We start from the raw sequence: 115,343 nt of genomic DNA on the forward strand, positions 1-115,343 counted from the left end.
GCGTGCAAGTCTTGTTTTAAAATTTCAACTGTACGACGTCCACGGTTTAACTTCGCTTGCGTTGCCGCATCTAAATCTGAACCGAACTGAGTAAAGGCTTCTAGTTCACGGAAACTTGCTAAGTCAAGACGCAATGTTCCTGCTACTTTTTTCATCGCTTTAATTTGAGCTGCCCCACCTACACGTGATACAGATAAACCAGCTGCAACAGCGGGTCTTGTACCGGCGTAGAATAAGTCACTTTCCAAGAAAATTTGTCCATCTGTAATCGAGATAACGTTCGTTGGAATATAAGCTGAGATATCGCCCGCTTGTGTTTCAACGAAAGGCAATGCTGTCATTGAACCGCCACCTAGTTCGTCGTTTAGTTTTGCTGCACGTTCTAATAAACGTGAGTGTAAATAAAAGACATCCCCTGGATAAGCTTCACGACCTGGAGGACGACGAAGAAGCAAGGAAATTTCACGGTATGCCGCTGCTTGTTTTGATAAGTCATCAAAAACAATTAGGACGTGTTTGCCGTTGTACATAAATTCTTCACCCATCGCACTACCAGAATATGGTGCAATAAATAACATTGGCGCAGGTTGAGAGGCACTAGCTGTTACGACAATCGTATAATCCATCGCACCAAATTTTTTCAATGTTTCTACTTGGTTACGAACAGTGGATTCTTTTTGACCAATCGCTACATAGATACAAATCATATCTTTGCCTTTTTGGTTGATAATCGTATCAATTGCAATACTTGTCTTTCCTGTTTTACGGTCACCAATAACAAGCTCACGTTGACCGCGACCAATTGGCACAAGTGCATCAATCGCTTTTAATCCAGTTTGAAGTGGTTCTGAAACAGATTTACGTTGCATAACGCCAGGCGCTAAGGTTTCAACAGGACGTGTTTTAGACGTTTTGATTTCGCCAAGTCCATCGACTGGTTGTCCTAGTGAATTTACAACACGACCAATTAAGGCTTCTCCAACTGGAACTTCCATAATACGTCCTGTTCTTCTAACTTTATCCCCTTCACGAATTTCTTCGAAAGGTCCTAAAATAATAATACCAACATCATTTGACTCTAAGTTTTGGGCCATTCCGAAAACGCCATTTGAGAATTCTAATAATTCCCCAGCCATAGCATTTTCAAGTCCGTATGCGCGCGCGATTCCGTCACCGATATATGTTACCGTTCCAACTTCATCAACAATTAATTCATTACGGTATCCTTCTACTTGTTGCTTAATTAGAGCACTGATTTCTTCAGCTTTAATGCCCATTACCTCTTCACCTCTTCAACCTTTTACATTTATTTAGCAATTTGTTTTTTCAATGTTTCTAAATTTAAACGAATACTACCATCAAAAATTTGATGTTCTGCTTCGATGATTACGCCACCTAAAATCTCAGGATCAACAACTTCGTCAAAAATCACTTTTTTACCGTCTAATTTTTTTACAAAAACATCCGCTAAACGTGTTTTTTGTGCTTCTGTTAAAGGCACTGCTGTTGTCACTTTCGCTAAAATTGTCCGGTTTTTGTGGTCATAAAGCTTTTCAAATTCATCCACGATCAATTCCATGTCGCCCATGCGATCATAATCAAAAATCATTAAGACAAAGTTTTGCATCAACTCTGGAAAATTCTTAATTAAATTGTCCACAATCGGACGTTTTTGAGCAAGTGTTAATCTGGCATCTGATAAAACTAAGCCCAACCCAGGATTTTCGCCAAAAATTTGACGAATATCCATCATATTATCAAAAGCTTCTTTGATACAGTCGTGCTCTTCTGCTAAATTATAATATGCTTTTGCGTAACGAGTTGCTACTGTGTGCTTATTTAATTTCATTTGTCATCAGCCAACCCTTCAATGTACTCATCGATTAAAGCGGCATGTCCCTCACTTGTAAGTTCTTTACCGATTAACTTCGCTGCAATTTCCATTGATAGTTGACTCACATCACTTTTAACGCTTTCTATTGCTTTTTGTTTTTCCATTTCGATATCCAACTGTGCTTCAGCTTTGATGCGTTCTGCATCTTCTTTCGCCTTTTCCAACATATCACGTTTGATTCTTTCACCATTTTCTCTAGCGTTGTTTAAAATAGTCAAAGCTTCATTACGAGTCTCATCCATTTTTTCTTTGCCTTCAACAGCTAAACGATTGGCTTCAATACGAGAGTTTTCTGCACTGTCAATATTTTTCGAAATTTGCCTTTCACGTTCCTCCATAATCCCCATTAGAGGTTTCCAAGCAAACTTTTTTAGAACTAACAATAGCAATAAGAAGGCTAATAAGACAAAAATTGTATCTCCAGCACTGGTAGATTCTCCTAATACTAAATCGTACATTCCCGACACTCCTTCTAATCACTTATTCATAGATGAACCAAAAAGGCAGATGTATGAAAATTTTTTCTCCGCCTTTTATTCGTTCTATTTAAATACTAAGATAAAGGCAATAACTACTGCCATAATCGGAACAGCTTCAATAAGACCGACCCCGATAAACATCATCATTTGTAAGCGACTTTGTAATTCTGGTTGACGTGCTACTGATTCGATTGTTTTTGAAATAACTTTTCCGTTCCCTAATGATGCTCCGATTGCTGCTCCTGCTACTGCGATTGCTGCTCCAATTAAACCCATGATAAAATTTCCTCCTTAAGAGTGTTACACTCTTTTTCTAAATTTAATTACTGTTAGTGATTTTTAGTGATTGTTACTCTTCTGCTTGCACTTTATGTGCCATGTAAACCATTGTCAAGGTTGTAAATACAAAAGCTTGAATACTTCCGATAAAGATAGAGAAACCTTGCCAAACCATTTCTAATGGGATCCCAATGATCCACGTTAAGATACCGTGACTTTGACCAAAACTTGCAATCAAGCCTAATAGAATTTCACCTGCATATACGTTACCATATAGACGCAATGCTAACGTTAATGTATTCGTGAATTCTTCCAATATCTTAATAGGAAGTAAGAACGATACCGGTTTGATATAACTATTTAAGAAATAGTTTTTAAACCCTTGTTCTTGAACACCAAAAAAGTGAGTCAATAACACGACCATCAATGCTAATGATAGACAGACGATTGGGTCTGCTGTTGGACTCTTCCATGCTTGATAACCTCCGATTGTTAGCATTAAAGGCAATCCCATCATATTAGATACAAAAACAAATAATAACAAAGTAAAACCTAATAGTTGGAATTTTTCTCCCTCTTTCCTAGAAATCGGTCCTGAAATAATGGTTCGAACAAAATCCACAATCCATTCGATAAAGTTTTGAGCTCCTGTTGGCTTGATTGCCAGCTTTCTTGTACAAAAGAAAACAACAAGAAACACAATCAAACATGCAGCTAGAACTGTGATCATGTTTGTGACATTGAAACCCAACCCAAACAAATGAATTATTGGAGCTTTATGTTCCACAACTTTCACCTCTTTTCCAAAATTGAACTTTCATCCAACGAAGTTAGGTAAAACAAAACAGAGTGATGATTGAAAAAATGAATCTATGATACCTCTTATTTTATCTTTTAAGCCATTCGTTGATCCTCTCTATTCTATCATAAATAAGAACGCTTTTACTATTATAAACTTTGTTTTTATTTATTCTATCAAAGGATAATTCACAGCTTATCAAGGTATCATTTTTCCAAGTTCACTCTTTAACATTTGCTATCATACCACCATTCTTTCTAAAATACAAAGCTTTTTGAAAAACATTTCTGTTTTTCAAAAAAAAGCTTTGATACCAACGTTAATTCATTAATATTATCTATTTTTTCTATTAGAAACTCTCTATTTGTTTATGGGTTTTATTTAATCTGTTTTTCACAAATTCAGTAGGTTGAGCTAGGCTGTTATTGGTAGCGTTTTAATTTACTGTTTTTCAAAGGATTTTTTATTTGGTTTTACTTGTGATAGATGAACATTATTTTCTTAAATATACTGTATTTCTTTTTTCAAACTAGTATATTCTTGATTAAATTCAATCAATAACCCTTTAAATTTTTTAGCTTCTTTAGGAAAAACATTCTTTAGATATGACCAGTTTATAAATATGATTTTTTTGTAATTCGACTAATCCTGTAATCGCACTCAAAAGGGCATCCTCGTTTTCGCTATAAAAATCTGGAAAGTCTAGGCTCAGTAATTTGTGCAAACTTTTTTTGATCGATAATTTTTTTAAATCTATTGTCACGACATTGTCTCTTAATTTATTCATGTTGCTTTTTCGCACTTGACCTTGTTCTTATCCGTTTCTAAAGAATTATGGAACTCATAGGATTTGTTGAGGTAGCGCTTTGAATTTGTTTTAGGTTAAACCAAATGACATTGCGGCTCACGCGAACTTGCGTGCTCCGATTATTTGGGTGGATGTAAATTTCCATAAAAGAAAAAGCGGTATTAATGATTGTTTACTCACTAATACCGTTTCAATAATTTGATATTTTCTAGTTAAAATCACTCTGTATCAAAGCGGCATTTCAAAAGACTAAAAAAGTACTTTGAAGTTTTGTACAATTAATACAGCTAGCTTTTGTTAGCTATTGGCAACTTGATTAGTGAGTATTTGCTTTACAATAGACACTATAAAGAAAGTCAATAGACCGCTAAGCTCTCCTAACGTCGCTATTGACTTTCTTTATTGGGACAAAGCTGACAACATAAAATGTAAAAAAAGAAATGATAAAATTAAATCATTTTTTTCAATATTCCATTTCTATACAATGGATATCAACTAGATTTTGTTAGCTATTGAAAACTTGATTAGTGAATTTTTACTTACTAATCAAGTCTTTCATATCCAATTCCAACCAGATAGTAAAGCGCCCTTTTTATTTTATTAAATTAAGATTCTTCTGATAAATTTTTCTCCCCTAAAGGAAGTAACTCCTTCAATTCCTCTTCTGAAAATAAAACTTTATTATCAGGTACTTTAATTAGCGACTCTGGAAACTTTTTATATATTCTCTAAATTTTTTTCCTAATCTTCTGTATTTCTAGATGGCCATCTAGCTGTCTCAGCATATATCATTACTTCATACGTATCATTAGATGATCTAAATGCTTTTTCTACAAGTTCTTTAGTTATTCGATAAGAAACAGCCTGATCAAATGGTCCTTGTGGCCATTCTATCTTATACTCATCATTATTCTTTATTATTGCAAAACCATTTCCTAGAAATATCTCTTCTATCAAAACATCACCTTTCTTTATTTAAATACATTTGAAGAGCACTTCACTATTCAGATAGGCTTACTTTTATCATTACTAAGTATGCATCGGAGATATATGCCCATCTACTTCTAGTAAATCTTTTCTAAAAAAATCAAACAAAATGTATTTATCACCTTTTTTGATAGATAATCCTTCATTAAGGATATAATATTCATCCTCATTCAGATAAACTTTAATAAATTTACTTTGACCAACTTTTACTAATAAGTCTTCTGCTAAAAGGAATTTCGTAGAATCATCAGTCTCCTCTTTTGGTTGATCTCCGATTAGTAAAATCTTACATTCATATTTTAGTCCGATTTTCATAAACGAAAAGTTATTATCGTCACTATATCCTATAGAATTATCAAAACATTTTTCCACTTTATTAGTAACAATATTTTTCAACTCAATATCTCTATCCATCATTCGTTCTTCTATATTGACTACTTCAAACATACGCCTTCTACCCCTTTTTCTACCTAATTTTTAAATTGGATAAACAGAAACTATAAATCCATTTTTTCCATATGCAATTAAATATTTTTTACCATTCATTAAATATATGGCATTCATTCCTCTTGAAGATTCTACAATACTTATTGGTTCCTTTTTTAACATATCATAAATGAATTCTGGAATGTTTTTGATACCTCTTTTGGAGAAATCTGCTGCATGACGGATTTCAATATGAGTTAGTCCAGCTTTATTATTCCCATACTCTAACCATAATAAATCCTTTGAAGTATTCTTTGTTATCATGACTACATCATCAGGACTATATTTCACTCCACTTTTAGAAAGTTCATCTAATAAATCAGATTTTAACAACTTATTAGCCCCACTGGCTTTCTTACCACCCCCTACTTCACTTCCAACCTTCCCACTCTTCGGTTTCTTCATCGCCTTCACTGCTTTAGTAGCAACTTTAGCAATCAAATAATCACCCACAAAGGCTCCTGCTAAGTAGGAAACTCCTTCGTTTTCATAAGTATCGGATAGCCCTTGTCCCATTCCTTCAAGGATACTATAAAAATCCCCTATCTATATAATTTTTGAATATAAAAATTATTAATATTTCAACAAGAAAACCAACAATTAATAAAAATTGCTGGTTTTCTTTATTGTATAAGATTACTAAACTAAATTTTTATCAATTTTCTCATTCTTTATTCCAAAGTGGTGATGAATAATTAGGAAGTTCACCATTTTTAATTCTGCGTCTATTACTCCTAACCATGTATTCCAAACGATTAATAAACTCTGTTTTTGCCATTGAAAAATTGTCAAACTCAAATTTACGCCCTAAAATACTAGCTCTATCTGCCAACCCATAAATGAAATATTTTCCATTTTCATATTCAATACGCCATTGCCATTCCTCTCGATGTTCTTTTTCTGGATATAATAAAGAGTATCTCAGCGTTTGATATCCCAATGTTTCAATCTCCTGCTCAAGTTCCCATCGCTGTCTATTTAATTCTGTTTTATCCATCATTTAATCTCCTTTATTAAACTTAATTTTTCATACCAATTAACTGTAGTTCCCAGTTCTATTTGCGTTCCTCCACCTGACCCGAATACCTCAGCAATTGTTCCTTTTTGTGGATTAGCTATATCATCTAAACTAAAACCATAATTTTTCATTGCGTCATCTAACTCGTCTCTAATACTTGAAGGAAGATTATCATATGCTTTTCGTACTGTTTTTATATTTATGTCTTGAGTAAACTCATACTGATGGTATGTTTTTGCACTTTCTGGATAAGGAAGACCTCTTGAATTATAATCTAGTAGTTTTCCATTATCTACTGGACTTGTAAAGCGACCTCCCGTATTACCATATCTATCAATAATTTGTCCTTTTTTCAAATTAGCATCGTACTTAATCGCATTCCCAAATTTATCTACTATAAATCCATCAGCTTCTGGCCACTTAATATTTCCAAATTCGTCCAAATACTTAGAAGAACGTACCAGTTCTCCACTCGCTGATTTATATGCAATCTCTCCATTTTCTAGAATTGTTTTTTCAAGTTTAAACCCCTTATCAATCCCACTCGCTTTCTTACCACCCTCTACTTCACTTCCAACTTTCCCACTCTTCGGTTTCTTCATCGCCTTCACTGCTTTAGTAGCACCTTTAGCAATCAAATAATCACCCACAAAGGCTCCTGCTAAATAGGAAATTCCTTCGTTTTCATAAGTATCGGATAGCCCTTGTCCCATTCCTTCAAGGATACTAAAGGGATCTTGCCAAACTTTTTTTGCGAATTCTTTGGCATTTCCCATGCGCTTTTCTGCCCACTTAGGAATTTTCCCAGTAACTTTTCCGTAGACAAAAGCCGTTCCAGCTACGCTATATTCAACTGCTGTTTTAGCTAATCCTGCAACTCCCTTAACAGAGCTCCACATCCCTTTTACAAAATTGACAACCGCTCCGCGATTTTGCTTTTGGGCAGTTGCTAGTAATTTGGTTAGATTATAAATACAAAAAAGGGATGAATAAAATCCAATCCTTTACAATAAACACTATAAAGAAAGTCAATAGACCGCTAAGCTCTCCTAACGTCGCTATTGACTTTCTTTATTGGGCATGTCTGTTTGTTGGTGCCCGAGGAACTCACTAAATAGCTAGCACTTTGACTTGTTCCTCGAGCCTTTTCAGCATAACATGACCACCGTTTGCTTTAACATTTGAATTTGTTCTTTCAAACCTTCTCTACTCCCCCTCAGAATCTAGCAAAATAGCAGGTGAAAAACCTATCTTCTTCTCATTTAAAATTAAATCAAGTGGTAGATTTTATACTTTCATTGAGTTCTGCCCATTCATTATCTGAAAAGCTAGAAAAATCTAAGCCAATAATCTCACTGTCTTCATTTAGAAATAAAGATACATGGTTAGACATTTTTACAACAGAATCTATCTTTTCTTTATCTAATTTAAAATATAATTTTTTGTGTTCCCTAGATATTTTAAAACCAGATTCTTTAGTTATAATCGAATTTTCATCAAAAATATCTGTTTGGAGCACTGGATTTTTTTCTGTATACTCTCCAATAAATAAATTAGAATCTTCAATATCATTGATGGATGTGAATACTACTTCTACAATTTTCTGTGTAACAGAATTGATTTTAATCTCAACAAATGATTCATGTTCATTAACGAATCTATAATAATAAAATTCTCCCAAGCTATACTTATCATCATTTTCTGAAAATGATACTGTGATTGGGACATAATAGTCAACTTCTATATCATCTTTGACTAGTTTATCTTCATAACTTTTAATTTTCATTATTTACTCCTTTCATAGTTAAGGTAGATACACAGCATGTTTAATAACTGGTAATTGTCCTGCTTCTCTAGCCGGACTAAATATTAATTCCCAATTACCTATTATTATTTTAGTATTAAATTTTATCCCTGTAGAGGTAGCTTGCTCTACAGCACCTTGAAAACTCCTTAACAATTGTTGTTCGGTAAGTTTTTGTCCATGAGATAGATTTCGAGTTGAATATTCTACCATGTGCTTGGTTCCATTTGGATTCACCCACAACTTTTTCCCATTAGCATTTATTTCAAACGATTTAGGAATAGTAGTTCCTTCTCTTGGAGGTTGTGTACCTTTAATATCATCCCAGACTGTACCTGTAGACCCACTGGCTTTCTTACCACTCCCTACTTCACTTCCAACCTTCTCACTCTAAGGAATCACGTTGTTTTTGTATAATGCTTCCATCTCTTCGTACAGCAGTCTTGATGATTAATTTCTCGATTGATTATTTTAAACACTTTTTCACTTTTCAAATTTTTATTTAATATACAAAAAACAGTATTAATGATTGTTCACTCACAAATACCATTTCAATAACTTTATATTTTCTAGTTAAAATTATTGTACATCAAAGAAGCATTCAGAAAAATCATTTGATTTTTTGTACAATAGATTCAGCAAGTTTTTTTGTTAGATACTTCATTTTTTATTTTCTTGTTCAAGCCATTCTTTTCCCCAAAGAGAACAATCATACTCTGGATTCTCTTCATTTTTGACACTTATACGGTTTATTAAAATTCTCCCTTGCATAATATTAAGAAATTTATCAATTGCATCGAAAATATCACTAAATACATGTTTTCCTGCAATGCTTGCTCGGTCAGCTGTCATATATACTTCATATTTTCCATCAACAAACTCTATTCTAACTTGATACTCTTGCACATTAATATCTTCTCCTGCAAATATTGAATACCTTAATTTCTCATATCCTAATAGATTAATATCTTCTTCAATTAATGTCCTATACTGTTCTAATTTTTTAGTCATTTACTTTATCTCCTTTAATATTCCTAATTTTTCATACCAGCTAACAGATGTCCCAAACTTGATTTGTGTTCCACCACCGGAACCAAAAACTTCAGATATTATTCCTGATTGAGGGTTAGCCATATTTTCAAAATTGAAATTATAGTCACTCATTATCTTTCTTAATTTTTGTTGATCTAACACACTTAAATTATCAAATCCTTGCTGAATATTTTTTATATTAATATCTTTGACAACTTCATATTTATGATAATCCATTACACTTTCCGGATATGGTAATCCTCTAGTATCATAAACCAAAGGTTTTCCGTTCTCTAAAGGACTAGTAAAAGTTCCACCAGAATCTCCATATCTATCAATAATTTGTCCTTTTTTGATGTTCGCATCCTTCATTATTGCTTTTCCATTAACATCTGTTACAAATCCTTGCTCTTTAGGCCATTTTATATTTCCCATATCATCTAAATAATTTGGCGACCTTACTAAAGTACCATCTTTTGCTTTATACGCAATTTCTCCACTATCTAAAGTTATTTTTTGGGGTTTGAATTTACCTGTAACTCCACTCGCTTTCTTACCACTCCCTACTTCACTTCCAACTTTCCCACTCTTCGGCTTCTTCATCGCCTTCACTGCTTTAGTAGCACCTTTAGCAATCAAATAATCACCCACAAAGGCTCCTGCTAAGTAGGAAACTCCTTCGTTTTCATAAGTATCGGATAGCCCTTGTCCCATTCCTTCAAGGATACTAAAGGGATCTTGCCAAACTTTTTTTGCGAATTCTTTGGCATTTCCCATGCGCTTTTCTGCCCACTTGGGCATTTTTCCAGTAACTTTCCCGTAGATAAAAGCCGTTCCAGCTACGCTATATTCAACTGCTGTTTTAGCTAATCCTGCAACTCTCTTAACAGAGCTCCACATCCCTTTTACAAAATTGACAACCGCTCCGCGATTTTGCTTTTGGGTAGTTGCTAGTAATTTGGTTGGGTCATAAAAAAAAACAGGGATGAATAAAGTTCAATCCTTTACAATAGACACTACAAAGAAAGTCAATAGACTGCTAGGCTCTCCTAACGTCGCTATTGACTTTCTTTATTGGGCATGTGCCTTTATTAGTGCCTGAGGAACTCACGAAATAGCTAGTACCCTAGTTTGTCCCTTGAGCCTTTTCAGCATAACATGCCCACCGTTTGCTTTAACATTTGAATTTGTTCTTCCATACTTTTTCTACTTCACCCTCAGAATCTAGCAAAATAGCAGATTAAAAATCCAATTTTTTCATTTAGAGTATTACCCTAGCAGCATGTTTACTCTTAATCTGTATTCTTCATCTTTATCAATCTCAAAATTTTGATTACTTAATAATTGATTCAAAACATTAATATCCCAATTATAGGCTGATTGTTCCTCTTCGTTTAAGCCTTCGAGTTTAGATAGATTTTCTTGTCTCTCTAATAGATAATCTGGTATGAAATTTTCTTTTAAACTTAAAATTGAAAGATTTATCATAACTGATACGTAAACTTTATGACTTTTTTTCATCATTAATACAGAGTCTTCAAAAGTTGCGGCTATTGCTTGACTCGGACTAAACCCTTCATCTTCAATAAAATCTTCATAATCTTCTAAAGTTAATTCTTTTGCTTCTAAATAACTGATTTCGCTCATTTTTCCACCTACTTCGTAAATATATTAAGTTCTATATTTGGAAACTTTTTCCTAAATTCTAATATGACATTTGTACAGCTTTGACACGCTGGTAATTCTGTAAACAAATCTATCTTACCAGAAATATTTGGGTCTTTAATTTTAGATGCTATATCTTCCAAAATTTTAACCTCAGTATCATTATATCTTGGAAACTTATCTATGGTGTATGATTCAAAAATTCTATTTTCTGATGAAGGAGAAAAATTACCTAAATCAGCGCCTTTACTATTTGGACCATGAATTTTACTATGTGCCATAAACTCATCTGGTAAATCCTTTATTTTAACATCAGCAACAGCCATATTCCCCTGATTTTTCAACTTAGAATTTGGCATTTGGTTTCTAATATTATCAACCCTATTTTGGAAATTCTCAACTTTTTGTGCTTTGGTAAGTCCACTCGCTTTCTTACCACCTCCTACTTCACTTCCAACCTTCCCACTCTTCGGCTTCTTCATCGCCTTCACTGCTTTAGTAGCACCTTTAGCAATCAAATAATCACCCACAAAGGCTCCTGCTAAGTAGGAAACTCCTTCGTTTTCATAAGTATCGGATAGCCCTTGTCCCATTCCTTCAAGGATACTAAAGGGATCTTGCCAAACTTTTTTTGCGAATTCTTTGGCATTTCCCATGCGCTTTTCTGCCCACTTGGGCATTTTTCCAGTAACTTTCCCGTAGACAAAAGCCGTTCCAGCTACGCTATATTCAACTGCTGTTTTAGCTAATCCTGCAACTCCCTTAACAGAGCTCCACATCCCTTTTACAAAATTGACAACCGCTCCGCGATTTTGCTTTTGGGCAGTTGCTAGTAATTTGGCAGGATCCAGATAAGTCTCCATTTTTTCTTTAGCTGTTTTGACGTACTCATCATCCGTATTTTCAAAAGGAATCACGTTGTTTTTGTATAATGCTTCCATCTCTTCGTACAACGGCAGTAAGTTTTTTGTAAAGTACTGAATCATGTCTTTTTGCATGGAACGTGCGGTGGCTCCATTTGCTTTTTGGCGCTTAACCTTGTCCTTATCCGTTTCTAAAGGATTGTGGAATTCAAAAGGAATTCCTGGATAGGTTTGTTGGATGGTGGAGGTGGCGCTTTGAATTTGTTTTAGGTTAAACCAAATGTCGTTGCGACTCACACGAACTTGCGTACCTCGATTGTTTGGATGGATGTAAGTCTCCATATCTGTTGCATAGTTTGAAAAAATTGAATGCAGGGTTTGAATTTCTTTTTTTTGACCGGCTAATTGAGATTCAATCTTTTTGCGGCTTGCTTCTAATGCAATGAATGCTTCTCCGTCTTGACTGGCGAGCATTTGTTGATTTTGTTTAATTGTTTTTTCAATATCTGTCAGTGCCGTTAAATAGCTGTTCAGCTTACCGATTAATTCATCTAATGTTCCGTAATTAATGCGAATGTCTCGTTTCATTATCCCACCTCCTTAAGAAAATGTATAGTCGGAAAGGGAAGATTTAGCCTGTGTACACACACGGACCATTTGATTTGTGATTTCTTCCATCGTATCTCGTTCATAGGCATTTTCAAAATCCATTTCTGAAAAGTTTTTTTTGATCGCTTTGATACAATCATCAATTGCATCTCGTTGGGTTTCAACATAATTTAAACAATGGCTTCGACTTGCTCGCATTAGCTCTTTTCACCTGCCAATCGTTGATCTTCTTCCCTCATAGTTGTTACAGCTAAATCTAAGGCTTTGATATAACCTGTTAAATTTTTTTGTAGGGTAGGTGCTTTGGTGTCTTTCATACTGTTTAGTTGCTTTTGCATTTCAGTTGCAAAGTCTGAGTTAAACGAATCAAGGGCATTGGCCATCGATTCGATAAATTTTTGGTTGTACTCTGAAAAAACAGCTGAATCAGCCTTTAAATGATCTCGATTTTGTATAAGTACATCTGTGTCGTACAAAATTTTATCCGCCATTTGTAGCACTTCCTTTCACAGTTGCTTTCAAATCAGCTGCAATGCTTTTAGAAACGTACCCCATTGGCACAAAACGAGATGGTAAAAGCACTTCTCTGCGCATCACTTGAATAAATTCGTCCTCTTCAATTGTTGTGTAGCCCTCATGAATCACAGTCTCTACTAGTTCCGCTCCAAAATATAGTTTTGCATCTTCCTCCAGCTCTCCCATTGGGTATAAGACACCCCCATAAGGAATAAAGGTATTTATATCTTCCAATAGTAAAAAACGATCGGTGATTACAACTAAGATATCTGATTCTTCTGTTATATCAATTATTTTCTTGAAATGTTCTTTTTTTAAAGAGACAACCGTGCCTAGTGGAAGGGGCGTTAAAAGATAAGTACCAATGTAAGATAGAAAACGAAAAAAGACCTCATCTTTAAAAGATTCTGTAATTGCGTTATTAGTTAATAAATAATCGTTTTCTTTTTTTTCAACAGTAAACGTACCAAATTTTTCCGTATGATTGGTTTGCTGTTTTTGATAAAAATGGAATAGATTTTGATAGGTTGTTAATCGTCTTCCAATTCGTTTACCAAAAGTGAGAAGTGTTTTTTGATTGTATTTTTGAAAGTCTTCGTCTTCTTTTAGACAGGTTTCAAATAAAAATTCTTTTTCCAATTGTTTTTTTCCTTTCTTATTAAGTTATTATGGTATGTATTTATTTTATCATAACGTTATTTATTTTTAAATGTTTTTTTATTATTTAGCATTCTAAATAATTTGAATGTTATTCACCATAGTGTAATATAACAAAAAACCTCTACTTAACAATTGTTAAGTAGAGGTTAGAATTACATTATTAAGTTTTATTTAGTTCCAAACAAACGGTCACCAGCATCCCCTAATCCAGGAACGATATAGCCGTTTTCATCTAATTTTTCATCTAATGAGGCTACGTAGATATCCACATCAGGATGAGCTTCTTGTAAGGCTTTCACGCCTTCTGGAGCTGCTACTAGACAAACAAATTTAATGGTTGTTGCGCCACGACGTTTTAAGGCATCAATTGCCATAATCGCAGATCCTCCTGTTGCTAACATTGGATCAACTACTAGCATTTGACGTTCATTAATATCACTTGGAAGTTTTACAAAGTACTCAACTGGTTCTAATGAATCATGGTCACGGTATAGCCCGATATGACCAACTTTAGCTGCTGGAATCATTTGAAGCATTCCGTCAACCATTCCAAGACCGGCTCTTAAAATTGGAACGATGGCAACTTTTTTACCAGATAATTGTTTTTGAACAGATTTTACTAAAGGCGTTTCGATTTCAACATCTTCTAATGGCATATCTCTTGAAACTTCGTAAGCCATTAACATAGCTATTTCATTAACAACTTCCCTAAACACTTTTGTTCCTGTTTTTGTTTGGCGAATCATTGTTAACTTATGTTGAATCAACGGATGATCTAATACTTGGAATTTACCCATTTTTTTCAGCCCTCATTTTCTAAAAATTTTTTTAAACAATTCTATTGTAATTGAAATCACTGTATATAGCTAGTAAAACTTTGTGTTTTTGAGTTTTTTTTTGAAAAAAAGACCATTCAGAAAAACGAGGCTCTGAATGGTCTTGGCTTTTATTTTTCAGTTGGGTAAAGAGGATAGCGATCAGTCAAGGCACGTACCTCTTTACTGATTTCTTCCAGTTTACTAGTATCGTCTTTAGCTGTTAAGGCTGCTACGATTAATGAAGCGACTTCTTTTGAATCTTCTTCAAGGAACCCTCGTGTTGTAATGGCTGGTGTTCCAATTCGGATACCGCTTGTTTTAAATGGACTTAAGGTTTCGAAGGGAATGGTATTCTTATTTACAGTAATGCCTACGCTGTCTAGAATGGCTTCGGCTTCTTTACCGTTTAAACCAAAATTAGTGACATCTAAAAGCAATAAGTGATTGTCTGTTCCTTGACTAATCAAATGGCCCACAGAGCCGTTAAAAACAGATTCCATTGCTTTAGCATTTTTAATGATCTGAGTAGTATAAGCTTTGAAGCTTGGTTCCATTGCTTCTTTAAAGGCTACTGCTTTTCCGGCAATCACATGTTCTAATGGTCCACCTTGAATTCCTGGGAAAATAGCACTGTTTAAGGCTTTTCCGTATTGTTCCTTGGCTAAAATCAAACCGCCGCGAGGGCCACGTAAGGTTTTATGAGTGGTTGAGGTTACCACATCTGCGTAAGGAACTGGATTTTGATGATCTCCTGTTGCTACTAGTCCAGCAATATGAGCCATGTCGACCATTAAAAAGGCACCCACTTCATCAGCGATTTCTTTGAATTTTGCGAAATCAATGGCTCTTGAGTAGGCACTTGCTCCGGCAATAATCATTTTTGGTTTGCCTTCAAGGGCTTTCTTTTTAACTTCTTCGTAATCGATCATTTCCGTTTCTTTGTCGACGCCGTAAGCAATAAAGTGATAGGTTTTTCCGCTAAAGTTAACAGGTGAACCATGGGTTAAATGCCCACCATGGGTCAAATCCATCCCTAAAATAGTATCTCCTGGTTCTAGAAAGGCATTAAACACAGCCATATTCGCTTGTGAACCTGAGTGTGGTTGAACATTTGCGTATTCTGCACCGAATAGCTCTTTTACTCGATCTATTGCTAAATTTTCTACGATATCTATGTACTCACAGCCACCGTAATATCTTTTGCCAGGATAACCTTCTGCATACTTATTGGTTAAAATACTTCCTTGTGCTGCCATAACGGCTTTAGAAACAAAGTTTTCTGAAGCAATCAACTCAATATTGTGTTCTTGACGATCACGTTCTTGATCAATTGCGCCCCATAATTCACGATCAAATTCTTCAAAATTCAACTTCAACACTCCATCCCTTTTAAGTTGTCTTTAGTATAGCATTTTTTTTATGAGATTTCTCACTTTTTGCTTTAAAAGTTCGTTAAAAATATTTTTTTCCAGCAGATTTTTCTAATCGGTTCATATAAGCTTCACCAAAATCGTTACTAGGATAAGCTTCCGCTAAAATGACCGTTGCATCTGTATTTTCAAAAAAACGCAAACCCGCATATAGATAGTGAGAAGCATCTTTAATGTTCGTTTTTTCACCCAAAGAAAAAACAGCACTTACTTGATTTTGAAAATAGGAAATGCGTTCTTCATTTGCTAATAATCCCACTTTTTCGCCCAATGCAAGGTAATGGTTAATTGCTTCTTGCCATTTTGGGTTATCGCCATCTACAATGATGACTGGTTCTGCTGGAGAATAGTGTGTGTATTTCATGCCAGGAGCTTTTGGTGTTTCTTTTTCTCCAACTAAATGTTGATCAATAGAGATTGAGCCAATTACCTTTTCTATCTCCTCTTTAGTGATGCCTCCTGGTCGTAAAATCATAGGTTGTTCAGGATTTGTGATATCTAAAACAGTTGACTCTAAGCCTAGCCCAGTTTGTCCATCTTCTAAAATCCCAGCAATTTTCCCATTTAAATCGTGGTAAACATGTTCACTAGTGGTAGGGCTTGGGCGACCAGAAGTATTGGCACTTGGACCCACTAAGGGGGTATTTGCTTTTTTTATCAACTCAAGAGTTGCAGAATTATTTGGCATGCGGATTGCAACACTTGTTAAACCGGCTGTTACCGTAGGTGCAAAAACGCCCTCTTTTGCATTGAAAATTAACGTCAATGGACCTGGCCAAAAACAGTTCATCAGCTGTTGTGCAATTGTTGGAACTTCTTCAACTAAATCATTCAACTCTTTTTTTTCAGCGATATGAACGATTAAGGGATTGTCACTAGGACGTCCTTTTGCTAGATAAACTTGCTGTACAGCTTTTTCGTTCATCGCATCTGCGCCTAAGCCATAGACGGTTTCCGTTGGAAAAGCGACTAATTCTCCTGCTTTTAATAAGTCGGCAGCGTTTGAAATCTGATTTTTTTGAAATCGTTGAGTTTTCATTTAAACTCCTTCTTTCTAAATAAATTAAGGCAATTGGACAAAAATCATGCGATCATGCCCAGTTAAGTCTTTTTCGATTGTTACGTGACTTGCGGGGAAAGCTTCTTGGAATAGAGCAGCGACAGCTTTTCCTTGTTTAAACCCGATTTCTACTATAATTTGACCTTTTGGTTTCATTAAAGGAGGCAATTCTTTTGCTAATCGTTGGTAAATAGCTAACCCGTTTTCTTTGGCAAATAGTGCTAAATGTGGCTCATTTGTTAAGACGACTTCATCAACTAATGGTTTCTCCTCTTCTGAAATATAGGGAGGATTTGAAATAACGACATCAAATTGTTTTTTTGCAACAGGTTCCGTTAAATCTCCCTCTAAAAAGAGCACCTCTGCTTCAAGTAGTTTCGCGTTTTCTTTTGCAACAAGTAAGGCTTTTTTTGAAATATCAACGGCTGTTACACAATCTTGCGGACGTTCTTTTTTGACAGTAATGGCAATTGCTCCACTTCCTGTTCCGATATCTAAGACTGCTAAACGTTCTTTTTCAGGCTCATTCATTTTTAAAAATTTTTCGATAATTTCTTCTGTTTCAGGGCGAGGAATCAATGTATCTTTTGTCACTTTAAATTGGCGATCATAAAACCATTCGTAGCCTAAAATATGTTGCAGAGCCTCGCCATTAATGAGAGCATCCATATCTTTTTCAAGTTGTTTTTTTATTTCAGTTGAAATTTCAGTTTTGAAAGCAAGAATTAAGTCCGTTTTATTCCAGTTTAATCGTTCTAGCAACAGGCGTTCGCTTGCTCGTCCATCTAGCTGATGCTCTTCTAAAAAAGAAGAAGCCCAATGAAGGACTTCCTGATAAGTTTGGTTAATTGCCATTTTTCATTTGCTCCAGTTTTTCGGTTTGATCAAAGACCACTAATGCATCAATCACTTCATCTAGCTTTCCTGCTAAAATTTGATCTAATTTTTGAATTGTCAGCCCAATACGGTGATCAGTTACTCGGTTTTGTGGGAAATTATACGTTCGGATACGTTCGGAACGGTCCCCAGTACCAATCGCTGACTTGCGGTTGGCATCATACTCACTTTGAGCTTCTGTTTGCAACATATCGTATACACGTGCACGCAAAATTTTCATCGCTTTTTCTCTATTTTTAATTTGTGACCGCTCGTCCTGCATCGCAACTGCAATTCCCGTTGGCAAGTGAGTTAAACGTACTGCTGAAGCAGTTTTATTGACATGTTGCCCACCCGCTCCACTTGCGTGATAGATATCTGTACGAATGTCTTTATCGGCTATATCCAATTCAACTTCTTCTGCTTCTGGCATCACCACAACAGTTGCCGTTGAGGTGTGGATTCGTCCTTGTGACTCCGTTGATGGAACACGTTGAACTCGGTGAGCACCACTTTCATATTTTAATTTTGAAAAGACGTTGCTGCCTGAAATCATAAAGATAATCTCTTTATAACCACCGATTCCTGTGATATTCGCTTCCAGCACTTCGGTTTTCCAGCCTTGGCCTTCTGCATATTTTTGGTACATTCCAAATAAATCTCCTGCAAATAAGGCTGCTTCATCGCCACCAGCTGCGCCACGAATTTCCATGATAATATTTTTATCGTCATTTTCGTCTTTTGGCAATAGTAAAATTTTGATTTTTTCTTCAATTTGTTCTTTTTCTTTTTTTAAATCAGACAATTCTTCTTTGGCCATTTCAGCCATATCTGAATCTAGATTTTCTCCTAGCATTTCTTCTGTATCGGCAATATCGTTTACAACTACTTTATAACGACGGTAAACTTCAACAGTTTCGCGTAATTGTGATTCTTCTTTTGTTAATGCCATTAAGCGTTTTGTATCACTAATAACTTCTGGATCGCTTAATAATTCGCCAAGTTCTTCATAGCGACCTTCAACGCCTTGTAATTTATCAAACATTGTGTGGTAACACTCCTTTTAAGTTTTCTTTAATTGATTGGTGGGTGGTGATAGTGCTTTCGACAAACGGGAAAGTAGGCTTCGTTTCCGCCAATTTGAATCTGTTCGCCAGTATAAACAGGTTTTCCATCAACCATTCTCATGTTCATAATGGCTTTTTTATGACAATACCAACAAATCGTTTTCATTTCTTCGATTTTATCTGCATAAATCAATAGATATTGTGAGCCTTCAAACAGTTCATTTCTAAAATCATTTTTCAAGCCAAATGCCATGACTGGAATATCTAATTGATCGACAATATTCGCAAGCTCATGGACGTGTTTTTTGGTTAAAAATTGAGATTCATCAATCAGTACGCAGGCTGGTTTAAAGCCAATTGTTTCAATTTCGTTTAGAATGTTTGTATTGTCAAAGATAGGGATAGCTTCTCTACGAAGGCCAATTCGGCTTGAAACGATGCCAACTTCATCCCGATCATCTATTCCGCTAGTCATAATGACAACGGGTTTATTTTGTTCTTCATAGTTATGCGCTACTTTTAAAATCTCAATCGTCTTGCCACTGTTCATTGCGCCATACTTAAAAAAAAGTTGTGCCATGCTTATTTTCCACCCTTTTCTTTCTATAGGAATCCATCTAGCATTATACTGTAAAATGGTGAAGATTTCATCTTTTATTTATAAAAGCTTTTTCAAATAACCTCAAACGGAAAAACCTTTAAACAGATTGAATCTGTCTAAAGGTTCTTCAAACGAGTAAATGATTATTTAGTTGTTTCATAAATTTTTCTTAAAACCTGATTTAAGTAGTCCATTACTTCATAATTTTCAACAACTTGAAGAAGCTCGCGGTATTTTTTGGCGGTTAAATTAATTTTCGGATTTTTAAAGAAGTTGCGTTTTCGCAGTTCAATTTCTTCTTTCATTGTAGAAATTTGATTGGAGCGAATAAATTCTTCGATCAAATGACGATTGATTCTTTTTTTTAAGCGTTGTTCTGATGGTGTTAACTGACTTAAATGAAACGCGTCTGGATCTGATTCAAGTCTTACTAAGTAATCTAAATAAATCATCCATGTGTGTTCTAAATAACGAACTTTTTGATAGATATCATTGTACTCTTTCAAGGTTAATTTGGGTTTTGTTAATTTTTTTGCATTATCTATTTTTCTGCTTCGACTTAAGTAGATATCTCTCTCTTCAGAAATTGACTCTTTTATGAGGGATTTTGTTTGTACTACTTTTTGATCGTTGATTAAATCCAGGCTAACTTGATCTTCTTCTTTTACATCTACAAACTCAACTTTTTGAGGAAGGCTTTCATGAACATTATCGAAAATAGGTTCTACGGCTGGTTGACTACTTCCGTTTGCTTGTTGCAGTTGGTCTTTTAACAAGTGATTTTCATGCTTTAGTTGTTGAATAAAAAGTGTTAGTTCTTTTTTTTCATAGTCAAATGCTTCTGTTTTACTTGCTAAGTTTCGCTCTACTAGAGCAAAATTCGCTAGTAATTGTTTTTCTTTTTCTAAAAAAGCAACGGCTTTTTCTGTTTGATTAGATGATTCTACTATTTTATTTTCAAACTTCGCTACTAGTCCTTTTGTTCGCTCATTTAGTTGTTCAATTTGATTGATTTTTTCCTCAATGTAGTGTTGTTGTTTTTGCTTTTTTTCTAATTCAGTTGTATATAATTCGAGTTGTTTGTATTGTTGCTTAATTTTTTCAAGATCAACGGTGTGGTTTTGGTTGAATTTATTTTGCAACAATTGAGAAGTTTCTTGAACTTGCTTCATTTTCGGCTCTAATTGATTTAATTTTGTGGCAACTGTTGTGTAATGACTTTCCAAAGATTCTTTTTCTTTGGTGAAAGAATCTATCATTGCTGCTATATTGTCTAATTCTGTTTGTTTCGATTGTAATTGTCTCTCCAACGTTTCGTCTAAATTGTCTGCTGTAGAAAGTTGGGTATCTATTGCTAAAACTTGTTGGCGTAACTTTTCTACGTTTTCGATGATTGTTTGAATCAACGGATTGGCCGTGTCAATTAATTGGCCTGGCCTTGGAACGTAGCTTTCAACTGGTCTTGATTGAGGCAGCGGTGAAACTCTAGCCGTCAAATTTTGACTAAGACGTTGAATTTCAATTTTTTTCCAATTGGCTAAAATACTGCCCGTTGCATCGACGCCTTGTTTCATTAATGCATCTCGTATTTCAATTTTACTGAATTGTTCGTATTGATAAATAAATTTTAAGAAAAAATTTAAACACAACCGAATGCGATGTGATTCAGTCACTATATAAGCTTGATAGACTTGCATGTAAGGATTATTTTTTTCAAAATTATGTTGGTAATTTGTCAGGACTGCTATAATTTCTTGTTGATTTTGAAGCAAACTATTTTCACCGCGTACTTCTATGATCACTTGCTTCTTTAAATCGGCTACCGTTTCTGGATTGCTGATTTCAATAATTTGTTCATGGCTAAATTCACTAATATTTGTTGTAACATATTGATTAATTTCCTTAATTAGTTCGCTTTCTTTTAAAAGAGTTACTCCACCCCTGGTATCTTTTAATAACACACTTTCTCGATTAAAACACTTGATGCTTATACTTATATCTTCCAACATAGTCCTCGTCCCTTTTTTCTGTATAATGATTTAAATAACGTACCTTGTTATTTTAACTTATTTTCATAAAAAATACACTCCTTATTTTTACTATTATTCTTGGTAAAAATAAATAAGTGATTACTAGAAACTATTTAATTTTGTTTAAATTTTAAGTTTCTCATGAGGATGTTGAGTTTTTTTAATAAAAATTCAAAAAAACTATGCTATGATATGTTAGACTATCATAAGTATTTTTTGGAGGGAACAAGTGTGAGTATACGAAGCAGCTTTGCCATTACGGTGGGGAAAACGACAAGATGGGGACTCCATACCTTTTTTAAAGGTGGTAGTAGTCTACCTGGTGTGATTACAAAAAAACTAGATCCAACGGTTCTTGGCGCATTAGCGAAAGATTTTGAAGTTGTGATTGTGACTGGAACAAATGGAAAGACATTAACTACAGCTCTTACTTATCAAGTTCTAAAACAAAAATATCCAGATATTATTACAAATCCAACAGGTGCAAATATGCAGCAGGGAATTATTTCGACTTTTCTAACCCACCACTCTTTTAAAAAGACAACACATAAAAAAATTGCCGTTTTAGAGGTAGATGAAGCTAGTTTAGTTCATGTAACTAAGTATATTAAGCCAAAGGCGATTCTATTTACGAATGTTTTTCGCGATCAAATGGATCGTTTTGGAGAAATTTATACCATTTATCGGATGATGACGGATGGTGCAGCTCTTGCACCAAATGCAACCATTGTGAGCAATGGTGATGCGCCTATTTTTAATTCGGTAGAAACAGTCAATCCTCGGGTTTATTTTGGCTTTGACCATTTGCCTGATGGTGAAGAAATGGCTCATTTCAATACAGATGGCGTCCTTTGTCCTCATTGTCAAAATATTTTACATTATAAATTTATAACCTACAGTAATTTAGGGAAATATTATTGTCCAAATTGTGACTTTAAACGTCCTGAACTTGCTTATCGTTTAACTGAAATGGTGCATACCGATCATGAATCATCTGAATTTAAAATTGAGGGTGAAACGTTTAAAATCAATGTCGGTGGCTTATATAATGTTTACAATGCATTATCTGCTTACTCTATTGGTCGCATTTTCGATGTTCCTCCTGCAGATATCCGCAAGGGGTTTGAACTATCCGAAAAAGTTTTCGGGCGACAAGAAAGTATCAAAGTTGGCGATAAAGAAATCATTATCAATTTAGTTAAAAATCCTGTTGGCTTAAATCAAATTTTAGAAATGATTGCGCTAGATCCTGAGCCTTTTTCACTCGTTTCAGTACTCAATGCAAATTATGCAGATGGGATTGACATTAGTTGGATTTGGGATGCTAATTATGAAAAAATTCAAGACATGAACATTCAACAAGTAACTGCTAGTGGTGAACGTGTTGAAGATATTGCGATTCGTTTAGAAGTTGCAGGTGTTCCAAAAGAAGACTTGAAGGTTATTCCTAATTTACAAGACGTGATTAAGGACTTCAAAAATGCACCGACTAATCGTATTTACGTGTTAGCAACTTATACAGCTGTTTTACAATTACGCAAAGAATTAGCCAACCAAGGGCATGTAAAGGAAGGGATGTAAGATGTACAACTTAAAAGTCTGCCATCTCTATGGAAATCTTTTAAACACCTATGGAGATAATGGCAACCTCTTGATGCTAAATCATCGGGCAAAACAAAAAGGCATCCAACTGGATATTGAAGTTATCAGCTTAAAAGAAGCGTTTGATCCAGCTAAATATGACATCGTCTTTTTTGGTGGCGGTCAAGATTATGAGCAATTAATTGTTTCAAAAGACATTCAAGATAAAAAAGAAGCCTTAACTCAATATATCGAAAATGACGGCGTTACGGTTGCCATTTGTGGTGGCTATCAATTACTTGGTCATTACTATATGGATGCCAGTGGCAATAAAATCGATGGAATTGGTGCGTTAGATCACTATACTTTGAGCCAAGACAACAGTCGCTTTATTGGGGACATTGTCATTAAAAATGAAGAATTTGGTGAAACCTATGTTGGTTTTGAAAATCATAATGGTATGACCTTCCTTGGTAAAGACGAAAAACCGTTAGGAATAGTCCAAAAAGGCAAGGGAAACAATGGAAACGATCAAACTGAAGGCGCGATTTATAAACAAACCTATTGTTCTTATTTCCACGGACCATTGCTTGTAAAAAATACTGTTTTAACGGATCGTGTGTTAAAAGCGGCAATGAAGAATCGCTATCCAGAGATTGAATTAGCGGATTAAAAAAAGCATCTTACATAAATTGTAAGATGCTTTTTTGATTATTTCTTAGTCGCCTCTAGGATAAATAAAGAGGCCTCTTGATTCATAAACAACTGATTTCCATGATAAAATGTTCTTGCTTTTAGATTTGTAAAACCGATTTTTTTCATTGTTTGAATCAATTCCTGCTGTTTAAAACCTGAATGAACTTTATCCGAAACCACTGCTTCATTATAATCAAAATCAATGATTAACAACTGTCCATTTCCATTAAGGGCGCGATACAAATTCGAAAGCAACGTTTCAATCGTTGGAATATGGAGCAAGACTTGAACTAAAAAAATACAATCTCCATGTAACGCAACTGATGGATCTACTTCACCGTCTACACAAAGGGTCGTTGCATTTGATAGGTGTTTGTCGTTGATTTTTTGTTCAACCATTGCAATCATGTTTTTTGAAGCGTCCACAAATTGGATAGATTTAAAGTCACTTAACAACTCCATACCTACAAGTCCCGTTCCACATCCGTAATCAATTGCTGTTTGTTCTTTTCCTTTAGGTAGCTGTTTCTGAATGGTTTCCGCAATTATTTTAGCAATTTTTATTCGCTCTTCATTTTCATAATTTGCCGCCATTTTTTCAAATACGTGAATATTTCCCATTTTACACCACTGTTAAACAATTGATTTATTTTAGATTTATTTCATTTATTGTTTAAATTGTTCTTTAACGTATCGATGGTATAATTCATGTGTTTCAACTAATTCTTGATGTGTCCCTTCACCGGTTACCTCACCGTGCTCAATAAATAAAATTTTATCTGCATGAACAATAGTTGAAAGGCGATGGGCAATAATCAAGGTTGTTCTTCCATTCATTAGGTTTGTCAACGCTTTTTGTACCATTTCTTCTGATTCACTATCTAAACTAGCTGTTGCTTCATCTAACATCAAAATCTTAGGATCACGTAAAAAGGCTCTTGCAATCGCCAACCGTTGACGTTGCCCACCAGATAGCTTAACCCCTCGTTCGCCAACTTCTGTGTCTAATCCATGTGGCATTTCTGAAACGAATTGACGAGCATAAGCGAGTTCCAATACGTGCCATAATTCTTCGTCAGAAAATGCTTTGTTGATGCCATAGCCTAAGTTATCCCGTATTGTTCCTGATAGAATGGCACTTTCTTGCGCCACATAGCCAATTTGAGAGCGCCATGAATACAACGACACTTCTTTCAAGTTATGGTTTCCAATTGACATTTCACCCGCTTGTGGCTCATAGAAACGTTCCAATAAAGAAAAAATTGTTGATTTCCCTCCACCACTTGGACCTGCAAAGGCCACTACTGTGTTCGGTTTTGCTACAAAGGAAATATTTTTTAAAATAGGGTGTGCCTCATCATAAGCAAACGAAACATCCTCTACTTTAATTTCTTTCCCCGTCACATCAACAGCTTCGCCAACAGTAAAATCTTCTGCTTCCATTGCTAAAATTTCTGAAAGACGTTCTGTTGAGCCTTTTGTTTTTTGTAGTTGTGAGAAAAATTGGGCAAATTGAGCAGCTGGAGCGATAATTTGAACTAAATAAAGTAAAAAGGCAATCAAGGTTCCATTCGATAAGCTTCCATCTGCTACTCTTAATGCTCCGTAAGTTAAAATCCCTACAAAAATACTCATCATCACTAAAATCATAATTGGGCCAATCACTGATTGAACTTTAGCTTCTGAGACTCCGATATTAAATAATTTTTTTATTCCGTCTTCACCGTGTTCTTTCTCAACCGTTTCTCCATTTGAAGCTTTTACTAAACGAATTTCAGATAACGTTTGACTTGTAATTCCAGTGAAAGCAGCGGTTTCTTTTTGCAATTTTTTGGCAATTTTATGCATCATGCGACCTACAGGCATTAGAACTAGCATCACAATAGGTACCGAAATAAAAATCATCAGCATCATACGCCAATCCATAATCGTTAAGATAATTAAGGCACCCACCATTGAGATGATACTTGTAATAAAGCTTGGAAATTGATCTGCTACCAACATTTTTACGGTTGTTGTATCGTTAATCAATCGGCTTACCGTTTCCCCCGTTTTGGTATTTTCGTAATACTGAACTTTTAAGGTGATTAATTTATTCCAAACTTGTTTTCTTAATTTTGCTACGATTTCTTCCCCAACGTAACCTAACATAAATGAGCCTATGCTACTGATTAAGGCTTGAAAAATGAAGGCTCCGATAATTAAGGCAATCAGGCCTACCGAAATGCTAGCCATACTAAAGCCATCTATTAAGTTTTTAGTTAATAATGGAACTGCTAATCCCGCTAAGGTTGTAATCGTGCTTAAAATCAATCCAAAAACCAGAAGACTTTTTCTAGGCTGTGTATTGCGAATTAATTTAAAGAATGCTTTCCACGAATAATGTTCGCCCTTTGTTACAATTATTTCTTCTTCACTTTCTGGTACTTCTCTCATTGCTCTTTTCCTCCAAAAAATTTAGTCATAAATTCGTTTCGCTCTTCTTCATTTTTAAATTCAGACGGATGATGAAAGAAATCAACACGATCCATTCCATCAGGCTGATCTTCAAAGTCTGAAAAAGAATGTCCTGGATGTCTTCTTCTTTCTCGCCCACCAAAATCAGGTCTTCTTCTTCTTTGTTGCATGTGTTCAAACCATTCTTCTCGTTGATCTTTAGAATTGGTTAATAATTTTTCTAGTAATCGATTCAATTCTGCTTGTTCTTCTTCATCTAAGCTATTGAAAAAAATCTCGCTAAAATCACCGATTTTATCCGATTTTTCTTCGCTTGCTGTTATACCTGACTCAGTAAGATGAATCAACGTCACGCGTTTATCTTTTTCATCTTTTTTACGAGTAACAAAACCCGATTTTTCTAATTTTTTAATCAGTTCAGAAACAGAAGATGGACGGATATCTAATTCTTCTGCTAATTGGCTAGTCGTCATTTCACCGTTATGTTTCTTTAATATTCCTAGAACTCTTTGCTGACTTGAAAAATGTTTACCTCCACGATTCATACTCATAAATCCCATCATTCTGTGGTTTTGTCTCATTAATTGTTCAAAATTATTAAATAATGTCTTTGATAATTCACTCATATTTTACACCTCAATTAGTTTTTCGTCTTTAAGTAGGTACCTAACAATTAACATCATACACCCTCTTACATAAAAAAGCAAACTATTTAGGTACCTAGTTATTAATTTTTTATTTATATAAAAAAAAGAGTAAGTAGAAATATTTTTCTACTTACTCTTTAACTTACTTAACCGTTTAATTTAACGATTTTCTTTCCCAGGAGTTGAAGCAATAATTTGTAATTTTCCATCAATACTCCACTGTTTGATGCCATTCGGTAAAATAAAATGAACCCCTTTTGTTAATGGATAACTTGAGCCGTCTACTAAAGATAGCTTTCCTTCTCCTGCTAAAACACTCACTAATGTATAGGGTGCAGTTGCTGTAAAATCAGCTTTTCCAGTAATATCCCACTCATACACATCGAAGAAATCCGATTCCACATAAGTCGTTACTTCAACATTTTCATGATTTTTGGTCTCAATATGCAAGACTGGATCAATATGAGGAATCGTCGTTACATCAACGGATTGTTGAATATGCAATTCCCGTAGCTTACCTTGATCGTCTTTGCGATCATAATCATAGACACGGTAAGTGGTATCACTGCTTTGTTGGGTTTCAAGAATCATAATCCCTGCTCCAATTGCATGAATCGTCCCACTTGGTACATGGAAAAAATCGCCTTTATTGACTTTAATACGACGTAATAATTGATCCCATTGTCCAGACTCAATCATCTGTTCCAATTCTTCTTTACTTTTAGCATGATGCCCATAAATGATTTCAGCGCCTTCGTCTGCATCAATTACATACCAGCATTCTGTCTTACCTAGTTCGCCTTCATGCTTTAACCCATACGCATCGTCTGGATGAACTTGAACAGATAAATCATCATTGGCATCTAAAATTTTAGTTAATAAAGGGAAAACATCCCCTTTAGCATTTCCAAAAAGATCACTATGTTGGCTCCAAACCTCCGCTAAGGTCAGTCCTTTGTAGGGGCCATTTTTAACAATACTTGGGCCATTGGGATGTGCACTGATCGCCCAGCATTCTCCAACTTTATCGCTTTGCAAAGAATACCCAAAAACGTCTTTTAACTTTGTTCCACCCCAGATTTTCTCTTGTAAAACGGCTTCTAAAAATAATGGTTCATTCACGTGTTTGTTCCTCCTCTACTTTTTACATTCTTTAGTTTACCATATTTGAAAACGATTTTATGAAAATTAGTCATTTTGTAAGTTTTTTTTAATAATTTGACTAGTCTTTTTGATTATCTTGCTTCTTTTTCATGGAAGTAGGCTTGTAAGACTTCATTTCGACGTTTCAAATAGTGAGGATTGTCATTAATTGGATGAATACGGTTAGATAAAAAGACGAAGCCTTCTACCGCTGCTAAATCTAATAAAATAAAGGTTCCTGTAAATCCAGAATGAAATAAGTAGCGGGTTTTATCCGTACCATCAATGGAACTAAACAAATCCCAACCTAACGAACGATGCAAGGTGCCAGAAGGCGTCCAATCCTGAATTAAAGCTGTTACGGTTTCTTCTTTTAAAATTTCAACCCCATCTATCGTTCCACGATTTAACAGCATTTGACTAAAGCGACTCACGTCTTGTAAATTTGAAAAAAGGCCGGCGCTACCACAGTGTTCACCTAAAACTAAGGCTTTTGGATCATGCACCACACCTCGGATTAAACCTCGGATTTGATGGTTTTCAGTTGGTGCACACATCATTGGATCACGTGGGCTAAAGGTGGTATTTTTTAAATCTAACGGTTGGATAATTCTCTGATTGAAAATAGCGACTAAATCATCTTTTAAAATAGCTTCAATAATAAACCCGAGTAAAATCATTCCAGAATCCGTATAAACTGCCTCTTTTTCAAATCCTTCGCCAATCGGTAAATGCAACAAAGCTTCTTTTAATTCTACTTGATTTAATTGATCTCGATTTGGAATAAACCCTTGTAAAGCTGATGTATGAGTCAATAGGTGTTGAATCGTAACTTTCGGTTCACTAAAGGTCAGCAGATAGACCTTAACAGGATCAGTTAATTTTAATTGTCCTGTTTCCCACAATTGTAAAATCACTGTCGTTGTCATCATGACTTTCGTTAAGGACGCTACATCATAAAGCAAGTCGCTTTTAATTGGTTCACTCTGTGGAAAAACAGCAGCCAATCCTTCTGAATAGCTTTCAATACCTTCCTTTGTGATAAATTGATAGTTTGCTCCTGGAATGGTTTTATCTTCGATTAAGGAATGGATCATTGCACGTGTTTTAGGATACATATTGGTCCTTCTTTCTCTGTTAAAAATTTCTTTTCTAAGATACCTGTTTGTTTATTAAATCTCTCTAAGTAATGGGAGTGTTTTTTAGTGTGAATTCTCTGATTAAGCCTTTATTAATACATGTTTTACTTGTTGTCATTTCCTTTTTTTAACCTACAGTAATTATACTATAGTGATGATCAATAATGTAGAGATAATTAAATTAGACAATTTTATTAAATGATGTTTTCAAACACCTGACTAAAAACAACTCGTTCCATTCTTAATGCTCACTAAAAAAATCATCTAATCCATTATAATTGAATCATTTTTTTATAGTTTATTTAATGAATTAAATTATTATAAAAAGAAGGCTTGCTAGCAGGTTACAGCTAGCAAGCCTTCTCAATCTTTTTTTATTTTACAACTTTAAAAAGACTAGCAGCCTTATCTGGTGCCCAGTTGGAATCACCATAGTTGTTATGTGCATTGGTTACTTCATAAATTTTTTCATTGAGAGAAACTTTCTCTCCAATTTTATAAGCTTCAGGTTTTGTAAGTGCCCCTAGCTTCCAAACACGGTAACTTTTTACTTCTTTGAATAGATTTACTGCTTTATCTGGTGCCCAGTTTGTATCGCCGTAATTAATATGAGCAAGCACTACAACATAATTCTTTCCTTTATAAAAAATTTTTTCCCCAACTTTATAAGAAAGTGGTTTTGTTAAAGAGCCTACTTCCCAAGAACGATAATCAGTTGACGTATCTTTTGTTTTAACTATAAATGGGGTGCTTTCTCCAGATACATTTCCTCCAACACTGACGGCTTTAACTGTGTAGCGGTACTCTGTAGAAGCTTGTAAATTACTGTCTACCATTCTAGTTCCAGTTGTGGTTCCAACTTTAACACCATCTCGGTAAATATGATATTCTTTGATTCCGATTAGATGAATGGAATCATGCCACATTAAATCAATGGAGTCAGCTGTGGTTTCCATTGAATGAATGGATTGCGGAATTGAGGGATTTTCTGTATCTTCTTTTGGTGTGTTATCTGTTTTTACTGATAATACATCTGATTTTTGTGATAATTGACCATCAAATCCAACTGCTTCTACTTGATAATGATATGAGCTATTTTCTGCAACTGTTGAATCTTTGAACGAAGTGCCTCCAATAGTTCCTATTTTTTTATCATTGCGATACATATTGTATTCTTTTACATCCACATTTGTTGGTGCTGCCCAGGCTAATTGAACAGTTTTATTGGTTACATTAATGGCTTTTAATTGAGTGGGTGCATTTGGTGCGTCTTTTTCTGTTTCGCCTGTGTTGTCATTCTTTAAATTTACATCGATTACATTGTAAAAGGCGTTTCCTGTATCTGCTACATCCCAAACTGCTAAAATCACGTTGTACCCATTGCGATCCGTTGGGACATTAATTTTATGTGTTGGATTATTTGATGATAATGAACCATCATGTTCAACGATTCCTATTGGCTCAAATGTTGCGCGAGTTAATGGAGCATTTTGATTCCAACCTTTTTTCGTTATATAGTAATGCCATTTTGTTGTTTTATGGTTGGCTGTAAAAGTCCATTTGAAAGTGTTTAAACCACCTTTCATTTCTTGCTTAATCCAACGATCAGAACTTTGTTTATCCATCACAAAATCGCCAATTTGGCCACCTCCTCCATCAGCTGAAGCGATCTTTCCATCAGCTGGTCCGGCAAACGGATATCCTTTGGGTGCTTCAAGTGATTGTGGTCCTGTGATCACATTGCCGTATTTTTCTATTGCTGCTGACCAACCAAGAATGGAGCTTTCTAGTTTTCCTTGATAACCACGACTAGCAGGCTGTTCAACATAACCATGAGCATAGCTATTTTGTGGTGATGCTACTAATAGACCTCCCAGTGCAGCTGATAAAATTCCGGCTTTTATTAAAGTAAATCGTGTTGTTTTTTTCATTTTTTTCCCCACTTTCTTTTTTAATTTAATGTCTACTCTCTTTTCTTTTTTTATAACGATAAATGACAACTAGTATTGTTGCAGAAAGTCCAATTGCATACCATAAAAAATGCTTTCCTTCCTTGTTTATTGATGTGCTCTGCACTTTTAAATCTTTTTTTTGTTTAGGAATTTTTTTTGTATACTGCCATTCATCTTTATTGCCATGACTTAATTTGAGGCTTAGTGTCATTGCTTCTTGCTTGTTAATTGAATCAAGATTGATGGGATAGATGAATTCAGTTTCTGGCGTGATATCAATTGTACTTTTTTGTGTTTTTAAAATTTTTCCATTTTTATCTTTAATTTTTGCTTCAAATTTTACTTCTTTTAATAAATTAGAGCCTTTATTCGATAGCTCAACACTCAATCCATCTATATTTTGTATCGTTAACTTATTCAACGTTATTTCAGGTTTGGGTCTTTCATCATTGTCCCCTCTAATCACTAAAGGTATATTGTATGCTACAGTATTAGAAATAGTCGCCTTAGCGTCGATTTTATTCTTTTCAGATACATGAATTCCGGCCATAAGTATTCCATTAAAACTATCTTTTGGAAACAAAATAGTGCCTTGAACCTCTTGACTACTATTTGCTAAAATTATGACTTCCTTGGGCACTTGTACCATTTCAGTTATTTTGTATAAACTAGCTGAATTTTCTGGAGTATTATCAGAATAATCAACAATTCCATTTTTATTCGTTCTCGCTTTATTAACTTCAATTCCATAGGCTTTATCTTCATCTGAATTATTGGTAATCCTTAAATAAAAAGTATCTGTTAACGCGGGTGACCATCTGATATCAAAAAAATTTTCAACGCCTTCTGTTTGATGTTCAGAATATATTGGCGACACTGAATAACTACTATTGTCTGATGTCGTTGCAAAAGTAGTTTTACTTGCAGTAATCGAAAGTATGAATACGATTAATAGGGTTTGAACTATTTTCTTCATTATTTTCCTCACTTTCTAAAAAAATACGGAAAAAATTCTTTTATTCTGAAATTTGTTTTGTGTCAACTTTTGATAAATTCCATTCAATTGTCGATGTATAGTTTTGAGTTTTAGTTACTCCAGTGTATGTTAGCGAAGAGGTTACTTTGTCTTTATTTTCTCCAACCGTATTTGTTGTTTTTTTAATGACTGGAGCTGTCGTTTCAGAAAGTTCCGTTTCACCGATTTTCAATGAACGTTTTTCATCTGTGTCTGTCAGTTTAGCGCTAATTGTAAAACCATTTGTTAAACCGCTATAATCTGTAACTGTATATTTAATTTCCTTTGATCCAAAGTCAACTATTGCTGAAAGGGGTTGTGAACCGAAATTAGTTGGACTGTCTATACTTAATATTACATCTCCTCTAGTAATTTCTGCCCCAATCTCTGTACTCCCATTTAAAGTATCTGCCGCTTGTGCAACCATTCCAATTGATGCCCCTAATAAAATACTTCCTAATAGTAATGTTCCTGTTATCTTTTTTTTCATGTTTCATTCTCCTATTCTGTAATTGAATTTGTAATTGTTGGCTGTAAATTCCATTCTAATTTTGCTCCGTATACTCCTGCTTTTGCATTCGCTGAAATCATCACTTGAGTTGGTAGTGTAGCCTCTTTAATAAGCTTTTGTTGCTGTTGTTTAAAAATAATTGTACTGTTATCTGAAATTTGTTGCCCATTAATTAGTAAGCCAAAGCTCGCTTTATAATCATTATAATTAGATGACTTTACAACTATCTGCCATCCATTTTCTACTCCTCTATAATCTATTACTTTTGTTTTAATCGGAGCAAGTTGAAGCTTTTGCTTTTTTCCATCTAGCTTAGCTTGAAATTTCAAATCATTGGGCGGATTCAATGTAAATTCACCGCTAGTTATTTCTCCATCAATAGAAGAGTTAGTCGTTGCTGCTTCTATTGATGGAGAAAAAGAACTATTTAAATAGCCAATAAAAATAATTAACATTAATTTATTTTTCATTTTTATTCTCCTTTTTTCTATACAATAAGAAAAACAAAACGAACAAGACAAGAAAGAATCCCCAGTTGATTAGTTGGGAGCTTTCACCTAGTTTAGGAATTATTTCTTCTGACTTTGAGTTGCTATCATTTTGAGCTTGATCCTCTTTATTGTTATTTTCAGGCGTTTTAGCTATCAATGTTCCTTCAACTGTAGAATAGTTTTCATCTGCATATGTGATTACAGGAAAAAGTGTCATTATATTGAATAGGGTAATGGTAATGATGAATACGAATTTTTTAGTTGTTTTTTTCATTACTCTGATACCCCCTTAGTATTTGGAGACAACGTCCATTCTATAATTGCTTTATCTTTTCTGAGTTCTTTAGCTTGACTGTAGTTAATATGAATCCCTTGTGTTTGATTCCAACTATCGCTAACATCTATTTTCCCAATAGCATTAGACGTTGCAATTAGTTTATTATCAATTAGTTTTTTCGTGCCGTTCATTATATAATTTTGAAAACCAATAGAACTTTTATTTAGAGAGGCCGATAATACCCATCCACCACTAAGATAGCTTTCAACACTGACTCTTGCTTGGGTATCCCACAAAAGTTCGCTAGTTGAGCTCCCTAGCTTGTAGCTGCCAAAATGAACAGCATTTGGCACTTCTAACGTCAATGGTGGTATAACATGGACAATAATTTTTTTTTGGATATCTCCGTTCGTATAAACGACTTGGTAATCTCCTTGTTTTTCAGAATTCACTTCATCTGTAACATTTGTTAATTCCGTATAATTCAGCTGATTGCCATCGATATCTGTCGCATTTTTGAAATATTGAGCTGGATCCCATCGATCGCCTTTGTATATAGTGACTTCCTCTTGTTTTAAATTCAGACTTAAACGATCAGGAGCAAGATATTTTGACATATCTACTTTGACATTTGTTGTACTGTAATAGTAACCCTTTGGCATTGACGAGTAGGCTCCTGATCCGGTATTGTGGTTTCGGTACAAACCAAGAAAAACATCCATTGCACTTTTCACATTATTAAATGTAAAGTTGGTGTTTAAAGTTGCATTTTCTGGTAAATTTGTATCTTCTGTTATTCGTCTAAGTTTTAACTTAACGCCAGATGCATTTGCCGCAATTTCTAGTTCAGCTGAATTGTCTTCATTCCGTCCAATCGTTTGCGTTACCAATTCTCCTCCTGGAGTGTATAAGGCGTATTCATCAGCATTTTCGATTACTTGATCTGCCATTGAGGAACCTGGGGGAAGAATTAACATTTGACTCTCTGAATCGTTATAAAAAGCTCTATTAATAGTATTTTTTATTGTTACGTTTTTATTAACTTCAGAATTCATAGCCGATTTGACATAAAGTTTTCCTTCTGAAGGTGTTTGTGAAAATGCAAAATTCCATAAACCGGGAATTCCTCTACCAGGCATGCTGTTGTGTCCAGAGAGATTGGTTTTCATCCAATCATTTAATTTAGTCAATTTTTGCTTGTTTACAAAACTATCATTTTCAAGATCATAGATATTTTTTGCATGAACACTGTTTTGATTTGTTGTAATAAGGTAGAGACTGAAAATGAGAACTACTAGTGGTTTCCAAATATTTTTATATTTAATCATTCTATCCTCCCATTATTTTTGCCTTTTGTACTTTATTAAAAGATTCTTTTTTAGTTTAAAATAGGAATGACTCGTTGCTAGCCATTTTCAAGATTTTTTTTACTTTTTTTCTTTAATATTAAAACTAGAATGAAGCAAAGTAAGAAGCAAAATAGTACGAAGCCTACAATGAACCATGTATCATCTTTTTTTATGGTAACGTCCAGACTATTTAATTGTTTTGCCTCGTTTGACTTAATTTCAAATTCTTTCGTAAATCGCCAATGGTTTTGCAATGAGTTGGCTTCCATTTCTAAGATGTACTTTCCTGGTTTCAATTCTTTCCCTTGTAAAGGAATCGCAAATTCAAAATTTGACATAGGAGCCATTTGCATTGTTTTTTGTTCATGGGTATAAAGTAACTGTTTATTTTTAAAAATTTTAGCTTTTGCTTCTAGTTGATTTATTAACACGGGGGTCTTATTTTGAAGTGAAGCGGTAATTACATTCCGGTAGTTTTTTTGATTCGCTTTCACTTCGTTAAGTCCTAGTTCAGGCTTAATCGCTTCATTTTTTTCATCTAGTTGTATCGCAACAACATAGGCGTAGTTATTTTTGATTCCTAAACCTTCCTTTGCCTCTTTCACTTCATCTAATTCACTTGATTTTTGTTGTAGTAAAATACCACCTAGTAATATGCCTTCAAATCCTTCTTTTGGAATCTTGATTTCAATGGGAAGACGGACACTGTCATTTGGTGAAATGACAATGTCGCGTTGAACTTTAACGTAATCTGTAATGATTTTTTTTAGCTGAGGATCACGTTTGATTGTATTTTTATCGTATTGTACATTTCCATTATTATTCGTTTTTGCTTCGTTTATTTGAGGTTCAACCGTTACCGGTTTATTTGTATTGTTTGTAAGTAGAATATAGACTGTTTGAATTTGATTTGCCATTACAGATAAATCAAAATAAGTTTTTTTTACATCCTTTTGATTTACTGGTAATTCTGCTTCCACCCCAAAATTTAATTCGGATGCTTTTACAGGACTACTTGTTATAAAAAAGAATATAACCATTAGGAAAAACAAATATTTTTTTTTCAGCTTTCTCTTCTCCTTTCGAGAAAAAATGCCACACTAAGGATACTGTGTGGCATTCATTTTTATGGTTTAAGTGTTTCTGTACCATTTTCAGGTGTATCTGTTAATGTCCATGTTAAGGTTGTTTCATAAGCGACAGCATCTTTAACAGTTTTGCCTGGAACAGCTAATGTAATCGCATCTTTTGCTTCAGTATTGTCTTTACCAAAACTAGCTACCCATGTTCCTGCTCCTGCATCTTTAGCCGCAGACATAACTTTAGAAGAAGCTCCTGTTGGATCTAATTCAATTGTTGTGTTTACCGTTGGTGCTGTAGCAACACTAATCGAGTTTGCTTTTGTTTTAGTTAAACTGATTTGCGAACCAATTAATTCTTTATTCAATGTATCGTTATTTTTAAATTGTCCATTTTGTTTTACTTCTAATGTCCAGCCTGCATTCGTTCCGCGTTTATCGGTCACTTGCACAAAGTTGGGAACTTCTCTAGTACTTTCTCCATCTTTTACTTCAACTAATGTTGCATGATACACTTCATCTTTTGTTGAAATTTCATTCATATCAAAGTTTAAGTTTGATGCATAGTCTAGACTTAATGGACCTGGTGTTCCTGGATCAACGGGATCTGTTGGGTCTGTTGGATCTGTCGGATCAATGGGATCTGTTGGGTTTGTATTAGCTTTAAAGGATACGGCTCCTTTAGAAGTTGCAGAACCGCCAGTATTTCCTGCTGCTATAGTGGTTGTTGCTCCTCCTACCAATAATGTTAGTACCATTGCGCTTGTTGCGCTAATTTGCATCAATTTCATATAATTAATTTATCTCCTTCTTATTCTTTTTATTTTTTAGTAACACAATAAGTGCACTATTTATGATTAACATGCCTATTAAAAATGAATTTAATGACATATGATCACCCGTTTGAGGTAATTTTTTTGGTGGTTCTTTTTCTATTGGCAAAGGCTTTGGTGGTTCTTCGTAGCTTCCAGTAAATTCAATTCTAGCTTGGCTTTTATTGCTATCTGCACAAGCAGAATAAGGAAAGACCATTAATAAGGCTAGTATGAATCCAATCATCTTTACTTTAATCAACAACACTCATCCTCTCTTAGTTTTCAGGAACATCCGCCAACGTCCAGACTAACTCACTTGTATAGTTTCCAACTAACGCTGCACCTGCTGGAACGAGAAGACGCAGTCCCTGTTTTAGTTTCCAATTAAGCTCGTTAGGAAATTTATCAGCCGTAGTTAAAATTGGGACTAGCGTGTCAAGGGAAGTTACTCCTTGATTGTTCGTTTCGTCATCATAATAATAGAGTTCTGCTCCCAAGGGGGTATTCTTACTATCTTTGAAGGTACTGCTTTTTACACTTAATGTTAAATTGCTAGGTTGTCTCCTTGTATCTTCAAAAGTAAGGATAGCAGATTGATTTTTTCGGTTTAAAATTGTTTCTTTCGTACTGACGTCATTTTCGCCATAGTCGAGTGTTGTTGCCTTAAAAAGTAACGAGTTGGTTGTCATTTCAATACTTACTGAATTAAAAGAATTTGATTTTTCAATCGCTTCTTTTACTTGAATGTTATTTTTTTCTTTTGGAATAGGAACGACTTCCCCGTCTGAATAACCCTCTTCCATTTCAAAGGTAATAACTAGAGTGGTCTCAAGTTTCTCTGGATCAGCCGTTGCCTCAACTGGAATATCAATTTCTACTTGTTTCCACTCATCTAATTTTTTTTCTGACCATGTATCGTCTGATAATGATTTCCCTTTAAATTGAATTTTTTTGATAGAAGAATGTAACGGGATCACTATTTTTTGCTTTAACTCATATTGTTCACTAGCATTTTTTTTCAGTGTCAGCTGATTGGTTAAATCAATTTCATCTTTCATAGCTGTTTCAATTAATTCACTATCGGAATGATTGCTTGCTTCATAAGTTTTATTTAAAAGACTTGTTTTTGTAATACGTGCTTCTGGCTGGTTTTTAACATACAAATACTGAACCTCTTGGTCTTGTTTTTGAAAGGTTCCTTTCGCATTGGTTGGGGTTGTTTTTAACGTATATTCGCCCACTTCTTTTGCTTCAGTTTGATACTCTTGATCAAGTTCACCTTTTAAAACAATGTCGTCTACTATGGGTTGTTTGCTAGATTCTTCTAAATATTTCACAGTTACATCTCCAGCAATTAATCGAACAGGTGCTTTTGCTTCATTTGTTTTTAAAATACGATCCGTTTCGTCCACATTGGAAACGATTAAATCTGCAATGTTCGGAATATTCACATAATTATTCTCTCCAGGTACCGTTTCAAAGTGATTTAATTTGCCCTCTGCATAACTGCCTGTCACAATAAATTCATATAGATGATTGTAAAATTTAGGATCATCTAAAAATTTCTTTCCGTCAATGATTAATGTTGAACCCTCGATACTGACATCAAAATCTTTTTTTTCACCACTTTCTCGATCGATACAGGTGACATCGTCTACTTTGAACTGCGGCGGAAGAGTATCTTTAATTTTATATCTCGGTTCAGGAACGGGAACTACTTTTGCTGGAATCTGAGAAATGATTGAATATTGAATTTTCCGTTGATCTTTGTTCTCATCTGTATTGATTGCTATTTTGTTAGGTGCGGGGTAGTTTAAGGGTAAAAGCAATTGGCTTGCATAGCCAATTGTTGATTCATCAATGGCCGTTGTGGTTGTTGTAACAGCTATATTGAGTGAATCCGTATCTTTAAACGTAACAGATACCCACCTTGTCATATCATTTGCTTTCACATTCCAATCATCGTCCCACCAATAACTTCTTTTAGGAGATTGCAAATGAAGTCGATTGTCGTCTACCATGTCTCCTACAACCTCACTTGTGTTCAAAACATAAACATGTTCAATATTGGAATCAAACAAATCCATCGCTTCTTCTCTATCAATATCTATAAAGGTTAAATAACCAGTAATTTTAGCAGGTTCTTGCGTATCATGATATTTAAAAGAGTAACGTACTTCGGCTCGATCTTGGTTAGAACTACCCGTTGCTGAAATTCCTAGAAAAGAAGTATATAATAGACCACTATTATCTCCTCCAAGACCAAAGGTAGCCTCCTTACTAACAGAAATAATCTCTTCAACTAAATCAATTTGCCTCCCTTTATAAAAACCAACATCTTCAAAAATGATTTTTCTTCCCTCTTTGGCACCTTCGCTTGTAACTGTAATGGCTGATTTTGTATAAACTTCCGACTTATCGCCACGTACGACAGTTACTTTTGTCTTTCCTTTTGAATACCGAGGAACAAAAGCATATTCTCCTTCTAATGATTCTTTTATATCTTTTGGATTTAAAACAACTACTTTAGAATGCGATGAATTTCGTAATTCTTTTTTTAAATCAGGATTATAAGAGTATGGCGCATTTTTTTTTTGCATTTCATCCTTTTCTCCAAAACCAGCAGCTTTTACTTGTTTAATCGTTATTGATCCCATTGTAAAAATCATTAATAGGAGTACTAACCATTTTTTGTAATTTAACTCATGTATCACGTTTTAACCTTCTCCTTCTTGTTTTAACAAAAAATAAATGAATGCATCCTTGGTATTATTGACTTTTTTAACTGCCTATCTCTACCCTCAAATAGCCGAATATACTATTTTAATTTCTTTTTTACTGTTAGGATTCAATTATCTTAATAATAATACTTCTTCAAAATACTCAATATTTTTTATACAATCAACTTTTGGAAATTTTGTTAAAAGTAATTTTTTCATATCTTTTTGATCAAGCTCTTCATAAATAATTAAGCTTCGTTTAAAGGTTTTACATACCCCCTGTTGAATAACTTGAAATTCAACAAAGTATAAAAATCCATCTCTCCAACTTTCATCAATTGTCGTCATTTCATCAACTTCCTTTCTAAAGCTAGCATATAAACTATACGTTTTTAACTACAGTTAACAATACAACTATTAAACCGTGCCTGTAAATATCAAATAACGACACTTAAATGTTTGAATTTGATTGGAATATTCGCTCTATATCTTTTTTATATGTGATAAACTAAAAAACCGTTCCTCTGTTTTTTAATAATTTAGTTTATTAAAATTTAATAGTTGTCAAATAATAGTTATAAAGGAGTTCGTATGAGAAATTTATTAAACAAGCAATCTTTACGCCAATTAGAATTATTAGAATATTTGTATGATAATAGCTGGACTACTTTGGATGCCGCTTGTCAAACTCTAGGTTACTCAAAAATGTCAATTCGTAATGATATCCAATTTTTAAATCAAGCTTCAAAAAATTTTACAATTAAAACTTCAAAAAAGCAGGGAATTCTTTTAAGCTTTCCCATTAATTATTCGCGCACTTGCATTTATTCATTTGTTTTGACAAATAGCATTGAGTTTAAACTGTTGGAAACTATTTTTTTTAACGAAACACACTCATCTGAGAGTTTAGCAGCTGAACTTTACATTAGCGTATCCACACTCCACCGATTAATAAAAAACCTAAATAAAAAGTTATCTTTTTTGAATTTTTCAATTTCTTGCATTCCACATAAATTAATAGGAAGTGAAATGGCTATTCGTAACTTCATGATCCAGCTTATTATTGAGAAATACTCCCACGCCAACTATCCTTTTTCTAATGCTCAGGAATCTCTTTTAGAAAAAATGTTTATGTTTATCGAAGTGCGCTCTTGCTTTTCATTAAACTATTCTGATATTGATAAACTAAAAATATGGACTATCGTTACTATCATTAGAATTAAAAATAAACACACCATTCAATTCTCCGACACAAATCCAAATAGAAGCTTCAATAACCTATTAAGTAATCGTATGATCGTGTTAGATTTCAAAAAACATTTTAATTTAAAACTTACTAAACCGTTATTAAACCAACTTCTTATCCTTTTTAGTAACGATAGATACGCTAGAAATCCTCTTCAGTTGGAATCTATTAAGATAAAAAATAGTAGAAATTGGCATTTATATGATAAATGCAAAAGATTGCTCATACTTATTTCTGACGACATAGGCGTTAAGATTCCTAATTTCGAACATGTTTTGCTTCATTTATTTAATGAGATAAATTTGTACTATGGGCAAAATCATCTATTATTTGATAAAAAAAAAGACTTTATTAGAAATTCAATTTCACAAAACGTTGTTTTCTATCAATGTTTTTTACAAAATTATCAAAAAATTTTTACTACTTATAACACTTCAGAGAGTCAATTGTACAATCTTTGTTACTGTCTGCTGATTCATTGGAAACAGTTAATTATTGAATTAGAAAAAAAAAATCCCTGTACAACGATTGGCATTTTTTTTAATTCAGATTTAGAACATATGAACCTTCTATGTGAATACATTCAATCAAAATTCAATCAAGAATGTATCGTGACCGTTATTCATCAACGATCCATCACCCAATTAAAAAAAAATGCTTCACAATATGACATCATCATAACGAATATAGATGGAATTATTTTACCCAAAACGCCTATCTACTGCTGTTCCTTACTTCCAACTATAGATGACTTGGCTGTTATCGGAAAACTAATTAGAGAACACCGGCTATCACAATCCGCCTCTAAATAACATAGAATAAAACATTACAATCATACAAAAAACATGGATACTTATGGCTATCCAAAAAAACAGCTTAACTATTAGAGGAGTAACAACCAATTACAGGGAAATTAAATCAAGCAAGTAGATAGGCAGCTTCAACAGACAAACCAACTAAATAAAATTTATCATACAACATTTGTGTAGAGTAGTAGGGTATGTTTTTTAGTTGGACGGTTCTTATTTTTTGAACAGTCTACGCTAAAAAAGCATTTCTTGTTAAATTCATCCTTCGAATTCAACAAGAAATGCTTTTTATTAAAATACTAGATTCGTTCCTCACCCTCAAAAAAATAGTTTAAAAACCATTCCTTGACCATTTTCCATCGGTACAAATTCATAACCTAATTGATTTTTTTTCAAAAGTTGACTGACAATAAATAAACCTAGTCCCGTCCCACCATCTTTCCTATTTCTAGCAAAATCAGGTCGATAAAAAGCCTCAAAAATTTGGTCTAATTCTTGTTTTTTTAAGGGTTCGCATTCGTTTTTAATTTGGAATTCCCCCTTAGTTACCGTAAGACTAATCCGTCCGCCTGCTTTTGTATACTTCATTGCATTACTGATTAAATCAGAAATGACTCTTTGGACTTCTGCTGGATTTGCTTTAATTTTAATTGGCTCTATAGCAATCTCCAAGTGATAATCTTGCTTGATAACAAACGATTCAAATTTAGGGAGCTCAGCTTCAATTAATTCATTTAATTGGAAAGTTGTCTTTTTTTGTTCTTCTATTTTATCTAATTTTGAAATATAAAGAATATCATTAATTAAGTCCGCTTGCTCTTTTAATAGCATTTGGCACACTTCTAAATATTTATCTCGATCTTGGTACGGCCCTACTTTATGCACCATTCCTTCAACAATCCCTGAAAGTGCAGTCAATGGGGTTTTTAATTCGTGAGAAGCCATCTGCATAAACTCGGTTTTTGAATTTTCAAGTTTTGAAATAATTAGTAAATCCTGATTTAATTGTTCATTTGTAGTTACCAAGCTCGCATGCAAATAGTGAATATCTTTAGACAATTCACTGATTTCATCAACGCCCTTGATATCATTATCTAGAATTTCATTAGAAAACGTCATTTGTCTAGTAGTTTCAGAAATTTTAGTAATTCTCTTCGTTGAGAAATAGGAATATAAATAGGCGCCAAAGGCCCCAATTACAAAACAAATCAGCAAGACTAACGGATAGATGTCAAGAAGAACCTCTTGAGCCTCATTAATGGGTTGTAACGGATAAATGACCGTTAATACATACTTTCTTTGCTGATTGTCTTTAAACGCTTCATTATATGTCAAATACTGTAAATCATTATTTACTTTTGCCGTTTGACTATACGTGGCAATTTCTTCTAAATCTGAAAATAAAATCGCTGCTCCTTCAACCTGCTGCACTTCATTAGTTTGCTGTATATTGGCTGCATCAGATAATTGTAGCGTATTTGGGTAAATTATCTTCCCATTAGGATCCTTCAAAATAAAAGTCAATCCGCTATAAAAGGATTCTTGTGACAAAATTTGAAAAGAATCTGATGAAGTTGGCTGTTCTTCTATTTTTGTAACGACAAGTTTTATTGCTACTTTAAGTTCTCTTTCCTTCTTCATTTGATAATAATTAGGCATCAAAAGATAAAGAATACTAAAAGCAATCGTCACAATAAGGATGATGATTCCTGAAGTATAAAGAAAATTTTTTGTTCTGATTTTCAAAATCTACATCCTCCTGCTTTCCATTTTCTTTTAGTATAACGGTTTTATCAAATGACGCAACCTTATTTAGATTTATTCGTATCGTAATGCCTCAATTGGATCTAGACGAGAGGCCTTCATGGCTGGCAATAATCCAAAAATCAACCCAATAACAATTGAAAATAAGACACTTCCTAGAATGGCAATTAGCGAGATATAATAAGGATAGCCCAATAAGCTTGTTGCTAGTTTTCCTCCAGCTAATCCAAGGGTAATTCCTAAAATACCACCCAATAAAGTCAATACAATAGACTCCATCAGAAATTGGGTTAAGATTGTTTCTCGCCTTGCTCCTAGTGCTTTTTTGATTCCTATTTCACGCGTTCGCTCAGTTACGGAAACGAGCATAATATTCATCACGCCAATTCCCCCTACAATTAAAGAAATACTTGCAAGGCCACCTAATAATTGGAATTGAGAACGTGCATAATCTTCCATACTTTTTTCCATTTCCTTTGAATTTTGAATACCAAATAAATAATCGGATTTAGGAATCATTTTATTTAACGTATCGGCCACACGATTAGCAACTGGCTGTAAATCATCTGATTTTTCTGTTTGAACTGTTACTTTAGGCTCTGGATTAAGAGTGCCCATGAACTTAGACCAGTTGTTAATGCTCACAAACGCTCGATCTGTTTTTTTATCAAATGAAAACATTCCCGTTTGTTGATCTTCTTTGGGTTTTACGACACCTACAAGTCGGTACGGTAGCCCTTTAATTTCAATCAACTTACCAATGCCATCTCCTTTTGGAAATAACTGTTGATAAAGAGATTGATCTACTACTGCTACTTGTTCTGAAAGAGCATAATCGCTTTGATTTAACAGTCTGCCTTCTAATAAAGAATAGCCTTCGTAATTGAAATAATTATCTGTAATCCCTAAAACTTTACTCGTAACAGAGTTATTTTTAAGGCTCACATCGGTTTCAGCTTCATAGCTTACCGTTGCGTCCTTAACACCAGCAACCGTTTGAACTTGTTTAATTTGCTGCGAAGTAAGCGGCTTTAGATAGTCTGGCTTCTTTCCATTATCGTTACCATATTGTCCACTTAGCGTCTCCTTTGTTGCGTATTGTAACGAAATACTATTGTTTTCTCCACCTAACATACTTTTTTTAGTGTTTTCTGTGTTTCCTTCAACAATACTAAAAATAGCAACAATGGAGCCAATCCCAATAATCACACCAATCATCGTTAAAATCGATCGTAATTTATGGGCCCAAATCGACTCTAATGAAAGCAAAATATTTTCACTCATCTAATGCCTCCTTTCGTTCATCTGAAATAATTTCACCATCACGAATCACAATTTTTCGATTTGTATAATCGGCAATTTCAGCTTCATGAGTAATAATAATAATCGTTTTACCTAGTTTATTAAATTCATCAAAAAGCGCCATAATTTCCGTACTTGTTTTTGTATCCAACGCTCCTGTTGGTTCATCCGCTAAAATAAAATCAGAATTCGTTACTAATGCTCTTGCAATCGCAACACGTTGTTTTTGTCCCCCTGAAAGAGCAGGTGGTCGAAAGCTTAAACGTTGAGATAATCCAACCTTATCAAGGGCACTAACGGCTCTTCTTGAGCGCTCATATTTTGTTATTTTTGAATAAATCAAGGGCAGTTCTACATTTTTTTGAACGGACAAACGTGGCATTAAATTGAAATTTTGAAAGACAAATCCTATGGATTGATTTCGTAAGTCAGATAGTTGGCGCTCGTTTAAGTTTAAAATATCTGTATCATAGATGTGGTAGTCTCCAGAAGTTGGTTTATCTAAACAACCAATGATGTTCATTAAGGTAGATTTCCCAGATCCAGAAGGTCCCATAATTGAAATGTAGTCCCCTTTTTCTATTTCTAAATTGATGTTTTTTAAAATAGCTATTTCTTCTTCTCCTTGCCAATAAGATTTATAAATATTTTTCAAGCTAATCATGAATTGGCACCTTCATTCCTTCTTTAATAAGTTTTGTTGGAAAAACAATTGTATCTTCTTTTGTTAATCCCGAATTAACTTCAATCGTCTTGGCTTCTTCATTCGATTTTCCTAGGGTTACTTCTTGTTTAACAACTTGACCTTTGATCACTTTCCAAACAAATTTTTTGTCCTTTTCATTCATAATATAATCTGTAGGAAGACTGACTTTCGCATTTTCTTCTTTTTCAGGTTGAATATAGACATGGTTGCCAATATTAGGCATATCTTCTCCATTTTCCATCACGACTTCAAACGGATATTTAGAAATCGTACTTTCCTCTTTTTCGTCTGTTGCCGTTGCATCAACTCTAGCAATTTTTCCACGCCATGTTTTACTTTGGTCTTTTCGATCAATTAATTTGACAGGTTGGTCAACTGCAATTTCTCCTTTTTGAAATTCATCTACTTTCCCAAGAACTCTTAAAACAGAAGTATCCATAATTTCCATAAAACTTTCTGGCTGTGAACCAGTACTGACAGTGCTGTTAATCTGAGTATCGTCTATTTTTTGAATAATGCCATCTACGTCTGATACTACTTCTGAACTTCCATATTTTTCATTTGTTAGTTGCTGTGTGCGTTCTGCTTTTTGTAAGTCTAATTTAGCATCACTTAATTCGCTTTTAGCTGTTTCAATCTCATTTTTCCCTAACTCAACTGTTTCTTCTAAACTTTTTTTCTCTTGATTTAAAGATTCTTTTTCTTCTGTAGTCGCATTGTTGACTTTATTCGTTAATGCTGTTAATTCATCCGTTTTTTTAGTCAATTGTGTTCGTTTTGTTGCAATTGATTCGTTTAATTGATTGATTTTATTTTGGAGTTTTGTTCGATCAGTCTCGGCTTCTTCCATCGCAATTTGACCATCAGGGTTGCTATAAGAAAAAAGTTTTTGACCTTTTGTTACTTTGTCTCCTACTTTTACAAATACTTCATTAATTTTTCCTTTTGCAGAATCTGCATTTAGTTTACTTGTTGCATTAGGCGCTACTTTACCAGTCAAATAAGATTCGCCTTTTGACGTGCTACTAGACATCAAATCACTGACTTTGTTTACTTGAGGCGCATCTTGAACTAAATTGCTTTCTTGTTGTTTCTGATTAGATACTACATAAATCGATGTACCTGCAACGATAATTCCTGCTACTGTTAGTGCGATTATTAATTTTTTCTTTTTCTTCTTTATCATTGTTTTCCCTCATTTCTTTACTAGTCAAATCATACCAAAGCCTCGTGAAGCCATTATGTAACTTATCTGTATTTAATCTGTATTTTTCAAAAAAAAAAAGCATCTTCCATTAAATGAAAGATTGCTTTTCTCCTCATTGACCTAATTTGTAGCCCAGACCTTTACAGATAATTATGTTTTATTACCCAATTTTTTTTCGTGTCAAATATTGCCACGATTTTCAATTAAATAATATAAAATTTCAGCTTCTTTGACAGTCAAATGGGCTTCTTCTTAAAATCACTTCAACTCGCTTGACCAATAAATAATTTTTCAACTAGTCAGCTAAGCGACCAATGAAATCATTTAAGTGTCTTATTTGCTAGCAATACTGTTATAAAAACTAACCAATTTTCATACCAAATTATTTTTTCTTTACTTAATACGACTTAATTATCCTGCCCCCAGTTCACGTCACTTTCAAAAGAAGTATAAATAAAAAGGCGCTCTCAAAGCGAATCTCACGCTTAGAGCACCTTATTTTTGCCTCCAACTAACAAAATTGACACAATTGAATTATATCAATTTCGTTGAATTTTTTCTGACATTTCAATTATACATATCATAACGAAAACTTTATATTTTAAGATGATAACTATACAACTCAAAAAATTAAATAAAAATCAAAACAACTAAATGTATATTTGTATTGAATTTAGAGATTATTGATTTGAAACACTATCCATTAATGTCCATGTCAATGTTGTAGTATATTGACCTATAACTTTAGTTGTAACCCCAGGTACACTTAATGATGCATTTCCTGTTTTAAAGTTTTCAGTTGCTAGACCATTACCTTGACCTTTGTTAGCATCCATAATTACTGAAGAGTCTCCATTTGGATTTAAAACAACATTCGATTTCACATTAGCAATTGCTGTTGAATTAGCATCTAATTCTTGTGTATCTAATGTAATTTGCGCGTTAGTTAACTCTTTTTCTCCATTCATAAATTGTCCATCCTGTGCTAATCTTAGTTCCCAACCTGTTTCTGTACCACGTAGGTCTTGTACAGTTGCTTTACTATCTGTTTCAGTTTTATACGTTTCATCTGAACCTGAAATCTCATGATCTCCAAAATTTAAATCAGCAACTTCTAATAGTGTTAACGCTCCATTTGCAGGAGTTTTAAATCCAACATTTCCATTTGACCCTTTATTATCTGCTTCTTCAGCATGTACAATTACTCCACCCATTACGCTTCCTAATACACTTGCAGTTACTAACGATGTCAATAAATTTTTTTTCATTTTAACCATTCTCCTCTTCTTCTTTAGTTTTTAATTTCATTATTCCTATTAAAATTACTATCGATATTCCTATAATAATTATAAATACATTATTTTCACTGCCTGTCTTAGGCAATGATTCATTTGTCTCTGAATTAGGTTTTCCTTCATAAAATCCAACTCTTACTTCACTCTTATGAGAATCAACAACTTCTGCATTAGCAGGAATATCACTCCATAGAAAAATGAATACAGAAAACATTACCATTATTGCTAAAAAAATTTTTTTCATTATATTCACTCCTAACTATTAGGTACTCCATTTTCAAGTGTCCAATCAATAACAGCTTGGTATTCATCAACTAATGCTTTTCCAGCAGGCACTTCTAATTCTAGCCCTACTTTATTGTCTATCCATTCTGAAGATAAATTAACCTCATCATGACTATCTGTTGAATGACTAATTATTTGAGTTTTATCTTTGGTACTAATTATCTCTTTATTTCCATCTTTATCAATAAAGTTTAACGTACTTCCAAGTGCTTTGTTAGATTCTTTTCCAACAAAATCTTTCATTAATTGTGCAGACATAGTCCATGTCGAACCTATAGATCTAAAATCTTCAACAACAAGATCACCTACTTTTGATTCAATAAAATAGTTTTCAGTTTTTGCTGAAAGAATATGATCACCAAAGTTTATTTGTGATGGCGCAGATATGAATACAAGTTGGCCTTTGTATTCATATACGACTGTTTGTGGCTCATTTTTTAAAATACCTTGAGCATTATCAGGTGTCTTGTTCAAAATATAACCATCAAATATTTTACTATCTGTAGAGTAAGAGTCACCAATTTTCCCACTAATTTGTTCTTGTGGAATGATGTCTTTTCCATCATCATCTATATATTTAACTGTAACTGGGGCTGCATTTTCCCTATCTATAATGTGAACTATAGATTTTTTAATAGTTGTATTACCAGATGAATTTTTCACGCTATAGGTAACTTCATAATCCCCACTTATTTTAGGATCAAGTTTAGAATAATCCACAATAACTTGATTTGTTATATTCCCATCAATTGTATCAACAGCGCTAATGTTTTCAAGTAATTTAGTATTAATGTTACCATCATTTAAATCATTAACATAAAAAGTCTTGTCTTCCACAGTTAACGTAGGGTAAAGTTCACTATTTCCATCTTCTGAAAAAATGTTATTAAGTTCAAACTTCGTTTCATCAATTAAAACACCTGATGAAGTAACGATATAATTATACGCCGTTGAATGATACGTTGTTAATTCATCAGTCACACCTGCTTGTAACTGAATCCTGTAACTAATCTGTGAATCAACCTCACCACCCATTTTTTCTATTTCTTCTTCTGATTTAAATTCTATCCAAACTTTTTTTGTTGACTCATTAGGATCAAGAGTAATTGTGTACCATTCTTTTGGAATTTCTATATTAGTTACGTCATTAAAAACTCTAATGTCATTAGTGTCAATATTAGTTGTTCCGGTTCCGCTAAATGGTTCAATACTCCAAGCAAATTTGTAATGTGCATTTGGCGGTAGCTTATAATTACCACCATAATTTATTTGAGTAAAATTTTGTACTAAAAACGAATTTTTATAAAAAATCCCTGTAGGTAATCCTTCAATATCTTCATCTGATTTAGCAAAAAAGTTCCCAACTTCGTTTGGTCCTAATCCCCAAAAAGCATTTAAAAATCCATATGAAGGAGGATTTAAATTTTCCTTTACAATAAAAGAGGGTGTATTATTTATCACTTCCGATTCTTGACCATTAAAATCAGTCGCATTTATTGATACATCGTAACTTTGATCTACTATTCCAGTAATTTTTCCAGAAATTTTAATATCAATTGTTGAATTTCCTACTATTTGTTTTTTTAAAGTTAACTCAAGGACCCCTGATTCTTTATTTAATGATGCAGTAAAAAATTCTTGTAACTGTGGATCGTTCAAAAAAATAGAAGTCATGTCTATCCCATCTACGGGTAACATAATACTAATGGTCGTTCCTTTTTCAATAACATTTCCATCTGAATTAGATATTTTAATGCTTCCTTTGTATAAATCTCCTAAATAATATTCAGTAGCATTAGCAGTATAAGAAATAGCATTATCTGGTAGAGATAAAATAGTATTTTTATTCGATGCTACAAGTTTACTATTAACACTATTATTTTTTTTTAAAACATTTTCTCCAATAGGTATCACCTCTGTAGAAGCAGTATCTACTATTTTTTCAGCCACTACTGTATTTGTCATAAGCATTAAAAACCCATTCAGAATCAATATCCCCAATCCAAAGATTGTAAATAGCTTTTTACTTCTTCTTTTCATCTTAACCCTCCTCTCTTTGTCTTAACAACAATTGTGGTATAAAGTATTTACAAATTTATACTACCATCTTGATAAATATAAATCTTTTTTTTTATTTAAAATAAATTTTCAAAAATTGAAAATTTATTCTAAATTCTCCACGTTCTACCATCACTAATAAAAGGGAACTGTCCCTTTTATTAGTACTGCTTACTAAATGGATTAACCTTATTATTTGTTCAACTTATCATTTTATTTCTGTTTTTTTACAACTGATACTAAATTCCCAAATATTTCCCAATCCTTTGACGTAGGAGGGTTATTCCATATAATATATTTTGATTTGATTTGATTCGTTAAGAAATCAGATAAATAAATATCTGTTTCTTCAGAATATCTATTATCAACTAATACATTTGCAAAAGGCAAATTATCAATAATTGAAGATATAAATGTGTTATATTCTTTACCAATTGAAAAATCAACTGTAACTTTAATTGGTTTTAATAATAGTTTATTAGGTATAACATCAATAAACTTTAGCATCATCGCCATTAAAAAACTTTTGTTTTTATTTTGAATACCAAGAATCTCTATAACTTTTTTGTTTAAACAAATATCTAAACATAACTGATAAATTTCAGAATAATTTTCTTGAAAAACTGATAAATCAGCATTAAATTGACTGTCTAAAATTCTAGTATCATAGTACAAAACTTTAGTAAATAAGGGTATAAAAGACTCTCGAATCTGACTTCTATAGTTATGAAGCTCTTTGTACGAACAAATAATTGTGAATAAATCATCCAATGCAGCTCTAATAGGAATTGGGACAAACATAAAACCATCTAAAAAAAATTCATTGACTTGTAGAAAGTTAATGAATACATACACCTCATCATCAATATTGTCCAGATTAACCAAAAAGGATGCTAAGCAAGATTTTATAGTCTTTATTTGTTCAAATTTAATCTGTCTAAATGATGCTGCTTCATTAAAATGAGAATGATTATTTTGATTTCTTAAATAAGTTATATACAGATAAAATTTCAGCTTTATATAATCTAAATCTGTAACTATTTCAACTAATCTATTATTTTTTAAATCATCTATCAGCTTTTCTGTTTTGTCGATTAACGCTTTATCAAAAGGTTCTTCGTATGCTTTATAAATGGTAGTATAAATATCCGTAAGAAACAAACGTAATTGAGTTTCCGAATACTGATCGGATTCAAAAAAATTTAAATTATAGCTATCTAAAAACTCATTAACATGTTTGCTAATTTTGTAAGCTTTTGACAAACTAATAAAATAGTCCAACGAAAAATCTTCAATTGAATTTTTTTTATACTTCAAAAAATAATCTATGAACGCTAATTTAAAAGATTGTCTACCATAAATCCAAAATAATCTATTAACTGAATCCAAGCCATTCTTACTATAGATATATGCTCTTTTTTTCTTTTCAATGAAAAAAAAACTTTCTAGCTCTAAATGATCAAAATCTTTTATTAGCTCATCCATCAGTTTAGTTGCTTTAAAATAAGTTATGGACAATCTTTTTTCAATATCCGATATTGAAACATTTTGATTTTTTACACCTTCCATGTATGAAAATATCATAAACTTTTCATAATCATCTTTTTCAAAAATAGATTTCATACTTACCACCTTATATACTTGTAATTACAGATATTAACTTATTATTTCGTACTTACAATGTTACACCATTCTTCTACCAAAAATAAGATTTCCTGATATACTGAAATATAAACTACCTAGAAACGATTCTGTAGTATTATCATTATTTAAATTAGCTATATCTTTCTTTTTTAAGTTTACGCCAGAACTTAAATCTAATTTTTGATTCAACAAAGGATGCTTTTTTTCATCATTATCATTCTTTCGATAAAATCCAATACGAGTATATTGATTTTCTGCATCATAGTAATTTTGACTTATAGGTAACTCAGGTATATTTAAGTACAACTGTTCGTGATTCACAGATACATTATCTATATTTGTTACTAAAAGTGCAGTACTAAAATATAGTATAGCAAATTCTATTTTCATTTATTTATCACCATTACAATACAATTTTTCATAAAAGCTATTTTAATTATCATATATTAATCTTTATTTTTCCGGTATTGATTTTTTAATTCTTTAACTTCTTTATTTTTTTTCTGTATATACCAAGCCACGAAAATTAAAAAAATAATTAACAATACACTAATAGATCCAATAAGTACACATGTACTATAATCTTTTTTCTTTATCACTCCAGTGTTATTTAGCTTCTTAGATTCCTTTTCTGATATTTCAAAGTTATCAGTGAACACCCACTTTTCACCCTTAGATTCTACAACTATTTTTGCTGTATACTTTCCAGGCTTTAGCTTTGTTTGATTCGTCCCAATCAAATATTCATATATTGAGTTAGGGGCAACTTGTCCATTAGAGAGTTCATCTGAATAAACAGCTTTTCTTCCCTTACGAGTATATATCTCTCCCCTAATGTTTACTTTGTTAAAAAAAGCAGCCGTATTATTTTTTATAGGGAAATATATATTATTTCTACCATTCGATTGTTTTACTTCTACACTGCCATGCGTTATATTATGTTTAATTAGATCTTTATTTCCATGTAACACTAGTGCAATAGAATAGCTGTATTGATTGCGAACAGCCATACTACTTGTTCCAACATAATCATCTGTAAGCTTTTGTGTAAAATTAAGCCCTCCTGCAATCACTCCATCAAAATCTTCATTTGGTTGAGTAACTTCAAAGATTATATCTTCTTCAGTGTGAGGCGCTAAAACTATTTCAACCTTATCTGCTTTGACAAAATCTTTGATGTCATATTTTAAATCCGCACTCTTATGTTTGCTACTATTCTTATATTCTACTACTCCATTACTATTTGTTGTTGCTTTATCAACATTTGTTTCTATTGTAATTTCTTTATCACTATTATTTTTAACTCTAACTTTTAAATTTTCTTTTTCATTTTTAGTGAATTTTAAATCATAATAAGTGTTTTCTCTATTTAATTGATTTTCTGATGGATACGGAATGACTGAATAATCAACGTTAGAAGCAACCACTTGTCTGACTCCTAACACTAGGCTAATCGGTATGACTATTAAAATTAAAACTAACATTTTTTTATTCATAATAACTTATTCTCCTCATTAAAAAGATGGATCATAAAATTCTATTTTAGTAATTTTTCTAATTATTACACTAGATTTAATAGCGTTTTTATTTATTTTGTATATTGATAATAGTTTTTTATATTAATGAATTAACACAAAAATAAAAGAAAGATATTTACTGATATTGTCATTAAACTTCTTTTTTTTTCTATCTACTTTATTGACATTCATCCAAACTCTCTCAACAATGATGCTAGAAAACACCTCCAAATTTGATGTGCTCTTTTTATTTGTATCTGATTGCTGTGGACATTCTTATCTTGAATCTTTTTTCTAGAAAAAGCTGTGAGTAAAAGAAAGATAAAAAACTTCGATTTTTTTTCAAATGGATAAAACATGAATAATTGAAGTGTTATCCTTCTTTCTCATCAGAAGAAAAATTTTACAATACTAAACGAATCTCCATATATTCCAAGTGAAGTTAAGTTTATTATAATTTTCCATAACCGCTTTTTTATTATTGGTACCAATCTAATTTTTTTTGAATTTTTTAATAATATTTAAAATTTTCTTTGCAGCTTCTCCGTCTCCATAAGGATTTTGAGCAATAGACATTTTTGTATACATTTCTTGATTTTCTAGTAATTCAACCATTACTTCTTTTACAGTTTCTTTTTCTGTCCCTATCAATTTTAATGTTCCTACCGCTACACCTTCTGGTCGTTCTGTTGTATCTCTTAAAACTAATACAGGTATTCCTAGAGAAGGGGCTTCTTCTTGAATCCCCCCAGAATCTGTCATAACCATATAGCTCATTGCGATTAAATGATGAAAATCAATCACATCTAAAGGTTCAATTAAATGAATCCGAGGATGGTTTTCTAAAAATTTGATTGCTAACTTTTGAATCACTGGATTTAAATGAACAGGATAAACAATCTCTACATCTGGGTACATTTCAATAACTTCTCTAATAGCTGTAAAAACATGTTCCATCGGTTCGCCTTGATTTTCTCGTCGGTGCATCGTCAATAAAATAATTCGATTATGAGAATTATAAGGAACAAATATTTCACTTTTATTTTCTAAGCTAATTGTTCTTTTTAAAGCATCAATTGCTGTATTCCCTGTTACATAAATATTTTTTGTATCACGTTGCTCTTTGCGTAGATTTTCTTCACTATTGACTGTTGGCGCAAAATAAAAATCTGTCATAACATCTGTTAACTGGCGATTCATTTCTTCTGGAAATGGTGAATACTTATTCCAAGTCCGAAGACCAGCTTCTACATGACCGATTTTGATTTGATTGTAAAATGCAGCTAAACTAGCAGCTAACGTGGTGGTAGTGTCTCCATGAACAAGGACAATATCTGGTTTGACCTCCTTCATCACCTTATCTAATTGCATTAAGACATTTGATGTAATTTCAGCTAATGATTGATTAGATTTCATCACATTTAAGTCATAATCAACTTTTACATCAAATGCTTTTAGCACTTGATCCATCATTTGTCGATGTTGCGCAGTGGCAACTACAATTGACTCGAATACTTCTTTTTGATTCTCTAGTTCTAGTATGATAGGAGCCATTTTGATGGCTTCTGGTCGTGTTCCAAAAATTGTCATTACTTTGATTTTATGCATAATTATCACTTCTACTTTCTTAAAATAATGTTTAGTCAGTCTCTAGATAGATAAATAAAAAGAGATTAAAAATAAGCACACCCCTGCTATAAAAAATAAATTTAATTTTTTTTTAGTTTTCATCCTACTTCCCCCCCTTTATAACAAAATAAAAACTTCCATTGTTGTCCTTTATTTATATACTTTTCTAGGTGAAAATACCCCTGGTGCTTAACGTTTTTTAATTAAACAGCATCATAAAAAACAACTTCTTCCGTTAAAATATCTAACTAAACAACACCTTACTGATTTCGATCAAAAGTAGCACTATGAACTGTTTTTTTCCAATTATTTTGTGGCTTGAACCAAGTAAAAAAACCAACTATTTGTGCTGCCATATACGTAATAGAATTCCAAACAAATCCTACAATTAATCTAAAATAAAGAATAACTTTATCTATAAATTTTTCTCTCTCATCAAAATACGTACCCGCTTCTTGTAAAAAATATACTGTTGGAATAATGACAAGATTTAAAAATTCAATCACTAGCCAAAATAATAATACTGAAAATAAATCTGGTAAATAAATTAACAGGCGTTTATCTAGTATTGCCAATGAAATGATTATTAAAAATGCAATAGGACGAACCATTGAGTACGAATAGAATAGCGTTTCACATTTACTTAGACCCTCAATAATTGATTTCGCATGGAAAATAGATTTCATTTGTTTCCATGTTGTAGTAAATGCAACAAACCAATGACCTTGTGCCCATCTTGTTCGTTGATTATGACTTGCAATCACTGAATTTGGTTTTTCATCATATACAACTGCAAAATGGTTCCATCCGCTCTTTTTACTTTGAAGGGATAATTCAACCTGTAGTTCAAAATCTTCTGTATAGCTACGAGGATTCCAACCGTTTTTTTCTAAATACATTGTTTGCAAAACAAATCCGGTTCCGCCAATTGCAGCATTCCAACCAAGTCGATAATTGGCATATTGAACTGCTCGATTTGTAATAAAATAAACTGCTGCATAGCCAGAGGCTGTCATTGAAGTTGCCACATTTTTCACACCTAAATAGCCTTGAACTACTGTGAGTTCTGGTTTTGCAATCAACTGAGAGTTCATTTCCATTAAATAGTCTTTATCCACAATATTATCTGCGTCAATAAAAGCAATGTAGTCATATACTTTCCAACGACCCGTTTCAATAAACCTTGCAATAGCATGTGGTTTCCCTCTTGGTTCATCAGGTTTTGAAGTGTTGACAAAAGCTTCCGCTCTTTTATATTTCTCAATCACTTCAACCGTATGGTCTGTGCAATTATCAGCAATGATAACAATATCAAATAGAGCTGGATCATAATTTTGATTTATTAAACTCTCTATCGTAGGTCCTATTACATCCTCTTCATTATGCGCCGGCACTAAAAATAAAAATCTATGTTGGTCTTTTGCAATTTGATAATCTCTTTTGGGTTTAATTAATCCAAATAGAGATAGCATTGTAAAATAAATTAAATTCGCAAATACAACTGTAACTAATATGATACAAATGACCTCTAGAGGTAAATATATATAATTTGGTAAATCAAGCATTTTTTAATCTCCCTTTTCATTTTGAGTTATTTATAAAAAAAATTATTATTGGATTTTTATCTTATAAAGCATTTAAATAGTGATTTCATTAGTATAAGAAATGATTTTTCCAATAAATTTATTATAGACTATATTTTTTTTAAAAAAATTCCAATTATTCCTTTTGAAAATGGAATTTCTGACATAAAAAACCAACACTATTTATTAATACAGATCAATTCTATTCGTTTATTCAATCAATTATTTCCCAAATTTTTTAGTCAATTTAGCAAGATTATAAGCGGCTAATAATTCTGACCAGTCTTCTTCTGTTGGATAAATTTGAAAACAAAGTACCTCTGTATTTGAAACAGACAGTGTTGATAGATTAGTAATAATTACATCATAATTATTTTTTTCAATATTTTTTAGAATTTGTTCAAAATGAAGTGATCCAGTTACTATCGTTGTATTAAATTTATCATTGAATCTATAATCCACCTCTTCTTTAATCATTTTTGTATGATTCTCATCTGTATAATAAACAATTCCCAGATTTAAGGTAATAAATTGGTTTTCCATTTTTATAAAATATTTCTCTAAATGAGTAAGCAAGACATACATATAATTATTTAGTTCATAGTCTTCAATAAACTCATTTTCAAATATTCTTTTTATCTGTTTTAATATAAAATACATCCCTTCAGAATAGTCTTTACTAAAATACTGAATGACTTCTGAAATATGATCGTATAAAATAAAAGGTTTTCCATATTGCAGCATTCTAATATTACATAGGTGAACCATTACTTTTTCTTTTTCTGCTTTAGGAAGTTTGATTTGATATTCACGTGTTACGTTCTCAAGTAAACACTCAAATTGCAAGATAGTTTCATGAACTTCAGGATTAATAAATGAAGAGTCTTTTAGTTGCTGATAACTAAAACAAAATCGTCCATTTAAAAATGGACGAAATAATTGCAATAACAACTGCTCATCTACTTTTATACGAAAGGCATTTTCTATTTTTTTTAAGATAAGAGTATTATTTAAAGCCGAAAAATTTATTCTTGAATCTTGTTGAACAATAGTTTCAAAAAAATGACCATGCTTTATTCGAATTAATTTAATTAGTAAAAATATTTCTATTCTTTCTTTGGAAAAAAAATCTAATACAATATTGTTTGTATCCGTTAAGTAATCAACTAAGTTTCCAACTGCTTTTACTTGATTCTTACTAAAAACATCTTTATTTAATGGGTAGCATTCAATTAGGTAATGAATATAGAAATTGATTATTTTAATTTCATTTCCTATAAGTTTAAGTGGATTTAATTTTATTTCCATCTCTTCTTCTTTTAAAACAGAATTCATTTTTTTTATAATTCTTCTCAAGGATGATGAACTTATATACATATCTTCAGCTAAATTATCTACCGAATATTGTTCACAAAATAATAATTTTTCAAGAATATTGAATTCTTTGCTTTCAAGAAGAAAACAGTTATATATATAAGCTATTGAATAATTTTTAGGAATAACTAATTTTAATCCGCCTTTCCCTGTTTCTAGAATTTTAATGGGGGAAAATAACTCATTAGCACGCTCGATATCTGTTTTTAATGTTTTATTTGTCATATTTAAACTTACACAAATATCACGTATCAATAATCCCTCTTCTTTGTATACAAGCTCCATTAATTGTAAAAGTCGTTCATCTTTTTCGGATAATAAATTTTTCACGATTATGACACTTCTCCTCTTCATGTAGTCTCTCTTCTCACATAGGAGTTTTATCTTAACAGTTTAATATTATAAAATAAAATATTTTTTTATAATTCAATCTATTCTTTTTTTTAATAGTTATAAATTCAATCTCAGACACATTCCAATACAAAATCAATTTGAATACATGTGGATGTAGAGTAGCAACTGAGAAAATTTAAATTAAACTAGAAAAAGGAATACACAAATAATCGTTTTCGATAACAAACAAAATTAAAAATAGCATATAATATCTTTCTATGATTATGGAATTGCAATTGATTCTCAATTTAATTAAAAGGTGACAAAAATTATAAAGAAGTCCAAATCTTTTACAATAATCGATGAATTTGCAGTATATTAGCCTTTTATTTTCAATGCATTTTGAATAAAAATTCTTTCTACTTAATCAATCTATCGATAAAAAATATCTTGCCTATTGACTTCAATCCATAACTTCTCAAATATAAATTTTTACTATCATTATTTATTTTTTACTTAAGTAAAAGTCGTGATTTTTTTGATTCCTCACTGTGTTATAAAACGTTGATGAATTTGATAGTTACTTGTCTTTTTATTCTTTTATACGAACTATATCTTGCTTGATTTACGAATAAGACTTAACCTTTCAATCCAATTTTACGTATGATTCGGTAATTTTTTCTCTTTTCTTCAAAACGAATTGAGTACAAATATATCCATAATTTTTCTTGTTTTAATTAAAGTTTACTTAGATTTTTTTCTAATGATGTATTTGAACTTTACTGTTCTAATCATTTACGCTCATACTTACAAGTCACATTAAGCTATTCTGCGGCTTTAAGAAGGATCGTCCACGAAATCTCTTCACATCTTACAGATGATTCAAACATCTTGTTCTTGAGGTGATTTAAACTATTCATTTCTATAGAGCAATTTTTTATAAAAATAAACTCTTTGCGTAATAATTCGTTATCGTATTCTACTTTTTTTTCACTTGTTAGGATTTCTTTTAAATTATTTATTTCTTTTTCAACATAAAAAAATTTGATAAAGCGTCTTCATTATTTTGATTAGCTTCAATTATATTTTAAATTCATATTCTTACTTAGTTAATTAAAAAAGCCCTTAGAATCAGATTTTTAGTCTCATTCTAAGAACCACTAAACTTTCACATAAATCTCTTTTTACATTTTTATTATTTATCTACGACTAAATAACATTTTCCATCTACAACTTTTGTTGAAAATGTCACGTTGGAGATTGTACGTGTATCAATTTTAGAAAATTTATCTCGTACTGGTGTTTGTTCAAACAAGTGTGCCTCGTGACCTGATTCTAATAAATCTTGTTCTGTTGTTTCAATACTTTCACTTTCAATTTTCACTTTTACTTTATACATACCTTTATCCAAAGCTGTTAATTGTTCATTAGTAAAAATAGCTTGATAGCCATTATAACGACCAACCCCATTATCCCAATCTAAATTAGCTCCGTTTGTTGAAGCTACTTCTTTTTCTTCACTATCAACTAATGAAATTGTTTTTTTGATCCCGTCTTTATTACTTAGATCCCAGCTTCCATTATCAATCAAACCTTCTAAAATTAATCCATAATCTTGCCAGTATCCCTTTGTAAAATTATTAAATGTCTTTTCTTCTAACTTTGTTACAATTACTGTTGTGGTGTCAGAAATTTCTTCACCATTCTTTTGAACAGCACTTACTTCTGTCCCTGCTTTTAATGGTTCAGTCAGTGGGAATGTCCAACGTCCATCTGTCCCAACGATTACTTCTCCGGCTACTTTACCATCAATTGTGATTATAACTGTATTTCCTGGTTCACCAAGGCCATTGATTACTTTATTAATATCTAAAATTTTATCAATTGAAGGAGCAGGTATTTTTGATGCTTCATGAATAACCGTTTCTGTTGTAGCTTTTGATACACCATTTTCATTTTTTTGAACAGCACTTACTTGATCATTTTCGTTTAATGGTGCTTCTAATGGATATGACCATGTTCCGTTATCATTTACTGTTACTTCTCCAATAACTTCTCCGTTAACAGTAAGTTCAACCGTATTTCCCGGCTCACCTGTTCCATTTAATGAAGTATCTTTATCAGTTATAGTTTCCATTCCTGGGGCGTCAATAATAATTTCTTTTTTACCTTGACCACTGATACGACCGTAATCATCCATTTGAAAGATTTTTTCTAATTCTGCATTTGATGATGTTGTATTAATAGAAGTATATTTATCCATTTCTGTATTTAACACCATTGAATCATAACTTAATTCTGGAGAGCGTTCATAGTTACCTCCAGTTTTGTTCCATGCATTTAATGAAACATTATTAAATGATAGTAAGGAAGACTTTCCAAAAAAGATGTTTCCTTTTTCCTTATGATTCAATAAATCATAGTTACTTTCAATTAAATTAAATTCAGAAAATTTGCTCATATCAATTAAGTTCTTTGTATTTCCTTCAAGTTTAATAGTAGAATCAATTACGTTCACAACTGTTTCCTTCTCATTTATATCAATTATGGCATCGTTGTTCAAACCTAAGCTATTTACCTCTAAAATTGCTTTGTTAGTTATATTTATTTTAGGTGTTTCATTAAAATTATGACCATTCACTTTAAAGGCTTTTCCTGGAGTTTTAATAGATAACTTACTTCCATCTTTTATATTAATTTGAGATATTTTGTCAAAAAATACTGGATAACTATTATTGCCATCTGGAGAAAGATCGATATTTACTTTAGCGTTTTGGTTAATTGAAACAGAACCATTAACATCTGTTCCACTAAAATAAAATGCAGAAAATGAAGCTCCCTCTGTAGCAGCAGTACCGTTATACTCACTATCATTAGCAAAAATAACATGTCTAACCCACGCATTTTCTGCTTTAGTACTTACATTATTTTTTCCAGAGAATATAACAGTACTGTTTTGAGCAACAATAAATCGCTTACCTTTAAAATTAGAATTATCTATATTTACTTGCCAGTTATCACCATTAGCTAGAAATAGTTTTGCATTATCTACTTCTTTAGCATTTACATTTAAATTTGTTACAGAAAATACACCTGGTGTTGTATTGTTAACGCCTTTAATATGATGATTATTCAGCTCTAATGTATTTCCTCGTCCATCTATTTTTAAGTTTCTTGCCGGAATATCTACTACGTCTTTAGATAAATCGATATTTCTCATAAAAATAATATTTTCAACTGATACATTTTTTAACGCCGCAACAAGTTCTTCTGCTGTACTTACCTCAACAGTTGTCCCATTTACTTTATTATTAACAGCGTCGACAGATTCAGTTGCTTGAGCAGCTAGCGGTAAAATAGCACTACCTAAGGTTAAAACTACTGCACTAAAGGTCACCGTTCTCTTTAAATACTTTGCACTAAATTTCATCATCTCTTCTTTTTTCATTTTTTCATTCAACCTCTTTCTCTATTTATCTCTATTTATCTCTATTTTTATTTATTACCTCTCCATATATTTAAGTTTTTTTATAGGGAACTTATAAACCCGTACTTATAAAATTAGTTTTATCTGAATTTCAAACTTAAGCACTCTTCCCATACATCAATACATTTTATATATTTCACGTTATAAAATTTTTCTAAAATAATTTTTTTTACTTCGTCTAAAGAATATTCGACATTCAAAGCTAATACCTTTGAAACTTTTAAATCATTTATTGTCATAAATTCAATATAATAAATAACATCATCATTCCAATACTTGTCAATTAATCCCATTTCAACCTCCTTGTCTCCTACCTTATATTAAATTAAAATTCATAAGTTTATAATTAAAAAAATTCTTCTTTAGTTCTTTTTGGATTTATTTTCTAGGTTCTACTAATCATTTGTTTCTAAAACTTTTTTTCAACAAAATTAGTATACTTTATTTTATTCCAAAATAATTTCCAATTTTTCCTTATAAAAATAACTTTTTTGACACAATACAATATAAATATGTCAATTTAAAAGATAAATTACGTATTTTTTTTGCGCTATTTTGAACTATTAAAGCAAGCGATTCCATTGCGAATTTTTGTATAAACTAAAAAAACGTATATCTTTCAAATTTGATTAATATTTACGTTATTTCTAATAGATGATCAATTTTATCTCAAACAACTATGTCTAAAATATTAAATTTTCTTAGACTTTTTTTGTATAAAACATTAACAATTTTAATTCCTTGAGTGATCGTAACTGCTAGTTTTATCGATTGAAATACTAAGTTTTTTTCGAATTTTTTTTTACTCAGACGATGGGGATGGACTTGCACCTTACTGTTTGACCAGTTGTTTGATAAATATATGAGTATTACAGATATTTATGAGACTGTACATTCATCATTATAAGAGTTTGAATACTTTTCGATGTTAGATAAAACATGGCTTAAGTTTTATTGCCGTCGTCAAGTAGAGAAAGGTCATTTTTATTCATTAATTTCTGCTACTATTAGTGCAATTATTAATTTTTATCCTTATTTTCCTTCACTTTTTTACTATTCAAATCATGCCAAAGCTTCGTAAAGCCATTATGTAATTTATCTGTATTTTTCAAAAAAAAAAAGCATCTTCCATTAAATGAAAGATTGCTTTTCTCCTCATTGACCTAATTTGTAGCCCAGACCTTTACAGGTGATAATATTTTGTTGACCAATTTTTTTCCGTAAATTTTTGATATGTGTGTCTAATGAACGATCATTTACATCATAATCGTACTCCCAGACGCTTTCAATCAATTTTTTTCGTGTGACAATATTGCCCCGGTTTTCAATTAAATAATGTAAAATTTCGGCTTCCTTAACGGTCAAATTGGCTTCTTTCCCTTCATGTAATACCTTTAAGTTATCCAACTCAATCGTATAGTCTCCAATGATTGTTTTTGTTTGCTTTATTGGATTACTTCTTCTTAAAATCGCTTCAACTCGCTTCACCAATAGTAACGGTGAGAATGGTTTTTCAACAAAATCATCTGCAAGTTTACTAAAGCTCACTAGTTGGGTTTGCTCATCTACCATTGCTGTTAAAACAATGATTGGTACTTGAGAAAAGGAGCGAACTTTCGTTAACAATTCAATTCCATCCATTCCAGGAAGCATGATATCCACAATAATTAAATCGATGGCTTTATTCATTGAAATAAACTCATAGGCTTTTTCACCATTATCAAAAGATTCCACTGTGTATCCTTTTTCTCTTAAAAAAATTGAAATCACTTCATTTGTATTTAGATCATCTTCTACGACTAAAATTGTTTTATTCACAATAACTTTGCCTACTTTCGTTGCAATCTTTAATAGTACAATAGCATACAACTTACCTCTTGGAAAAGGGCTTCATAAAAACTTCAGATAAGATACAGATGAATTCCATACATTTTTTGACAATTCTCTTCTATACTTGACTTAATTCAAGAAAGGAGCAATTTTATGAAATCAAAAAAATTAAAAATGATCATTACTTGTTTAACAATGGCTTTTATCTCTTTAGGGTTAATGACTGGCTGTGGGAAAAAAGAGAACGATAAAAAGGAACTAACACCAACGGCTACTTCAGAAATTAATGGTAAAAAGGTACAATTAGCGCCTATGAAATAATTATATTCTAGAATACCAATAACTGATGAAAGGAATTATTTTTATGAAATCAAAAAAATTAAAACTAATCGTTGTTGCACTCGCGTCTTTATTTGTTTCAACAAGCTTTTTAGCAGGTTGTGGTAAGAAAGAGGCAGATGAACAGACTAAAACGACTGTAAAAGAAATAGATGGGAAAAAAGTCAAAGTTACTGAACAAGGTAATGGTACTGCAAAAATAGAAATGCCTGATAAATAATTGGACTAAATAGGATTACTGTTGTCTGTAAAAACAAATGAACCGATTGAATGTTATTTAGCGTCAATCGGTTCATTCATTTTTTTATGACTAAAAAGAGTACCTCAATTCATTAAAAATCAATTTTGAGGTACTTGCTATTAGTTATTTTTCAACTTTCACTAAAAGATGAATTCCATTTGGATCAGTCACAGCAAGTGTCGTATCATTTTCTCTCCACTCAAAAGGATACTCTGCGTCATTCAATCGCAACGCGATTGCTTGGGTATCTTCTGCTGATGGTACCTCGATGGTAAAATAATTTAATCCTCGCATATCTTCTGGCAATGGTGGTAAATGACGACCTGACCAGATGTTGGTTCCTATATGGTGATGATAGTCCCCAGCGGCAATAAATTTAGCAGAATTTTGTAATGTTGATTTTAAAGACATTCCAATTAATTCTACATAAAAATCTTCTGTTTTCGCTAAATCTGCTACAGTCAAATGAACATGACCAACCGTCGTTCCAGATGGCATCCCCCTAAAATTTCCTGTTGCTTCTCCTAAAACACCTTCTGCATCCATTTCAATCGTGATGCCCTCAATACGACCATCTGATTCAATCGTCCAAACTTCTTTTGGTTTATCGCGATAAATTTCAATCCCATTCCCTTCAGGATCCGTTAAATAAATTGCTTCGCTATATCCATGATCACTTGCACCTGCTAATGGATAGTTAACCTTTAATAGATGGTATAAGCTATCCCCTAGATTTTTTCGTTCTGGAAGTAAAAAGGCAATGTGGTATAAGCCGGTTGTTGATTGACTTTTCTTTTGCGGGGTTACTTTTTGAAGCCTTAATAAAATTTTTTCATCCTCTTGATTGCCAAGTTGTATTTCTGTTTCTGTTTGCTTTTTTACATCTAATCCAATTATTTCTTGGTAGAATTCGCTCATTAATGGCAAGTTTTCAACTTTTAAGGCCACCATTCCAATATGGGCTGCTGGGTGAATATTTGTCATAGTCTATCATCCTTTCCGATCTCACTTTACTAGTTAAATCTATTTAACAATACTTTTTTTATTACTTCAAGTAATAAACTTCTTTTTTTGTAAGTTTAGTGTTCAATTCATATCTTTTGCATATTTTAACCATTAAAGGTAGGATGAGATTAGAAGTAACTAGAGAAATTTGAGGAGGAATTTAAGATGTCAAATACAACTAAAGAACAAGTCAACCATTATCTAGTCGAAGCAAAAAAAGAAGTCGATCGATTAACAACACACCGCACAGAAAATTTAGCAGACGCCATTAACTACATCGAAAATGAACTGAAAATCGAAACCTTAAAAGGTGAAATCACAGCCTATGAAAAAGTATTAAATCTTCTATAGTAAAAAAGCATTGCGAAAATTTCGCAATGCTTTTTATTTAAAAATAATCGGCTAAAACTGGAGTTCCAGTATTCAATAGATTGGCTAATTGTTCCAGTTCAGTTGTATTTCCAGAAATACGCTCATAAAACGCTAAATGATGAATGGGTTGATAGTTCATAAAAATTTGCGTCCACGTTTGAATATCTGCAGATAAAACACATTCTAATTCAGTCTTTGATGGATTTTCAAGCATTGATACAATTGTTTGGTTTTCGCTCACTTGAAGTTTCCAAACACCCTCGTTCCAAGATGCTGATTCATCCTTCACTTTTAAATAACAAGTACCTGTTTGCCCTTTTTTAAAATCATAGTTTTTCAAGAAAGGTTCGAGATCCACAATTCGCGCCATCATAAAAGGAACAATTTCTTGTTTAATACGTGGGTTGCTTAATAAATATGCTTCATTATTATCTGTTCCAGTAAAATAAACAAATTCATTAAAGCTCGCACTATGAGAAGATATAAATTGCCATAAACGATCATAAGCCGTTTTTGTTAAATAAATCAATTCATGAATGGTAAAGGTCATACCCGTACCTTCATAGATGACGTAACCCGTTGCTGTTCCTTCTTCATTATAATAAATGCCAATTTTACGTTGGCTATGCTTTAACATCAAGTAGTCCCACCACCAGTCGCTCCGTTTTAAAGGGCCTACTGCGGTTTTATTTTTTTCTTCATAAAGAGCTTTTAAAGTTTCTAGAGCATCTCCCCATTGAAGGCGCTTTAACGTGCCCTCTGTTCCTTTAGTAAAGGGAAGTTCATTCACTTCAAAAGTTAATTTTAAACGATCGAAAACTTGCTCGAAACCATATTTACGGTAAAAACCATAGGAAAAAGGCGCTAAATAAGATAAACTCATGCCAGCTGCTCTCATTTTTTCAAGAGATAGCCTCATTAGTTTTGCAACATCCCCGCCACCTCGATACTCAGGGTAGCTGGCTACATAACCAATTCCACCCATTTGGTAAACACTACCATGCAGATGAACGTTAAAAGGCGTTACCATGACCTGACTCGTTAAAACATCTCCTTGAAAAGCACCTAAAGAAATTGACTCTTCACACAATCGTTCAAAAACAGCTCTTCTTTTTTCAGTCACTTCCTGATTAAATGCATACGCTGCCAATTCCATCATTTGGTCACGATCTTTTGCTGTTACAACTTGATAATCTGACATGCTCCCACTCCCTCTACTTACATTTACTAGTTCATTTTACCATAATAAAAAAAAGTTGCATCCTTTTTTAATCGCTAGCTAAGGAACAAAAAAAGCTTGTTAAGCTAAGAGAATTCTTAGTTTAACAAGCTTCTATTTCTTTATTATACAGCGGCTTTTTCTGAAAACTGGCTATTATATAAATCAGCATAAAAACCATCTTTCGCCATTAATTCATCATGAGTCCCTGTTTCAATAACAGAGCCATGGTTCATTACAATAATATTATCCGCATCTCGAATCGTTGATAAGCGATGAGCAACAACAAAACTTGTTCTGCCTTTTAATAATTTACGCATGGCTTTTTGAATCAAGACTTCTGTACGAGTATCCACACTTGACGTTGCTTCATCAAGAATTAAAACTTCTGGATCTGCAAGGAAGGCTCTAGCAATCGTAATTAATTGACGTTGTCCTTGTGAAATATTGCTAGCATCTTCATTTAAAACCGTATCGTACCCATGTGGTAATTTGCGTACAAAGTCATCGACATGAGCCGCTTTGGCAGCTTCAATAATATGATCATCTGCTTCGTTTCGTTCATTGCCATATTTAATGTTGTCATAGATACTTCCATTAAATAACCACGTATCTTGCAGTACCATTGCGAAATGACTACGCAATTCTTCACGAGTCATATCTCTTGTGTCGGTACCATCTAACTTAATGCTTCCACCTTTAACGTCATAGAAACGCTCTAGCAGATTGATTAGAGTTGATTTACCAGCACCAGTTGGGCCTACAATCGCCACCATTTGGCCTTCTTTAACATCTAAGTTAAAATCAGTCATCAGCAAGTTTTCTTTGCCTTCACCATAGCCAAATTGAACATGGTCAAAACTGATTTTATAAGGCGAATTTGGAATTGGTGCAATGCCAGATGGCGTATTGTCCATATCCATTTCATCTAGAACTTCAAAAACCCGTTCCGCTGACGCGACTGTTGATTGAATTGTATTCATTAAGTTTGCGATTTGAGTAATCGGTTGTGAAAATTGGTTGGTGTATTGTAAGAATGCTTGCACATCCCCTAATGTCATATTCCCATTAGCAACTTTTACTCCACCAAGAACAGCTACAAAAACATAGCCTAAGTTTTTAACGAAGTTCATTAGTGGGAAAATCAATCCAGAAATGAATTGCGCTTTCCATGAAGCAGCAAATAATTTTTCATTTTGCTCTTCAAATGTTTCAATCGCTTCACCCTCTTGGTTAAAGCCTTTAACAACTACATGTCCGCTATAGGTTTCTTCCACTTGGTTGTTTAAAAGGCCTAAACTTTTTTGTTGGCTAGCAAAGAATTTTTGTGATTTAGGTGCTACGATTCCAACAACAATCAAGCTTAGTGGTACAGTTGCCAAAGCAACTAAAGTTAATTGCCAACTGATTGTGAACATCATATACATAACCCCAAAGAACAACACAATACTTGTAACTAATTGTGTTAAACTTTGTTGCAAGGTGTTCGAAATATTATCCATATCATTAACTGCACGTGACATCACGTCTCCGTTTGAATGGGTATCATAATATTCCATTGGCACAGTATTCATTTTAGTTTTTAAATCACGTCTTAATTCAAATACTGTTCTTTGAGAAACACGCGTCATAATAAATTGTTGTAAGAAACTAAAGACAGCCGAAGCAATATAAAGTCCACCAACAATTAAAAGAATGGTCGCAATTTTATCAAAGTCAATTGGAAATTTATCAACTGCGATACCAGCTTGTTTCATTTTGAAACCTTTCATCACACCTTTAAAGATTTCCGTTGTTGCTTCCCCTAAAATTTTAGGCGTTCTAATTTGAAAAATAGTTGAGGTAATGGCTAAAACGAAAACAGCAATAATCGCAATTGAACGTTTTGACATATAACCTAATAAACGTTTCACAGTTGGCCAAAAGTTTTTAGCCTTTTCAGCTGGCATACGCGCACCAGGTCCGCCGCCCATTGGTCCTTTTCCAGCAGCTGGTTTTGAATGATTCGCTTTTTCGCTCATTAGATTTCCTCCTCTCTAAGTTGAGAACTTATAATTTCTTGGTACGTTGCATTGGTTTCTTTCAATTCCTCATGCGTTCCCATTCCAACGAGTTCTCCTTCGTCTAAGACTAAAATTAAATCAGCATCCACTACCGTACTAATGCGTTGCGCTACGATAACAACAACGGCTTCTTTTGTTTCTGGTTTCAACGCTTTTCTAAGTGCTGCATCGGTTTTAAAGTCAAGTGCTGAGAATGAATCATCAAAGACAAAAATATCGGCTTTCTTAATTAACGCTCTTGCAATACACAGACGTTGTTTTTGTCCACCAGAGAAGTTGCCTCCGCCTTGTTCAACATAGGAATCCAGTCCATCAGGTAATTCTTCAACAAATTCTTTAGATTGTGCAATTTCAAGTGCATGCCAAATCTCTTCATCAGTTGCATCTTTTTTCCCATATTGAATGTTTTCACGAATGGTTCCTGTAAAGAGCATCGCTTTTTGTGGAACAAATCCTACAGCATCTCTTAATTCATGTTGGCTCATTTGACGAATGTCGATTCCATTAATCTCAATGGAACCTGATTCAACATCATAAAAACGAGGAATTAAATTGGATAAAGAGGATTTACCAGACCCCGTACCACCAATAATGGCAACCGTTTGTCCATTACGTCCGTGGAAATCAATATCTTTTAAAGCTAATCGTTCTGCGCCTTCATAGCGGAAATCAACATGATTAAAGTCTAACGTACCACGGTTTTCAGCTGGCATTTTCGTGATTACTTTTGGATCATTAATTTTACTTTCCATATTTAATACTTCATTGATCCGAACAGCAGATGCTTGTCCTCTTGGAATAAAGACGAAAACCATCGACAACATCATAAAGCTCATTAAAATTTGCATTGCGTAAGTCATAAAGGCAATCAAGTTCCCAACTTCTAATGTACCGTCAGCAATATAGTGTCCACCATACCAAATAATGGCAATATTTGTTGCACTCATGACAAAAGTCATAACAGGTAACATAAAGCTCATAATAGTATTTACTTTAATAGAAGTATCGGTGAAATCTTTATTCGCTTCATCAAAACGAACAGCTTCAGATTTACTGCGATTAAATGCACGAATAACACGAATCCCAGTTAAACCTTCACGGAAAACAAGATTTAATTTATCCGTTTTCTTTTGCATTGATTTAAAGAGTGGAACAGCAAAATACATAATTACACCCATAAAAACAGCTAGAATAGGCAAAACATATAGGAAAATTTTTGTTAATTCGCCATCTTTGCTATAGGCTAAGAAACTTGCGCCAATCAACATAATTGGTGCCATAATCATCATTCTTAAAAACATCATGACAACGTTTTGAACTTGAACAACGTCATTGGTTGTCCGCGTAATTAGAGAAGAAGTTCCCATTTCATCAAATTCATCATTGGTAAAATTCGTTACTTTTTTATAAACCTCACTACGTAAGGTTTTCCCTAATTTTTGTGATTGACGAGCTGCCAGAAAAACATTTCCAGTTGCTGCAGCAATACTGATTAAAGAAAATCCTAACATTTTAAGTCCGACAGACCAAATGTAATCAACGTCTCCTTTGGCAACCCCATTATTAATAATATCTGAAGTTAAGGTTGGCAAATATAGATCACTAACCACCTGGACGATCATAAACAGAATCGCTCCTGCTACAGCCCAGAAAGACATTCTTTTTGCTAATTTCAACATAAACTAATCATCCCTTTCTTTCTGTTGGTCGTTACATTGAACGATTTTTTATCTAATAAGTAAAGGCTATCCCTTACCTCATTATTCTTTAACAGCTACCCCGTATCTTACCCAGCTTAGTTTTTTATCAAAAACCTCAAGCATTTTTTCTTTTGGCCAATCTTTAACAAATCCTTCGCCAATTGTTTGAAATAGGAAGCTCATAATTAATTTTACAAGCAGATGAACATCTTCATCGCCAATCTTTAAAAGATCCGTATCAACATAATCTTCAAAGAAATGACCATTCTTTTTAGCATGTTCACATTTTTGTTGCTGCATCGTTTCTGGCGAAACTTTTCTACTTGACCGATAATCCATGTGAACAAATAAATGTCTAAAAAACTCTGAATGTTGCTCTTCCGTAATCATTGTTAAAATCATTGGGAAAAAAGCATCAAAAGCGACAAATAAATCCCCATCTGCTTTTTTAAAACAATCTTCTAAAATTTTCTTTGTATCATGTCGAAGCGTTTGAAAGAAATAATAATACAAATCTTCCTTATCTTCAAAATATTGATAAAAGCTCCCTCGTGAAATTTCAGCAAGTTTAATAATATTATTAATAGAAGCATCTTTTAATGGTACTCTTGAAAACTCAGTTGCCGCGGCATCTAATAAACGTTGCTGTTTATCTTTTGGAAGATTAAAAAAAGTTTGAGTAGGCATATCGTTGACTCCTTTCATAGAGAGTTTGGTTAATCTAATCAAGCATTAATGACACGTCGTCATATGACACTTTGTCATTATAGATGACAACCTGTCATTTTGCAAGTAATTTTTACTGGTTTTTGTCTTATTTTAATGAATGCGTTCTCAATATAAACCAACTAAACAAATGATATTTAAGAAAAAAATTAAATTTACATTTTTTAATTGCATAACCCACTTACTTTTGGTAAGATTAATCTTGTAAACATGTTACAAGCATTTTTTAGCTTACTACATTCATAAAACTACGAAAGAGGTTCACAATCATGACAAAATTATTAGTCGTTCGCGCACATCCCTTAACTGGAGAAACATCACGTTCTATGCAAGTAGCAGACAAGTTTGTTGAAGCTTATGCTGTAAAAAATCATTTCGATAAAATTGAAGAGCTAAGCTTATACACTTCATTTATTCCAGAAGTTGATTTAGATATTTTAAATGCTTGGGGTGCTTTGGCAAACGGAGCAAACTTTGAAACACTTTCTCAAGAACAACAAGACAAAGTTTCTCGTTTCAACGAATTAACTCAACTATTTTTAGATGCAGATAAGGTTGTTATTGCAAATCCATTATGGAATTTAAATGTTCCAACTCGCTTAAAAGCATGGATTGATACAGTAAACGTTGCTGGAAAAACATTTAAATATACTGCTGAAGGTCCTGTTGGATTAGTAACTGACAAAAAAGTACTACACATCCAAGCAAGTGGTGGCGTTTATGAAGGAAACGACCCTGCTAGCCAATACCTTAAAATGATTTTTAACTTTATTGGAGTAACTGACTACCACCAAATCTTTGTTGAAGGAATGGATCACGATCCAGATTTAGCTCCTCAAATTATGGCAAAAGGTTTTGAACAAGCTCAAACTTTAGCTGAAACATTCTAACAAAAAAAAAGCATCACCTCCGAAAACGAGGGATGCTTTTTTTCTTTTTATTTAAATAGCTATGACATCTGTAACTAAAAAGTAAAGGGCCGCGACACTTCCAACAAAAATCAAACCGACTACCATTTTTTCAAAATTGGAAAAGATATTTTTTGAACGCCCCTGCTCTTTTTGAGCTTGAATATAAACAAAAATACCTGGTACAAAGAGAAGCGTTAATAATAAGTTGTATTTTAAACCAGCACTAAAGAATGCCCAAATTTGGAAAAGTGTTGCAACAACTCCAATCGCTAATTGGATAGTTCTATTTTTACTTTTTGGTTGCTGATAAGAAAATTTTACTTGGTAAAGCGTCACAAATAAATAGGTAATAATCACAACACTTGAAACCATCGAAGCCATAAACTGGTAAGCTTCATCGGTAATTAAAAAGGTAAACATAAACAATTGAATACAACCACTTGTGATTGCCAATGAATAGGTTGGCGCACCATGCTTGTTTACTTTCCCAAATAATTGTGGAAACAAGCCTTGTTTTGCTGCAATCAATCCTGTTTCGGCAGGTAAAATTGTCCATGACAGCCACACACCCAAAATTGAAATAGACAGTCCGCCACAAATAAACGCTGCGCCCCAATAACCAACAATCGCCTCTAAAACATAAGCCATCCCCGGTTCAGGTAAATGAGCTAGCTCCCCTTGCGGTAAAATGCCAAAGGAAAGAATCGTCACCAACATGTAGATGACTAAAACGCTTAAAACACCAATAATGGTCGCGCGTCCAACATCTTTTTTATATTTTGCACGGGATGACAAGATTGAAGCACCTTCAATCCCAACAAAAACAAAAATCGTAATCAGCATCGTTGATTTCACTTGATAGAAGACATCTGCCCATTCAAAACGTTGAGAAACTGTTCCCCAAAAATCATAGGTAAACGTACTTAGCTTAAAGGCAAACAAGCCACAAACAATAAAGACAAAAATCGGAACCAACTTGCAGATTGTAACAACAAAATTGATAACTGTAGCATTTTCTACTCCTTTAGTTACTAAATAATTCAAAAACCATAATAAAATACTAGCACCAATAATAGAAGGAATATTTTGTCCTCCTTTAAAAATTGGAAAAAAGAAACCCAAACTACTCATCAACATCGTTGCAAAAGCAACATTGCCTAGCCAAATCGACAACCAGTACCCCCATGCACTTGCAAAACCCGCAAATTTCCCAAAACCATCTTCTGCATATTGAAAAATTCCGGCATCTAATTCTGGCAACGCATCTGATAAATTTTGAAAACATAAAGCTAAGGCTATAATTCCGATTCCAACAATCACCCAGCTAATCAATACCGCCCCTGGAGCTGCTCCTTGAGCCATATCTTTCATCAAATTAAAAATTCCGGCACCAATAGCAGAACCCATCACTAAGGTAATCAATGGCAACAGTCCAACTTTATGCTGGTCACTTTTTATTTCTTCTTGCTTACGAATTTTATCCACTTTAGTAATCTCCTAAATTCTTATAATCCTATCTAGTTTAGCATAGTCAAGCCATTCAAAATAGGAAATCCTTCTCACTTTGCAAGTTTATGCATTTTCCCTGTTGGATTATTCATTTTTCATTAAAAATGCCTAAGTTTTATTTAATTTCCGACGCTGTTTTTTTGATACTTTTGCCATTTTCACTTCTCTTTTCGGCTCATTTTGAAAGTCAACGCCGTTCAGATATTGATACACCATAACATTGACAAAAGCTCCTGTTAACAAGATCATTGATACTAAATACAACCATAACATCAACACAATAAAAATACCAATCGTTCCATACCCTACTGAATTTCCACCGCCAAAACGAACATATAACGAAAAAGCTTGGGATGAAACCAACCAACCAACAGTTGCAAAAACAGCTCCTGGCAATGAGTAGAGAATATTCCAGCGATTATTCGGAACCAAGAAATAAATCACTGTAAAAATAACCGTTAAAACAATCACCGTAACGCCCCACTTCAATTGAGTAAAATCCGTTAACAAATCGAAAGGCAATGACAATTTATCTTGGATAAACCGAATGAGTTGTTCGCCAAAAACGAATAGAAAGACAATAGCTCCAAGAATCACAATCATGGCTAACGCAATTAAGAAGGACACTACTCGAACAATAATAAAATTCTTTCGTTTCTTGGTTCCGTAAACACTATTCAATACCGTTTGTAGCGAATTAAAGCCTTTCGAAGAAGACCAAATTGCCGTTATCAATCCAATTGAAATAGCGCTACTACTTGAGCTATTTAAAAACTGTAGCAAAATTGGTTTTAAGACTTTAAAGATATCAGGAGGCATCATCGATTCGATGTAAGGCAGAGTTGCATCGACATCAATCGGTAAAAATGGCACTAAATTTCCTACAACAATCAAAATAGGAAACAATGAGAGCAACACATAATACGCTAATTCAGCAGATTGAGAGGAAATATTTACCCTTGCCCAATTATTCTTTGCTAAAATAAAAATGGCGACTGCTGACTCTTTTATTTTTTCTTTCTTTTCTGTTGAAACCAATACGTCACATCCTATACAAGTCATTTTAAAAAGTTCTTATCCTTAGAATAGCATAATTGGTTTTCAAACAAAAAAATAAAGAGTGAAAATCTAAAAATAGATTTTTCACTCTTCTTTTTAATTGTGTAAATTATACGCCATAATCAGTTCATTGATTCCAACATCAACTGATTTAACAGTTTGTTGTTTTCCATCATTTGTAATAATAATAGGATTTTGACCCACTTCTTGCTGAACAATGCCTATTACCTCTTTATTTACGACTAATTCAAGTTCTACAAAACTCTCAGTATTTTTACTCGTCTCTCTCACTTCTACGCTAATTTCTTTATTGCTTCTAGCCAAAATGATGAACTCCTTTATCAACAAATATTTTCTCTTCTTTACTATTATAAAACTTTCATGAAAAAAACGAAACCTTTATTCGCGAATTTGCATCAAATTCCAATAAAGAGTTCGTTTTTTGTCTTTTTATTCTACATAATTAATTGCCGAAACATAATTTAACCCATGAGCAAGTGCAACGGCTTCATAAGTAACTTCATGATTCATCAAATTAAGTCCACTAAAAATTGTTGGATTAGCTTTCGCTGCTTCTTTGATACCCTGATTGGCAATTTGAAGTGCATAAGGTAACGTAGCATTTGTTAGTGCCAGTGTTGATGTTCTAGCTACTGCACCAGGCATATTGGCAACGGCATAGTGAATGACACCATGTTTTAGATAAATAGGATCATCATGAGTCGTAATTTTATCTGTTGTTTCAAAAATGCCTCCTTGATCAATGGCAATATCAACTAAAACAGCGCCTTTTTTCATTTCCTTGACCATCTCTTCCGTAACTAATTTTGGTGCCTTTGCTCCCGGTATTAGAACGGCTCCAATTACAACATCCGCGTCGCGTAATTCCTGTGCAATCGTGTATCCGTTAGAAATCGCTGTATTGATTTGATTGCCAAATAAATCATCTAATTCCGCTAATCGTTTTGAACTAACATCTAAAATTGTCACAGAAGCACCCATTCCAATGCCAACTTTAGCTGCATTCGTACCGGCTTTCCCTCCACCAATAATCACAATTTTACCACGCTTAACCCCAGGAACGCCTGCAAGCAAGGTTCCATTGCCGCCATATTGACTTTCTAAAAATTGAGCGCCAATTTGCACAGACATTCTTCCTGCCACTTCACTCATTGGTGTTAACAACGGCAAGGTTCTTTCATTGTCTACCATCGTTTCATAAGCAACAGCTGTCACTCCACTTTCTTTTAATGCTAGCGTTAATTCTTTTACTGGCGCTAAATGTAAGTAAGTAAACAAAATCAAGTCTTCTCTAAAATAACGATATTCTGATACTTGTGGTTCTTTTACTTTCATAATCATATCGGCTGACCAAACGGTTTCAGCTTCTTCAATCATTTTTGCCCCTACTTTTACATATTCAGCGTTAGAAAAACCCGCTCCAACGCCTGCTTCATTTTCAACAAACACCTCGTGTCCTGCTTCAACTAATGTCGCAACACCCGCTGGCACAATCGCCACTCTATTTTCATTGTTCTTAATCTCTTTTGGAATTCCTATTCTCATTCTTTAAGCCCCCTACTATCTAATTCTTACTATATAAATAGTATACGCCTTTTTTTAGGTCAAAAACAAGATTTTGTTCAACTTTGAGCATATCTTAATGATTTAATAACAAAAAATCAACCTTAAGACCTAGTCGTTTCTAACAGTTCTGTAAGTTTCGTCACTTTTTTGTAAGGTGATTCAATTCAAAAAAAAAACAAATACTTTATACTTAAAGAGTAATAAAAAAAAGGAGAATGATTTGTATGAAAAAAGTAATTTTAAGTAGTAGTATTTTATTAATTATTTTAGCTATCGCAGCCAGTGCTTTAGCCATTATCGGATTTGGCGATCGCTTTAATCCACTAGTAAAGAGTGAGCCTGTCTATGTTTTGACTTCAACAAAGGATGCTGTCAAAGTTCCAGAAGGCGGTTATCATTATACTCAAAAAGCTTATAACCAAGATGGGGACGAATCTCCCATTAAATATTACGCAGGAGGCATTTTAAAGGAAGGCGCGTATCTTAAATTAGATGCTAAAGGGGACTATGTTCGTGAGTGGGAAGAAGTCACACAAAATGACGTTCCAAAAAAAGCTTTAGAGAAATTAAATCAGCTTAGTCCAAATTAAAAAAAGGTTGAAAAGAGAACTCTCTTTTCAACCTTTTAATTTGGATTGATTTTTTGAACACGCCCAACTTGGTCCTCTTCTACTAACATGACTTTAATGCCGTGTGGATGAGTAGGACTGTTGGTTAAAATTCTTTTAACATGTCCTTTTGTTAATTTTCCAGTGCGTTGGTCTTTTTTTAACACAATTTCAACCGATGCACCAATTTGGATATCTTTTCTATTTTTGCCATTCATTTTTTCACCCACTTTAATTGAATTCAATTTAGTATACCATAATTTACAAGATGGCATTTTTTCTCCTTGCGCTTCTAGCCTATTCATTCCATAATAGTAGTAGAGGAGTGATTTAATGAGTTCGATTATTTTACAAGCAACGGGATTTTTATTGATTATCTCAGTTGCCTATTTATTAAAACAAGGAGGGCTATTTAAGCAAAGTGATGGCCACCTCTTATCGAAGGTAATCGTCAATCTTACCTTACCAGCTGCTATTATTTTGGGATTTAATGGTGTTCAAGTAAATTCCGTTTTCTTTTATTTAATTTTAATTGGTTTTCTTACGAATGTGGTGCTCGTGTTTTTTGGCGGTTTCATTTGGAAAAAGAAAGATCCCATCCAACAAGGCTTTATGATGTTTGGAATCTCAGGTTATAATATTGGCAACTTTACCCTTCCTTTTGTACAAGGTTTTTTTAGCGCCGCCGTTCCTTTTTTATGTATGTTCGACATGGGAAATGCCTTAATGTTATCAGGAGGTTCAACCATTTTAGTAGAAAAAATGACGGGTAAAAGTGAATCTAAATTTTCTGCACTTCAAAGCTTAAAACGGTTGTTTTCTTCTCCTCCTTTCACGGTTTACATTCTGATGTTTTTTCTTGCCATCTTTCATATTACAATTCCAAAAACCGTCTTATCCTATGTCCACTTATTTGCTAGCGGAAATGCCTTCTTATCAATGTTTATGATTGGTTTGTACTTAGAAATCTCGATTCAAAAAACCGATTTAAAACTTGTCAGTAAAGTATTAATTACTCGTTATTTACTGGCTACCGTCGTGGCTTGTTTTTTCTATTTCGTATTGCCGTTCCCATTGTTTATTCGTAAAGTGCTTGTCTTACTTGCATTTGCTCCAATTGGTAGTTTGTCTACGATTAGCTCAATCGCCTTTGGTTGTAAAGCCTCTGTTGCAGGATTTATTTCATCGGCAAGTATTATTCTTTCATTAATTATTATGACCGGAATTTTGATTGTTTTACTTTAATATTTAACTTTCTTGAAGGGAGTGAACAATGCCAGCGAAAATCACAAATACCACTACCTAAAAAAAATAAAGGATGTGTAATTAAGTGATCCCAACATTACTAAAAACGAAACGACTAACGTTAACCCCAGTTCAATTAAGCGAAGCTACGGTTCTCTATAATGTTTGGTCGAATTCAACCGTTACCAAGTATATGAATATTGCACCATTTGAATCGCTTCAACAGGCAAAAGAGATGATTGCTTTTTTTGAAGAAAGCTTGCTAACTGAAAAAGCAGTGCGCTATGCTATTTATTACCAGAATAATTGCATTGGCAGTTGTGGTTTTAATTGCTTTGACTGGCAAGCAAAGGAAACTGAAATCGGCTATGAAATTTTACCGACTTTTTGGAATCTTGGATTAGGAACTGAAATTGTTGCTCTTCTTTGCCAGACCGCTTTTGAAAAGCTCGGATTGGAAACGGTGTTTGCTTCTATCGAAAAAGAAAATACCGCTTCAAAGAAATTAGTTAAAAAATGTGGCTTCCAATTAGCAACAGAACAACATTCAACTTTAGAGGTTTATCGTAAATCTCATACTAATTAAAATTAAAACACGCCAACAATACTAAACGATTGTTGACGTGTTTTTTTATATTAAGGCAGTTGATTGCCTGCTGCGCGATAAATTTCATACCATTCTTCACGACTTAATTGAATGTCAGAAGCTTGTGCAATTTGTTTGATTCGGTCGGTATTCATGCTCCCAACAATGGTCTGCATATTTGCTGGATGACGCAAGATCCAAGCTGTTGCAATCGTTGTATTGCTGACTTGGTAGCGGTCTGCAATTTCATCGATTTTTTGGTTAACCTCTGGGAATTTTTCATTGCCTAAAAAGACCCCTTCAAACATGCCGTATTGATACGGTGACCACGCTTGAATGGTGATTTCTTTTAAGCGTGAATATTCTAATACGCCTCCATCATGGAAAATACTTGCTGAATTTTTCATATTCGCGTTGATACCTGAGTCAATCATTCCTGTATGCATCACACCGAATTGTAATTGATTTGCGATTAGTTTTTGATCCACTGATTTTTGTAATAAGTCTACTTGTAACGGATTTTGATTGCTGACACCAAAATGACGCACTTTTCCACTTTTTTGTAAGTCGTTAAAGGCTTCTGCTACTTCTGCTGGTTCCATCAACGTATCTGGTCTATGGAGTAACAACGTGTCAACGTAATCTGTATTTAAACGTTTTAAGCTTCCTTCAACTGAAGCGATAATATGTTCCTTAGAAAAATCAAAGAATCCCTTACGAATGCCACATTTTGTTTGTAAATGAATCTCTTCTCGTTTAATCGATGTTTGTTTTAAAGCTGACGCAAAAATTTCTTCAGAAGCTCCGCCACCATAAATATCCGCATGATCAAAAAACGTCATGCCTTCACTTACAGATGTTTCAATCACCTTACTAGCCTCTTGAATTGAAAGATCCGACATTCTCATGCAGCCTAAGGCAATTTCTGAAACCATTAAGCCACTTTTTCCTAAATCTAATTGTTTCATAACGATGATTCCCTCCGTTTCTCTTACTCTCTTATTCTACTGCTTAAAGAAAGGGGTTGCAAACAAAAAATAAAAATAGGTAAAAAAACAAGAAAGATCAGGTGATCCTTCTTGTTTCATTCATTAATGGCTACATCCTTTGTGTAAATCGACAACCATTCTTCCTCTAATTTTTCCTTGTTCCATTTCTTCAAAAATATCGTTTACTTCATCTAAGCTACGCGTTTCAACTAACGGCACAACTTTTCCTTCAGCGCCAAATTGGAATGCTTCTTCTAAATCTTTTCTAGTTCCAACTAATGAACCAACGATTTGAATACCATCTAAAACCGTTTTAACAATTTCTAGATCCATCGTCTCAGAAGGCAATCCTACTGCCACTACTTTTGAAGCAGCACGAACTGAATTAACCGCTTGATTGAAAGCTACTTTAGACACTGCTGTTACGACAGCTGCATGTGCGCCGCCAACAGCTTTTTGAATCCACTCACCTGCGTCACCATCTTTCAATGGGTTGCAAACTAAATCTGCACCTAATTCTTTTGCAAATTCTAATTTATCATCATTAATATCAACTGCAATTACCTTTGCATTAAAAACATTTTTAGCGTATTGAATGGCTAAATTTCCCAGTCCACCAATACCATAAATCGCAATCCATTGTCCTGGCTTCACATCAGAAACTTTAATTGCTTTGTAACAAGTCACACCCGCACAGCTGATACTACTTGCTTGAGCCGGATCTAATCCTTCTGGTACTTTAACTGCATAATCAGCTTTAACGATACATTCTTCTGCCATCGCACCATCAACTGAAAAACCTGCATTTTTAACATCACGACAGAATGTTTCACGACCCGTAACGCAATATTCACATGTTCCACAGCCTTCAAAAAACCAAGCAATACTTACGCGATCGCCAACTTTTAAATTCGTAACATCAGGCGCGATTTCTTTGACGATTCCAATTCCTTCATGTCCAATAACACGTCCTGGAACTTCACCAAAATCACCATGGGCAACATGTAAATCTGTGTGACAAACGCCACAATATTCCACATCAACTAACGCTTCACCTTCTTTTAGAGCTCGTAATATTACGTCTTTAATTTCAACTTTCCCGTTATTCTTTTCACTAACTACTGCTGCTTTCATCCGATTCACTCCTATGAGATAAATTTGTAACCTCTTACATTATAACATCAAGAGCGTTCTTTTTACATAGTTTCATCTCTTTTTTTATAATATAACATCTTATTATTTTCTTTCAGAACAAACCATTATGAATATCATTTGTTTTTAATGCAAAAAAAGAACCTTCTAATGAGGTTCTAAAAAAATTAATCTTTATAAAAAAAACTTAACTCTTTATTTAATAACAATGCCACATAATGAAATAATTTTATAAGCCTGACTGTAGTCAATAATCAAGCCTTTTGCAAGCGGAATATCTAAGCTGATTGTTTCAAAAGTCGCCTCAGATAAATCAACGCCTCTAAGATCCGTGCCTTTTAAATCAATCTCATCCATATCGATATTTTTAAAATGAACCTTTTTTAAAGTAGCTTCTTGGAAATAGCTTTCATTTAGTCGTCCTTCGGAAAATAGAATATTCTCCATTTTTGTATCCGAAAAATTAATATAGCTTAATAAGCAGTCAAACCACTGCACATTTTTCAATACGGTTCCAATAAAGTTTCCGCCACTTAATTTACAGGTTTCAAAGCGTGTTCGGTAGAGAATCGAATCTGAAAAATCTTTATTTGATAAGTCGCAATTAATAAATACGACATCTAAAAATTCCATATTATTAAAGTCTTTGATTTCAAATTGACAATTTTCAAATTTCACTTCATTGATTTTTTTTACGCCAAATCTCATTTCAATCCGACAATTTTTATAGTGTGTATGACTTTCAATCTCTTCTATATAGATCTCTTCATTTTCAATAAATTCGGTTATTTCCTGAACGGGCTCCACTATTTTTTTCATATCCAACTTCCTCTCAAGGGTTATTTTCATACTATAGCATATGAAATTCAGTTGGTAAATTTAGCAGGTTTTTGGGGAAAGTCAAGAAGTTATTTTGTTATATTTTAGTTTAGACAATTATGCTATACTAAAAATAGATCAGTTTCAACAAAATCTAAACGTATCCACTAAAATCACAAATCGAGTTAAGGAGCGAGTTATTATGAGTCATTTAAATTGGTTTTCCGGAGGTAACGAGCGAGGCAAACAAGCAGAAACTATCATCACTGATTTATTAGATGGCTTAAAAAAAAATACAGGTAACAAAGCGTTACAACAAGTATTAGAGAGTTATCTTGAAGAGCTAGAACAAAAAAATACTTCTGTTCCTTTGATTTTGAGTCGTATGAACTTAGATATTTCTAAAGCAATCACAATTGATGGCGTTCCATTATCTGATTATCAGTCTAAAAAACTAAAAACATTAACTTCCATCTCCAATATTAGGTATGGGTATTAGTAATTTATGTAAATAGATAAAAGCTTCCTTCACTAATAACATTAATTTTTACCTCTTTAGTTTTAGTTGACAGGATAAACTTTACCATCGATCATGGAACTACTTACTGATAAATATGTATTTAAAAAGCGTAAGCAATAGGACGCTAAATCTATGAGTATATTTATGTAAATTGGAACAAAGTATATTCGTTGCTGCCGATGCCCTAATAAAAAATTCTTAAACCTATTTCTAATGTACTGATATAATTAAAATCGAGTCTAATCCAAATTTTTCTAAAATAAAAAAAACTGTTAAAAATATTTTTAACAGTTTTTTTATTTGGTTATCTTCTTCTAAATAACCTTAATATGGAGACGAGGGGAGTCGAACCCCTGTCCAAGCATATCGGCACTTAGACGTCTACGTTCATAGTCATGCTATTAAGGTTTCGCTGAACACTAGCCGCCTGACAGGCATCATGTGTCGCTAGTCTGATCATCTCTTCAAAACCTTACAGACGGAAAAGTTTTGCGTATCCCACTTATTATAGGACCCTTACCCGAGCACATGGGCGATGCCGGGAGGATCTACGTCAACTGTTTTTAGGCAGCTAGAGCGTAAGAGTTATTATTGTTTTTAGCAGTTATATTTAACTGTAACGTTTTTACGTAGTCGTAACCTACGAAACGCAATCCAAGCTCGACCTACACCTGTCGAATCCGTAACGCCCCCTAGTAAAATTGAAAATTGCTTTCAATGAACATCGGGTTAAAGCGACGCGGGAGAATAACTTATAAACTAAGTCTTCTTTTGAACTCTCTTTTTTTATTTTAACATGAAAATGAAGAAAACAAAAGGGCTGTGCTTGAATTTCACAGACCCTCTCCGCTTTTATATTAAATCATATTTCTTAAGCCCTGTAATAATGCCACCCTCAACGTTACTCGTCGTAACAAATTCCGCGACATTTTTTAAATCGGATATCGCATTGCCCATCGCAATCGGATGCTTTACAGCGCCAAACATTTCCAAATCATTGCGTCCGTCTCCAAAAGCAAATGTTGGAATATTCTGGAAGTTTAATCGCTCTATCAACGCTTCAATCCCTTTTGCTTTTGACCCACCTTTCACAATCGTATCCATACTAAAGGGCGAATTGCGAATAAAGAAAAGTTCTGGAAACTCACGATGGTAATACTCATCCCCCGCTTCAGCTAGCACAAGAGCCATATGAATATCTTCTCGATGATAAATCGATTCGTCAATTTGTGGAATTGGACTGTGAATCATATTGTACGCTTTTTCTAGTAATTCGTTGTGTCTCGTACAACGAATTAAACGATTTGAATAAAACGACAAGCCTTCATTTCGTTCATTCGTTGCTTCTTTTAAACGATCTAAGACTGCTGTTTCTAAAACAGACGCATAGACCTCTTCTCCATCAAAAGTCACGTGTTGCCCATTCATGGATACGATTGAATTAATTCCAGTCATTTCCATAATTTCATCAACTTCAATATTCGTACGCCCCGTTGCTATAATAGGCATACTGCCATTTTCACGTAATTGATGAATCGCGCTTGCCACTTCTGGATTTACTTGTGAATGTTGGTTTAAAAGTGTTCCATCTAAATCAAAAAATACTAATGCATTAGGTTCCAAATTAAAAGCTCCCTTGTAATCAATTTTCTTATCTAAAGTGACTGGTATCGTTAAAGCTTTCCAAATGAAATTGTCCATTTTGATAATTCACCACAGAAATGCTAGCATTATCTAAAGAAGTTGGAACATCTAATTCTGGAACAATTCCATTCAACATATTCCGAATCGTATTGCCATGAGAAACAACAAGCACATGATCTCCAGTATCACGATGCTTATCAATTAGTTTAAGCAAGCCTTTTTCTACACGTAACCAAAAAGTTAAGAAATCCTCAGCATCGTGTCTTGGATCTGCTTTTTTCGTTCCATCCATGCGATCCGCAAGTGTTGCTTTTTCACGCATTTCATGGGCAGTTTTGTACCCTAATTCGTGAGCAATGGTTTCCCATGATTCCGCAATATCTAATCCTTCAAAACTACCGTAAAAAGCTTCTCTAAATTCGGCCATTTCTGTAATTGGTAATTTTCTTGAATGATAATTCTCTTCTAAAAAAATTTCGGTTGTTTCTTTCGTTCGACTTAAATCACTGCAGTAAGCAGCAGAAAATTTCACTTCTGACAACCCTCTGGCACTTTGTCTAACTTCAAATATACCATCTCTAGTTAACGGCGTATCTGACCACCCTTGCATTCTCATATATTCATTAAAAAACGTTCTCCCATGACGAACAAAATAAAATGTACATCCTTTAGCCAAAAAAATCTCCTCCAATAAGTGGTTTCTTCATTTATAGTTAGTTGCGTTTATGTTTTTTACTGAAAAGTAATGTAAGACTACAGAAAGTAAGATAAAAAAGATTAAGACAAATGTGACATAATTTCCCCAAAAACCTGTGATTGGAAGCCAGTTTTCTATCAAGGATTGAATTCCCATTGTAATCAATGTACTGAATGCCAACATAAAAAATAATTGAATGTAACGTTTCACAGTAAAGTCCCTCTTTTCAATGCTTATTTGGATTTTTTTTCCGAGGTTTACACACTCTGCATGTTTCCAATCTGGCAGTTCTTTCATAGCGAAAGTATTTGTTGTAACGGCTTCACCAACAAGCTCCATTCCAGCCGTCGTGCATACTCGATCCATCACAATAAAAGTAGAATCGGTTACTCCTGTTACACAGTTTTCTAGTGTTTTGGTGTAGCAGTTGGTTAATAAAATGTACTTCTTTTTTGCATACAAATCTGGCAACATTTCGCCGTCTTTTTTTCCAAAACGCACCATCCGACTTCTCATACAATCTAAAAACTGCTTCATTAAACCGGATACATCTTTCCAATAAGTTGGGGTTGCAAAAATCAAGCATTCACTTGCTAGCATCTTGTGGTGCAATTGATCCAGAATTTGATTGTGCTCTTTGCTAGGATTCATTTCTAGTGGATAATCCGCTAAGCAAATCATTTCAACGTCACAACCATCTGATTTTGCTCCTGCTAGGACTGCTTGTAACATTTGAGCAGTGATGCCGAACTTATTTGATGTTCCTAAAATTCCTAAGACTTTTGTCATCTAATGAACACATCCTTACTCTCCTATTGTAACAAACTCGTTTTTTTTTACTAGCTTTAATTTCTAAAAAGCAAAAAAAGTGATGCTAAATCATTGATTTAACATCACTTTTCAACTTTTTTAATTCTTTTTAATGATATAAATCAAAGCGACCTTTTTCAAACATGACTTTCATGCCGCCAGTTGTCATTAATGATTTGTTTTCAATGACTTTTTTCATCATTGATGCTGGATAGCCTTTCAAGTTATGTCCCATTACTTCACCAATCGCTTCGTTGTTCCCGATTGAACAAACAGAGCCTTGTGATTTAAATGTAAAGGGTACAATTGGTTGGTTCTTTATTTTTGCAGCTAAATTTTTCGCTACATTGTCAGCTTGTTTCAACGCAATTTGTGCGGTTGTTGGGAATGGACGGTCACAAGTTTTATCCATTACGGCAGAGCAATCGCCAATAATAAAGATAGTTGGGTAACCTGGGGCAGTTAAATCTTCTGCTACCATCACACGGCCACGACGTTCTTCAAATCCTGATTTTCCAACAAGGCTACTGCCTTTAACGCCGGTTGTCCAAACGATTGTTTTTGCTTTTACTTCTTTTAATTCATCATTTTCTTGATAAACAACTGCTTCTGGAGTTACTTCTTTAATTGGTGTGCCAACTAAGAATTTAACGCCACGGTCTTTTAATTTTTGAATGCCATAAGTTGATAATTTTTCAACAAACATTGGCAATAAGGTTGGCATTGCTTCAATACACGTAATTGAAATTTTATCAGCTGGTAAATTGTATTCTTTAACTAATTTTGGCATTTGTTGCGTTAATTCTCCAAGATATTCAATACTTGTAAAACCAGCTCCACATACAACGATACTTAATAGTGTTTCGTCTTTTGTTTCATTGTATTTTGCAAATTGAGCATGCATATGCTCTCTTACTTTTACAGCAGTGGGGATATCAACCATCGGTAAAGCAAATTCGTCTACTCCGGTAATACCAAATGATTCAGATTCAAAACCTAATGCAAAGACTAGATAGTCAAATTCGATTGTGCCATTTTTTGCTAGCTCAACCGTTTTTTCATCTTTGTTGACCATGACAACAGTATCTTGAATAAAGTTTGTTTGTTTTTGATCAACAACACTCATAATTGGAAAGCTGATTTTTTCTGGTGGATTTGCTCCACTTGCAACTTCATGTAAATAAGTCGCTTCATAATGGTACTCATTTTTATTTACAATTGTGATTTCCGCATCAAGGTGTTCTTTTTGAACTTGCTTTAAAGTTCTTAAACCAGCATAGCCTGCACCTAAAATAACGATTTTTGTTTTAGCCATTTTTATCACTCTTTCTACATCATTTATGTATGACGTTTCATATTTGTTTATCCATTGAATAGCTTACAACTTTCTTGTCCTTTCGTCAACAACCCTGTTTGTGAAAAATAAAACAAAAACCTTTTTAAAACTGGATATTTTTTTCACAAACAATTGTTTCTTAATCTAGTTAAAAGCTGACGTTTAAGGATTTGATATTTAAATTCTGACAGCAAAAAAGAACCATCCAAGTTTGAATGATTCTTCTCAATCTTTTTTAATTCGATTCAAAATTTAATGTTACACCAGGTTCATCAAAAGCTATTTCGGTTACTTCATAAGTTAGGCGTTCGATATAGTCGATTAAAGGTTTTGAAAGTTCACGCATTGTGTCTACTTCCAATTCATTTGGTTGTCCAAAAAATTCTTCGATTTGAGCAATTTGGCTGATCAACCCTTCGATTTTAAAACGATCTAATTCTAGTGCAAATGGTACTTCAATACGGAAAATTTTTCCGTTTTCTAAAATATTTTTATCGGCTTCATCTGATGGTACGACTTCATTAATTTTCACTTCAACATTCGTAGTTAACGATGGCTCGCCTTCAACTAATTCAAAATTGTATTTATCTACTGAAACCTGTCCTCTTAAAATGTTCATGTTAGTTATAGCCCCTTTTTTAATAATCAAATTTCTACTTACATTATCGCAATCTTTTATACAAGATTCAATGTTTTTTAATTTTTAATTTTATAATGAGAAAAGGAATTTAAAAATTCACCCATATTCCTATTAAAAATGTAACGACTTGTAAGGTGGTCATCAAGGCTAGATTTTGAACGGCACAGACAAAGGTTTTACGCTTGTCTTGTACGTGTAAAAATTTGGTGACATTTTTATTAACAAACGGAATGGCAAGTAATGTCACTAACATCATTTTTGGATAAATTCCGACATAAACTGAAATAATTAATGATACGAAAGCTAGAATATACAGCCATTTAAAGAGCTTTAATGCATTGGCTTTTCCTAGATAATAAGGCAATGTGAAGCGTTTGTTCGTCACATCTTCTTCTAAATCACAAATATTATTGGCTAACATCAAATTAGCAATTGCAAACATATTCGGAATCGATGCAAATAGTATAATAAAGAATGTCTGACTATCGAACGTCATCACATTATACGCATTTACATAAATACTGATTAAATAAATCATAAAGCCCATTGTGAAACCTGAAAAAACTTCTCCTAAAGGCATACTTGAAATCGGCTTTGGACCAGAGGAATAAAAAATACCGATAAAATAACAATATAATCCCATGTAGAGTAACGGCCAACCCGTTTGTTTCACTAGATAAAGACCTAGCCCTGCTGAAATGACAACCATAATGACAATCAACGTTCCTACTAATTGAATTGGAATATTTTCACGTCCAATGATATTAACCTCTTCACGGTAATTGTGCTCCTTTGACGCTTTCTTATAATCCATATAATTGTCAATCGCATCCACTGCCATATTAAATAGAAACATCGCTATAAAAAAGAGCAGCAGATTCAATAAATGAAGCTCTTGATAATGATACCATGCATAAATGATGCCCATAAAATAGGGCAAGATGCTTGCAGTCTTTGCTTGTATTTCAACTAATTCTAAAAAAGTTTTAAATTTCATATAACCCATCCTTCATCTAAACCAATCCTAATTGATTTTACCTAAATTAAATTCTTCTATTACCTAAATATGCGATGAACCCCGATTAATGTCAAGTAATTTTTCTTTTTTCCTTTTTCTCTCCAAAAAAACTTATTTTTTAATTCACAATCGTTGACACAGGCGGTAGAATACGATAGATTTATGGATGATACTATCTATTTAAAAACCGATAAAATAGAAGTGGCCATCCGTGCTACTTGAAAGGAAACCAACTATGCCAATTCATCCTATGTGGGAAAATTTTCCAGCAATCAAAGACGATTTAGCTGAAAGCTACGCAGTGATGGAAAAAAAAGTTCGAATTCGTAATAAAGAAGTTGAAACTACCATTCATGACCTCCTACATTCTGGTGGGAAATTATTACGCCCTGCTTACTTTATTCTTTTTTCACGTTTTGGTAGCGCCACAAAGAAAAAACATAAAAAATTAATTTATACTGCCGCTTCACTTGAAATATTACACATGGCAACATTGATACATGACGATATTATTGATGATTCTCCTACTAGAAGAGGAACACCAACAGTACAAGCAAAATACGGAAAAGATATTGCCGTGTATACGGGAGATTTCCTTTTCACCGTTTATTTTGATTTGATCGCTGATTCAACAGATTCTTTTAGTACCATAAAATTAAATGCCTTCACAATGAAACGCATCTTAATTGGAGAGTTAGATCAAATGCATCTACGCTACAACACAGATGTGACTCTTCGCCAATACTTACGACGTGTTACTGGTAAAACAGCTCAACTTTTTTCATTAAGCTGCTTTGAAGGCGCTCAGATGGGAAAGGCTGATTTAAAGGTAATTACTAGCAGCCATCATATCGGACATAATATTGGAATTGCCTTTCAAATTCTAGATGATATTTTAGACTATACTGAAAACAGTGAAGTCTTAAAAAAACCTGTCTTAGAAGATGTGAAGCAAGGAGTTTACTCTCTACCGTTGATTCTAGCAATGCGCGGCCATCAAAAGGAATTTGCTCCTTATTTAAAAAATGGTGCTGCTATGAGTCAAGAGGATGTCACGATGGTTCTTTCCTTAATCGACAAATACCAAGGCGTTGAAGAAGCTAAGAATTTAGCAGAACGCTACACAAATAAAGCTTTAAAAGGGATTAATCATTTACCTGAACAACCTGAAAAACAACTTTTATTAGCTTTAACGAAACAGTTACTTAATCGAAATTATTAATTTCAACATAAAAAGAGGATGTTCATTTAAAATGAACATCCTCTTTTTATGTTTATTCTCCTCGATCTAAACGATATAACGTTTGGTAACGTTCATTTGTAGCTAAAAGCTCTGTTGGTGTGCCAAAAATCTCAATTTTCCCATTTTCAAGAAAAATTACTTGATCCATTTGATTGACACCTTGTAAATGATGGGTAATCCAGATAATCGTTTTATCCTTCAACACATCAAACAACGTATCTAGCAATCTTTGTTCTGTGATCGGATCTAAGCCTACTGTAGGCTCGTCTAACAGCACAATTGGGTTATCCTGCAATAGAATCCGTGCCAAAGCTAAACGTTGTCTTTCGCCTCCAGAAAAGCGGCCACCAGCTTCTTCTACTAACGTATGAAAGCCTTCTGGTAAACTTGCAATCATTTCACCTAAACCCACTTGATAAAGCGCTGCAATCACTTCTTCGTCCGTTGCTTTTATATTTCCTAAGCGGACATTATTTAACACAGTCGTATCAAATAAATATGGATTTTGATTAATAACTCCAATCCAATTTGAAATGCCATCGCCAAATTCATAAGTTGGAATACCATTAATCGTTATTTCGCCTGCTGTTGGCATTAAATCGCCACGAAGTATTTTCCCAAGCGTACTTTTACCAGCGCCACTTTTACCTAACAACGCAAGTTTTTCCCCTTTTGCTAAAGTAATCGATAAATCATCAATAATCGTTTTATTGGTTTCTTCATAAGAAAATGACACATGCTGGATTTGAAGCTCTTGAAAGACCTCTTCTGTTAATCCTAGGGCGCGTTCACTTGCTTCATCAGCAGAATCATCGATCTTAGGCAAATCATTCATACGTTCCACTGAATCACCATAAATAGGCAATTCAGAAATAGCTTGAGGAATCGGTGCAAAAGCATCAATTAATGGAAAAACGGCTAGCACGAAAGCGGCAATCCAGTTGGCACCACCGCCATGATTCCCTTGAAAAACCGTACTTGTCCAAACTAAAACAGCTAGTGCAATTAACCCAAAGCAAAGCTGAACTAAGAAATCACGAACACGATCAAATCGTTTGATTTTTTCATCGTAATCACGAACTTCTGCTTCACTCGCTTCATAACTAGTGATAAAGTCATGCTTTCTGCCACTAAATAGCCAATCGCCTACACCTAAAACCGCATCTGTTAATTGATCGTATAAACCATTACGAGCGGTTTTTTGAGCGTACATTCTTGCACCGTTCACTAAAACCGATACTAATGGCATTAAAATTGTAACAACAGCTAGCATCAACAACATCATCAGTGCAAATGGAATTGAAAAGAAGCCCAATCCAATCACCACTAAAATATAAATACCCCATGAAATCAGTGTTGGAAAAATAGTTCGTAAATACAAGTTTTGGATGTGATCGATATCTTCTGCTAAAATAGCTAAAATATCTCCCGTCTTGTATTTTCCTTTAAAGAAGATTGCTTCTTTTTCTAAAGAACGATACAATTTCACACGTAAATCAGAGGTCATTTTCAACACCCAGTTATGACTAACTAAGCGCTCAACGTAACGAAACGTTGGTCTGCCAATCCCGAAGGCTCTCGTTAGTACAATGGGAACATAAACCAGCATAATATTTTCAGGTAAACTAGCCGAGCGACTAATTAAGTATCCTGAAACAAACATCAACGCACTTCCACAAAATAGCGTCATAAACCCTAAGAATAAAACAAGGTATAATAATTTACGATATTTTGCCATATAAGGCTTAACCCAGCTATCTTCGCTAAATGTTTGACGCATTTTTAGCATCATTTTTTTATTCATTTGGTAGCTCTCCTCTCATTTGATTCATCAAGGAGACATACGCCCCATTTTTTGCTAGTAATTCTTCGTGAGTGCCTGCATCCACAACTTTACCTTGATCTAAAACTAAAATCATATCCATTTCATTTGTCCAATGCAGACGATGAGTAGCAAAGAAAACTAAATGATTTTCCATCAAAGGCAGAATTGTCTCTTTCAAGGCGACTTCTGTTTCGATGTCTAAATGAGCAGTTGGCTCATCAAACAGTAAAATTTTACGTTCCGTCTCTAGAAAAGCTCTTGCAATCGCGACTCTTTGGGCTTGCCCCCCGCTCATCATTCGACCACTTTCACCAACAAAGGTATTCATCCCTTCTGGCAGCTCTTCAATAAATTCTTTCAGTCCTGCTTTTTGGGCAGCAATTAAAACCGCTTCATCACTTGCTTTTGGTTGATAAAAACGAATATTATTTGCTAACGTATCATGGAACAAATAAGGTTTTTGTGGAATATAAACCATTTCTTTTTGCCAATTACGCTGTGCAAAATGAGGGATTTTGGTACCATTTATTTCAATTTGAGTTCCATCGATTGGCTGTAAAAAACCACCAATTGTATCAATAAAGGTTGATTTTCCAGAACCACTGGCTCCGATCAAACCAATTTTCCCAAAGCCCTTCCATTCAAAATTCAACTCATCAATGGCTAAACGATCATTATTTTCGTAGGAAACCTTTAAGTTTTCGATTTTCAGTGTACTTTCAGCATTCCAAAGAGAGGCCTCATCTGATAAAACCTCAACATCCGTCGGCGTCTCTAATGCTAAAACATCCAAAATAGCACCCATGGCATTTTTCCCATCTAAGGTTGCGTGATAGTCGCTTGAAAATTCTCTTAAAGGCAAGAAAAATTCAGGTGCTAAAATCAATACTGTCAAAGCTGGCAATAACAACAGCGCCCCTTCAAGTAAACGCAACCCTAAGAACAATGCGATTACTGCAATGGATAAGGTTGTAAAAAAGTCTAGTGCAAACGTTGATAAAATTGCTATCTTCAACGTACTGATGGTGGCTTTTCGATAGCTTTCACTCACATCATGTACATTTTTACGGTATTTCTTACTTAGACCTAGTAACTTTAAGGTTTCCAAGCCTTGTAAGGCATCCACAAAATGATTTGATAAAATACGGTACGTTTCATATTGTCGATCTGCTTTCCCTTTAGCAGCATAGCCTAAAATAATCATAAAAAGAATAATGATTGGAAAAACAATAATCATGATTACACCTGAATCAACATCTAATGTGAAAACATAAATTAAGACAATCCAAGGTATCATCATCATATTCATCATTTTTGATAAAAATAAGGTGATGTAATTTTCCGCTTGACGGATACCTTCTAACGCCATTGTCACAACGTTTCCGGTTCCTGATTTTTGAACCATATTAGGCCCCAATGAAAAAACTTGATTCAATAATGCTTTTCGTAACTCTTTGCCTTTTTCATATGAATACTTATCTAGAAGATGTTCTCTAATTAGTGTCAATAAATGACGACCACCAAAAGCTAAAAAAAAGTACAGCATTCTGGTCAGCTGATGAGACAATCCTTCACCGTTCCATAATCCTGTAATTGAAAGGGCCAAATACCTAGCTTGAAAAATAATCATAAAAGCTTGCAGAAAAGAAATTCCTGCAAGCATTATCATCATTTTTTTCATGCCAGATAAACCCAATAAGCGTTTATCCATCATAATTAATATTTCACCGCTTTTTCCTTAGTAATTCGTTTGCGGAAAACGTAGTAACTCCAGCTTTGATACGCAATAACAAATGGCAAGATTGAAAGTGATAACCATGTCATTAGTTTTAACGTATACGGAGAACTTGAAGCTGTTTTAATCATTAAATCAAAGTCAGGTGAGATTGAACTTACCATGACACGTGGGAATAAACCAAAGAACAATAATGCGACTAAAGCAATTAAAGTCAACCCACTTGTGATAAATGACAACCATTCTTTGTCTTTATAAATTCCGTATGTTGCTAGTACACTTAGCAATACAATCACTACTAACCATGCTAGTGTTGATACAGGGTGAATATCAAAGAAGTCAGTTGAAACATACAACAAGCCTGCAAATGCTACTAACCCAACAAACAAGACTAAATATAATTTTTTCCCATAAGCTACTGCACGATCTCTTACTTCACCGATTGTTTTCAAACGGATGTAGTTAAAGCCATGTAACAAGCATAATAATGTTAATGCGACACCCCCAACAAGTGAGAATGGTGTAAAGTAAGACGTAAACGTTGCTGTCATATTTCCGTCAGCATCTAGTGGCATTCCACTTACCATACTGGTAAATAGAACTCCAAAAAAGAATGGTGGAATAATGCTTCCAAAGAATAATGTCCAATCCCAGAAGTTACGCCCTTTTTCTGTTTCCATTTTGCCACGGAACTCAAACGATACACCGCGGATAATCAAACCGAATAAGATTGTAAATAAAATCAGATAGTAGCCACTAAATACAGAAGCATACCAGTATGGGAATGACGCAAACATCGCGCCCCCAGCAGTTAACAACCAAACTTCGTTCCCATCCCAGACAGGACCAATTGACTCAATAATTTGTGAACGCTCTTCGCGGTCTTTTGCTAAAATACGAGTAGACATCCCAACACCAAAGTCAAATCCTTCTAAGAAGAAGAAGCCTGCGAATAGGACACCGATTAAAATAAACCACAAAAACTGTAAGTTACTGATATCACTCATCTCCGAAAGCCCCCTTTTCAAATGGATCTACATTTGCTTTAGAATCATGATCTTGACTTTCTAGCTCATGGTAAGGACCTTTGTCCATCTCTTTTTTCACAAGGTAAACCATTACGGCACCAAGGCCTGAGAATAAACAGAAGTAAATAATATTACTAATTAATAGCGACGTTGTTGAAACGTTTGGTGATACACTATCAGCAATCGTAAAGACGCCGTATACCGTCCATGGGTAACGACCCAATTCCGTAATCAACCAACCTGCTGTATTCGCAATAAATGGTACAAACGTACAAAATGCAATGACACGTAATAACCAGTTCATTTCCATTAATGTTTTCTTCTTATTGTTAAACCATAGACCAAGAATAGCAACTAATGATAAGAATACTCCACTACCAGCCATAATTCTGAAACTCCAGAAAAGAGTTCGAACCGGTGGGAAGTAATTCTGATTGCCGTATTTTTCAATCAATTCTTTATTAATTGACAGCATGCCTCGAATGGCACCTTCTGGTTTGTTAAATGAAAGAATACTTAATAAATAAGGGATTTCCAATGACCAAGTTGTTTCTTTCTTTTCAACGTCATGAATGCCTAGTAATGCCCATGAAGCAGGATCTCCAGAATCTTCATACAAACCTTCTGTTGCAGCAAATTTCATTGGTTGATCGTGTACTAAAGCTTTTGTTTGTAAATCTCCACTTAAAATAGAGCAAACGGCACCAATCAAGCCAAGTGTTAAGCCGATATTTAATGACTTTTTAAAGAATGATGTATCTTTTTTAGCTAGTAATTTAAATGCTGATAAACCAGCAACCACAAAGCCACCAAGAACTACCGCACCAAATAATACGTGACTAAATTCATACCATACTTGAGGACTTGTTAACAATGCACCAAAATCATTTAATTCAGCGCGTCCATTGTTTAACTCATATCCTACTGGATGTTGCATAAAGCTATTGGCAACTAAAATCCAGAAAGCCGACATCATCGAACCAAAGACCACTAACCAAATAAAGACCATATGAACTTTTTTACTGAATTTATCCCAGCCAAAAATCCACAATCCAATAAATGTTGACTCTAGGAAGAAGGCTAATAACGCTTCTACCGCAAGTGGCGCTCCAAAAATATCCCCTACGAATCGAGAATAGTCTGACCAGTTCATCCCAAATTGAAACTCTTGAATGATCCCTGTCACTACTCCAACAGCAAAACTTAATAGGAAAATATGTCCCCAAAATTTCGCCATGTCTTTATAGACATCTTTTTTCTTCACAACATACATCGTTTCCATGACAGCAACTGCTAAAGCTAATCCAATTGATAATGGCACAAAGAAATAATGAAAAACGGTTGTCATCGCAAACTGAAAACGTGCTAGTGTAACGATATCTAATCCCACTACAAAAAACCTCCTCTTTTTATGTTCATTTTCATAAAACTAATTTTGATATTAATTTTTTGAACTTCACTCTATATTATAATCATTATAAAAAGTTTTACAACCATTAGGGACAAAATTTCTGTTGACTTTCTAAAATTAGGTATGATATAAGCTTTTCAAATAACAGGATAAAAGTCCCACTTGATTAATTTTTCTTTTGTTAGTAACACCATTTTCTTATTTTCAACCCCTTGCGCAATTCCGTAAGCAACTGACATCTCTAAATAGGCCGTTTTTTGATCCCCTTCTACATAAGAAATACAGGCTTTCTCATAAAAAAGTTCTGCTAAATAGTAGCTATTGTGTAAGTCATTAGCAAACTGAATTCCTTTTTCAAGATAAATCCTAGCGTCGCTGTAGGCTTTCTTTTTACGATGAATCGATGCAATGTTGTAAAAAATCTTTGTGAGCAAGTATGATTTTTCATTCATGGATACACTGTTGATAGCCAATAAACTATCATGCAGATAGTTCATCCCCTCTGCCTCTGCTCCTAAATCAATATAAACTTTTCCTAAACAACTTAAAATCAATACTTCATAAGTAGTAAAATAATGATTATTAGGAGAATAAGTGTACTCTAAGGCCATTGTTAAATCATTTAATGCTCCTTTATAATCACCATCCACATAATAACGACAACTTCCCTTGCAATAATAATAAAATTGCAAATCCACATCCTCATGAAACTCGTTGATGCAGTTATTTTGTTTCAAAAATACTTTTAGCTGATCATATTGGTTATTGTCAAAATAATCACTCATCTTTTTTAACGTATCTTTATTTGAAGAAATATGGTTCACATTAGAAGAAACAGCTTTTTCCACAGAGATTCCAAGCCGTTCACACAATTGATGTAATACTACAGCATTTGGGACTTCGAGTCCACTCTCAATGCGGCTCAAGACACTTTGGGAGCAGATTTTTTCAGCTAACGTTTTTTGAGTCATATTATTCTGTTTCCTAAATTTTTTTATGGTGGAACCTAGATTTGCCATAAAGTGTCTCACTTTCAAAAAATATGCGAATTCGCATTTTATAATTTATATCATTTATTGCATAATGATGTTATTCACTTTTCATGAATAAAAAAGTTTATTGGAGGCGAAAACCAATGGGGTACGCTGATCAAATCATCTTCACATTAAATGAAAAAGAGTTTGAAGGATATATCGAAAAAGTTTATGAGAATTCCTTCTTAGTAATAGCGCTGAATTCAGACAAAGAATTCGATGAAAAATACCACGGCAAACTAATTGTCCGCAAATCAGATTGTCGGTTACTGGAAGCTTCTCATTAATAAAAACATGACCATCATTAGAATAAACTAGAAAAAAATAAGTAGACTTGTCTGCTTATTTTTTTATTTTACTAATAATATTAATATTTATTTTAACACTTTATTAGCAATGATGCTTTATTTATTTTTACGGGATCAGGCTTCATTCAAAAAAAGACTTGTTTTATTTCTTTTTAAGAATAAAAAATAAGAATCAGTTATTCTGACTCTTATTTTTGACTAATTACTCCATCTTGGTAGGCTTTTAATAACTTCTTTAGATCAATTAATTGTTTCATTAATTCCTGCCCTGTATCCGTTTCACTTACCTTTTTACGCTTTAATTCTAAATCAATTACGCGTCTTGTTGAAATAATATCTCGCTCATTTTCAATTGCATCCATCCTTGAAGTAAAAGGTTGATGTGAGGCTAATTGCATACCGTAGGAATTGTAAAGCAACGTATAACCTGCAAGGCCCGTTGTCTTTTGATATGCTTTTGAAAAACCACCATCAATAACAATCAATTTACCGTTTGCTTTAATAGGATTTTCACCGATGCGTTCCTTTACTGGAGTATGCCCATTAATAATGTGCCCACAAGTGGGATTCAGATGAAACTCTTCTAAAATCATACGACAACATTTTTCTGTATTTCGCAAACGATAATACGCATTTTTTTGTTCCTCATGCGTTTCTTTATCCTCAATAAAATAACGTTCAAAAGTTGTCATCTGATCTTTTCCAAATAATGAAGAAACCGCACCTGTCCATAAATACCAAATCAAATCTAACTCAGCTGTTTTATCAGTTTCTTTTGATAGCCAACTTTTTCTTAGCGCCAGTTCAAATTGATCTAACAATTGTTTCCCTTGATAGGAGATTCCCTTCAATTTTAATGACATCAAACTGCCATCTTCGTTTAATGGAACACAACCATGAATCAATAAATTATTATTATACGTTAAATACATACTGCCATGGCTGTAGAGAAATGACATATGTCGCTGCAATTTTTCACTGTGTTGAAACGCCTCACTTAATTTTTCAATGACTTGTTGCTCCTCTTCCGTTAAACAATAAGGGTCTAATGGATCAATTGTTGGAAAGTAAGCATTTATTAAGGGATAGACTTTTCCTTTAATCGTAATGGTTTGGTGGTTATAATCTATTTTAGATAAAAGTAGACGATCTTCCATTTGAAATTCTGGATGGCGTTTAATAATCGGGCCTTCCAATTTAAATTGAATCACCGCAATTGCTTGATGGATTTTCGTAATTTGTTGCAGCTCATCGGTTAAATAAGACGTCGTTTTTTGATCAATTTTCGGTGCAAAACAGGCTCCGCTTTCTTTTGAATAAACCCTTTCTGCAAACGTCAATAACGGTCTTAACGGAATACCATAGCCTTCTTCAAGAATTGATAAATTATCATATCGCGCGCAAATTCTTAATACATTTGCTAAACAAACTTGTGAACCACTTGCTGCACCCATCCATAAAATATCATGGTTTCCCCATTGAATATCCACAGAATGGTAGTCCATTAAGGTATCCATAATTTTATCAGGAAACGGTCCACGATCGTAAATATCTCCCACTACATGTAAATGATCTACCACTAAACGCTGGATTAAATAGGAGATTGCGCTTACAAATTGAAAACCTCGATTTAACGCAATGATACTTTGAATAATTGCATTATAATAATCTTCCTTGTCATTTGAATCGTTCGCCTTAAATAGTAATTCTTCTATTATATACGCAAATTCATTAGGAAGAGCCTTTCTAACTTTTGAACGTGTGTATTTTGACGCTACAAAAACGCACAGCTCTACTAAGCGATTTAAGGTAATTTTGTACCATTCATCAATTTCTTGTTGATTTTTTAAAGCTTCAATCGTCAACGTCATTTTTTCTTCTGGATAATAAATCAACGTAGCTAAATGAGTCATCTCTTTTTGAGTCAAACGATTACTAAAAATATCCTTGATTTTTTCTTTAATGTTTCCTGAACCGTTTCGTAGAACTTGTTGAAAAGCTTCATACTCACCGTGTATATCACTAATGAAATGTTCAGTACCTTTTGGTAAATTTAAAATAGCTTGCAGATTAATGATTTCAGTCGCTGTTTCACCAATTGTTGGAAATTCTTTTGCTAATAAAGTTAAGTATTTTTGATTATTGTTCATTTTGCAGCCCCCTCCATTCTTCATCACTAAATAGGTATACCAATGATTATAACACACATCCAATATAGTTTATATTAAAAACAATTAAACAATAAAAACGACTATACCAAATAAAAAAATAGATACATTCCTTTATTAATCTCGATAGTTAAGCAACGAGCGTCTTGACAAAATTTTGATTTCTTTCTATTAAGTGTTAAAATTAGAACCGATTGAATCCTATTTTTATCTATTAGGTAGATTATTTTTTATAAGAAAGGTCTTATTATGTCGACAACTCATTTAAACCGGCTTTATCTCTTTTTATCGAGCTTTGCCTTAATTCTCGTTGGGAGTATTATCTTAAAAATAAACACATCCTTGCTTTCTATTTTCACCTTGTTAATGATGTTGGCATTGCTAATCGATAGCCTGTCGCATTTTTCACAATTTTTATTAAAACGCAAACTAGATTTGAAAGTTTTAAAGGATAGTCTAATAAAAATTATACTTGGTTTGAGTTTTTATTTTTTTTCAACGATTTCGTATCAATTTTTATTTACTGTTTTTGGCTGTTATACGTTATTAAAAGGTTTTGCAAAGCTAGTCAGCTATCGCACTTATTATATAAATCAACTATCTGGAAGATTCACGCTTTTAGTAAGTGGACTATTTCTTTCCACTACAGGAATTTTGTTAATATTCTCACCTTTTCTATCCTTGGAACAAATTCTAATTGCTTTTGGCATTTACTTTATTCTATCAGGATGTGGCAACCTTTATTTGTTGCTGATGAGTTACCTTCCAAATTCAACCATCGACCGTTTGAAACGTAAAATAAAAATTACGCCTCCAATCTTTTTAGAAGCTTTTGTTCCAAAACGCGTTTTAACTGAAACAAATAAAATTTTAAAACCTAGTGAAGTTGTAAGTGAAAAAGCCGTTTTTTCAGAACGAAAATCAGATATTGTTCCTGATTTAGAAATTTATATTCATGTCACAGAAAAAAGTTTTGGCTCAATTGGTCATATGGATTTATGTTTTGATGGCGAAATTATTTCTTATGGCAATTACGATGAAGATTCGTATCACTTATTCGATACTATGGGCGACGGCGTTTTATTAACCACAGATAAAGCTTCTTACATTCCATTTTGTATTAAACACAGTCAAAAAACATTGTTTGGTTTTGGCATTCAGTTAACTCCTCAAGAAAAGCAAGATGTCGCAAATGCCATTAAAAATATCAAAGCTCAATGTTACGAATGGAAATCTAATTATAGTTTAGCTCTTGCCCAAAATCCTCTAGTTGACCAAACGATGTATCAAGACTACGCCAGTCTAGCTTGTTACCAAGCCAATAGTAAGTTATACAAATTTAATCGAGGACCATTTAAATCCTACTTTGTTTTAACAACAAATTGCTGTTTACTTTCCGATTCAATTATTGGTCCTTCAGGAATTGATTTGCTGTCTATGAATGGTATCTTAACCCCTGGAACCTATTTAAATTTTTTACGCCATGAATTTAAAAAACCGGATAGCGCTGTCATTAGTTATGATATTTACAATTAAAAAGGAGAGCCATTCGGCTCTCCTTTTTAGCTGCTTTTATTTATATCTAAAATTGTGTAACTACGCTTATCATACCGATGGCGGCTTCTAGAATATTCAAAAGGTTTGCCGTTTTGTAAGTAAACAACTTGTTCTACTTCAAGTACCGGGTCATGAGGAGCACACTCTAAATAATCAATGTCATACTCCGAAGCCTTGTCTGCATGTATTTTTCTAAAAGCTCCACCAAATACTAAACCTAAATCCTCTTTTAAATAACGATAAATTGATCCTAATAAAATATCTTCCGTTAATCCTGTCACAATATCTGACGGCATATACGTATGTTCAAGAACATAAGGTTGACCTTCTAAGCAGCGCAAGCGAATTAGTTTATAGACCGGCTGATTTTCTTTTAACATCAATTGTTCCATCACTTTTTCACTTGGAAATTCAATATCAAAGTAAATAATTTTACTTGTGATTTCTTTGTCTGGTAACTGTTTTGTTAATCCATCATATTCTTCTGCTTTTGTATCAAGTTGATTAATCAGTGCATTTTTCATTACAAATGTCCCCGCACCTCTTTGACGATAAATCAACCCTTCCATCGCTAAGATATCCAAGGCTTTTTTCATTGTCATGCGACTAACATCAAATTCTTTTGATAAGGTTACCTGATCTGGAATCAACGAATCTACCGGATAAACACCCTCTTGAATTCTTTTTCTAATAATTTTTGCGATTTGTTGGTATTTAACCATTGGAAATCCACCTCTTTGCTACTTCTTTTCTTTATCATAACCCATTTAATTTAAAAAGACTAGTCTTTTTGCGATTCACATCCAGTAAAAAACACACAATCCATTGATTGTGTGCTAACTTTCCATCGTATAAATCATTTCAAACAAGCAATCTGCCAACATTCGATTGGTTAAATTATTAATCATTCCAATTAACGGCAAACTTTCTTGAAAGGTGATAAAATGTTGATAAATCTCACGTTTTAGTGAATAACTAATATTCGCTTGATCTAATTTAGAAAATACCTCTTCTACAATCTGCTGACACTGAACTTCTCTGATACCTCTGAAATCAATTACTTTCGTGGTAGCTATCGCGAAATTTGTCCATTCCACTATCGCCGTTTTACTTTTCACATCAACTTCGATTGAACTGGCTAATTTCTGACTTGAATCTAATTCTACATTTCTAAAAAGACAAGTAATTTGACGATTTTTAGGTACTATCTCTAATTCACCCCTTAATGAAATCGTCAATTGCTGTTGCTTCCAATCAAGTTTAAAAGTCGTCTCTAAACAAGCATTTTCTATCTCTTCATACAAGGTAAACTCATTATCAGATCCTGGAAAAATATGCACTTCTAAATTCGTTGGTAAGTCTTCACCGTTTTTAGAACCATCTTGATTCATCGGAACAATCCCTCCCGCTTTGGCAAAAACAGGATAGTCCGTTTGACTGCGAAAAATTTTAAGCATTGTTCCACCTTGGTAACGAACTCCAGTAAAAAAATCATACCACTTACCAACAGGAAACCATACCACGACTTGACTTAATTTTAAATCACTATCGGACTTTGTTGTAATTGGAGCTACAAATAATTCTGTTCCAAAATAAAACTGATTGGGCACTTCATAAGCCAGCTCATCCATCGAATTTAAATAATACATCGGCATCACCAAGGGCAAGCCTTCCGTATGAGTCAAATAATTGATTGTATATAAATAAGGGACGAGTCGATGTCTTAATTGTAAAAAGTAGCGCATTGAGTTAAAAATCATATCATTAAAACGCCAAGGCTCTTTGCTGTTAAAAGGATTATCCGAACTATGAAGCCGATTGATTGGACTAAACGTTCCTAATTGCATCCAACGTAAAGTCAGCTCCTCATCATGAACCCCGTGATAATGACCGCCAATATCGTGGCTCCACCATGTATAACCGATATTTGTTGCCGTTGCTGTGAAATAAGGTTGAAAATCTAATGACTCCCAAGAAATTACTGTGTCACCAGAAAATCCAATTGGATAACGTTGACTGCCAGGACCGATAAAGCGAGATAGAATTAAACCTTCTGAGTGATTTTTCTGATTGTCTAAATAATGATAATGATTCAACAACCACATAGGATCTAACCCCAAAATTCGACTATTAACTCCCTGTTGCCAATCAATCCACCAAAAATCAACACCTGTTGCTTCCAGCGGATGATGCACGTCTTCAAAGTAAGCTTCTCTGAACAATGAATCTGTCAAATCAAACGGAGCCGGTTCTTCTTCTGCAGAATTTAAACCTAAGCGTTTTGCAACCCTCAAGTAAGGTTCCTCATACGCGCGAATGCCTTCTGCCGGATGAACATTCAAGGTTGTTTTCAATCCTTTTTGATGCAACCACGATAAAAATTCTTTTGGTTGTGGAAATAATTCAAGATTCCAAGTATAGCCCGTCCAGCCACTTCCAAAACGATCAGGAATGGTCGTTAAATGCCAATCCATATCAATTACTGCAACTGAAAACGGAATTTTTTCCACTGCAAATCTCCTTATCAATTCTTGATATTCCTTGCTTGAATACTGCCAATAACGACTCCACCAATTGCCCAATGCGAACCTTGGTAGTAAAGGTGGGCTTCCTGATAGATAAAAGAAATCCTTTAAAGACGCTAAATAATCCCGTCCATAAGCAAAAAAATAAAAATCTTGCCCATTGTCCTCCCGCTTTTTAAAATTGTAGTTCTCATCAATCAAAAATGACGCGGAATCATCTAATAAACTGTAGCCATTTTTTGCCATCAGGCCTTCCGACAACTTTGTAGCGCCATTAACTTTATCAAGGGTTCTTGCAGTTCCTTTTAAAGTGGTTAATTCATCACCAAAGGTCCATTGATCGTGGTAGCTTGCATAATCAAATTTTAAATCAATACTTAAATTTTGTGGCGTAAAAGGACCTTTCTTATAATATAAATGGAAATAGTTCGTAGAAATTTCTAGAATTCCTTTTTCTTCCGTTGCTAAAAATGTAACGGCTGGAAAATCACGTCTGGTGACAACTTGGGTACTTTGATCTTCAAAGGTACCATTTGCGGAATATTCCATCCGAATCAAGCGCTCTGTTAAAACCGTAAATCGATAATAACGACCTTGAATGACATTTTCTGGATTTGCTTCCCCTTGTAACAAAAATTTCTCTGCCATTCGCCTCTTCCCCCTTCGTTAAGATTGATAAAAAAAAAGCAATCAAGAACACGAATGAACTTCATTGCTTTTACAATTTTTTAGACAGCCTTAATTAATGACTACTTTTTCAACTTGGTCGATAAATTCTGAAGGAGGCATTTTTGAAGGAAAGCGTTCAATTAATTCCCCATCTCTGCCAATTAAAAATTTGGCAAAATTCCATTCAATTTTTTTCCCATCCGTTTGTTCAACTAAATACTTGTACAACGGATCAGCATCTTTTCCCTTAACCTTGATTTTTTGATGCATTGGAAATGTCACACCATAATTTAATTGACAAAATTCCATAATCTCATCATTGCTTTTAGGATCTTGCATCATAAATTGATTGCAAGGAAATCCTAAGATTACAAAATCCTTTTCTTTAAATTGTTCATACATCGCCTCTAAGCCTTCTAATTGAGGTGTTAAGCCACATTTGCTTGCTGTGTTAACAATTAATAGGACTTTGCCTTTGTATTTACTTAAAGAAACTTCTTCGCCGTTCATTTGAGTCACATTGAATTGATATACTGACATTGCAATCCCTCTTTTACAAATAGTTTCTTTTATTGTATCAAACATTGTGTCATGTGGGTACGAATTCGATTTAAAAAAAAATTGCCCTGTCAAATGAACAGAGCAACCTTTTCTTTTTTAATCGTTAAAGCCATTTTGGCTACTGATTTGTTTAAACCAATGACCACTTTTTTTAATCGTACGTTTTCCATCTTCTGCAAGATTTACTGAAATAAATCCGTAACGATTTTTGTAAGCATTGTTCCATGACCAGTTATCCATACACGTCCACATATGGTAACCTTGACAGTTTGCACCTTCGGTAATAGCTTGGTGCACGTATTTTAAATGGTCTTTCACAAAATCAATTCGATAGTCATCTTCGATTTCGCCCTTTTCATTAATGAATCGTTCTTCGCCTTCAACGCCCATTCCATTTTCAGAAATATAGCAACGAATATTGCCATAGTTCTCACGCACATTGGTTAAAATATCGTAAATTCCTTTTTCATAAATTTCCCAGCCACGATACGGATTCATTTTTCGGCCTGGCATTTCATAGGTATCAAAGTAATCCTCTGGCATCGGTCCATTCGTATGATCAATTGGCGTTTCTTTGGCTTTGACGCGTCTTGGTTGATAATAATTAATACCTAATAGATCAACTGTATTTTCTTTAATAATAACTAAGTCTTCTTCCTCATATACAGGTAAATGATCAATTTCTTTTAACAATTCAACCAATTCGACTGGGAATTCTCCTTTAACAGAGGGATCTAAAAAGGAACGGTTAAAGAACGCATCCGCAATGACTGCCGCTTTCACGTCAGCTGGATTCGTTTCATCCCGCGGATAACTTGGTGTCAGGTTTAGAATAATCCCAATTTCTCCACCCAGTTTCATCCCATGATAAGCAGCAATCGCCTTAGCGCTAGCTAGCATTTCATGGTATCCCACTTGAACAGCGTGCTTTAAATTAATCTCTAACGGATAATGAAATTGATACAAGTACCCTGCTTCAACCGGTACAATCGGTTCATTATGCGTAAACCATTTTTTCACTCGATCGCCAAACAATTCGAAACACGTTTTAGCAAAGGTTACATAAGCATCTACCGTTTCACGATTTAACCAACCACCTTTTTCTTGTAAAGCCATCGGCATATCAAAATGATATAGATTCATGAATGGTTCAATACCATTCGCAATCATATCGTCAATATAGTCATTGTAAAAAGCAACAGCTTTTGGATTTACCGCTCCCACACCATCTGGAATTAAACGACTCCATTGAATGGATGTTCGAAAAGTCGTGTGTCCAGTTGCTTTCATTAATTGAATATCTTCTTGGTATTTTTGATAAACTTGTGATGTTTTTTCAGGTCCAACTTGGTTAAAAAATTTTTCTGGTGCTTCTTTATACCAGTAATCCCACATGCTGTCGCCTTTGCCATCATTTTCGATACGGCCTTCTGTTTGTGGTCCACTCGCTGCTGATCCCCACCAAAAGCCTTTTGGAAATTGATATTCTGTCAATTGACTCACTCATTTCTATTAATTATTATTTTTAAAGTGCTTACATTTTCTTTACACCTTGAATTATACACACTTATACTTTAAATGTCTAGTCTTTTAAAATTTTAAAAAAAAAGACTTCCAAGAACATTGGAAATCTTCTTAGTTAATCCATCCATAATTTCATTTCTTTTTTTTTGATGGTTGTAAATAAACAACCAAACAGAAAATCATCCCAACAACATCAAGTATCGGAATAAATTGACAGACTATCCCTAGCACAATAAACCTTCTAGTTGAATACCCTGCGTCATGAAAACGTCTAACGGATAAATTAAGAATAGGAATTACAGATACTATTTTATAAATTAAAAATATTCCCAACATGATTGTCGTTTCATTTAATGCTATGTAAAGCAAAAACAAACTACCATTAATAATTCCATCACATAAAAGAGTCAACCAAAATTCTAACCTAGAGGTACTGCCCTTGGAATCAAATCCATTTTTCCATAAGTTTTTATAAGCTTTTATCAATAAAAACACTCCTTATCTAAATTATTATAACACTCATTATATAATAATGGATAAAAAATTGAAACATAGGCTAGATTTTATCTAGTTATGCTTCAATTTTTTTATCTTTTCTTCTTATTAAATAGATATAGGACTACGCTTATACTAGCAATTCCTATCAGGATCCAATGAAGTTGGCTCAATTCACTTGTTTGCGGAAGATGATGGATTTCATTATCTTTAATGATGGTTTCTTGATCTGTTAGCGTATTTTCTTCTTCATTATTCTCAGAAGGCTCATTTGCTTCATCTTCTGTTTGCGTTGTCAGTATTCCTGTTACTGGAATACTTGTCTCTCTATTTATTTCAATTGTTTCTCCATAAACTGATTGATTCATTAGTAGCAGCGAAAATACCGTACAACAAAGGAACAAATATGAAAAGTGTTTTTTCTTCATTATTATTTTGTTACTGACTCGCCATTTTTATCTAGTACTTCAAATTTCAAATTCATATTATACGAAACTTTTGTGCTTTCATCTACTAGCTTCTCAGGATCAACCGTTCCTTTATAAGTAAACTCATATACGCCTAATTTAGCATCTAATTTCCCTAATAATTGATTAACATTCTCTTTAACAACTCCATTAGTTACAACATCAATCGCATCACCTGTTTTTGGCGTGAAGCTTAATTTAGTAAGTGCTGGCTCTTCCGAACCTGTAAAGGTTGATAAGTTCACATTGATTGGACGTGCTGATAAATTTTTAATCGTATAATTATATGCCATAATTTCTTTATTTTCCTTTTCTGGATCTGTATTGAATGCAACACTTGTTGGAATTGTTACTTTCAACCATCTATCATCTCCTTCAGGAATATTTTCTTCTGGATCTGTATTGTCTAACTTACCAAGTGTTCCTTTTACTGGAATTTCAACACCTTTTGTTGAATCGTATTGATCACCATCTGCATTATTAATTGTTTGATAACCAGTTGGTACTTGTTCGTCTGCAAAAACCGCTTGCCCCGTTCCAAAAACTATTCCCGCTACTATCATTGGTGCTACTACATTTTTTTTCATTTTATTCTCTCCTTAGTGTTTTTTATTTATATTCAATAGCTTGTACTATTAAATTTATTCATTTACTTGAATCGTCACTACTGCTTGAGTAGTCCCTCTTTTTTGTTTCGTCTTATTGTCGTATATGTCAACATATGCCGTTGCTTTATACGTTCCTACAGCTACTTTTTTTGCTAATTTTGCTTTTGTTATTTCATAGCCCGGCTGAATTATCCCCGATTCGTATACCAAACTTTTATCACTATCTAAATTCACTTTGACATTAATTGGATAAGCATTTACGGGTTCATTTTTAATATAGATATTTCCTTCCAACGTTTCTTGATTGAATGTCGCTTCTGGAAAAATTGTTAACGTGAATTGTGTTTCATCAACTTCCTTTTGTTTGAAGGCCTTCATTTCCTTATCCGTCATTTTGTGTGCGTCTTTAGTCGGTGGAAAAGCCTCTCCTGCAATTAAATCTTTTGGATTTTGATTGTTTTTATACCAATAATAGCCCCCAGCTACTCCTGCCAATAGTAAGAGAAGTAAGAGTATAATAAAAAATCTTTTTTTTAACTTATTATTTTTTAATTTCATTGATTGCTCCTTTTTATTCCTTGATTGCAAATTTCAACACCATACTACTTTCTGCATGGAAGGCATTTTTTGATTTAGGATTAAAATAATCTCCTGCAAAAGAAAGTTCGCTTGAATTTTTAGGCATCAAATCAACAAGATTAGTTGACTTAGAAGCTGCATTCAAGCTTGTTATTTTTTGCTTGCCATCTACGTTAAGATTCAACCTTAAGGATGCTGTGCCTTCCGTTGGATCGGATTCTTGTTCTGATAAATAGGCAACCTCTGAATCTTGATTAACTAAAAATGAAGCCATTGAAACATTCAGAGTTGTATTGTCAGAGTTGTTTTTTATCTTATATTTTTGTGATGTTACTTTTTCTTTATGATCCTTGTCCGAAAAGAATAGTATTTTAGTTGGAATTGTAACATGTACCCATTCATTTTTACGTTGACTTGGATATCATAATCAAATTGAACTTTTTTTCCCGACTGAAGCGTTTCTTCTACTCGAACTTTTGCCGGCTGTTTGCCTGGTTTTGTTGTGTCTGGAAAGGAGATAAATTTCACTGGCTTGATTTGGTTGTATTCTTTAGAATCAATGTATTTTGCCATATTGTTCATAAAGTCTTCTTCTAATTCTTGTGGGGTTGTTCGCAAAAGTGTGGTGGCTTCTTTCGTTTGTAATTGATTAATTCTTAACGGCTGAAAACCTGATTTTGTGACCTCATAATAGGTATTCTTCAATTCTGCATTTTCTTGTAATTCATTCTCATTCACAATCAAGCTATTTCGTTTTGGCTCAGCATGCCAAAGGTCAATTAAGTCCCCCTCTTTTAACTCTATTGGTTGAAATTCTTTAATTTTACTTAACGCATCGTCCTGCCCCGTCGCACTTATTAATCTTTGGGAAGGATTCAACTCATCTTCAAGTAATTGAGTTGGTTGGTCCAGTTTTTTCGTTCCTATCCAATAATAGAGTCCTTCACCGAATTCATTATTAACCTTAGAATCTGAATTTTTTCGTTTAATCCCTACTTGATCCGTCAATGTATAGGTTTTTGAACTCGTATCATGCATAGTGATCACTCCAACCGAATCATCATAGGCTCCTTTTAAATAGATACTCTTTCCCCATCTCACCGTCACAGGTACTTCAATATCTACTGCTTTTCCTTTTCCAGTAATTGTAGCTATCATTTTTTGATTGCCTATAGTTGTTGTATCTGCTGGTGTTTTAATCTTCACTGAATAGTCAGTATTTCCTAATACTTCTTCACCCAATTTAACATTTTTAATAAATTCCATTGGGTTCCTTTTTTCAATAGCCGTTCCTAAATCAACTTCTTGCGAAATCGCTTCTGCAGTTAATAGTCGATTATCCACCACGTTATAATTCAAATGAACATCTGATTCAATATAATAATCATCTAGCCTATCTGTTATTCGAACAATTGCTTCTGTTTGTCCTGCTTTACTAAAGTCAGGCTTTTGAATATAGGTAAAAGTTGGATTATTTGTCAAAGATTGCGATAAAGTGATGTAACTACTTGGCGTTGGAATGGGTGAATTTAATTCCACTGAACTTGGCTCACTTGTTGTATAAATAAAAGCTGGGGAATCTAAAATATTCGAAAGATTGATTACTTTTTCTGTTAAATCTACATTTGAGATTACGCCGTCAATATAGAGTATCCAAGGGTTATAATAAGCTGCTTGATTTTCCGGGATGTCTCTCATATAAACTTCTGTGCGCTTTATTTTTACATTAGCTGTCGTAAATTTATTTTGAAGTCTTTCTATTATTAATTGCTTTCCACCGTCTGTTGTATTAATTGAAATTGTTCCATCCGTTTCAAAGGTTAAACCACCACCTCGCACCTCTATAGTTCCTTTCATCCAAGTGTTTTCACCTGGTCCTTTTTCTTCCCCTTCCCATTGAGGAACATCAATCATTATTTTAGAACCTTTTTGCCATCCTAGATGTTCTATAGAATTTGCTATTCTTCTTTGCAACTGTTCTATAATGTAATCTCCTTTATTAGCAAACATCAAACTTATATCTATTCTTGCCCATGAGGGAACATCTGCCCATTGTGTCGATAAAAAAGGAGTAATCATTTGCTCCTCAGTAGTCGAAATGTTTGTTAACGGATTGATTGGGATTTTTTCAATTTTTTCAGCTTTAACCGTGCTTGTACTCCATAATAATGTTAGAAGAGGAATACAAATCAACTGTTTCTTTTTTATCAATCGCTCTCCATCCTTTATTTTTTAATTTTCACCATGTACTCTTTTCCTTGAAAGTGCTCAATAACTTATCTTTTATCAGACAAATCATTGCTATCATTTGTAAACTAATCTAATGATTATTTTACGTTTATACATATTTTAGTTTTATCAGCAAAGAATCCTATTTTAAGTGGGTTTCTTTTTTTTTTATTTCATTTTTTTAGTTATACATAATCTCGTAACAAAACATTAGATTAGTTTACAATTATATGATACTTTGATATTCTAACATGGATAACACTAGGTGTGTTGACGAGTTCTTGTCCATCAATAGACAGGAAAAAGAAAAAGGAGCGTTCTATGTATTCAAAAATTTTATCCGAATCAAGGCAAAATGAGCTATTAGTTCTCTATGACATTATCCAAAAAAAACAAACTCTACAGACCTTATCTGAAAATTTAACAATTCCCAGTCGAACAGTAAAAAGCTATCTACAAAAAATAAATCTTGAAATTGAAGAATCCTTTCATTTTCAAACGTTTATTCAAGCAAATTCTAAAGGAGAGTATACAATAAATCCCTCCTTTTCTGAAAAAAAATTACTTATTTACTATCAACTCAAATTAAATTATTTAAAAAAATCCCCTTATTTTATTTTGCTAGTTCTTCTAACAACAAATTATCAGCTTACTGTAACTGAGGCGACCAATGAATTATTTGTAACTTCCTCCTATTTAAGTCGCATTATAAAAACTCTTAATGAAAAACTTATCGTCTTTGATTTTCAAATTACTAAGGAAAATTCCTGCCTATTATTAACTGGCAATGAATTAGCTATTCGTACCTTTAGTTTCCTCTTCCTAGGGGATGCTTTTCAAAGTCTAGAATGGCCTTTTAAAGAATTTACGAAAGAAGAATTACGACAACAACTTCCACAGGATATCTTAAAAGATTCAGCTAAACGCTCAGATACAAAAAAAATTTACTCTATTTTCTATTTGCTGTCCTAACGATCCGAATTAAGCATCAAGCTTTTCCGAAAAAACCAAACTCAGAGGAATTTACTATTCTCGATCTCATCCAAAAGAACCATGACGTCTCCAGAATCTTTAATGCTCATTCTTTTGATGGACTTTCGCTAAAGGATTATAAAAGTGAAATTCTTTATTTTAATTTTTTTACAAGAATTTTTCTTTCAGATATCATTTTACATGATAAAAAATTAACACTTGGTCAAATTTTTTCAAGAAAAGAAGCAGATGCAACGGCATTTGCCTCTCATCTAACAACCGAACTTAAACAGCAATTTAAAGGAGACTTTACTGAAGAAACTTCTTTTCTTTTTATCTATTATTTCACGTTGCTATATGTATTTTTTCAATTAATGGGTTCTAAAATTCCTTATTTTTTAGAATTGCATTTTCCAAAACCAGACTATAATTTATCAGTCAACGATCAAAAAATGGATGAGATAAAAGTTTTTTACGACAAATTTTCAAAAAAAGCACTTCAAGAGCATCATTATAAATTACTTAAACACCCTCTTTTAAAAGATTATTTTTGCAGTTTAATCTATACTTTATTGCAAATTGTAAAAACACCTCGAATTTTTATTTACTTACAAATAACAAAAGATTTCACTGGTAAATTTTTTATTACAGAGCAATTGGCAACTATGTTTAACACTGAGACTGTTGTGATTACAGAAGATGTTCGAAAAGCAGACTTAATTATTTCAGATACTCTTGAATTATCTACAAGTTGCAAATCAATTTTCTTCCTAAGCTCTCTTAAAAATTACCACCAATGGCAAGAACTTATTCAGATCATTCAACAAATACTATTAGAAGAACTTTTTGTTGAAGAGACCTCGGAGGAATAAAATGAAAACAATTGGCTACGCTAGAATCAGCACCAGTCATCAACAATTAGATGCACAAATCAACGCCTTAACAAAGTATGGCTGTGATAAAATTTTTACGGAACAAGAAAGTGGAAGAAAAACAAAGCGACGTCAATTAGATAAAGCAATCGCTTCTCTTGAAAAAGGAGACACCTTTGTCATTTTTAAGTTAGACCGTTTGTCGCGAGGAACAAAACACTTGCTTTCATTAATGGAATTTTTTAATGAAGCTGAAATCAACTTTGTCAGTATTCAAAATAATATTGATACCAGCACCTCTATGGGAAAATTTTTCTTTACTATCATGAGTGCATTTGCAGAAATGGAAGCAGAATTAATTCGTGAACGAGTATTGTCTGGACTAGAAGCTGCAAAAGAAAAAGGAATCACGTTAGGAAGACCGATTGAAAATAAAAATTTAAAGACTGTTATTGATCAATATATGAATACAGACTTATCGATTACAGAAATCGCAAAATTAAATCAAATTTCAAGACCTACTGTTTATAATTACTTAAAAAGAGAAAATATACCTAAACGTAGCAAAATTCTGTAATAAAAAAAAGCTATTCAAGGTCCCTTCGCAGGGCTCTTGAATAGCATTTTTTTATTTGATTCGCATCATACGATCCGTTTCACGTTTCATGTCTTTGCGTTTTAAATCTTCACGCTTATCATAATTTTTCTTACCTTTAGCTAAACCAATCAATACTTTTGCGTATCCGTCTTTAATATAGACTTTTAAAGGAATCAATGTATTTCCGGTTGCTTTAGTTTCATTTAATAGACGCAAAATTTGTTTTTTATGCATCAATAATTTACGAACACGCAAGGGATCGTGATTAAATTGATTTCCTTGCTCGTAAGGACTGATATGCACATTGTGCAAGTATATTTCGCCATTTTGAATTTTGGCATAGCCATCTTTCAAATTGATGCGAGCTCCTCGAACGGATTTAATTTCTGTTCCTTGCAACACCATACCTGCTTCAACGGTATCTATAATCGAATAGTCATGACGCGCTTTTCTATTTTGGGCAACTAATTTGCCATCGCCTTTTGGCATATGCATTTCGCCTCCTTTGGTTCCTTAAAACAACTTTATTTTTTCTTTTTCTTTTTGGCCACAGCTGTATAAAATGGTTTTTTACCATTTTTTGCTTTCGTTTCACTTTTAGTTGAATGATTGTCATTGAAGGAAACTTTCATTTTCTTTTTCTTACCAGTTTCTTTCTTTTTATAGCCGCTATTTGTTGATGTGCGCTCTTCGCTTCTTCCTCTGCGCTTACTATCACCTCGACCTCGTCCTTTAGCAGGACGATCTTTAAGGGCTGTTTTAGGGGCATTAGGATCTGGAACAATTGAAAAATCAATTTCTCTTGTTTCAACATCAGCTTTTTCAACTTTTATTTTGATTGGTTGACCAATTTTATACGTAACTCCAGTTCGCTCACCAACTAGCATTAAATGACTTTCAACAAAATTGAAATAATCTTCTTTCATATTCGACATATGAATTAAGCCTTCAATTGTATTTGGCAATTCAATAAACATTCCAAATTTTGTTACTGAACTAATCACACCTTCATAAATTTCACCGACTTTATCCGCCATGTATTCTGTTTTCTTAAGCGAATCGGTTTCACGTTCTGCATCCACTGCGCGACGTTCCATTTTCGAACTTTGCTCTGCAATGTCTGGCAATAGATTTTCCCATTTAGTCTGCTGCTCGTCCCCAATGCCATTGTCTGCATAAGAACGAATCAGGCGATGAACGATTAAATCAGGATAACGACGAATTGGGGAAGTAAAGTGCGTATAAAACTCTGCTCCTAAACCGAAATGGCCCAGTGGATCCATATCGTATTTTGCCTGTTTCATACTACGTAACAACATCGTTGAAACAACGGCTTCTTCTGGTTCACCACTCACTCCTGCTAATACTTTTTGCAATTGCTTTGGTGATACATCTTGACTCGTTCCTTTAACCACGATTCCAAAAGCCGTCACAAATTCCATAAAACGTTGCATCCGGTCTGAATCTGGCTGTTCATGGATACGGTAGATAAAAGGTACATTTAATTTGAAATAGTGCTCTGCTACCGTTTCATTTGCAGAAAGCATAAAGGATTCGATCAAACGCTCTCCAACACCACGTTCACGCATCAAAATTTCTTTTGGATGACCGTTCTCATCCACAACAATTTGAGCTTCTGGCGCTTCAAAATCAATCGCGCCACGTGCTTTACGTTTTGCGACTAAGATTTGATGAAGTTCTCCCATTAATTCAAACATTGGTACTAATTCTTCGTATTCTTTACGAATCTCAGGATCTTTCTCCATTAAAATTTGATTGACTGCAGTATACGTCATACGACGTTTTGAATGAATCACACTTGGGAAAATTTTGTGATTCACTACTTCTCCTGCCGAATTGATTTCCATTTCACAACTCATAGTCAAACGATCCTCAAAAGGATTCAGTGAACATAAGCCATTTGATAAACGGTGTGGCAACATAGGAATCACACGATCTGTTAAATACACACTTGTTGCTCGTTCAAAAGCTTCCGCATCTAATGGGCTATTTTCAGTTACGTAATAAGACACATCTGCAATATGCACGCCTAAATGATAGTTTCCGTTGGCTAACTTGCGGACTGTAACAGCGTCATCTAAATCTTTTGCATCCTCGCCATCAATCGTTACAATCAATTCCTGGGTTAAATCCGTACGTCCTTTGCGGTCTTCGTCTGAAATCTGCTCAGGAACTGCATCGGCTTGTTTCAATACTTCTTCTGGAAATTCAGTTGGAATACCATGTTTATAAACAACCGTTAAAATATCTACACCTGGGTCATTTTTGTGCCCGATTGTTTTTGTTACAATTCCTTGCATACTTGTTGGAAAAGCAACGTCTGGATAATAGGTAATTTCAACTAAGACCATCGCACCATCAACAGGTTTGATACCTTTTGCTTCAATAAACACTTTA

General features: G+C 33.6%; 112 protein-coding genes and 1 other RNA gene (2 of these 113 running past the window's edge). 17 read left to right on the top strand and 96 right to left on the bottom strand.

Going from position 1 to position 115,343, the window contains the following annotated elements:
• The 26 genes from atpA to BR52_RS07720 all read right to left on the bottom strand — a co-directional run.
• Positions 1-1,277 carry the 5' portion of a F0F1 ATP synthase subunit alpha gene (gene atpA / locus BR52_RS07590; protein ID WP_034571059.1) on the bottom strand. It extends 277 nt beyond the left edge of the window, so 1,277 of the gene's 1,554 nt are visible here — the first part of the coding sequence; its start codon is at positions 1,275-1,277; its stop codon lies beyond the left edge, outside the window.
• Between the two features lie 29 nt (positions 1,278-1,306).
• The gene (atpH, locus tag BR52_RS07595) at positions 1,307-1,849 is read right to left on the bottom strand and encodes an ATP synthase F1 subunit delta (RefSeq protein ID WP_034571062.1); all 543 of its coding nucleotides are present in this window, start codon (positions 1,847-1,849) and stop codon (positions 1,307-1,309) included.
• Positions 1,846-2,352, bottom strand: coding sequence for a F0F1 ATP synthase subunit B (atpF, locus tag BR52_RS07600; protein ID WP_034571065.1), 507 nt, complete (start codon positions 2,350-2,352; stop codon positions 1,846-1,848). The genes atpH and atpF overlap by 4 nt, the downstream gene beginning before the upstream one ends.
• An 84-nt stretch (positions 2,353-2,436) precedes the next feature.
• Entirely contained in the window at positions 2,437-2,649 is a 213-nt protein-coding gene (gene atpE / locus BR52_RS07605; RefSeq protein WP_010054312.1) for a F0F1 ATP synthase subunit C, read from the bottom strand.
• Between the two features lie 73 nt (positions 2,650-2,722).
• Entirely contained in the window at positions 2,723-3,439 is a 717-nt protein-coding gene (gene atpB / locus BR52_RS07610) for a F0F1 ATP synthase subunit A (protein WP_034571068.1), read from the bottom strand.
• A 1,561-nt stretch (positions 3,440-5,000) separates the two neighbouring features.
• Positions 5,001-5,216 carry a hypothetical protein gene (locus BR52_RS12955; protein ID WP_201785262.1) on the bottom strand — a complete coding sequence of 72 codons (216 nt, stop codon included), beginning with the start codon at positions 5,214-5,216 and terminating at the stop codon, positions 5,001-5,003.
• Positions 5,217-5,288: 72 nt separating this feature from the next.
• Entirely contained in the window at positions 5,289-5,693 is a 405-nt protein-coding gene (locus BR52_RS12570) for a hypothetical protein (protein WP_051915662.1), read from the bottom strand.
• A 30-nt stretch (positions 5,694-5,723) separates the two neighbouring features.
• The gene (locus BR52_RS07630) at positions 5,724-6,248 is read right to left on the bottom strand and encodes a hypothetical protein (RefSeq protein ID WP_081890713.1); all 525 of its coding nucleotides are present in this window, start codon (positions 6,246-6,248) and stop codon (positions 5,724-5,726) included.
• Between the two features lie 148 nt (positions 6,249-6,396).
• Positions 6,397-6,729, bottom strand: coding sequence for an Imm59 family immunity protein (locus tag BR52_RS07635; protein WP_051915663.1), 333 nt, complete (start codon positions 6,727-6,729; stop codon positions 6,397-6,399).
• The gene (locus BR52_RS12715; protein ID WP_244266941.1) at positions 6,729-7,649 is read right to left on the bottom strand and encodes a glycohydrolase toxin TNT-related protein; all 921 of its coding nucleotides are present in this window, start codon (positions 7,647-7,649) and stop codon (positions 6,729-6,731) included. Before BR52_RS12715 ends, BR52_RS07635 begins: the two co-directional genes overlap by 1 nt.
• Positions 7,650-8,023: 374 nt before the next feature.
• The gene (locus tag BR52_RS07645; RefSeq protein WP_034571077.1) at positions 8,024-8,536 is read right to left on the bottom strand and encodes a hypothetical protein; all 513 of its coding nucleotides are present in this window, start codon (positions 8,534-8,536) and stop codon (positions 8,024-8,026) included.
• Positions 8,537-8,554: 18 nt separating this feature from the next.
• Positions 8,555-8,791: a hypothetical protein gene (locus BR52_RS12575; protein WP_236707167.1), complete on the bottom strand. Its 237-nt coding sequence runs from the start codon at positions 8,789-8,791 to the stop codon at positions 8,555-8,557.
• A gap of 423 nt (positions 8,792-9,214) precedes the next feature.
• A complete protein-coding gene (locus BR52_RS07655) occupies positions 9,215-9,565 on the bottom strand; it encodes an Imm59 family immunity protein (protein WP_034571080.1) in 351 nt (116 codons plus the stop codon).
• On the bottom strand, positions 9,566-10,486 hold the full coding sequence (locus BR52_RS13100) for a TNT domain-containing protein (RefSeq protein ID WP_236707166.1): 921 nt from the start codon (positions 10,484-10,486) through the stop codon (positions 9,566-9,568). It abuts the gene before it with no gap.
• 369 nt (positions 10,487-10,855) lie between these two features.
• Positions 10,856-11,233: a hypothetical protein gene (locus BR52_RS07665; protein WP_034571083.1), complete on the bottom strand. Its 378-nt coding sequence runs from the start codon at positions 11,231-11,233 to the stop codon at positions 10,856-10,858.
• A gap of 8 nt (positions 11,234-11,241) precedes the next feature.
• Positions 11,242-12,702: a deaminase domain-containing protein gene (locus tag BR52_RS13105; RefSeq protein ID WP_236707165.1), complete on the bottom strand. Its 1,461-nt coding sequence runs from the start codon at positions 12,700-12,702 to the stop codon at positions 11,242-11,244.
• Between the two features lie 12 nt (positions 12,703-12,714).
• A complete protein-coding gene (locus tag BR52_RS07675; RefSeq protein WP_034571086.1) occupies positions 12,715-12,921 on the bottom strand; it encodes a hypothetical protein in 207 nt (68 codons plus the stop codon).
• Positions 12,921-13,214, bottom strand: a complete 294-nt coding sequence (locus tag BR52_RS07680) for a hypothetical protein (protein ID WP_034571088.1) — start codon at positions 13,212-13,214, stop codon at positions 12,921-12,923. Before BR52_RS07680 ends, BR52_RS07675 begins: the two co-directional genes overlap by 1 nt.
• Positions 13,204-13,878 carry a DUF4176 domain-containing protein gene (locus BR52_RS12580; RefSeq protein ID WP_051915665.1) on the bottom strand — a complete coding sequence of 225 codons (675 nt, stop codon included), beginning with the start codon at positions 13,876-13,878 and terminating at the stop codon, positions 13,204-13,206. Before BR52_RS12580 ends, BR52_RS07680 begins: the two co-directional genes overlap by 11 nt.
• A 188-nt stretch (positions 13,879-14,066) precedes the next feature.
• On the bottom strand, positions 14,067-14,696 hold the full coding sequence (gene upp / locus BR52_RS07690) for a uracil phosphoribosyltransferase (protein ID WP_034571091.1): 630 nt from the start codon (positions 14,694-14,696) through the stop codon (positions 14,067-14,069).
• Positions 14,697-14,845: 149 nt separating this feature from the next.
• Positions 14,846-16,087, bottom strand: a complete 1,242-nt coding sequence (glyA, locus tag BR52_RS07695) for a serine hydroxymethyltransferase (RefSeq protein WP_034571094.1) — start codon at positions 16,085-16,087, stop codon at positions 14,846-14,848.
• An 82-nt stretch (positions 16,088-16,169) separates the two neighbouring features.
• Entirely contained in the window at positions 16,170-17,186 is a 1,017-nt protein-coding gene (locus BR52_RS07700) for an L-threonylcarbamoyladenylate synthase (protein WP_034571097.1), read from the bottom strand.
• 24 nt (positions 17,187-17,210) lie between these two features.
• Positions 17,211-18,062, bottom strand: a complete 852-nt coding sequence (gene prmC, locus BR52_RS07705; protein WP_051915666.1) for a peptide chain release factor N(5)-glutamine methyltransferase — start codon at positions 18,060-18,062, stop codon at positions 17,211-17,213.
• Positions 18,052-19,128: a peptide chain release factor 1 gene (gene prfA / locus BR52_RS07710; protein WP_034571099.1), complete on the bottom strand. Its 1,077-nt coding sequence runs from the start codon at positions 19,126-19,128 to the stop codon at positions 18,052-18,054. Before prfA ends, prmC begins: the two co-directional genes overlap by 11 nt.
• Positions 19,129-19,157: 29 nt before the next feature.
• Complete coding sequence (locus BR52_RS07715) at positions 19,158-19,730, bottom strand: thymidine kinase (RefSeq protein ID WP_034571101.1); 573 nt, start codon at positions 19,728-19,730, stop codon at positions 19,158-19,160.
• A gap of 164 nt (positions 19,731-19,894) precedes the next feature.
• Positions 19,895-21,760, bottom strand: a complete 1,866-nt coding sequence (locus BR52_RS07720; protein ID WP_034571103.1) for a hypothetical protein — start codon at positions 21,758-21,760, stop codon at positions 19,895-19,897.
• A 252-nt stretch (positions 21,761-22,012) separates the two neighbouring features.
• Between BR52_RS07720 and BR52_RS07725 the strand changes: the two genes are divergently transcribed.
• On the top strand, positions 22,013-23,362 hold the full coding sequence (locus BR52_RS07725) for a Mur ligase family protein (RefSeq protein ID WP_034571105.1): 1,350 nt from the start codon (positions 22,013-22,015) through the stop codon (positions 23,360-23,362).
• A gap of 1 nt (position 23,363) precedes the next feature.
• Positions 23,364-24,035 (top strand): type 1 glutamine amidotransferase, encoded by a 672-nt coding sequence (locus BR52_RS07730; protein WP_034571107.1) that lies wholly within the window; start codon positions 23,364-23,366, stop codon positions 24,033-24,035.
• Between the two features lie 38 nt (positions 24,036-24,073).
• Here BR52_RS07730 and BR52_RS07735 read toward each other — a convergent pair whose 3' ends face one another.
• The 16 genes from BR52_RS07735 to BR52_RS07810 form a co-directional block, all read right to left on the bottom strand.
• Positions 24,074-24,679, bottom strand: a complete 606-nt coding sequence (locus BR52_RS07735; protein ID WP_034571110.1) for a class I SAM-dependent DNA methyltransferase — start codon at positions 24,677-24,679, stop codon at positions 24,074-24,076.
• 45 nt (positions 24,680-24,724) lie between these two features.
• A complete protein-coding gene (locus tag BR52_RS07740; RefSeq protein WP_051915667.1) occupies positions 24,725-26,494 on the bottom strand; it encodes an ABC transporter ATP-binding protein in 1,770 nt (589 codons plus the stop codon).
• Positions 26,491-27,141, bottom strand: a complete 651-nt coding sequence (locus tag BR52_RS12585; RefSeq protein ID WP_051915668.1) for a MarR family winged helix-turn-helix transcriptional regulator — start codon at positions 27,139-27,141, stop codon at positions 26,491-26,493. The genes BR52_RS07740 and BR52_RS12585 overlap by 4 nt, the downstream gene beginning before the upstream one ends.
• 180 nt (positions 27,142-27,321) lie before the next feature.
• On the bottom strand, positions 27,322-28,284 hold the full coding sequence (gene manA / locus BR52_RS07750) for a mannose-6-phosphate isomerase, class I (RefSeq protein WP_034571112.1): 963 nt from the start codon (positions 28,282-28,284) through the stop codon (positions 27,322-27,324).
• Between the two features lie 113 nt (positions 28,285-28,397).
• Positions 28,398-29,423, bottom strand: coding sequence for a serine hydrolase domain-containing protein (locus BR52_RS07755; protein WP_034571115.1), 1,026 nt, complete (start codon positions 29,421-29,423; stop codon positions 28,398-28,400).
• Between the two features lie 395 nt (positions 29,424-29,818).
• On the bottom strand, positions 29,819-31,375 hold the full coding sequence (locus BR52_RS07760; RefSeq protein ID WP_081890714.1) for a lytic polysaccharide monooxygenase: 1,557 nt from the start codon (positions 31,373-31,375) through the stop codon (positions 29,819-29,821).
• A gap of 25 nt (positions 31,376-31,400) precedes the next feature.
• A complete protein-coding gene (locus BR52_RS07765) occupies positions 31,401-32,372 on the bottom strand; it encodes a DUF916 domain-containing protein (protein ID WP_034571118.1) in 972 nt (323 codons plus the stop codon).
• A gap of 40 nt (positions 32,373-32,412) precedes the next feature.
• Entirely contained in the window at positions 32,413-32,901 is a 489-nt protein-coding gene (locus tag BR52_RS07770) for a zinc metalloprotease (RefSeq protein WP_034571121.1), read from the bottom strand.
• 11 nt (positions 32,902-32,912) lie between these two features.
• Entirely contained in the window at positions 32,913-33,392 is a 480-nt protein-coding gene (locus BR52_RS07775; RefSeq protein WP_034571124.1) for a hypothetical protein, read from the bottom strand.
• On the bottom strand, positions 33,382-33,687 hold the full coding sequence (locus BR52_RS07780) for a hypothetical protein (RefSeq protein WP_034571127.1): 306 nt from the start codon (positions 33,685-33,687) through the stop codon (positions 33,382-33,384). Before BR52_RS07780 ends, BR52_RS07775 begins: the two co-directional genes overlap by 11 nt.
• Positions 33,687-35,018: a bacterial Ig-like domain-containing protein gene (locus BR52_RS07785; RefSeq protein ID WP_034571130.1), complete on the bottom strand. Its 1,332-nt coding sequence runs from the start codon at positions 35,016-35,018 to the stop codon at positions 33,687-33,689. The genes BR52_RS07780 and BR52_RS07785 overlap by 1 nt, the downstream gene beginning before the upstream one ends.
• A 77-nt stretch (positions 35,019-35,095) precedes the next feature.
• Complete coding sequence (locus BR52_RS07790) at positions 35,096-36,019, bottom strand: WxLIP family cell surface protein (protein WP_160113848.1); 924 nt, start codon at positions 36,017-36,019, stop codon at positions 35,096-35,098.
• A 146-nt stretch (positions 36,020-36,165) separates the two neighbouring features.
• Positions 36,166-36,900 carry a WxL domain-containing protein gene (locus BR52_RS07795; protein ID WP_436627663.1) on the bottom strand — a complete coding sequence of 245 codons (735 nt, stop codon included), beginning with the start codon at positions 36,898-36,900 and terminating at the stop codon, positions 36,166-36,168.
• A 13-nt stretch (positions 36,901-36,913) separates the two neighbouring features.
• On the bottom strand, positions 36,914-37,195 hold the full coding sequence (locus BR52_RS07800) for an EF2685/EF0750 family sortase-dependent surface protein (RefSeq protein WP_034571138.1): 282 nt from the start codon (positions 37,193-37,195) through the stop codon (positions 36,914-36,916).
• A gap of 13 nt (positions 37,196-37,208) precedes the next feature.
• Complete coding sequence (locus BR52_RS07805; protein WP_034571141.1) at positions 37,209-39,647, bottom strand: MucBP domain-containing protein; 2,439 nt, start codon at positions 39,645-39,647, stop codon at positions 37,209-37,211.
• A 138-nt stretch (positions 39,648-39,785) separates the two neighbouring features.
• Positions 39,786-40,001 carry a hypothetical protein gene (locus BR52_RS07810; RefSeq protein WP_034571144.1) on the bottom strand — a complete coding sequence of 72 codons (216 nt, stop codon included), beginning with the start codon at positions 39,999-40,001 and terminating at the stop codon, positions 39,786-39,788.
• 243 nt (positions 40,002-40,244) lie between these two features.
• Between BR52_RS07810 and BR52_RS07815 the strand changes: the two genes are divergently transcribed.
• Positions 40,245-41,711: an AcpB/EbpR/MafR family transcriptional regulator gene (locus BR52_RS07815; protein WP_034571148.1), complete on the top strand. Its 1,467-nt coding sequence runs from the start codon at positions 40,245-40,247 to the stop codon at positions 41,709-41,711.
• 315 nt (positions 41,712-42,026) lie between these two features.
• Here the strand turns inward: BR52_RS07815 and BR52_RS07820 are convergent, their stop codons facing one another.
• From BR52_RS07820 to BR52_RS07895, 16 genes are all read right to left on the bottom strand, one after another.
• Positions 42,027-43,454 carry a sensor histidine kinase gene (locus BR52_RS07820; RefSeq protein WP_034571150.1) on the bottom strand — a complete coding sequence of 476 codons (1,428 nt, stop codon included), beginning with the start codon at positions 43,452-43,454 and terminating at the stop codon, positions 42,027-42,029.
• Between the two features lie 72 nt (positions 43,455-43,526).
• Entirely contained in the window at positions 43,527-44,756 is a 1,230-nt protein-coding gene (locus BR52_RS07825) for an ABC transporter permease (RefSeq protein WP_034571153.1), read from the bottom strand.
• On the bottom strand, positions 44,749-45,438 hold the full coding sequence (locus tag BR52_RS07830) for an ABC transporter ATP-binding protein (protein WP_034571154.1): 690 nt from the start codon (positions 45,436-45,438) through the stop codon (positions 44,749-44,751). The genes BR52_RS07825 and BR52_RS07830 overlap by 8 nt, the downstream gene beginning before the upstream one ends.
• Entirely contained in the window at positions 45,431-46,666 is a 1,236-nt protein-coding gene (locus BR52_RS07835) for an efflux RND transporter periplasmic adaptor subunit (RefSeq protein WP_034571155.1), read from the bottom strand. The genes BR52_RS07830 and BR52_RS07835 overlap by 8 nt, the downstream gene beginning before the upstream one ends.
• A 701-nt stretch (positions 46,667-47,367) precedes the next feature.
• Complete coding sequence (locus tag BR52_RS07840) at positions 47,368-47,955, bottom strand: WxL domain-containing protein (RefSeq protein ID WP_034571157.1); 588 nt, start codon at positions 47,953-47,955, stop codon at positions 47,368-47,370.
• Position 47,956: 1 nt separating this feature from the next.
• A complete protein-coding gene (locus tag BR52_RS07845; protein WP_034571160.1) occupies positions 47,957-48,226 on the bottom strand; it encodes an LPXTG cell wall anchor domain-containing protein in 270 nt (89 codons plus the stop codon).
• Between the two features lie 11 nt (positions 48,227-48,237).
• Positions 48,238-50,307 (bottom strand): MucBP domain-containing protein, encoded by a 2,070-nt coding sequence (locus BR52_RS07850; protein ID WP_034571162.1) that lies wholly within the window; start codon positions 50,305-50,307, stop codon positions 48,238-48,240.
• A gap of 231 nt (positions 50,308-50,538) precedes the next feature.
• Positions 50,539-51,948 (bottom strand): helix-turn-helix domain-containing protein, encoded by a 1,410-nt coding sequence (locus tag BR52_RS07855; RefSeq protein ID WP_034571164.1) that lies wholly within the window; start codon positions 51,946-51,948, stop codon positions 50,539-50,541.
• A 60-nt stretch (positions 51,949-52,008) separates the two neighbouring features.
• Entirely contained in the window at positions 52,009-52,359 is a 351-nt protein-coding gene (locus tag BR52_RS07860; RefSeq protein ID WP_034571166.1) for a hypothetical protein, read from the bottom strand.
• 56 nt (positions 52,360-52,415) lie between these two features.
• The gene (locus BR52_RS07865) at positions 52,416-53,465 is read right to left on the bottom strand and encodes a WxLIP family cell surface protein (RefSeq protein WP_034571168.1); all 1,050 of its coding nucleotides are present in this window, start codon (positions 53,463-53,465) and stop codon (positions 52,416-52,418) included.
• A 513-nt stretch (positions 53,466-53,978) separates the two neighbouring features.
• Positions 53,979-55,094: a non-hydrolyzing UDP-N-acetylglucosamine 2-epimerase gene (wecB, locus tag BR52_RS07870; RefSeq protein ID WP_034571170.1), complete on the bottom strand. Its 1,116-nt coding sequence runs from the start codon at positions 55,092-55,094 to the stop codon at positions 53,979-53,981.
• 281 nt (positions 55,095-55,375) lie between these two features.
• Positions 55,376-56,680, bottom strand: coding sequence for a glycosyltransferase family 2 protein (locus BR52_RS07875; RefSeq protein ID WP_034571172.1), 1,305 nt, complete (start codon positions 56,678-56,680; stop codon positions 55,376-55,378).
• A 240-nt stretch (positions 56,681-56,920) separates the two neighbouring features.
• Positions 56,921-58,402 carry an AcpB/EbpR/MafR family transcriptional regulator gene (locus BR52_RS07880; RefSeq protein ID WP_034571174.1) on the bottom strand — a complete coding sequence of 494 codons (1,482 nt, stop codon included), beginning with the start codon at positions 58,400-58,402 and terminating at the stop codon, positions 56,921-56,923.
• A 1,198-nt stretch (positions 58,403-59,600) separates the two neighbouring features.
• Complete coding sequence (locus tag BR52_RS07885) at positions 59,601-61,853, bottom strand: Ig-like domain-containing protein (RefSeq protein ID WP_034571175.1); 2,253 nt, start codon at positions 61,851-61,853, stop codon at positions 59,601-59,603.
• A gap of 119 nt (positions 61,854-61,972) precedes the next feature.
• The gene (locus BR52_RS07890) at positions 61,973-62,185 is read right to left on the bottom strand and encodes a hypothetical protein (protein WP_034571177.1); all 213 of its coding nucleotides are present in this window, start codon (positions 62,183-62,185) and stop codon (positions 61,973-61,975) included.
• Positions 62,186-63,047: 862 nt separating this feature from the next.
• Complete coding sequence (locus tag BR52_RS07895; protein WP_244266942.1) at positions 63,048-63,761, bottom strand: response regulator transcription factor; 714 nt, start codon at positions 63,759-63,761, stop codon at positions 63,048-63,050.
• Positions 63,762-63,875: 114 nt separating this feature from the next.
• On the opposite strand from BR52_RS07895, the gene BR52_RS12860 reads away from it, so the two are divergent.
• A complete protein-coding gene (locus tag BR52_RS12860) occupies positions 63,876-64,043 on the top strand; it encodes a hypothetical protein (protein ID WP_156099054.1) in 168 nt (55 codons plus the stop codon).
• 43 nt (positions 64,044-64,086) lie between these two features.
• Positions 64,087-64,281 (top strand): hypothetical protein, encoded by a 195-nt coding sequence (locus tag BR52_RS07900; protein ID WP_034571180.1) that lies wholly within the window; start codon positions 64,087-64,089, stop codon positions 64,279-64,281.
• Positions 64,282-64,425: 144 nt separating this feature from the next.
• Here the strand turns inward: BR52_RS07900 and BR52_RS07905 are convergent, their stop codons facing one another.
• A complete protein-coding gene (locus BR52_RS07905) occupies positions 64,426-65,286 on the bottom strand; it encodes a VOC family protein (protein ID WP_034571183.1) in 861 nt (286 codons plus the stop codon).
• A gap of 186 nt (positions 65,287-65,472) precedes the next feature.
• Between BR52_RS07905 and BR52_RS07910 the strand changes: the two genes are divergently transcribed.
• Positions 65,473-65,658, top strand: coding sequence for a hypothetical protein (locus tag BR52_RS07910; RefSeq protein ID WP_034571185.1), 186 nt, complete (start codon positions 65,473-65,475; stop codon positions 65,656-65,658).
• Positions 65,659-65,695: 37 nt separating this feature from the next.
• Here the strand turns inward: BR52_RS07910 and BR52_RS07915 are convergent, their stop codons facing one another.
• The 4 genes from BR52_RS07915 to BR52_RS07930 all read right to left on the bottom strand — a co-directional run bounded on the left by BR52_RS07915 (position 65,696) and on the right by BR52_RS07930 (position 71,348).
• On the bottom strand, positions 65,696-66,880 hold the full coding sequence (locus BR52_RS07915; RefSeq protein ID WP_034571188.1) for a GNAT family N-acetyltransferase: 1,185 nt from the start codon (positions 66,878-66,880) through the stop codon (positions 65,696-65,698).
• Positions 66,881-67,023: 143 nt separating this feature from the next.
• A complete protein-coding gene (locus BR52_RS07920; RefSeq protein WP_034571191.1) occupies positions 67,024-68,919 on the bottom strand; it encodes an ABC transporter ATP-binding protein in 1,896 nt (631 codons plus the stop codon).
• Complete coding sequence (locus BR52_RS07925) at positions 68,919-70,640, bottom strand: ABC transporter ATP-binding protein (protein WP_034571194.1); 1,722 nt, start codon at positions 70,638-70,640, stop codon at positions 68,919-68,921. Before BR52_RS07925 ends, BR52_RS07920 begins: the two co-directional genes overlap by 1 nt.
• 81 nt (positions 70,641-70,721) lie before the next feature.
• Positions 70,722-71,348, bottom strand: a complete 627-nt coding sequence (locus tag BR52_RS07930; RefSeq protein ID WP_034571197.1) for a TetR/AcrR family transcriptional regulator — start codon at positions 71,346-71,348, stop codon at positions 70,722-70,724.
• Between the two features lie 308 nt (positions 71,349-71,656).
• On the opposite strand from BR52_RS07930, the gene BR52_RS07935 reads away from it, so the two are divergent.
• Positions 71,657-72,277, top strand: a complete 621-nt coding sequence (locus BR52_RS07935) for an FMN-dependent NADH-azoreductase (protein WP_034571201.1) — start codon at positions 71,657-71,659, stop codon at positions 72,275-72,277.
• A 51-nt stretch (positions 72,278-72,328) separates the two neighbouring features.
• Here the strand turns inward: BR52_RS07935 and arcD are convergent, their stop codons facing one another.
• The 4 genes from arcD to ald all read right to left on the bottom strand — a co-directional run bounded on the left by arcD (position 72,329) and on the right by ald (position 76,432).
• Positions 72,329-73,783 carry an arginine-ornithine antiporter gene (arcD, locus tag BR52_RS07940; protein ID WP_236707164.1) on the bottom strand — a complete coding sequence of 485 codons (1,455 nt, stop codon included), beginning with the start codon at positions 73,781-73,783 and terminating at the stop codon, positions 72,329-72,331.
• Between the two features lie 132 nt (positions 73,784-73,915).
• Positions 73,916-74,845 carry a YihY/virulence factor BrkB family protein gene (locus BR52_RS07945; RefSeq protein WP_034571204.1) on the bottom strand — a complete coding sequence of 310 codons (930 nt, stop codon included), beginning with the start codon at positions 74,843-74,845 and terminating at the stop codon, positions 73,916-73,918.
• A gap of 117 nt (positions 74,846-74,962) precedes the next feature.
• Positions 74,963-75,190 carry a DUF2969 family protein gene (locus BR52_RS07950; protein ID WP_034571206.1) on the bottom strand — a complete coding sequence of 76 codons (228 nt, stop codon included), beginning with the start codon at positions 75,188-75,190 and terminating at the stop codon, positions 74,963-74,965.
• Positions 75,191-75,316: 126 nt separating this feature from the next.
• Positions 75,317-76,432, bottom strand: coding sequence for an alanine dehydrogenase (gene ald, locus BR52_RS07955; RefSeq protein WP_034571208.1), 1,116 nt, complete (start codon positions 76,430-76,432; stop codon positions 75,317-75,319).
• 245 nt (positions 76,433-76,677) lie between these two features.
• Here ald and BR52_RS07960 point away from each other — a divergent pair, with 245 nt between their 5' ends.
• Positions 76,678-77,043, top strand: a complete 366-nt coding sequence (locus BR52_RS07960) for a YxeA family protein (protein ID WP_051915670.1) — start codon at positions 76,678-76,680, stop codon at positions 77,041-77,043.
• Positions 77,044-77,078: 35 nt separating this feature from the next.
• On the opposite strand, the gene BR52_RS07965 is transcribed toward BR52_RS07960, so the two are convergent.
• Complete coding sequence (locus BR52_RS07965) at positions 77,079-77,336, bottom strand: YwbE family protein (protein WP_311780019.1); 258 nt, start codon at positions 77,334-77,336, stop codon at positions 77,079-77,081.
• Positions 77,337-77,394: 58 nt separating this feature from the next.
• On the opposite strand from BR52_RS07965, the gene BR52_RS07970 reads away from it, so the two are divergent.
• Positions 77,395-78,306, top strand: a complete 912-nt coding sequence (locus BR52_RS07970; protein WP_034571210.1) for an AEC family transporter — start codon at positions 77,395-77,397, stop codon at positions 78,304-78,306.
• An 85-nt stretch (positions 78,307-78,391) separates the two neighbouring features.
• A complete protein-coding gene (locus tag BR52_RS07975) occupies positions 78,392-78,892 on the top strand; it encodes a GNAT family N-acetyltransferase (RefSeq protein WP_051915671.1) in 501 nt (166 codons plus the stop codon).
• A 50-nt stretch (positions 78,893-78,942) separates the two neighbouring features.
• Here BR52_RS07975 and BR52_RS07980 read toward each other — a convergent pair whose 3' ends face one another.
• The 3 genes from BR52_RS07980 to BR52_RS07990 form a co-directional block, all read right to left on the bottom strand.
• Positions 78,943-79,860 carry an aldo/keto reductase gene (locus BR52_RS07980; protein WP_034571213.1) on the bottom strand — a complete coding sequence of 306 codons (918 nt, stop codon included), beginning with the start codon at positions 79,858-79,860 and terminating at the stop codon, positions 78,943-78,945.
• A 123-nt stretch (positions 79,861-79,983) separates the two neighbouring features.
• Positions 79,984-81,015 (bottom strand): alcohol dehydrogenase AdhP, encoded by a 1,032-nt coding sequence (gene adhP, locus BR52_RS07985; protein ID WP_034571215.1) that lies wholly within the window; start codon positions 81,013-81,015, stop codon positions 79,984-79,986.
• Between the two features lie 213 nt (positions 81,016-81,228).
• The gene (locus BR52_RS07990; RefSeq protein WP_034571218.1) at positions 81,229-81,852 is read right to left on the bottom strand and encodes a pentapeptide repeat-containing protein; all 624 of its coding nucleotides are present in this window, start codon (positions 81,850-81,852) and stop codon (positions 81,229-81,231) included.
• 202 nt (positions 81,853-82,054) lie between these two features.
• On the opposite strand from BR52_RS07990, the gene BR52_RS07995 reads away from it, so the two are divergent.
• Positions 82,055-82,351 (top strand): bacteriocin immunity protein, encoded by a 297-nt coding sequence (locus tag BR52_RS07995; RefSeq protein WP_034571221.1) that lies wholly within the window; start codon positions 82,055-82,057, stop codon positions 82,349-82,351.
• Positions 82,352-82,699: 348 nt separating this feature from the next.
• Here the strand turns inward: BR52_RS07995 and ssrA are convergent.
• The 7 genes from ssrA to BR52_RS08025 all read right to left on the bottom strand — a co-directional run bounded on the left by ssrA (position 82,700) and on the right by BR52_RS08025 (position 88,496).
• Positions 82,700-83,065: a transfer-messenger RNA gene (gene ssrA / locus BR52_RS12730) on the bottom strand.
• A 159-nt stretch (positions 83,066-83,224) separates the two neighbouring features.
• Entirely contained in the window at positions 83,225-84,073 is an 849-nt protein-coding gene (locus tag BR52_RS08000; protein ID WP_236707163.1) for a Cof-type HAD-IIB family hydrolase, read from the bottom strand.
• Positions 84,024-84,692, bottom strand: coding sequence for a histidine phosphatase family protein (locus BR52_RS08005; RefSeq protein WP_034571224.1), 669 nt, complete (start codon positions 84,690-84,692; stop codon positions 84,024-84,026). Before BR52_RS08005 ends, BR52_RS08000 begins: the two co-directional genes overlap by 50 nt.
• Before the next feature lie 27 nt (positions 84,693-84,719).
• On the bottom strand, positions 84,720-85,502 hold the full coding sequence (locus tag BR52_RS08010; protein ID WP_034571227.1) for a flavodoxin family protein: 783 nt from the start codon (positions 85,500-85,502) through the stop codon (positions 84,720-84,722).
• 130 nt (positions 85,503-85,632) lie between these two features.
• Positions 85,633-86,838, bottom strand: a complete 1,206-nt coding sequence (locus BR52_RS08015; RefSeq protein WP_034571230.1) for an NAD(P)/FAD-dependent oxidoreductase — start codon at positions 86,836-86,838, stop codon at positions 85,633-85,635.
• Between the two features lie 256 nt (positions 86,839-87,094).
• Positions 87,095-87,478, bottom strand: a complete 384-nt coding sequence (locus BR52_RS08020; RefSeq protein ID WP_034571232.1) for a DUF1149 family protein — start codon at positions 87,476-87,478, stop codon at positions 87,095-87,097.
• Between the two features lie 109 nt (positions 87,479-87,587).
• Positions 87,588-88,496, bottom strand: coding sequence for a prenyltransferase (locus BR52_RS08025; RefSeq protein WP_034571234.1), 909 nt, complete (start codon positions 88,494-88,496; stop codon positions 87,588-87,590).
• A gap of 256 nt (positions 88,497-88,752) precedes the next feature.
• On the opposite strand from BR52_RS08025, the gene BR52_RS08030 reads away from it, so the two are divergent.
• Complete coding sequence (locus BR52_RS08030; protein WP_034571237.1) at positions 88,753-89,739, top strand: polyprenyl synthetase family protein; 987 nt, start codon at positions 88,753-88,755, stop codon at positions 89,737-89,739.
• A gap of 52 nt (positions 89,740-89,791) precedes the next feature.
• Here the strand turns inward: BR52_RS08030 and cydC are convergent, their stop codons facing one another.
• The 5 genes from cydC to BR52_RS08055 form a co-directional block, all read right to left on the bottom strand.
• On the bottom strand, positions 89,792-91,564 hold the full coding sequence (gene cydC / locus BR52_RS08035; protein WP_034571240.1) for a thiol reductant ABC exporter subunit CydC: 1,773 nt from the start codon (positions 91,562-91,564) through the stop codon (positions 89,792-89,794).
• The gene (gene cydD, locus BR52_RS08040; RefSeq protein ID WP_034571242.1) at positions 91,557-93,299 is read right to left on the bottom strand and encodes a thiol reductant ABC exporter subunit CydD; all 1,743 of its coding nucleotides are present in this window, start codon (positions 93,297-93,299) and stop codon (positions 91,557-91,559) included. Before cydD ends, cydC begins: the two co-directional genes overlap by 8 nt.
• Positions 93,300-93,301: 2 nt before the next feature.
• Positions 93,302-94,318 carry a cytochrome d ubiquinol oxidase subunit II gene (gene cydB / locus BR52_RS08045; protein WP_034573695.1) on the bottom strand — a complete coding sequence of 339 codons (1,017 nt, stop codon included), beginning with the start codon at positions 94,316-94,318 and terminating at the stop codon, positions 93,302-93,304.
• Position 94,319: 1 nt separating this feature from the next.
• The gene (locus BR52_RS08050; RefSeq protein WP_034571245.1) at positions 94,320-95,738 is read right to left on the bottom strand and encodes a cytochrome ubiquinol oxidase subunit I; all 1,419 of its coding nucleotides are present in this window, start codon (positions 95,736-95,738) and stop codon (positions 94,320-94,322) included.
• Between the two features lie 158 nt (positions 95,739-95,896).
• On the bottom strand, positions 95,897-96,778 hold the full coding sequence (locus tag BR52_RS08055) for a helix-turn-helix domain-containing protein (RefSeq protein WP_051915672.1): 882 nt from the start codon (positions 96,776-96,778) through the stop codon (positions 95,897-95,899).
• Positions 96,779-96,894: 116 nt separating this feature from the next.
• On the opposite strand from BR52_RS08055, the gene BR52_RS08060 reads away from it, so the two are divergent.
• On the top strand, positions 96,895-97,080 hold the full coding sequence (locus BR52_RS08060; protein WP_034571251.1) for a hypothetical protein: 186 nt from the start codon (positions 96,895-96,897) through the stop codon (positions 97,078-97,080).
• A 209-nt stretch (positions 97,081-97,289) separates the two neighbouring features.
• Here BR52_RS08060 and BR52_RS08065 read toward each other — a convergent pair whose 3' ends face one another.
• A complete protein-coding gene (locus BR52_RS08065; RefSeq protein ID WP_034571253.1) occupies positions 97,290-99,251 on the bottom strand; it encodes a fructose-bisphosphatase class III in 1,962 nt (653 codons plus the stop codon).
• 267 nt (positions 99,252-99,518) lie between these two features.
• Here BR52_RS08065 and BR52_RS08070 point away from each other — a divergent pair, with 267 nt between their 5' ends.
• A complete protein-coding gene (locus BR52_RS08070) occupies positions 99,519-100,805 on the top strand; it encodes an HdeD family acid-resistance protein (protein ID WP_034571256.1) in 1,287 nt (428 codons plus the stop codon).
• A gap of 26 nt (positions 100,806-100,831) precedes the next feature.
• Here the strand turns inward: BR52_RS08070 and BR52_RS08075 are convergent, their stop codons facing one another.
• The 10 genes from BR52_RS08075 to BR52_RS08120 all read right to left on the bottom strand — a co-directional run bounded on the left by BR52_RS08075 (position 100,832) and on the right by BR52_RS08120 (position 110,465).
• Positions 100,832-101,548 carry a GntR family transcriptional regulator gene (locus BR52_RS08075; protein ID WP_034571259.1) on the bottom strand — a complete coding sequence of 239 codons (717 nt, stop codon included), beginning with the start codon at positions 101,546-101,548 and terminating at the stop codon, positions 100,832-100,834.
• Between the two features lie 114 nt (positions 101,549-101,662).
• Positions 101,663-103,999 (bottom strand): glycoside hydrolase family 31 protein, encoded by a 2,337-nt coding sequence (locus BR52_RS08080; RefSeq protein WP_034571261.1) that lies wholly within the window; start codon positions 103,997-103,999, stop codon positions 101,663-101,665.
• A 90-nt stretch (positions 104,000-104,089) separates the two neighbouring features.
• The gene (locus BR52_RS08085) at positions 104,090-104,560 is read right to left on the bottom strand and encodes a glutathione peroxidase (RefSeq protein WP_034571264.1); all 471 of its coding nucleotides are present in this window, start codon (positions 104,558-104,560) and stop codon (positions 104,090-104,092) included.
• Between the two features lie 117 nt (positions 104,561-104,677).
• Entirely contained in the window at positions 104,678-106,075 is a 1,398-nt protein-coding gene (locus BR52_RS08090; protein WP_034571266.1) for a glycoside hydrolase family 1 protein, read from the bottom strand.
• A 162-nt stretch (positions 106,076-106,237) separates the two neighbouring features.
• Positions 106,238-106,591: a DUF805 domain-containing protein gene (locus BR52_RS08095; RefSeq protein ID WP_051915673.1), complete on the bottom strand. Its 354-nt coding sequence runs from the start codon at positions 106,589-106,591 to the stop codon at positions 106,238-106,240.
• Between the two features lie 101 nt (positions 106,592-106,692).
• On the bottom strand, positions 106,693-107,028 hold the full coding sequence (locus BR52_RS08100) for an LPXTG cell wall anchor domain-containing protein (RefSeq protein WP_034571269.1): 336 nt from the start codon (positions 107,026-107,028) through the stop codon (positions 106,693-106,695).
• Between the two features lie 2 nt (positions 107,029-107,030).
• Entirely contained in the window at positions 107,031-107,654 is a 624-nt protein-coding gene (locus tag BR52_RS12590; protein WP_051915674.1) for a hypothetical protein, read from the bottom strand.
• Positions 107,655-107,708: 54 nt separating this feature from the next.
• Complete coding sequence (locus tag BR52_RS08110) at positions 107,709-108,233, bottom strand: hypothetical protein (RefSeq protein WP_034571272.1); 525 nt, start codon at positions 108,231-108,233, stop codon at positions 107,709-107,711.
• A gap of 13 nt (positions 108,234-108,246) precedes the next feature.
• Entirely contained in the window at positions 108,247-108,528 is a 282-nt protein-coding gene (locus BR52_RS08115; RefSeq protein WP_034571275.1) for a hypothetical protein, read from the bottom strand.
• Positions 108,529-108,584: 56 nt separating this feature from the next.
• The gene (locus BR52_RS08120) at positions 108,585-110,465 is read right to left on the bottom strand and encodes a hypothetical protein (protein WP_034571278.1); all 1,881 of its coding nucleotides are present in this window, start codon (positions 110,463-110,465) and stop codon (positions 108,585-108,587) included.
• Positions 110,466-110,804: 339 nt separating this feature from the next.
• Between BR52_RS08120 and BR52_RS08125 the strand changes: the two genes are divergently transcribed.
• The 3 genes from BR52_RS08125 to BR52_RS08135 all read left to right on the top strand — a co-directional run bounded on the left by BR52_RS08125 (position 110,805) and on the right by BR52_RS08135 (position 112,904).
• Positions 110,805-111,455, top strand: a complete 651-nt coding sequence (locus BR52_RS08125) for a helix-turn-helix domain-containing protein (RefSeq protein WP_034571281.1) — start codon at positions 110,805-110,807, stop codon at positions 111,453-111,455.
• A 374-nt stretch (positions 111,456-111,829) separates the two neighbouring features.
• Positions 111,830-112,327 carry a hypothetical protein gene (locus tag BR52_RS08130; protein ID WP_034571284.1) on the top strand — a complete coding sequence of 166 codons (498 nt, stop codon included), beginning with the start codon at positions 111,830-111,832 and terminating at the stop codon, positions 112,325-112,327.
• 1 nt (position 112,328) lies between these two features.
• The gene (locus tag BR52_RS08135) at positions 112,329-112,904 is read left to right on the top strand and encodes a recombinase family protein (RefSeq protein WP_034571287.1); all 576 of its coding nucleotides are present in this window, start codon (positions 112,329-112,331) and stop codon (positions 112,902-112,904) included.
• Positions 112,905-112,955: 51 nt separating this feature from the next.
• Here BR52_RS08135 and smpB read toward each other — a convergent pair whose 3' ends face one another.
• Both smpB and rnr read right to left on the bottom strand, forming a co-directional pair.
• Positions 112,956-113,414: an SsrA-binding protein SmpB gene (gene smpB, locus BR52_RS08140; RefSeq protein WP_034571289.1), complete on the bottom strand. Its 459-nt coding sequence runs from the start codon at positions 113,412-113,414 to the stop codon at positions 112,956-112,958.
• Between the two features lie 35 nt (positions 113,415-113,449).
• Positions 113,450-115,343, bottom strand: partial view of a ribonuclease R gene (gene rnr, locus BR52_RS08145; protein WP_034571292.1) — the 3' portion only. It continues 521 nt past the right edge of the window; only the last 1,894 of its 2,415 coding nucleotides appear in the window; the start codon falls outside the window, past its right edge; it ends in the stop codon at positions 113,450-113,452.

The sequence above is a fragment of the Carnobacterium divergens DSM 20623 genome (assembly GCF_000744255.1).
GTDB lineage: Bacteria > Bacillota > Bacilli > Lactobacillales > Carnobacteriaceae > Carnobacterium > Carnobacterium divergens.

What these genes read in the sequence shown, in the direction of transcription:
- atpH (WP_034571062.1), bottom strand. Translation starts at nt 1,849, where the DNA reads ATGAAATTAAATAAGCACACAGTAGCAACTCGTTACGCAAAAGCATAT.
- atpF (WP_034571065.1), bottom strand. Translation starts at nt 2,352, where the DNA reads ATGTACGATTTAGTATTAGGAGAATCTACCAGTGCTGGAGATACAATT.
- atpE (WP_010054312.1), bottom strand. Translation starts at nt 2,649, where the DNA reads ATGGGTTTAATTGGAGCAGCAATCGCAGTAGCAGGAGCAGCAATCGGA.
- BR52_RS12570 (WP_051915662.1), bottom strand. Translation starts at nt 5,693, where the DNA reads ATGTTTGAAGTAGTCAATATAGAAGAACGAATGATGGATAGAGATATT.
- BR52_RS07630 (WP_081890713.1), bottom strand. Translation starts at nt 6,248, where the DNA reads ATGGGACAAGGGCTATCCGATACTTATGAAAACGAAGGAGTTTCCTAC.
- BR52_RS07635 (WP_051915663.1), bottom strand. Translation starts at nt 6,729, where the DNA reads ATGGATAAAACAGAATTAAATAGACAGCGATGGGAACTTGAGCAGGAG.
- BR52_RS12715 (WP_244266941.1), bottom strand. Translation starts at nt 7,649, where the DNA reads ATGTGGAGCTCTGTTAAGGGAGTTGCAGGATTAGCTAAAACAGCAGTT.
- BR52_RS07645 (WP_034571077.1), bottom strand. Translation starts at nt 8,536, where the DNA reads ATGAAAATTAAAAGTTATGAAGATAAACTAGTCAAAGATGATATAGAA.
- BR52_RS07655 (WP_034571080.1), bottom strand. Translation starts at nt 9,565, where the DNA reads ATGACTAAAAAATTAGAACAGTATAGGACATTAATTGAAGAAGATATT.
- BR52_RS13100 (WP_236707166.1), bottom strand. Translation starts at nt 10,486, where the DNA reads ATGTGGAGCTCTGTTAAGAGAGTTGCAGGATTAGCTAAAACAGCAGTT.
- BR52_RS07665 (WP_034571083.1), bottom strand. Translation starts at nt 11,233, where the DNA reads ATGAGCGAAATCAGTTATTTAGAAGCAAAAGAATTAACTTTAGAAGAT.
- BR52_RS13105 (WP_236707165.1), bottom strand. Translation starts at nt 12,702, where the DNA reads ATGAAACGAGACATTCGCATTAATTACGGAACATTAGATGAATTAATC.
- BR52_RS07675 (WP_034571086.1), bottom strand. Translation starts at nt 12,921, where the DNA reads ATGCGAGCAAGTCGAAGCCATTGTTTAAATTATGTTGAAACCCAACGA.
- BR52_RS07680 (WP_034571088.1), bottom strand. Translation starts at nt 13,214, where the DNA reads ATGGCGGATAAAATTTTGTACGACACAGATGTACTTATACAAAATCGA.
- upp (WP_034571091.1), bottom strand. Translation starts at nt 14,696, where the DNA reads ATGGGTAAATTCCAAGTATTAGATCATCCGTTGATTCAACATAAGTTA.
- BR52_RS07700 (WP_034571097.1), bottom strand. Translation starts at nt 17,186, where the DNA reads ATGAAAACTCAACGATTTCAAAAAAATCAGATTTCAAACGCTGCCGAC.
- prmC (WP_051915666.1), bottom strand. Translation starts at nt 18,062, where the DNA reads ATGGCAATTAACCAAACTTATCAGGAAGTCCTTCATTGGGCTTCTTCT.
- prfA (WP_034571099.1), bottom strand. Translation starts at nt 19,128, where the DNA reads ATGTTTGATAAATTACAAGGCGTTGAAGGTCGCTATGAAGAACTTGGC.
- BR52_RS07715 (WP_034571101.1), bottom strand. Translation starts at nt 19,730, where the DNA reads ATGGCACAACTTTTTTTTAAGTATGGCGCAATGAACAGTGGCAAGACG.
- BR52_RS07720 (WP_034571103.1), bottom strand. Translation starts at nt 21,760, where the DNA reads ATGTTGGAAGATATAAGTATAAGCATCAAGTGTTTTAATCGAGAAAGT.
- BR52_RS07730 (WP_034571107.1), top strand. Translation starts at nt 23,364, where the DNA reads ATGTACAACTTAAAAGTCTGCCATCTCTATGGAAATCTTTTAAACACC.
- BR52_RS07735 (WP_034571110.1), bottom strand. Translation starts at nt 24,679, where the DNA reads ATGGGAAATATTCACGTATTTGAAAAAATGGCGGCAAATTATGAAAAT.
- BR52_RS07740 (WP_051915667.1), bottom strand. Translation starts at nt 26,494, where the DNA reads ATGAGAGAAGTACCAGAAAGTGAAGAAGAAATAATTGTAACAAAGGGC.
- BR52_RS12585 (WP_051915668.1), bottom strand. Translation starts at nt 27,141, where the DNA reads ATGAGTGAATTATCAAAGACATTATTTAATAATTTTGAACAATTAATG.
- BR52_RS07755 (WP_034571115.1), bottom strand. Translation starts at nt 29,423, where the DNA reads ATGTATCCTAAAACACGTGCAATGATCCATTCCTTAATCGAAGATAAA.
- BR52_RS07760 (WP_081890714.1), bottom strand. Translation starts at nt 31,375, where the DNA reads ATGAAAAAAACAACACGATTTACTTTAATAAAAGCCGGAATTTTATCA.
- BR52_RS07765 (WP_034571118.1), bottom strand. Translation starts at nt 32,372, where the DNA reads ATGAAGAAAATAGTTCAAACCCTATTAATCGTATTCATACTTTCGATT.
- BR52_RS07770 (WP_034571121.1), bottom strand. Translation starts at nt 32,901, where the DNA reads ATGAAAAAAAAGATAACAGGAACATTACTATTAGGAAGTATTTTATTA.
- BR52_RS07775 (WP_034571124.1), bottom strand. Translation starts at nt 33,392, where the DNA reads ATGAAAAATAAATTAATGTTAATTATTTTTATTGGCTATTTAAATAGT.
- BR52_RS07780 (WP_034571127.1), bottom strand. Translation starts at nt 33,687, where the DNA reads ATGAAAAAAACAACTAAAAAATTCGTATTCATCATTACCATTACCCTA.
- BR52_RS07785 (WP_034571130.1), bottom strand. Translation starts at nt 35,018, where the DNA reads ATGATTAAATATAAAAATATTTGGAAACCACTAGTAGTTCTCATTTTC.
- BR52_RS07795 (WP_436627663.1), bottom strand. Translation starts at nt 36,900, where the DNA reads ATGCAAATTAGCGCAACAAGCGCAATGGTACTAACATTATTGGTAGGA.
- BR52_RS07810 (WP_034571144.1), bottom strand. Translation starts at nt 40,001, where the DNA reads ATGACGACAATTGATGAAAGTTGGAGAGATGGATTTTTATACTTTGTT.
- BR52_RS07815 (WP_034571148.1), top strand. Translation starts at nt 40,245, where the DNA reads ATGAGAAATTTATTAAACAAGCAATCTTTACGCCAATTAGAATTATTA.
- BR52_RS07825 (WP_034571153.1), bottom strand. Translation starts at nt 44,756, where the DNA reads ATGAGTGAAAATATTTTGCTTTCATTAGAGTCGATTTGGGCCCATAAA.
- BR52_RS07830 (WP_034571154.1), bottom strand. Translation starts at nt 45,438, where the DNA reads ATGATTAGCTTGAAAAATATTTATAAATCTTATTGGCAAGGAGAAGAA.
- BR52_RS07835 (WP_034571155.1), bottom strand. Translation starts at nt 46,666, where the DNA reads ATGATAAAGAAGAAAAAGAAAAAATTAATAATCGCACTAACAGTAGCA.
- BR52_RS07840 (WP_034571157.1), bottom strand. Translation starts at nt 47,955, where the DNA reads ATGAAAAAAAATTTATTGACATCGTTAGTAACTGCAAGTGTATTAGGA.
- BR52_RS07845 (WP_034571160.1), bottom strand. Translation starts at nt 48,226, where the DNA reads ATGAAAAAAATTTTTTTAGCAATAATGGTAATGTTTTCTGTATTCATT.
- BR52_RS07850 (WP_034571162.1), bottom strand. Translation starts at nt 50,307, where the DNA reads ATGAAAAGAAGAAGTAAAAAGCTATTTACAATCTTTGGATTGGGGATA.
- BR52_RS07855 (WP_034571164.1), bottom strand. Translation starts at nt 51,948, where the DNA reads ATGAAATCTATTTTTGAAAAAGATGATTATGAAAAGTTTATGATATTT.
- BR52_RS07860 (WP_034571166.1), bottom strand. Translation starts at nt 52,359, where the DNA reads ATGAAAATAGAATTTGCTATACTATATTTTAGTACTGCACTTTTAGTA.
- BR52_RS07865 (WP_034571168.1), bottom strand. Translation starts at nt 53,465, where the DNA reads ATGAATAAAAAAATGTTAGTTTTAATTTTAATAGTCATACCGATTAGC.
- wecB (WP_034571170.1), bottom strand. Translation starts at nt 55,094, where the DNA reads ATGCATAAAATCAAAGTAATGACAATTTTTGGAACACGACCAGAAGCC.
- BR52_RS07875 (WP_034571172.1), bottom strand. Translation starts at nt 56,680, where the DNA reads ATGCTTGATTTACCAAATTATATATATTTACCTCTAGAGGTCATTTGT.
- BR52_RS07885 (WP_034571175.1), bottom strand. Translation starts at nt 61,853, where the DNA reads ATGAAAAAAGAAGAGATGATGAAATTTAGTGCAAAGTATTTAAAGAGA.
- BR52_RS07890 (WP_034571177.1), bottom strand. Translation starts at nt 62,185, where the DNA reads ATGGGATTAATTGACAAGTATTGGAATGATGATGTTATTTATTATATT.
- BR52_RS12860 (WP_156099054.1), top strand. Translation starts at nt 63,876, where the DNA reads ATGAAATCAAAAAAATTAAAAATGATCATTACTTGTTTAACAATGGCT.
- BR52_RS07900 (WP_034571180.1), top strand. Translation starts at nt 64,087, where the DNA reads ATGAAATCAAAAAAATTAAAACTAATCGTTGTTGCACTCGCGTCTTTA.
- BR52_RS07905 (WP_034571183.1), bottom strand. Translation starts at nt 65,286, where the DNA reads ATGACAAATATTCACCCAGCAGCCCATATTGGAATGGTGGCCTTAAAA.
- BR52_RS07910 (WP_034571185.1), top strand. Translation starts at nt 65,473, where the DNA reads ATGTCAAATACAACTAAAGAACAAGTCAACCATTATCTAGTCGAAGCA.
- BR52_RS07915 (WP_034571188.1), bottom strand. Translation starts at nt 66,880, where the DNA reads ATGTCAGATTATCAAGTTGTAACAGCAAAAGATCGTGACCAAATGATG.
- BR52_RS07920 (WP_034571191.1), bottom strand. Translation starts at nt 68,919, where the DNA reads ATGAGCGAAAAAGCGAATCATTCAAAACCAGCTGCTGGAAAAGGACCA.
- BR52_RS07925 (WP_034571194.1), bottom strand. Translation starts at nt 70,640, where the DNA reads ATGTTGAAATTAGCAAAAAGAATGTCTTTCTGGGCTGTAGCAGGAGCG.
- BR52_RS07930 (WP_034571197.1), bottom strand. Translation starts at nt 71,348, where the DNA reads ATGCCTACTCAAACTTTTTTTAATCTTCCAAAAGATAAACAGCAACGT.
- BR52_RS07935 (WP_034571201.1), top strand. Translation starts at nt 71,657, where the DNA reads ATGACAAAATTATTAGTCGTTCGCGCACATCCCTTAACTGGAGAAACA.
- ald (WP_034571208.1), bottom strand. Translation starts at nt 76,432, where the DNA reads ATGAGAATAGGAATTCCAAAAGAGATTAAGAACAATGAAAATAGAGTG.
- BR52_RS07960 (WP_051915670.1), top strand. Translation starts at nt 76,678, where the DNA reads ATGAAAAAAGTAATTTTAAGTAGTAGTATTTTATTAATTATTTTAGCT.
- BR52_RS07965 (WP_311780019.1), bottom strand. Translation starts at nt 77,336, where the DNA reads ATGCCATCTTGTAAATTATGGTATACTAAATTGAATTCAATTAAAGTG.
- BR52_RS07970 (WP_034571210.1), top strand. Translation starts at nt 77,395, where the DNA reads ATGAGTTCGATTATTTTACAAGCAACGGGATTTTTATTGATTATCTCA.
- BR52_RS07980 (WP_034571213.1), bottom strand. Translation starts at nt 79,860, where the DNA reads ATGAAACAATTAGATTTAGGAAAAAGTGGCTTAATGGTTTCAGAAATT.
- adhP (WP_034571215.1), bottom strand. Translation starts at nt 81,015, where the DNA reads ATGAAAGCAGCAGTAGTTAGTGAAAAGAATAACGGGAAAGTTGAAATT.
- BR52_RS07990 (WP_034571218.1), bottom strand. Translation starts at nt 81,852, where the DNA reads ATGAAAAAAATAGTGGAGCCCGTTCAGGAAATAACCGAATTTATTGAA.
- BR52_RS07995 (WP_034571221.1), top strand. Translation starts at nt 82,055, where the DNA reads ATGAGTCATTTAAATTGGTTTTCCGGAGGTAACGAGCGAGGCAAACAA.
- BR52_RS08000 (WP_236707163.1), bottom strand. Translation starts at nt 84,073, where the DNA reads ATGGACAATTTCATTTGGAAAGCTTTAACGATACCAGTCACTTTAGAT.
- BR52_RS08010 (WP_034571227.1), bottom strand. Translation starts at nt 85,502, where the DNA reads ATGACAAAAGTCTTAGGAATTTTAGGAACATCAAATAAGTTCGGCATC.
- BR52_RS08015 (WP_034571230.1), bottom strand. Translation starts at nt 86,838, where the DNA reads ATGGCTAAAACAAAAATCGTTATTTTAGGTGCAGGCTATGCTGGTTTA.
- BR52_RS08020 (WP_034571232.1), bottom strand. Translation starts at nt 87,478, where the DNA reads ATGAACATTTTAAGAGGACAGGTTTCAGTAGATAAATACAATTTTGAA.
- BR52_RS08025 (WP_034571234.1), bottom strand. Translation starts at nt 88,496, where the DNA reads ATGAAATTTAAAACTTTTTTAGAATTAGTTGAAATACAAGCAAAGACT.
- BR52_RS08030 (WP_034571237.1), top strand. Translation starts at nt 88,753, where the DNA reads ATGCCAATTCATCCTATGTGGGAAAATTTTCCAGCAATCAAAGACGAT.
- cydC (WP_034571240.1), bottom strand. Translation starts at nt 91,564, where the DNA reads ATGAATAAAAAAATGATGCTAAAAATGCGTCAAACATTTAGCGAAGAT.
- cydD (WP_034571242.1), bottom strand. Translation starts at nt 93,299, where the DNA reads ATGATGGATAAACGCTTATTGGGTTTATCTGGCATGAAAAAAATGATG.
- BR52_RS08055 (WP_051915672.1), bottom strand. Translation starts at nt 96,778, where the DNA reads ATGGCAAATCTAGGTTCCACCATAAAAAAATTTAGGAAACAGAATAAT.
- BR52_RS08060 (WP_034571251.1), top strand. Translation starts at nt 96,895, where the DNA reads ATGGGGTACGCTGATCAAATCATCTTCACATTAAATGAAAAAGAGTTT.
- BR52_RS08065 (WP_034571253.1), bottom strand. Translation starts at nt 99,251, where the DNA reads ATGAACAATAATCAAAAATACTTAACTTTATTAGCAAAAGAATTTCCA.
- BR52_RS08070 (WP_034571256.1), top strand. Translation starts at nt 99,519, where the DNA reads ATGTCGACAACTCATTTAAACCGGCTTTATCTCTTTTTATCGAGCTTT.
- BR52_RS08075 (WP_034571259.1), bottom strand. Translation starts at nt 101,548, where the DNA reads ATGGTTAAATACCAACAAATCGCAAAAATTATTAGAAAAAGAATTCAA.
- BR52_RS08080 (WP_034571261.1), bottom strand. Translation starts at nt 103,999, where the DNA reads ATGGCAGAGAAATTTTTGTTACAAGGGGAAGCAAATCCAGAAAATGTC.
- BR52_RS08085 (WP_034571264.1), bottom strand. Translation starts at nt 104,560, where the DNA reads ATGTCAGTATATCAATTCAATGTGACTCAAATGAACGGCGAAGAAGTT.
- BR52_RS08100 (WP_034571269.1), bottom strand. Translation starts at nt 107,028, where the DNA reads ATGAAGAAAAAACACTTTTCATATTTGTTCCTTTGTTGTACGGTATTT.
- BR52_RS12590 (WP_051915674.1), bottom strand. Translation starts at nt 107,654, where the DNA reads ATGAAAAAAAATGTAGTAGCACCAATGATAGTAGCGGGAATAGTTTTT.
- BR52_RS08110 (WP_034571272.1), bottom strand. Translation starts at nt 108,233, where the DNA reads ATGAAATTAAAAAATAATAAGTTAAAAAAAAGATTTTTTATTATACTC.
- BR52_RS08115 (WP_034571275.1), bottom strand. Translation starts at nt 108,528, where the DNA reads ATGGCTTCATTTTTAGTTAATCAAGATTCAGAGGTTGCCTATTTATCA.
- BR52_RS08125 (WP_034571281.1), top strand. Translation starts at nt 110,805, where the DNA reads ATGTATTCAAAAATTTTATCCGAATCAAGGCAAAATGAGCTATTAGTT.
- BR52_RS08130 (WP_034571284.1), top strand. Translation starts at nt 111,830, where the DNA reads ATGGGTTCTAAAATTCCTTATTTTTTAGAATTGCATTTTCCAAAACCA.
- BR52_RS08135 (WP_034571287.1), top strand. Translation starts at nt 112,329, where the DNA reads ATGAAAACAATTGGCTACGCTAGAATCAGCACCAGTCATCAACAATTA.
- smpB (WP_034571289.1), bottom strand. Translation starts at nt 113,414, where the DNA reads ATGCCAAAAGGCGATGGCAAATTAGTTGCCCAAAATAGAAAAGCGCGT.